Consider the following 86,144-nt stretch of genomic DNA (forward strand, 5'->3'; position numbering starts at 1 on the left):
TGCGTTCTATTACCGACACCTGCAAGAAAAATGAGCAGGCCATCTTAAATGCTTTCTTGACTATTGCTTCATCATAGAGGTACCTGAGTAGTTACAAAATATAAATATTAAAATTCACGAATAAAGATGATGAAAAATATATTCATTTTATTATTGACAGTTCTAACCTGTATTAGTTTTGTAACCAATGCCCAAAATGTAAGCTCATCTTCAGCATATATTAAAGCTTTAACAGCTGAATGGAAAGGTGAACGTTTTGAAGATGGAAGGCCAAAAGTATCTGATGGCATACTCGAAAGACTGAAAAATGTTACTTTGGAAGAGGCTTGGGCAGAATTGATTGAAAGAGGGTACCCGAATCAATTTGAAGGTGATTGGACTATTATCAATCCTGAGGAGGAAACAACAATGACTGGAAGGGCAGTTACCGCACAGTTTACGCCAACAAGGCCGGATTTGGATAAACAAGTAAGAGCGCAGGGAAAAATTGAGGGAAAGGCTTATAATTTAGCTACAACATCATGGGCCATCAGTACCTTAACAATAGGGGATATTTATGTTGCTGACGGGTATTGTAAACCCTCTTATGGTACTATAGTAGGATCTAATCTGGGAAGTGGAGTTTTCGAAAGAACACAAAGAGGTGTAGTGTTTTATGGAAATGTAAGGGATATGGAAGACCTTCGTAAAATTAAAGGATTTAATGGTTGGACCAAAGGGTCACATCCTTCATATATGCGACAAACCATGTTAACATCAATAAATGCACCAATACGTATTGGACAAGCTATTGTTTTGCCTGGAGATGCTGTATTGGCTAAAAGAGATGGGGTACTTTTTATTCCTGCCCACCTGGTAGAAGATATTGTATTGACTGGAGAGGTTACTGCACTTTTTGATGTGTTTGGTCAGCAACGTATCAAAGAAAATAAGTATACTGCTGGTGAAATAGATAGTAAATGGACTGATGAAATAAAAAAAGATTTCAGGGACTGGGCGAATAACTACAAGGGTAAATTGCCTATGTCAAAAGAAGATTTGGATAAATACCTCCAAACAAGAAATTTTTAAAAGTGCTAAACGCAAAGCCTTACCTTAAGTAAGTCATATTGTAATTGTAAATCAAAAAAAATAAGCATGAAACCATCATCAGCTTACAGCTCACAAAACAGCAATGAATAAGTTGATGGTAGCTTCATAACAGACAAAAAACAACTATATACCGATGAAAATAATTATTATAATAAAGATTGCGATGTTGTGTCTTTTCTCGTTTAATGCCCAATCTCAAGAGAAGATTAAGACGATAGATTTAGCGCAAAAGGTATTAAATAAAGGTTTGTCGGAAACCGATCTGGGTACATACCAAGGTAGTTTACTGTTGCAGGGAATGACAGAACTTGCATTAGTTAACCATGATAAGGAAATGCTTGCTCAGATAATTTCATTATATCAAAAGTTTGGTACAAACGAAATTCAGGGTAAAGGCAGTTTTATCAGCTATAAAGCAGGTGGAAACGGAGCCGCTTTTCTGAAATATCAACAGAAAACAAATGTTTTAAATGCGCAGGTTGCGAATGGAGCAAATCAGATGTTTAATGGAGCAACAGAGCGCTGGTAAAAGGTGTTTAATTGTCAATTGATGAAAGGGGGGCGCATCAGTGTTTTTTGAGCAGGTTCAATACCAGCCCTGTCAATACTGCACTCAGCACGTAATAGCCAACGGTAAGGGCTTTAATCTGATTGTTTTTGGCTACTGGCTCCAGATCAATTCCTATGGCTTCTGGTGAAGTAATAACACCGATTCCCGCGCTTAGTCCCATCATGGCTACTTTTGGCCAGAGGTATTTAGGGTTGCCGGCATCTAGGAGGCTATAATATAAGGAGTTTCCCAGAATATCTCCCGCAAGGGTAGCCTTGTACGGGTCTGTTGTTTGTAGATATCACCACCAAAATAGCTATTGCACCGGCTAGGCCGGCAATCAGGTTTTTAATTTTGCTCATGGGATTAGGATTTTAGGGTTAACCAGACCTGTTGAGGTTCATCCAGTTCATAACCTTTTACTTTACCTGGACTTAAGTAACTGAAAATGTCCGTGAATTTTTCAATGGCTTTCTGATTGGTGATAATAGCCATTTTTTTCCAGTCTGTAAAGTGTTTTATTCCGGCGATGAGGTTTCATGTCTTCTTGGGTGACTTCGAGATGGGCACTTACACCAAATATATGGTCGGGTAAATTCTCAATTACGGTAAGCATATTTCTTAGGTATTTAGCAAAAGAACAACGCCCAGTCGGTATGGTTTTAATTTAAGGCGAATAAAAGTGTCTTGGCATCATTTGTTCAGGTTACCTATTCCATTTACAGTGAGTCCTTAACATCATTTTTATGAAAATACGAGTTTCAAACCTAGTTGAATTCTTTAAAAGCTGAACAGCCATTCTTTCGGGAGATGATAAATTGTGAAGGATGCGGTGCTGATCTGGCTTAACATTAAAATTGGATTTTTATTTCTGAAAATGTTAAATTATTTTATTTAAAACAATCTATTTTTCAGGGTGTTAACATTGTCTATTATAAAAAAGACAGTATGAAAGCAGCAGTATTTCACAAACCCGGCGATATCAGTTATACTACTGTAGCCGACCCGAGGATTGAACTGGCCACGGATATTATTTTAAAAGTTACTTCTACTGCAATTTGCGGTTCTGATCTGCACATTCTCAGCGGCGCTGTTCCGCAAACAACCGATATGGTGATGGGACATGAGTTTATGGGCATTGTGGAAGAAGTAGGCGCAGAGGTTAAAAACCTGAAAAGGGGTGACAGGGTAGTGGTGCCTTTTCCAATTGCCTGTGGGCAATGTTTTTTCTGTAATCATGGGGCTTCGCCAAGCTGTGAGAATTCTAATTACAAGCATTATGGACCTAATGGGGATTTGATGGATCAGAAGGGTGCTGGATTGTTTGGTTATACGGATTTATATGGTGGTTATTCAGGAGGACAAGCGGAGTACGTGCGTGTGCCTTATGCTGATGTCAGTCCAAGGGTTATTCCAGATCACATTACTGATGAACAGGCGCTGTTTTTAACAGATATCTTTCCTACGGGTTGGTCTGGTGTAGATTGGGCACAGTTGAAAGGAGGTGAGGTGGTGGCTATTTTTGGCTCAGGTCCAGTTGGATTGATGGCGCAGAAGGCGGCCTGGTTGCATGGAGCAAGCCGCGTCATTGCGATTGATCCTTTGGACTATAGATTGGAAAAAGCAAAAGCTGTCAATAAAGTGGATACACTAAATCCCCATAAAGTAGATGTGGTGGAATCAATTCGGGAAATGACCCAGGGAAGGGGTGCTGATGTCTGTATTGATGCGGTTGGTTTTGAACCGGAACGCAGTTTTGCGGATAAGGTAAAAGCGACGATCAATTTTGAAAAGGGTAGCATGAAAGTTCTGGACATGTGTTTTGAAGCGGTCAGAAGGAGTGGAACAGTTTCCATTCTTGGTGTATATGGAAGCCCATATGACAATTTCCCTTTGTTCAGGATTTTTGATAAAGGTTTAACGATTAAACAGGGACAGGCGCCGGTGCTGAACCATATTGATAAGCTAATTGAATTGGTCACCGCAGGTAAAGTTGTACTGGATGATATCATTACCCATACTTTGCCACTGAGCGAGGTGTCGCATGCCTATAAAATTTTTGATCAAAAGCAGGAGGATTGCGTGAAAGTAGTATTAAAACCTTAAGCTAGGAGTATATAAATACAGCAAGTCAGAAATAATTGCTGAGATAATGCTTATAAAGGGCAAATAAATAACATGAGTTCTCCACATGCATTTTACCAGGGATTTGCAGATATGGCTTCCCATTTCGATGTATTTGAGTGGATTGTTCTTTGACTATTTACCGGTTTCCAGGTTTGGGGCATCAACTGGTTTTGATTCTGGGGAGCCTTTCTGTCGTAAGTATATGGTGAAAAATACAATTGAAGCTACTGACAAGAATTCGCTTTGCCAGTTCTGAAAGGTTTCGAACCAGAACTCTGGTTGTTGCAGGTAATCCATTACGGTTGCTCTGGGCAGGTGTTTGGCAATTTGCTCTACGTTGTGGTTTTCCCAGCTTCCATATAAGTGTAATCCCCAGCTAGTAAAAAATAGGATTACAAAGCAGATCGAAAGCGAATTGCTATAGACTTTCAGAATCCAGCCGCCTTTTTTTACTGCCCATGGGGCATCTGAATTGGGTTGAGGTTTGCGGTCCACTTCTTCAGCTTCATCCAGCTTCTTGGATTCTGCAGATCCGATTTGTCTTAAGGAAATGGTGAGCATGACATATAAGGCCATTTGTAGGAATTCACTTTCAAAGTTTTCGAAAGTAGCTGATGTGAAATGCCCGCTTTTCAGGTAAATGCCTAAGCCAATTTCTTGTGTCTTTGCTTCTTTTAAGTCCAGGTTGTGCTGTTTCCAGCCGGTTAAGGCCTGGGCACCGAGCGTGATGATAAACAAAAGGAGAAAAACAATGGTTAGCCCGTTACGATAAAAGTAGGAGCGTTTAATTGGATGTGGTTTCATGTTTAAATTTACAAAAGGTTAATGTTTCGGGCTGCTCAACTTCAGCGGGTAACAATTGAGCTGATTTGAAGTCTTCTTCATACACGACAGTTTAAGTGGCGTCATTCAGCGGGAACAATGAAAAGAAGGTAGAATTTTTTCTGGGTTATCTTGAAAAGGAGTAAAAGTGCTCACGAAGTAAAAGCGGCATTGTTGGCCTAGTAGAAGATATCAAACTTTTTTAAAAACAGGCCAATGATAGTCAGAGTTCTTAAGGGTTTTAATGATAAAACTGGATGAGTTTACTGTTGATGCAATAGGAGGGGAAAAAGAGGTTGTTCATTATTTTATAAATGATACAACCTCTTTACATTTTTTTATTTAGGCTGCCCTTCGGATCACACCTATAATAACCGATATAATTGCAATTACAATCAGTATATGAATGAGTCCGCCGGTGTAAAATCCGCCAAAGAAGCTGATCGCCCAGATCAGTAACAGAATTACGGCAATGGTATAAAGTAAGTTTCCCATGTTATTGATTTTATATAAGTAAATAATTTGTTAATTTTTAATTAGTCAGACCTGCATATTCCATGAAATCAGCAGCCTCTGCATAGGTCTTAAAGTTCTCGATGTCTTCCCGTATCATACTTTCGAATATGCCGTTGAACAAGGAGGTGATGCCTCTGCCTACACTTCCTGCTGGTGGGAAATAGTCGATTTCAATGTGTAATTCGGTCCCTGTACCATTGAGGGTTTCTTTGAATTCCACTTTGCCTGCATTGTCAATCATTGATCCTTCCATAGATTGCCACCCTAGGTATACACCATCTTCTTCCCGCGTGATTTGTGCATTCCATTTCAGGTCTAGAAGTCCGCCTGGCGTATTGGCACTCCACAAAGATGTACCATCACTGATCTCCTCAACGCTTTTCAGGTGTTTCATGAATTTAGGAAGGTTGGAAAGTTCTCTCCAGAAAGCATATACTTTGCCTATGGGTGCATTGACAGTAATATGTTCGGTGATATTTATTGCCTGGGGGTCGGTTGTGTCTATGCCCAGCTGCTTGTAGACTGGGCAGATGCCGGTTGCTCCGCGGTAAAGCATCAGTCCACCAACTGCTGCACCTTGGAATCCCATGAATGGATGTTTGCCGATTTTTTTGATGCTTTTGTAAAGCAGCCAGCTTCCGGCCAGCAGGGAAACTATTCGTTCGCCTTTATCTATGTTTTCGTTTCTCATAGCTTTTGTTTTTCGTAATAAAGAACAAAACTAGCACGTATTGGTTTTGATAATCATGAAGAATTCTTTCTTGAAACATTCCAAGTTTTCAACTGTTTGAAGGGTTTAAATTCTCAAATAAGTGTAAGGCTGGGCTTTTATCCCTACATTAGTCGATGAGGGAAAACTGAAGATTGGAGGTAATTTCATTTGTGGGTGCTAAAAAAGTTTGCCTGCTGGTGCAATTCCCTCCAAGCGTGAGGATTGGCAATATAAAGCAGCTTTCGCTTTTGATGGGCAGCTTGCGGGTGCAGGAAGATCATATGCGGATCATCACCGAGCATGTGATTATTTACAGCAACAACTTCAAGGTTGTTTTTGCGCAATACCTGGATGACATCATTTACCTCATGTTGCAACATGGCAATATCACCAGCGATATGGGCATCATCCTGTTTGCCTGTAAAAGAGGCTCAGCTGTTTAGGCCAATTGATGACCTCATTTCTACACCCATAGCTATAATTCTCAGATCGCTGCGTCCAATAGTATATTTGTAAGTTGGGCCATTCACAACTCCGGTATATTTTACAATAGCGTCCAATGAAGGAATATTGAAATTCTCCTTTCCAATCACTGCTAGTGTAGAAGAAGCGGGGGCTGATTGGTAGGGAAAAGTTTACTGTTCCGGATGGTATCTGCATATTTTTTTGCCAGTTCTTCAACACTGCCCATACCATGTATGTGCATGTAAAAAATGCGTGGCTCTTCATAAAAGAAATGGTTATGTATAGCTGCAATTTCAAGTCCGTTGGCATGAGCGGCACAGATTAGAGGATTAACTTCCTCCTGTAACAATACGGTGTCACTTATAACCATTGCAGATTTACCATCTGTTGTTTTTTTGAAAGCGACCCAACCCCCAAAACCAAAAGGGATAGGAATTGGCTCACCCTTGATCTTCATTTTTGGCAGTGGCGTGAGGTGTGTAAACTCAGCTTCTAGTTCCTTTTTTGCTTAATGCTGTCTCAATTGAAGCAATTTTGGATGCTGAAAGTGGTGGCGTTTTTTCTGCTGTTAAAGAAAGCGCGCTAACTTTATCAATTCCTTTCAGTAATGCTGTACCAAGAACAGCAGTTATCTTTAGTGCGTTGCGACGGGTGAAGCCTGAATTTTCCATATCTGGTGATTGAAATGTTTTGTAAATTGTTATACAAATTTATTGAAGTTAGGGATAGGATAATAGAACGGATTTAACACTTAGAATGGATTTTACCTTTTGGAGTGTTCTTTTTGTATTGTGAGGGAGTTAAGTATGCTTTATATTTTGCAGGTGCTTGGCCCAGGAATACAAGGCATCATAAATTACTGTTCCCGCTTCAAACAACTCCAGATCATCTTTAATGTTATAAGCCATACCAGCTGCTATTGCCCATAAACCGGATGCTTGGTAGCAAGATGATGAGTGTCTGTTTCTGCGCCTCTTACAATGGGTGCCATAGCCTCTAAAGTAGAATCATTTATTTTATAATTCTTGGTAAGTGAAAGGTACATAAACTATTTCGGTGGGTAAGCTCAACTCCGGGAACATTAAACGGGGTGGCATTTAGTTGATTAGCTTTTTCTATAACCTGATCAAAGGGGACATAATAAAAACAAGCATCCTTATCAATGAAATTTTTGATGAGCCAGGGACAGTCGATACGGTCAATTTTTGGTCTTTCTCGGGTGATCCAGTTCATTTATCTTAATAAATATAGATCAAACTTAGTGTTAATTTTTAATCTGTTAACATAAAAAATTGAGATCAATAAGCTGAAATTGTTAGTCTAAAATATTATTCTATGATCTAATATTAGAGGGTGAATTATTTTTTTGGATAAAAAAATACCAATAAATTATTTATAGTATTTCTCATTAAACAATAGGATCATTGTACGATTACTCATCAAAAACTTTAATCGCTTTTAAAAAAGCGATTAAAGAGTAATAACATCTTAACGAATGAAAAATTGAACGTATTTTATGGAAAGATAGTATTGATGGAACTCATTATACAAATGCAGGGGGATTTTTTCAAGCAGAACCAAGACAATGGATTGGTGCCAAAGTCGGCTTATTTGGAACAAGAACAACTAAAACCAATGATTCAAGGTAATGCCGATTTTGATTCGTTTAGAATTGTAAAAACCTATTTTGATTTGAAATCGGAATTAATAAATTATATCGACCTATATCTTTCAAATAAATATAAGCTGATATAATTTATTTTTTATAACGATAAATTCAGAAGGAAACTTAAATTGCCAAATAATAAAATTGGTAAAAAATAATGCAGATGAAAAGATTTGTTAAATTGTACATTTTAGTGTTCATCCTCTCTGGGCTGACTTTCTTCAGCTGTCAACGTGCCAAAACTATCGCTCCTGCTCAAAATACTGCTATTCCACAAAAAAAAGCCAGTTGTTGCACAGGCAAAACACCAGCAAGATTTGCGCTAAAAACTAATGTCCCTGTAGTTCATCTTGATACATTATCGAAAGTGAAATATAAAAAGCCCTAATTCTTAATATGAAATTGAAGTCGTCAGATATCCAACCATTATTTTACGCTGCTGTAGTTCTGCTGTGTCTTTCCTGCAGTGGTTCTGGCAAAAAAAACGATGAAGTGAGTAGTCGTGGGCCAAATAATATAAAAGCTAGCGCTAATGATATAAATTTTAGTGGGGATACCTCTACAAAAGGAATGGTATTTATTGAAGGAGGTACTTTTATGATGGGCGGGGATAATGAGCAGGCTGCTGCAGATGAGTTTCCAAAACATAGCGTTACTGTTTCTTCCTTTTACATGGACACACATGAAATAACCAATGCACAATTTAGAAAGTTCGTAGTTGCGACAGGTTATATTACAACAGCGGAAAGAAAACCAGATTGGGAACTGTTGAAGTTAGCAGTGCCTCCTGGTACCCCAAAACCTCCTGATAGTGTTATGGTTCCTTCTTCATTGGTTTTTATGCCTACAGATCATCCAGTTAATTTGAATGATTATTCTCAATGGTGGGCTTGGGTGCCTGATGCAAATTGGAAACAGCCAGAGGGAGAAGGCAGCACGATCAAAGGGAAGGATAATTTTCCGGTAATTCATGTGAGTTGGGATGATGCCTTTGCCTATTGTAAATGGGCAGGTAAACGTTTGCCTACAGAAGCAGAGTGGGAATATGCCTCAAGGGGAGGTTTGAAGGATAATATCTATCCATGGGGTAATGAACCTATTAATGTGGGTAAACCAAAAGCCAATTCCTGGGAGGGAAGTTTTCCGGATAAAAATACACAGCGGGATGGCTATGTAGGTATATCTCCCGTTAAATCTTTTCCAGCTAATGGCTATCAGCTGTGTGATATGGCTGGAAACGTTTGGGAATGGTGCGCGGATTGGTATCACCCCGATGCCTATAAAAATGATAAAGGTGAAAAGGATCCAAAAGGACCGGCATCAAGTTATGATCCAGAAGAACCTTACGCTCCTAAAAAAGTAACTCGTGGAGGTTCTTTTATGTGTAATGACAGTTATTGTTCAGGTTATCGTTCTTCACGAAGGATGAAAAGTACCTATGATTCAAGTTTAAGTAATGTAGGTTTTAGAGGTGTTAAATAGATTTTTTTCTATGAAATAGTAATATGGCCTCTTCTTTTATTGGAAGATTAAATGTTAAATTTGGGAACTAAATAAATTTTATGATTAAATTATTTGTGGTGGGCTACCCACTGGATATACAGGAAGCAGAATTGATCGAAATGTTCAGTATCCAGGGCATGGTGCATAGCATACATTTACTTACCGATAAATTTACCAATTTGCATAAAGGTTATGGGTTTATTGAAATGGAAGACCAGACTGGTGCAGATCGGGCAATCGCTGCTTTAAATGGAAAGGTAATTCAGGGAAGAAAGATTACCGTTAAACTCGCAGACGAAAGCAGGGCTGAAAAACCGCGTGCCTTTAAAACTAACCGTTTTCATAACGAGGAAACTCCAGGCAATGTTAACGACAGCAGTAAATTTAAAACCAAGCGTCCTAGAAAATTGGTTTCAGACTCCGTGAAGCCACTCAACTGAAAATTCAAACTTCGTTCCATGGCATAGTAAGGAGCGATGATCGTTTTCTGAAATACTATTTTACTTACTAATAATATGTGTATGTTTTTAAAACCAGCGGCATTTTTATTACTGATTTTCTTACAAGTCAACTTTTTATATGCCTCTACTCCACAAAAAAGGTTAAATACCGATTCATTGTTGATTAAAAAACGTACTTATAAAAAAATTGATACTGTTGATTTAAAATTACATTTATATTATCCCCAAGGGTATAAAAAAAATAAACAATATCCTGCTATTATTTTCTTCTTTGGAGGTGGCTGGAATAGCGGTAGTATAAACCAGTTTGAACAACATGCCCGGTATTTTTCATCAAGAGGGATGATTTCAATATTGGCCGACTATAGGGTGTTTTCCCGAAATAAAACGTCTCCTTTTGAAGCGGTGAAAGACGCACGGTCAGCTTTGAGATACATAAAAATCCATAGTAAAAATTTGAATATAGACTCCACTAAAATCGTTGCTTCAGGTGGTTCGGCAGGGGGGCATCTGGCAGCAGCCTGCGACTTGCTCAATGTGGATGAAGCAGGAGATGATTTGGCCATTAGCACAAAACCTGTGGCATTGGTGTTATTTAATCCGGTTTTTGATAATGGACCTGGCGGTTATGGTTATGAACGTATTGGAGAAGGGTATCCAGAGATTTCACCCATTCATAATATTAAAATTGGTGCTGCACCAACTATTCTTTTTTTTGGTACTAAAGACAAATTCGTCCCAATTGAAACCGCAAAACTTTATAAAAGCAAAATCGAAGCTGTAGGTACCAAATGTGATTTGTTCCTATTCGAAGGTCAGGGACACGGATTTTTTAATTATCATAAAATAGGAAAAAATACATATTTCTTAGAAACATTAAAAGAAGCAGATCATTTTCTCTATTCCCTGGGTCTTATTAAAGGTAAACCAACCTTACACCAATATGTATTTAATTAGGTAAATTGAGCTATCGCCTTAGCTACATTAAAATTTAAGTATTATCAAATTTTTCTTGCCGCAAGGCAACATTGTATTTTTTTATAAATTATTTTAAGATCTATTCCTTTATCTAAATAGTTAGTAAACCATCAATCAGTTTTCATTTTTTTAAGCTTAAACTGAAAAATAGCTTTTGAAAATCAATTATTTTAAATACTTTATCCCAAAATAGCCTTGGCTCTCCAATATAATATTGAATTGGGGTGATTTAAATATGTTTTTATTGAAATATTAACATTGGTTTTCCCTATTTATGAAATAATACTTCATTCGGAGTATATTTGTTTTTACTCCATCTGTATGAATCCTTAAGTTGGGAAGCTTCTAAAATAACTTTATGAAAAAAATTAAGATGCACTGGCAAATTGCGATCGGAATTATTTTAGGGGTCCTGTTTGGCGTCTTATTAATTCAATTTAACTGGGGGAATCAATTTATCCTGGATTGGATTAAGCCCTTTGGCACAATCTTTATAAACCTTTTAAAATTGATAGCTATTCCACTTATCATTGTTTCCCTCATAAAAGGGGTAACAGATTTGAAGGATATCAACAAGCTTTCAAAAATGGGTATTAAAACTATCGGGATCTATTTATTAACCACTGTTTTAGCCATAACGATTGGATTAATTTTAGTTAATACTATTAAACCAGGGCGATTTATTTCAGCGCAAACCCGCACTGAAATGCTGAGTACCTTTGGTCAGAATACGAATGAAAAGATAGAACAAGCCTCCTCCGCAAAAACTCACGGTCCTTTACAAGTTTTAGTAGATATTGTTCCAGAAAACCTAATGTATTCAGCTTCTTATAATGGAAATATGCTCCAAATTATATTTTTTACGCTGCTATTTGGTATAAGTATGGTTTTGTTGCCTGAAGTGAAAACAGTCCACCTAAAAAAGATGTTTGAAGGTGCTAATGATGTGATTATGAAAATAGTCGATATCATAATGCTTTTTGCCCCTTATGGTGTTTTTGCCTTAATGGCATCGTTAATTGCAGAATCTCCTTCAGCGGATATTTTTAAGGCATTAGCAACCTATGGCTTTACTGTAATTTTAGGATTGGTTTTACTTGTCTATTTAATTTATCCTTTTTTATTGAAATTCTGGGGCGGTGCAAATCCTATTTTGTTTTATAAAAATTTAGCTCCGGCTCAATTGGTTGCTTTTACCACAAGTTCTAGCGCGGCAACGCTTCCAATAACGATGGAATGTGTGGAAGAAAAAATTGGTGTACATAAAGAAGTTAGTAGTTTTGTTTTACCAATAGGGGCTACCATCAATATGGATGGAACAAGTTTATACCAGGGGGTAGCTGCCGTCTTTATAGCACAGGTTCTTGGCTACGACTTAAGTTTGATGCAACAATTGTCGATTCTAATGACAGCAACACTTGCTTCAATTGGTACAGCGGCTGTGCCCGGCGCAGGAATATTAATGCTGGTGATTGTTTTAGAATCAATCAATATCAATCCCGCAGGAATAGCTTTAATTATTGCTGTTGATAGGCCTTTAGATATGTTCAGAACTGTAACAAATGTATCTGGTGATGCCATGGTTGCAGTTGTCATTAATAAAATTTCCGGAAATTCGTTAACACCAAAAACTTCAGAATAATAGGATCTCGCTTTTTTTTCTGCCATTTCACAGGCTTGAGTTAATCTCTCATGGAAAATTGTTAGGTGCTGGTACCTGAAAAATCAATTAGTTAACCATTATTTCTTGTTTTTCACCGTCTCCGATAGTTTGAAATTAATTTTTTGGGTTGAATATTCTTTTTTTTTGGTCACTTTTAATTTTATGCTGGTTTGTGCGTGTTATTTTTGAAAAAAATCCTGATTATTGATAATTATAATTATTTTTACGAAATTATTAGCCAATAATTGTGTTTTTAGATGATGTTGTGCATTTTTGTGCGGTTTTGTTTTTACATAAATTGGTTATTTGACTAATCAAACCCTAAACCAATTAAAAATGAAAAAAAATCTACTTTTGTTTTTTTTATCCATTTTACTCTTTTCTTTACCCGTTTTGGCACAAGAAAAGGTGATAAAAGGAAAAGTGACCTCAGCAGAGGATGGATTACCCCTTCCAGGAGTAACAGTTAAAATTAAAGGAACCAATACTGGTGTAATGACCAGCAATGATGGTGACTATACATTAAAAGTTAATGCCGGACAAACTCTTATCTTTTCCTTTATTGGTACTTTGGATCAAGAGAAGGTTGTTGGTGCCACTGCAACAACAATTAGCGTCAGTTTAAAACAAGACTCCCAAGGGCTGAATGAAGTTGCAATTACTGCCTTTGGTGTAAAACAACAAGTAAGATCTCTTGGCTATGCTACTCAAAATGTAAAGGCTAAAGAAATTACTGAATCTAATCAGGCAAATGTTGTAAATGCCCTTCAGGGTAAAGTGGCTGGTGTGCAGGTAAATAATTCTAGTGGTGCCCCAGGCTCTTCAGCTAGTATTAATATTCGTGGTGGTTCCTCTCTAAGCGGTAATAATCAACCACTTTTTATTGTTGATGGTATTCCTATCGATAATAGTACCCCGGTTTCACAAGGCGGTCTTGTTGCTAGTGCTGCACCTTCCTCTAACAGGGCAATTGATATCAACCCTGAAGACATTGAAAGTATAACAGTCTTAAAAGGTCCTTCTGCAGCTGGATTATATGGCTTGCGCGCCGCATCAGGAGCTATTGTTATTACAACAAAAAAAGGTGCATCTGGTGCTGGAAAAATCAGTTACTCTAATAACTTTTCCTTCGACACGGTGAATAAATTACCTGAAATTCAATCTACTTTTAGACAAGGTGAATTTGGCGTGGCTAATTCTACAGCGACAGGTTCATGGGGACCAGCATTCAACTCCGGAGATGTTGTTTATGATAATATAGGTGATTTTTTTAAAAATGGTTTTTCACAAACACATGACGTTTCTGCAAGTGGAGGTAATGATAAAACTACCTTTTATGCTTCTGCAGGTTTGCTATACCAAAATGGAATTGTAGAAAATACCAGCTATAAACGTAAATCATTTAGGTTAAGCGGTGATACTAAGGTTTCTGACAAACTGAAAGTTGGTGGTACAATAAATTATGTAGAATCCGATAGAAAATTTGTTTTGCAGGGTAGTGGCTCTGGCGCCATGGGTGGTATACTATGGCCTACAAGTGATGATATGAGCGTTCATTTAAATCCAAATGGAAGTCAGCGCACATTAACTGGTATTGATAATCCTTATTGGAGCCGTGATTTTAAACCTGTAACCGATAAAGTGAACAGGGTAATTGCTAATGGAAATGTTGTTTATGATCCTTTTTCTTTCCTGAATGTTACTTATCGTTTAGGAACGGATTTCTACAGTGAAAAATTCAATAGCATTAGAGGCGCAGGAACAACAGTAGTTGGTGAAGAAACTGGTGCAATCTCCGATGTTTTATCCAGAAATCAGGTAACTACCTCAACTTTATTGGTAACCGGTAAAAAAACTTTTTGGAGTGATTTTAATACAAGCCTTACCTTAGGTCACAACTTAGAGTCAACTTCTTATGAAGGCGTAACAACTACAGGGTTAGGATTTATCGATCCATCATTTCCTTCCTTAAATAACACCTTGGTAACCTCAAGAACAAGTTCTAATAACAGCCAAAGACGACGAATTATGGGCGTTTTTGCTGATTTGAATATGGACTACAAAGGCTTGGTTTATTTAAATTTTCGCGGACGTAACGACTGGTCTTCTACAGTACGTGAAGAGGCCAGGTCTTTCTTTTATCCTGCAATAAGTACCTCCATTTTGTTCTCTGAAATATTGAAAGAGATGGGATTAAAAACTAATGATGAAATCTTTTCTTTTGGAAAAATTAGAGCATCATGGGCACGCGTTGGTAAAGATGCACCACCACACGTACTTGCTACTACATTAAGTACCACCACTAATAGTGCTACCATCAATCCAAGAGGATTTGTTTTAAACTCTGGCGCTTATTATGGTAATCCTTTGCTAAATCCGGAATTTACCAACTCAATCGAAATTGGTACTGACCTAAGGTTTTTTAACAGCAGAGTAGGACTAGATGTTACTTACTATAATTCAACATCAGATAATCAGATTCTGGCTACTCGTACTGCTCCTTCATCGGGTGCTTTTCTGGCATATTTAAACGGTGGATCTATAAACAGTAAAGGTGTTGAAGCTATCTTAACCCTTCAACCTATAGTACGCAAAGATTTTAAATGGTCATTGGATATTAACTTCGCCAAAAATAAATCAACAGTTAAGTCATTGCCTGGAGAATTGGATAGAATAGAACTTTCTGATGCCTGGGTTGCTGTAGGTGGTGCTAATGTAGCACAGGCCGCTGCTTTCCTAAATGGTTCTTTGTTCGGTATCAATGGTTCTACTTGGAAAACCAATACTAGTGGTCAGTTATTGTTGAATAACGATGGTTACCCTCAGGTAGCACCTGCACTGCAAGTTATTGGAGATAGAAATCCTGATTTTACTGCCGGTATTACCAACCAATTTACTTATAAAAACCTATCCTTATCTTTTATGGTTGACGTTCGCCGTGGTGGAGATATTTTTAATAATACGGGTAATGCAATGGTCTATTCTGGTACAAGTACAAAAACCCTCGATAGGGGAACTAAAGTGTTTGACGGTATTATTGAATCCACTGGTCTTGCGAACACAAAAACTGTAAACTTAGATCAAAATTACTACCAGACGCTGTATAGCAAACAGGGTTATGATTTCGTTGAAGATGGAAGTTGGTACCGCTTGCGTTATGCTACTGTAAGCTGTAGTCTTCCAAAACCAATGATTAAAAAAATCGGACTTTCTAATTTACAGGTTTCTGTTACCGGACGTAACTTGATCCTTATCACTAATTATACTGGTGTAGATCCTGAAGTTTCAGGAAGTGGTGCTGGGGTAAATGGTTCTGGATCATTTGGCTTTGACAATCTTGGTATCCCTGCTACCAGAGGATTTGATTTCGGTTTGAGGTTATCATTTTAATTTTTATCAATTATGAAGACATTATATATTAAAGCAATATCGGTATTAAGCATTGCAGCTTTAACAGTTAATACATCCTGTAAAAAATACATGGATATCAATACCGATCCAAATAATCCTACAGAAGTAACAGCTGCCAATCGTCTGGTAGGTGCCATTACAACTACTAATGGTGCGTCTATGTGGCGCGGTTCCAGAGAAATTGCTGGATTAGTGCAGTACGGAACAACAAAATTAAATACCGGTACAAATAGAAATGCTGAGCAATGGCGTTATAGTGCCTCTTATTTTTTTTGGCAGAATGCCTATGTTTTCGCTATGCCTAACTGTGTCGATTTAATTACACTGGGTACAAAGGAAGGGAACCCTCATTTTGTAGGGGCAGGGAAAACTTTGCTTGCTTTAAACTTAGGAATGCTGACTGATCAATACGGTTCAATTATAGTCGATGATTTTTATGATGGCGTATCAGGGATTAAGCTTGTTCCCACTTTTAATGACCAGAAAACTGCTTACGACCGTATACAAACTTTACTTGATGAGGCTATCGTTGCTTTTGGGCAAACCAATACAACAGCAGAACTGAACTCTAAAAACGGGGATATCATGTACCAGGGTGATGCAAGTAAATGGAAACGTTTTGCTTATGGTTTAAAAGCGCGCTACCTGAATCACTTAACCAAAAAAACAGCGCTATATAATCCTGCTAAAATTATTGAAGCGGCAGAAAATTCCTTCAATGCCGATGATATGGATGCACAATTTGCCAGCATAGCGGGTGCTTTGCAAACAGATGAAAACCCATGGTCTAGCTGGGGTGGTTTTACCAGTACAACAGATCCGAGATACTTTACCTGGAGCCAGTTTTTTGTAAATATGTTAACCAGTTTCCCAGTTACTAATAACTTATATCAGGATCCTCGTATTGCTAAAATTATGCTTCCAGCAGCATCTGATGGGAAATACAGAGGTTTAAGGTCTGGTGGTTCACTTGCTGGCGGACAGGGTATTTTGGCCAATGGGCAAAATGGTGACGCTACAAAAACTGCGGTAACCGATTATGGTTCTTTTTCTAAAAGCGGTTTTTATACCAATACCACTTCTCCTTTCCCATTTATTACTTATTCTGAAGTTAAACTTATTGAAGCAGAAGCAAAACTTCGTTCCGGCGATGTGGGCGGTGCATTAATTGCTTACGAATCAGGTGTTAAAGCAAACATGAGGAAATTGAAAGTGACTACTGCAGATATTAATGCCTATTGGACTGCACAGCTTGCAGATGGCCTACCTGCACATTTTGTAAATCTTACTCAAGGCTTAAGTCATATCATGCGCCAGAAATACATTACACAATGTTTAAATAATGAAACTTGGGTAGATATGCGCAGAATGGATTACAGCAAGGATATTTATGGCCCTAGTCTTAAAAAACCATTGAATATCAATACGACTATTTTCTCGGCCAACGACAATGACCCTTGGATACAGGCGATGGTCTATGAAACCAATGAGGCAACCAGAAACCCTAAAAATGTTGGTGATAACACCGAAAAAACTAGATTATTAACTCCTGTATGGTGGAACCAACCTTAATGAGAAACTACATAAAATTAAGCATACTGCTCTTGTTCCTTATGGAATCATGTGCTGCCCAAACTTTTAGGATATTAGATAAACCTGTTGTATTTGATGCAGAGCGGAAAAAACTTTCAGTGGAGTATTTGGCAAAAAGACATGGCATAGTTCAGGATTCAGCTTATATAAACCCTAAAATGATTGTGCTTCACTGGACGGCAATTCCTACAATTGAAGGAACTTACGATGCATTCAAGCCTTCACTTTTGCCAAGCAGTAGAGCAGGCATAGCAGGAGCAAGCGCCTTAAATGTATCTTCGCAATTCTTGATTGATAGAGATGGTACAATATTCAGACTTTTACCCGACACAGCTTTTGCACGCCATGTAATTGGCTTAAATTATTGTGCCATTGGGGTTGAGAATGTTGGAAGTGAAAATGCACCACTTACTAAAGCACAACTTAAAGCAAATGAACAATTAGTGCGGTACCTGAAAAAAAAGTATGATATTCAATACCTGATTGGTCACTATGAATACAACCTTTTTAGAAGTACCCCTTTATGGAAGGAAACTGATTCTACTTATCAAACAGCCAAAACCGATCCGGGGATAGGCTTTATGAAAAAAATAAGAAAGCGAACAGCAGACCTGAAATTAAAAGGAGCTCCATAAAATTATAAAGATGTTTGTTTACAAATGGCAGCCGCGTTTCAATACGCGGCTGCCATTTGTAGTAAATACCCTTGTGGCTGAAACAGTAAATGCCATTGTCTGCGATACCTATTTTATTAACTACAGCATGTCTTCAGAATTTAATCTCATATTTACACTATGAAATTGCTAATCATAGAAGATGAGGAGAGTCTTTGCAAAAGTATTCATCAGTATTTAACTGGTGAAGGTAATGTTTGTGATGTGGCTTCAACATTTGATCATGCTTATCAAAAAATCGCCATTTATGATTATGATTGTATCTTGCTTGACTTAGGTTTACCTGATGGTGAGGGATTAGATCTGTTGAGATTTCTGAAAAAGCGAACAAAGGAAGATGGAGTATTGATTATTTCTGCTCGTGATTCCATTGAACAGCGGATCGAAGGTCTTAGCCTTGGGGCTGATGACTATTTGGTTAAACCATTTCATCTTTCAGAACTTAATGCAAGGATAATGGCAATTGTTCGCCGTAGAAGTTTTAATGGCAATGCCTATGTGGTATTTAACGAAATAGAAATCGATACTCGTGCAAAAGAAGTTACCATCAATAATATTCAGGTTTACTTAACTAAAAAAGAATTTGATTTGCTCTTGTATTTTGTAACCAACAAATCAAAAGTCATTTCCAAGGCGGCTGCGGCTGTACATATTTGGGGTGATGATGCAGACATGGCAAATAGCTTTGATTTTATGTACACCCACATTAAGAACATCAGAAAAAAATTAACAGATGCAGGTTGTAAAGACTATTTTCAATCTGTTTATAGGGTGGGTTATAAATTTCAATAAGCATGAAATTATTTACCCGCTACAACAGCATCCTTCTCCTCATTACTTCACTTGGTTTATTAGTTATCGGTTTGCTTTTTTATAGAACGCTTAGTTTTTATCTAAATAGCCAGATCGACCGCTACCTGGAAGAAGAATTGATGGAAGTGAAGGATTATAGCCACAATAGCAATATATTGCCCGCTCCTTATCTTTTTGATGATTTAGTGATCGAATATCAAAAAACAACTCAAAAAAAACAGTCCAGGATCTTTTCTGATACCACTTACTTCAATCCCAAAAAGCGTTTAGAAGAATCTGCCAGGTATCTTAAAACTAATGTATTGCTTAATGGACAACAGTATCTTGTTTTAATTATTGCCTCAAAAGTTGAAAGGGAAGAGCAGATTAAAAGCATATTACTGATCATAATTTTACCGGTTATGCTGCTTTTGCTGGTGCTTTTTTTTATAAATAAAATTGTGATGAAAAGTTTGTGGAGCCCCTTCACCAAACTGCTGGAAAATATCAAATCTTTTAATTTAAGTCAGGATAGTGCCTTTGAAACAATTCATACGCCCATTAAGGAGTTCCAGTACCTTAATGATGCTTTCCTGGATATATCCCTTAGGGTAAGGTCTGATTATAAAGAAATAAAATTGTTTACAGAAAATGCTTCTCATGAAATGATGACCCCGCTTGCAGTTATCAATTCTAAATTGGATACCATGTTGCAATCCAACAACCTGGATAAGGAAGAAAGTGAAACATTAGTAGATCTGTATCAAGCTACTTCAAGGTTAACCAAGCTAAACCAGTCCCTTTTATTACTGGTTAAAATTGATAATAATTTAATGAACGACCAGGAAAATATTGATGTTGTTGAAATTATTGAACAAAGAATCATTTATTTTCAGGAGCTAGTACAAAAGAGGAATTTAAGCCTCATCACCATTCTTAAACCAGCATCACTATTTGCTAGCAGGCAGTTGTTTGAAATACTTGTCAATAACCTTTTTAGTAATGCTATTAGGCACAATTATGATGGTGGCACCATCCATATCACGTTAAATCAAAATAGCCTGATTTTCTGTAATACAGGAAAGCAAAGTGAATTAGATAAAGCAAAAATATTTGAAAGATTCTATAAAGATAATGCTTCTGATGGTACAGGAATGGGGTTAGCCATCTTAAAACAGGTATGTAACCGCAATGACTTTCCTTTCAACTACGAATACAATAAACAACAACATTGTTTTACCATTAATTTTTGTAAAAAGGATCGTCAGCAACAATGACGTGTATTAACATAAATTAACATTCAACTTCATAATGTCTACAGAATTTGAATGGATATTTGTTTAATAATATAATTATTATGAAAATACTTTTTGTATCAATCTTAGCATTCCTGCTGCCTTCGCTCACTTGGATAGGCAATTTTGATGAAGCACTTAAACAAGCCAATATTTCCCATAAACTAGTATTGGTTAATTTTTCCGGATCCGATTGGTGCGGCCCATGTATCAGGCTCAAAAATGAAATCCTGACTACAGAAACTTTTGAAAATTATGCAGCTAATCATCTTTTACTTGTCCGGGCAGATTTTCCAAGACAGAAAAAGAACCATTTACCTGCAGAACAAATCAAGCTCAATGAAGCCTTAGCAGAACGTTATAATCCTGATGGTAAATTCCCTTATACCGTGCTTGTTGATGAAAGGGGGAAAGTATTGAAGGCATGGGACGGCTTTCCAAATGAAAGTCCTGAAAAATTTGTGGCCGAAATAGCTGCTTTCCAATTAGATAAATAATGGGGGTTTTAGCTCAGGTATCATGCAGCAGGGTGGTGAAATTAATGGGCAATAGGTTTGGTTTTACAGTAATAAGCGAAAATAATCAAACAGGTGACTTTGCCATAGATGCTGCCATTGAGGAAGTCAAAAGAATTGAAGCCTTGTTTTCAACTTTTAGGGAGAGCAGCCAAGTGAATGAAATTAACCTTTTTGCTGGTTTAAGGTCAGTTAAAGTAGTTCCTGAAGTTGTACAACTGATACAGCGTTCCTTGAAAATTTCTGAGCTTACCCAAGGGGCATTTGACATTACTTATGGGTCGATCGATAAAAGCCTGTGGAACTTTGATGTTAACATGACCACTCTTCCTGATAATGAAACTGCTTTGCAGTCTGTGGGTTTAATTAATTATAAAAATGTAATAGTTGATTCAGCGAACTCCACCATAATGTTACGCCATAAAGGAATGCGTATAGGTTTTGGTGGTATTGGCAAAGGTTATGCTGCAGATAGGGCAAAGAAAGTTTTGCTAAGCCTTGGAATTAAAAGTGGTATCGTTAACGCCGCAGGCGATCTGATTACCTGGGGTTTGCAACTTAACGGTAAACCATGGACCATCGGTATTGCGGATCCTAACCAGCAAAAAAGGGCTTTTTCTTCCTTTAATATTAGTAATTTGTCGGTAGCTACGTCAGGAAATTATGAAAAATATGCCATCATCGACGGCAAGAAATATTCACATACCATCGACCCGAAAACCGGCCTCCCGGTTTGTGGCGTGAAAAGCGTAAGCATCCTTTGTTCTAGTGCGGAACTGGCAGACGCCTTGGCTACTCCAGTTATGGTAATGGGGGTTAAAGTAGGCCTGAACTTGATCAATCAAATAAAGCATGTTGCTTGTATGATCATTGATGATGATAACAATGTATTTACCTCACACAATATTAATATCAAACACTGATTTATGAAATCCTCAACGAAGTTGATTTTCCAATTCCTGGCCGCAATAACCACAATCAGTTTAATTAGCGCTTGCAGTAGTGTTAAGCCTTATCAAAAAAATAAGTTGAACGATGCTGAAATGACCTTGTCATCCAGAAAGGTGCAAAAGTTTGAGCAAAATTTTCAACTATATCGCGAAGGGGCCTCGGGTGCCAATGGTGGTAAAAGTGGCGGTGGTTGTGGTTGTAATTAATCGCTTTTTATTATGAGAAAGATCTACTTACATGTAGCGTTAATGCTTTTTGGCATAATAGGCGTAAAGGCACAAAGCAAATCGCAAATAGCTATTGCAGACAGTACAAATTATAAATCGAGCAAGCTGAAACTAGACGAGGTTAACTTTGTATCTTCTTATTACCATCAAAATGGCAATAACTCGGCTGTCACAGGCGGGATAGGTACTGAAAAGCTAACTGACTTTGCCAATACTTTCGATGTGCAGGTTTCTAAATTAAATAAAAATGGCAGAAAGAATACCCTTCTGTTTGAAATAGGTATAGACCATTACTCTTCGGCATCCTCTGATAAAATAGATCCGAGCACTATTTCATCAGCTTCAAGTGCTGATACCAGGGTTTACCCTTCCATAAACTGGTCACAATCTAACGAGACTACTGGTAATTCTTTTGGTTTTACAGGTTCTTATTCTAGTGAATACGATTACCAGTCCATGGGGGCTGCTTTTAACCTGACAAGGTTGTCGAATAATAAAAATACGCAGTTTGACTTTAAATTGCAGGCTTTTTTAGATAGCTGGACTGTTATCCTGCCAATTGAGCTGAGAACTGGTAATGGAAAATCGAATGAAGAATCCGGAGGAGGTACTAGTCCGCGGAATTCTTTTAGCACCTCTTTTTCTCTTTCACAGGTAATTAATCAACGGTTGCAAGCGGCTGTAATTGTCGAGCCAGCCTACCAGCACGGCTTGTTGGCCACAAAATATCAACGTAATTATTTTACTGATGGCTCTATGCGCGCAGAAACCTTACCTAATAGCCGGTATAAATTACCGATTGCCCTAAGACTTAATTATTTTCCTGATGATCGCTTTATCGTCCGTGCCTTTTACCGTTATTACATGGATAACTGGGGAATCAGAGCTCATACAGCAGAGTTGGAAGTGCCTGTAAAGCTGAGTTCATTCATTTCTGTGAGTCCTTTTTACCGCTATAATAAGCAGACCGGAACTAAGTATTTCGCTCCTTACGGGCAGCATAACCCGGAAGCAGCTTATTTTACCAGCGACTATGATCTTTCTACATTGAATAGTGATTTTTATGGAATTGGAATCCGTTTGTCGCCACCAAAAGGGGTTTTTGGCTTGCAGCGTTTAAATATGCTGGAACTGAGGTATGGTCATTATAGCAGGTCTACAAAACTGACCTCGAACATCATCAGTTTAAATTTGAAGTTTAAGTAGTGTTTTAACAATAATTTATGGTTTCATGTTGGTGGAAGTATTTCTTCTTCATGACCATAGTGTTTTGCGCGCTAGATTAAGGTAATTCTAATCTCCAACATGGAAGTTCCAGGTGTCCCTTGCACCAAGTAGAAATGGAAAAGGGCTATGCAGTTATCGGTGTAGGCTACCGGCTATCTCCTAAAATAAAGGCGCCTTTTTATATAGAGGATGCTGCTGCTGCAGTGACCTGGGCCTTTCAGCACATTGAAAGTTATGGAGGAAATGCCAGACAGCTATTTTTATCCGGACATTCTGCTGGAGGCTATTTGGCCATGATGATTACTCTTGATAAAAGTTACTTAAAAAAGTACGCTGTAAATGCAAATCGTATCGCGGGATTGATCCCTTTTAGTGGCCAGGCAATCACCCATTTCACCATTAGGGAAGAAAACGGGATCAAAAATACACAACCAATTATTGATAAATATGCACCGCTTTATTTCGTTAGAGCCGATGCTCCACCAACACTTTTGATTACTGGAGACGCAGAAATGGAATTGCTAGGTCGTTATGAAGAAAATGCCTACCTCCTTCGCATGATGAAGTTATCAGGCCATAAAGAAATACGTTTACTTCAGCTCCAGGGATATGATCATGGAGGCATGGCTGAACCTGCCTTTCCGTTGTTGCTTAAAGAAATTGAGGCAATCGGAAAAAAAATCTAAGCAAAATGCCGCTTGCTGCTAACTAGTAATCTTAAGCTTTTAAATTTTTAAGAAATCCTCAAATTTAGGTGTATAGAACTATTGGAGTTACTTGGCTCCCTTTAAGCTTTGATACGCCTTAACATTCCACCAACATTCCTGCAGTTTTTACCCAATGTTTACACAATTATTAATTGGGTTAACATTGGGCAAACATTGCGTTACCATTGCGTTAACATTGCGTTAACCCTAACCGATAGGCTAAGTTTGTAACAGGATTCAATTCATTAGAATGCTACCCTATTTTAGGTTTTCTAATAGCCTGCTTATTTGTAAACATTCAATAGACTTATACCCTTGTTTTTTAAATATTGAGACTTATATTTGCATGGTGAACAAAGTATGCCTCATTGTATTGTTTCCAATACTTATTTTGAATACCTATTTAATAGAGGTTTTCAAAATACCAAACCTTGTCTCCCATTTTATACAACACAAAGCCTTAGACAACAGGGTGGATGTTATTGACTTCATCGTGATGCATTATATAGGTGATGAAATTATCGACAGCGATTATAAGGAGGATATGGAACTTCCTTTTAAGAAAATCGAAGTTCATTCGATTATTCCATTTGCCATTCCTGTTCATCATACGGTATTAGAAAAAGTTCAATTTTCCATACTTGCAGCTATAAAAATCAATCCTAAGGTTCCCGAACATTATAATCCTTCAAAAGGCTGCCTCTTCAAGCCCCCAAGAGCATAATCTTTATTTCCAGTTTTTCTTATTTACCTGATCAGCAGTAAAACATGCTACTCGGGTGAACTTTGTATTGTTTATTTCAAAAACAAATTAGAATATTATGCTCAACAAGATCATTAGCTTTTCTGTAAAGAATAAGCTGATTATAGGCTTGTTTGTACTTTCCCTTATTGGGTGGGGTGCATACGAAGTCACAAAATTACCTATTGACGCACTTCCGGATATTACCGACAACCAGGTTCAGGTGATTACAGTATCTCCTTCATTAGGTGCACCAGACATTGAACGTCTGATTACATTTCCTATTGAACAGGCCTGTAGTAGTATTTCAGGACTCAAACAGATCAGAAGTTTTTCGCGCTTTGGGCTTTCTCTGGTTACTATCGTTTTTAATGAAAAAACCGATGTTTACTGGGCCAGGCAACAGATTAGCGAAAAGTTACAGCAAGTGCAGCAGGAAATTCCAAAGGGGATAGGTTCTCCTCAGCTGGCACCGGTATCAACAGGACTTGGTGAAATTTACCAATATGTTGTCCGCCCCCTAAAAGGTTACGAAGGAAAATATGACGCTACCGAGCTCCGCACCATCCAAGATTGGATTGTTCGTCGCCAGCTTTTAGGCACACCCGGTGTGGCTGAAGTTTCCAGCTTTGGCGGTAAATTAAAGCAATACGAAATTGCGGTGAAACAAGATCAATTGAAAGCCAATAACTTAACCATTACTGCTATTTTTGATGCTTTAGAAAAGAACAATGAAAATACAGGTGGCGCTTACATTGAAAAAGGGCCTACTGTACTTTATATTCGCAGCGAAGGCTTGACTCAAAGTCGCGAGGACATAGAAAAGATTGTTGTAAAAAAGTTAGCTAACGGCATGCCAGTGCTGATGCGCCAGGTAGCAACAGTAAAGTTTGGCTCTGCCATTCGGTATGGAGCAATGACTTATAATGACCAGGGAGAAGTTGCTGGGGCAGTGGTGATGATGCTTAAAGGAGAGAATTCTTCGGCTGTTATAAAAAGGGTGAAGGAAAAGATAACCGATATCCAGAAAATGCTGCCACAAGGTGTTATCATAGAACCGTTTTTAGACCGCACAAAAATGGTGGACAATGCAATTGCAACGGTACAGACCAATTTATTGGAAGGTGCCTTGATCGTTGTATTGGTACTGGTTTTCTTTTTGGGAAACCTTCGTGCCGGACTTATAGTTTCCTCAGTCATTCCATTGGCCATGCTTTTTGCCATCATTATGATGAATAAATTTGGCGTGGGTGGAAACCTGATGTCTTTAGGTGCAATAGATTTCGGCCTTATTGTAGATGGCTCTGTTATTGTTGTGGAAGCCATTCTTCATCGTTTTTCGCATTCCAAAGAATTCAGGCATTTAACGAGTATTGATCAAAAGCAGATGGACACAGAAGTGACCAAATCAACAGGCACCATGATCAAATCGGCTGTTTTTAGTCAAATCATTATCCTTATCGTCTACTTACCTATCCTATCATTGGAAGGCATAGAAGGAAAAATGTTTAAACCGATGGCACTAACCATTGCTTTTGCTATTTTGGGTGCATTTATATTGTCTATTACTTATGTGCCAATGATGTCGGCCTTGTGCCTGAGTAAAAAATTAAAGCATAAAAACAACTTGACAGATAGGTTGATGATATGGCTGGAACGAAAATATCAGCCTTTATTGGGTCGTATGCTGACACTACCAAAAACCATTTTAATAGTTACGTTATCGCTTTTTGCCCTAAGTTTATTTGTATTAAGTAAAATGGGCGGTGAGTTTATTCCGCAACTAGAAGAAGGAGATTTTGCTGTAGAAACACGCCTGTTAACAGGTAGCAGCCTGAACAATACGATTGAAACCACGCAGCAGGCTTCAAAAATCCTATTGAATGAATTTCCCGAAGTGGAGAAGGTTGTCACTAAAATAGGGAGTGCAGAGGTGCCTACAGATCCTATGCCACTAGAATCAGGAGATATGATGGTGATTCTAAAAGATAAAAAAGAATGGACTTCTGCCAAATCATTTCCTGAACTGAGTGAAAAAATGACAGCGGCTTTATCGGCTGTGCCGGGTATAACTGTAGGTTTTCAATTCCCTGTTCAAATGCGTTTTAATGAATTGATGACCGGGGCGCGGCAGGATATTGTTTGTAAGATTTTTGGCGAAAACCTGGATTCCCTCGCTATTTATGCCAATCGGCTGAGTAAAATTATTGGGACAGTTAAAGGTGCCATCAATATCTACGAGGAGCAGGTTAATGGTATGCCACAGGTTGTAGTGAAATACGACAGGGATGGCATGGCTAAATATGGTTTAAATGTTAGCGATGTTAACCGCATGGTTAATACGGCATTAGCAGGGCAGATTGCCGGGCAGGTATATGAAGGTGAAAAACGCTTTGATATGGTGGTGAGGCTGGATGGAAATGCCCGGAAAAATGTTGCCGACATTAAAAATTTAATGGTATCAACCAGCAATGGTATGCAAATACCGCTAAGTATGGTGGCGAAAATTGAAGAAGTAGAAGGCGTAAACCAAATACAAAGAGAAGATACTAAACGGAGAATTATTGTTGGCTTTAATATAAAGGACAGGGATGTGCAATCTATTGTTCAGGAACTTCAGGGTAAAGTTAATCAGGAATTGAATTTATCAAAGGGCTATACAATCGCTTATGGTGGTTCATTCGAAAATATGACTGCGGCAAAATCGCGCTTGGCTATAGTTGTTCCCATTGCTTTGTTCCTTATTTTTCTGCTTTTGTATTTTGCGTTTAATTCAGTTAAACAGGGCTTGTTAATTTATACGGCTATACCATTGTCGGCTACCGGTGGCATCTTTGCACTGTGGATCAGGGACCTGCCATTTAGTATTTCTGCTGGTGTGGGTTTTATAGCTCTATTTGGTGTGGCTGTTTTAAACGGGATATTGCTGGTTACTGAATTTAACCGTTTGAAAAAAGAAGGGTGGATAGATGTAAAACGCATTGTAGTGCATGGCACTAAATCTAAGTTACGTGCGGTATTAATGACCGCTTTAGTTCCTGCCTTAGGTTTTATTCCGATGGCGATTAGCACAGGTGCAGGTGGTGCAGTACAAAAACCCCTGGCTACAGTTGTTATTGGCGGTTTATTAGTGTCTACAATGTTAACCTTATTTGTTTTACCAATGCTATATATACTTTTTGAAAAAGGTTTTAAATATTTCAATCCTAAAAAAACCATCATTGCGGCTGTGGTATTGTTATGCTTTGGATTCGTTAATGCAAATGCACAAGGAAAAATAACTTTGTCGGCCGCGCTAGACACCGCATTGAAAAACAACCTTTCCTTGCAGGTGGCGGAAACGGAGATTTCTTATCAAAAGGAATTCAGTAAAAGTGCTTTTGATCTGGGTAAGACTGCTATAGGACTAGAATATGGGCAATTTAATAGCCTGATTAAGGATAATAAAATAGCCGTGTCGCAAAGTTTTGACTTTCCTTCGGTATATAAGAAGCAATCGGCAATTTATAAAACCAATGTTCAAATTAGTGAAACACAGCTGCGCCAACAAGCGTTGGATGTGGAAACAAGGGTGAAACTTAGTTATTATAGTTTGCTGGTGCTAAAAGAAAAAGAAACGCTTTTGCTGGAGGCAGATCAAATTTATATAGCCTTTTTAGACAAAACAAAGCAGCGATACCAATCCGGGGATGTTGATGTGTTGGAATTGGCTATGGCCGAAAACCATCGCCTGCAGATTGCATACCAGTTGGAATTATTGAGAACTGATTATAAACTGCTTTTAAAAAGGTTTAATGTATTGCTCAATAGCCAATTGTTATTGGAACCTGTTTCCAGTACTGCGGTGTATACCCTTTCTTTGGAAAGAGATAAAGAAGCGATCGCAGCTCACCCTTTAATGAAATTGCAGCAACAGCAAATCATACTTCTTCGTCAGCAGCATGAATTTGAAAAAAGCAAATTCTTGCCTTCTTTAAATTTGGGCTACAATACGGCAACAATTGTTGGCTGGCAAAAGAATAGCGCAGGCGCAGATCAGTTTTTTGGTAAAGAAAAACGCTTCTCTTCGCTTAGCGTAGGGTTGGGTGTTCCGATATTTTTTGGTGCACAGAAATCTCGTGTCAAAGCAGCAAAGGTGAAAATAGTTCAACAACAGCAAGAGCTAGAGGCTGTAAAGCAGCAGTTAAATGTACAACTAGAAACCGCATTAGCTAATTATGAACAGCAAAGCCGCTTAATCAAATCCTACCAGCTTACCATGTTGCCTAATGCGAAAAACATCATCAACACTTCTACGCTGAAGCTTAATGCAGGTGATATTGGGTACCTGAACTGGGCAGTGCTGATCAACCAGGCGATACAAATCCGCAGTGAATATTTCAATACCGTTCAACAATTTAATCAAGCTGCTTTTGAAATCGAAAGCCTGTTGCAGTCATATAAAAATAATATTGTAATTAAAAAATAAGTATACAATCCTATGAAGAATTATATAATAATGTGCGTAACAATTGTGCTCCTGTTTTCTTCCTGTAAAAATGAAGAAAAGGATGAGGCAGTTAAAAATCAGGATAAAGTGGCAGGTCTGGAGACTAATTTAGTGCAATTTACTGCTGATCAGGTTAAAAATGCTGGAATAGCCGTGCATGTAGCTGAGCAAAAAGAAATGCACCGTACACTGAATGTAAATGGTGTAGTGGAAGCCCCACCAGAAAATGTATTTTCCATTAGTATCCCACTTGGTGGTTATGTTAAAAAAACGACATTAATTCCAGGAATGATGGTTAGAAAAGGCAGTGTTTTGGTAATAATCGAAGATCAGAAATATGTATTGCTGCAGCAAGAATACTTGTCGGCCAAGAACAGGCTTAAATTTGCAACGGCTGATTATGTGAGGCAAAAGGGGCTTAACATAACAAAAGCAACCAGCGATAAGCTTTTTCAGCAAACGGAAAGTGATTATGCGCAACAAAAGATTTTGTTAGGTGCGCTGGCCGAGCAGCTTAGATTGGTTGGTATAAATCCTTCATCGCTTAATGAAAATAATATTTCCAGAGCTATTAAAGTTTACGCTCCCATTGATGGTTATATTACACAAGTTAACGTGAATACAGGCAAATATGTGCAACCAACAGATATACTATTTGAACTGATCAACCCAAGTAAATTACATGTAAACTTAACAGTTTTAGAAAATGATGCCTCTAAACTTAAAGTGGGACAGAAAATTGTTTGTACGACAAATAAAGATTCTAAAAAGAAATATTTTGCTACTGTAAAGTTAGTTACCCCTCATATTGGCGACGACCGCAGTATTAGTGTGCATTGCGATCTGGAAAATAGTGGCAGCGAACTATTGCCAGGAAACTACCTGAATGCTACAATTAACCTTAGCAATGCCAATGTAACCGCTTTGCCTGATGAAGCTATTGTTAAATGGGAAAATAAATTCTACATTTTTACTGATGAGGGTAACAATCAGTTTAAAATGATAAACATAGAAACAGGCATTGGAAATGAAGGATTTACAGAAATAAAAACACCTTTAAATGCGAAGCGGATCGTGGTTAAAAATGCTTACGCAATTTTGATGAAGATGAAAAATGGAGGAGAGGAAGGATAATGCAAATTAATTAAAAAGTTCTGCTGTTATGGCAGAACTTTTTAACTATACCTGACCATCTTTTAATGGAGTATTATCCTTTGCTGTTTCGGTAGGCTTATTATTTGTTTTAAGCTCGTCGATCACTGTCCCTTTCCATGTAGGAACATTGGAATGATACGCGGTACGGCCAATCATGTGTGCTGCTACAGGTGCTGTAAGTATTAAAAAAAAAGCAATGGCAATGGCTTTTGTAGTTACTGAAACATCTGGAAATACGATGCCTGCACAAACCAATAACAGACCTACACCTAGGGTTGCGGCTTTTACCGTTACAGAAAGGCGTAAATAAAAATCAGGCAATCTTAAAACCCCAATAGAGGCAAATAATATGGCTAATGCACCAATAGTGCTAAATAAAGCAATAAATAAATTCGTCATGGTTATCTTTTTTTATCTAAATAAAATGAAAAGGCTATGGTTCCTAAAAAAGCGATTAGGGCTAAAATCATGGCAACATCTAATAATACGGCTTGCGCAGATCGAATACTGTAAGCAGTAATAAATCCAATACCAATGGTAATGATTAAATCTAAAGCTACCACCCTATCAACAATTTCCGGGCCTTTAAACAAGCGTATAAATGCCAATATAACAGATAGCGTTAGTATTGGGAAAATAACATAATCAAAATATAAATTTAACGTCATCGTAATATCTCTAATAATTTTTTCTCTACTCCATTCTTAATCTGCATAACAAACGTTTCTTTGTCCTTTAAATACATTACATGAATAAACAGCGACTTTTTATCGTCACTTATATCTAAAATCAATGTGCCTGGAGTCAAAGATATCATTGTTGATAACAGGTTTATTTCTAAATCCGTATTTGCCTGCATAGGATAATGTATGATGCCGGGTTTAAAAAAATACTTTGGGGTAACCACATCATAGGCAACCTGAACATTGGCAACGATTAAATCGTACAAAAAGTAAAATATAAAACCTATAATTTTTGGCACACGATAGAAATAACGCTGGTCGGTTTCATTCCTATTCATGATCCACTGAATAGCAAAGCCTAATAAAAAGCCGAAAAGGAAATTGGAGTAATACATAGAACCAGTAAGTGCAACCCATATAAAGGTTAGCAAAAGGTTCATTAAAAAATGTTTAATCATAGCTCATCATTTATTTGCCTAATACTGCATGGATATATGGTCTGGTATCCAACATTTCAGTGGAGATTTTATCCGCTACTTTAATGATCATTTCTGCATTTAAGCCAATGTATAAAGTGGTCAATGTTAATATACCAATAGGAAGTACTAATAAAACTTTTTTATAGAATTGTAGTGGCTTAAAACTATCTACAATTCCTTCATCTTTAGCAGCATCTTTCCAAAACACTTCAGACCAGAGTTTGGCAATAACATATAAGGTAATGAAACTACCGATGATAATACTGATGATGAAGAAATAATTTTTGCTGTCAAATGCGGCTTCGATCAAATAGATCTTAGGCCAAAAACCTGATAAAGGGGGGATACCTGCTAATGAAAATAGGACTATGGCAATAAGAAAGGAGATTTTAGGGTATTCTGCATAAATTCCACCCAGCTTTGTCATGTTCATTGTTCCACGCAATTGCCTGATCAAACCCGCAATTAAAAATAAATTAGTCTTGACAATGATGTCATGTATGAGATAAAATATAGCCCCCAATAAGGCAAGCTTTGTGTATAACCCTAGTCCGCCAATAATAAAACCAATATGACAAACAATTAAATAGGAAAATAAGCGGCGTATATTATTCTTGATAATGGCACCAAATGCCCCCGTTAAAATAGTCATGATACCTAAAACAATGAAAACTGTTTTTATAAATTCATTAGGTACAAATATTAACGTAAAAACCCTAAATAGGGCATAAAGACCTACTTTTGTTAATAAGCCACCAAATGTTGCGGCTACGGCTGATGGAGGGGTATGATAAGAGGAGGGTAGCCAAAAATATAAAGGGAATACCGCAGATTTAATACTGAAACCAATCAGGAAAAACATCGAGGTTAAATTGACTATAGATTGATCCTGAACTTTAGGGATTTTAAGTGCCAGGTCTGCCATGTTTAGCGTACCCGTAATACCATATAAAATACCTATACCAGTTAAAAAAAAAGTGGAAGCCAGAATGTTCATGGCCATGTATTTTACGGCACCTTCTAATTGTGCTTTGCGCCCACCTAAAGTTAAAAGCACAAAAGAAGCAATAATAACAACTTCAAACCATACATATAAGTTGAAAATATCACCTGTTAAAAATGCACCATTTAGGCCCATTATCAAAATATGAAAAATGGGGAAATAGCCATAAAGCATTCTGGCTCTTCCAACACCGGTGGCAGAAAATATGGAAACCGCAAGGGCTGCAATTGAGGTGAGTAATACTAAAGTTGTACTAAAGGTATCTGCAACGAATACAATGCCAAATGGGGCTTCCCAATTGGCCGCATTCATGATCAGAATACTTCCATTAAATACTTTAGTGAATAAGTTAACCGACAAAAGAAAGCCTGCAAAACAACCTATGATACTGAGAACCCGTTGTGTTACTGTTTTTCTCCAAAAAGCGAGTTGTAGTATTGCTGTAAATAGATGGACAATTACTGTCGCAATAATTTGATTATCGATCATATATCTTCTTCTTCCGGAGTGTTTAAGTCATCTAGGTCGTCTGAACCAACCAAGGCATAGACACGTTTTAATAAAACAATTGCAAATGAAGTTAAGCCAAAGCTGATGACAATGGCCGTCAATATCAATGCTTGTGGAATAGGGTCTGCATAGATATCATTGAAAACTTTCAGGTTTTCTGGTATAATAGGCGGTTTACCTTTTGTAATGTTTCCTAGTAAAAAAATTAAAATATTGGTCGCATTTCCAAGAAGGATAATTCCTATGAGTAAATGAACCATGCTTCTTCTGAGGATTAAAAAGACCCCTGAAGCGTATAATACACCAATTAAGAAGACGAGTAAAAGTTCCATAATTAATGTGTATAGGACGATATAGTGAATAAAATAGTTAATACCACACCGATGACAACCAGGTATATGCCGAGATCAAAAAACAGTGCTGTGCCTATCATTCCGATTACAGGAATAGGCTGGTCAAACCACAAGCCGGTCATAACTGGAAAGCCAACAAAAACAGGTAAAAACATGCTTAATGTAGAAATGCCCAGGCCAATTGGGATGAGTGTTAAAGGTTTATAACGCAATATTTTTAATGTATTATCTGTGCCATAAGCAAAACTATGGAGTACGAATGCTATGGAGGCTACTAAACCTCCAACAAAGCCTCCTCCAGGATAATAGTGGCCTCTAAGTAACAGGAACACTGAAAATAATAACAATATAGGCAGCAAATATTTTGATGCTGTTTGTAAGATGGTGCTTCTCATAATTATTCTTTTTCTGAAGATTTTAACCTCAATTTGATTAAACTGTAAACACCTAAAGCAGCAATGCTCAATACTACTATTTCGAACATGGTATCCAAACCTCTAAAATCTACCAGAATTACATTGACTACATTTTTACCTTTAGCTAAGATGTAGGCATATTTAGCATAGAAATCGCTCACTTCAATTGTTGTGGGTACTTGTAAGACCTTGATTGCGATTAATGATAAAATAGTACCGAAACTGATGGCTACAATAGCATCCCTGGTTTTCGCTTTGTTATTTTTGAAACTCAAAAAGGATGGTAAATTAAACAGGACGAAAACAAATAATACAACGGTAAGGGTATCTATTGTAAATTGCGTCATCGCCAGATCGGGTGCACTGTAGAAAACGAACATCAAACAAATGGCATAACCAATTACGCTGGTTCCAACTACGGCTGTTAGTCTTGAATGGGTGCTTATGGTTAAGTATAATGCGGCAATCAGGATACCCACATTTGCCCCTTCATAAATGCTGATGGAAGATAATTTACTGTAATCGATATAAATCGGTCCGCCGATAAATAGTTCGTAAGCTAATATAGCTTCAGCAAAAATAATTATTTTAAGGATATAAGACCTTAAGAACCCATTGTGCATGGTGTTTGTATACCAGGTGGAGAAGTCAATAATTTTTGCTGATAGTCTACTGTAATAGGTTAAGGGAGCAATGTTATTAAAGCGCTCTACTGACGCTAATTTTTTGTTATCGGGCTTGTTTAAAAAGTAAATAATTGATCCACCAGCAAGGGTAGCCAGACTTAATATCAAGACCAAATTGAAGCCATGCCATATTTTTAGGTCAACATTCACTGATTGGTTGCTGATGATATTAACGGTAGGGTTTATAATATAAGTTCCTATAATTCCGGGGCAAATACCTAAGATAAATCCAAGTATGGCTAAAAATAATGGTGGAATCCACATTGATTTATAGGGCAAGTGGACTTTTTCGTATTCTTGGGGTAATTTTCCGGTGAAAGGTTTAATTCCGGCAAGAAATCCTGCCACTACTAAACAAATATTAGTTGCTACAGCAACAATTGTCAAATAAAGGGCTAAATGTTTCTCGGCATGAATTGTTGCTTCATAAATAAGATCTTTTCCAATAAAACCAATAGATAAGGGCAGTCCTGCACTTGAAAGGGCTGCTAAAAGGCCTGCAATAAACAGGGGAAGTAAAACTTTTCTTAATCCTGCTAATTTAGTGAGGTCACGGGTCCCGGTTTCATGGTCAATAATTCCTGTGATCAGGAACAAGGCTGCTTTATATAAAGCATGAACTACAATAAATGTACTTGCAGCGATTAATGCTTCTTTAGTTCCCAGACCGATTAAAAAGGTGAGCATTCCTAAGGCTGCAATGGTTGAATAGGCTAAAATACCTTTTAAGTCTGTTCTAAATAAGGAATGTATTGCAGCATAGACCATTGTAAAACCACCTACAATCATCAATGTGTTATTCCATAAAGGAGAATCTCCTAAAATAGGGGTGAAACGCGCTAATAGAAATATACCCGCTTTGACCATGGTTGCAGAATGCAGGTATGCTGAGACAGGTGTTGGGGCTTTCATAGCTGCCGGTAACCAAAAATGAAATGGAAATTGGGCTGATTTTGTAAATGCACCAATAAATAGGCATCCTATTACAAGTGGATATAACTCATGTTTTTTGATCAGGTCGGTGGCGCCCATCAATTCCTGGATAGAATAAGTGCCTGTAATCTGACTGAGCAAAACTAATCCTGCCAAAAGGAAAAAACCGCCTAAACCTGTAACGCTCAATGCCGTTAAAGCACTTTTTCTGGAATCGGCATTATCATTGTTAAATCCGATTAAGAAAAAGGAACTGATACTGGTCAACTCCCAGAAAATGAAGAGGAGCAAAATATTGTCTGAAAGCACTACACCCAACATCGCCGACATAAACAGGCATAAGTACCCAAAAAAGCGGTCTAAGTATTTATGGCCTTTCAGATAAGCGCTGGCATAGATGAAAATTAAGGAACCGATGCCTGTTATTAACAAACTAAATAATAAGGAAAGGCCATCTAGCCTAAAATCAAAATTAATCATTAAAGAAGGCACCCATTTTACATGCTCATAGAATACCTGTCCCTTACTTATTGCGGGGATATTTAATGCGAAAAAGCAAAATAATAGGATTGGTAATATCGCGAGAACTGCACTCCATTTTGATCTGAAAAATTTTCCAAATGGAACAATAAGGCCCGAAGTTATGAATCCTGAGAGTACAGTAATTAGCATTTAGTCTTGTTGTGATTGTTGATGAATTAGCCCAAAATAGTAAAAAACAGCCATATTTATGGTGTTTAGGCGGGTAAAAAAGCTAAAAAGGGTTATCTTGAAAAGTTAAATTTCGGTTGTTAAGCCTGTGTTAAATTGTATAAGGTATTAGTTTGTTCTTTTGTAAAATGACATTAACTATATTTTAGTTGATTTCTTAATTTTGTAAGATGATGGAAGTAGTTGAAGGGGATTATAGCGATCAACCTGTGATGCAATTTAAAGCCTGGGTCCCGAACTTTAATTGAGATCATTTTTCATAGATTTATGTTAATTTCTAGCCATCATCATTAAATATATTTTAACTTTGCATCAATATGTTACGACACATAGGCGCAAAGCGAACGCCTCAACATAACCTTAGATTAGCAGCCCTGCTTGGATTGACTGCCGGCTTTGTTAACGCTGCTGGTTTTCTTGGATTTTCGGTTTTAACAACTAATGTAACCGGCCATGTGGCCCTGTTTGCTGAGACAATAGCATTTCAGGATTGGAAAGCGGCAAGAGTGGTTGCTTTGTGGATGTTGCTTTTCTTAGCAGGGGCTTTTTGTTCTAGTTTAATTACAACTTTAACCAATAAGAATAAAAGATCTTCTTATCTCCTGCCTATATTGATGGAAATGGCTATTCTGCTGTTTACAGGAATATATGGACATAATTATGATATTACATTAGGGTCAAAGGAGGTTTTTGCCGGAGGTTTGTTATTTGCCATGGGCTTGCAAAATGCTCTAGTATCCATGATTTCTGGTTCTGTTGTGAGGACTACACACTTAACAGGTACTTTTACCGATCTGGGGATAGAACTTGCTCAAATCATAGGTAAAAAGGATAAGGAACGGGTTATACTCAAATCGAAAATTATGCTTAGGTTGTTTATCATCTTCTTTTTTATAGCGGGTGCAATTTCTGGTGCTTATCTTTTTCATCATATTGGCTTTCATTCCTTTTTTGTTCCCGTTGTTTTCTTGTTTATCGCATTGTTATATGATCTTTTCCGAATTAAAGTTCAACGCTATTATCATACTACGGCTTTTGCTATAAAACATTCCATAAAACGGTGATAAATACTGTTTATAGCCAAAGTTTTTTTAAAAGTAAAAGTGTGATTTCCATATATTATTTCTAATATTGGTTTACAAAGCATAAATAGTTAAATCCTAATTTTAAGCCATGATTAAAGTTGCCTCAACCAAATTTATATTGACAATACTGTTCTTTTCTTTTTCAATAAATAGCTTCGGACAGGCAAAGCAAGCTGAAGCCGAAATACAGAACATCATGAAAAAATTTGATGTCGTAGGTTTTTCAGTAGCGGTAGTTAAAAAGGGCGAAATTGTTTATAAACAATCCTTTGGTTTGAAAGACGTAGAAAGCAATACTTCATTAACGGATAATAGTCTTTTCAGAATCGCATCGATCTCTAAATCTTTTTCTGCAACCTCCATCATGCAGCTCGTAGAGGCTGGAAAATTATCTTTGGATGATGATTTTAGTACGCTTTTAGGTTTCAAAGTTAGAAATCCAAAATATCCAGAAACAATGATCACGCTTAAAATGGCACTTTCCCATACTTCAAGTCTCAACGATAGTCAGGGTTATTTCAATTTGGACGTTATCAATCCTGCAAAAAACCCAGATTGGGCGAAATGTTATAACGATTATCAACCTGGAGTAGGATACCAATATTGTAATTTGAATTATAATATGGTAGGTGCCATTATTGAAAAGGTTTCAGGTGAGCGTTTCGATAATTATGTTAAACAGCATGTCTTAAATCCTCTGGGCTTATATGGTGGGTATAATGTAGATTCGCTGGATGCTACTCGTTTCGTAACTTTATATGAATATGATTCGAAATTAAAAACCTTTACCGCATCCCCTTCAGCATATAACCGTAATACGGCATTACAAGATTATGTAATGGGTTATAGCACACCTTCATTTTCACCTACCGGGGGTATGAAGATTTCGGCAACTGATCTGGCTAAATATATGATGATGCACATGAATTATGGCAAAAGCAATGGGGTGAGGGTCATGTCAAAAAAGAGCTCAAAACTAATGCAAACTAAAGTTTCCGACGAGGAAAGTTACGGTTTAGCAATAGAAGGAACAGATAAATTAATTCCTGGTAAATCTATGAAGGGCCACACGGGTTCCGCATACGGACTGTATAGTGCTATGTTCTTTCAGCCAAAAGAGAAGTTTGGAATAGTTGTGATTACAAATGGATGTAACGCTGGCTACGAAAATGGCTATAACAAAGCGATAGCGGAAACTGTAAATACCTTGTATCAAAATTTAATTAAATAGGTTGTTTCAAAGGTGCAATAAAAAATTACGACAGTAAATTTTATATCTTATTATGCTTTTTTTAATTAAAATAAATTTATCTTTAATTAAAGATTTCATCGAATACAGGAAAAAACCTGTATCTATTTAGGAGGTTCAATTATGGGGAATGTTAGAAACATCTTACAGGTAAAAACCAATCGTGTTATTGCAGTAAATCCGGATACTACAGTTTTTGAAGCTCTTGAATTAATGTTTGAAAAAAATATCGGTGCACTATTAGTAACCGACCAAGATAAAGTCGTCGGTATTTTTACCGAAAGAGACTATGCTCGTAAAGTAATCTTGAAAGGTAAATCTTCTAAAGTAATCCCAATCCGGGAGATCATGACAGAAAGCTTAATTACCGTTACTTCTGATAATAGCATAGAAGAATGTATGTGGTTAATGACCAATAAGTTTATAAGGCATTTACCTGTAATTGATGATGGGAAATTGATCAGTGTTATTTCTATAGGTGATTTGGTGAAATATATTATTGAAGAGCAGAAGTTTATTATTGGCAATCTGGAGCATTACATCTCTGGCGGTTCATTAAAATAATGAAGTTCGTATTTGTTATACGCCAAATTGCCTTAATTGATAACGAAGTTCTGGGTATGGCCTTTTAGGCTTACTTTGAAGCTTCCAACGCCTGACTGAAATCTGCTATTAGATCTTCGGTATCCTCAATTCCTACAGATAACCTCACCATTGAGTCAGGTATTCCCATCTCTGCTCTTCGTACTGCGCCAAGTTCAAAAAATATGGTATGTGCTACTGGAATAGCAAGGGTTCTTGTGTCTCCCAAGTTACTTGATTTTACCACAAGTTTTAAACGGTTGAGAAAAGCAAAACAATCGATGCCATCCTTTAAAGAAAAGCTCATTAATCCACCGTTAAGCTTAAACAAATCTGCTGCTAACTGATGTTGTGGGTGACTTTTTAATCCTGGATAGTATACTTTGCTCACCATATCATGGTTCTCCAGGTAGTTTGCAAGTTTATTTGCATTATAACATGCTTTTTCCAACCTTAATGCAAGGGTTTCTGAACCTAAAGAAATGGTATGTGCAGCTTCAGGCGAAAGGGTTCCACCGCCATCACGTAAGCCTCTTTTTCTAATTTGGGTAATGCCTAACATTTCAGGCTTGATTTGTTCGCGTAAAATGGCAGCAATATTAGGAAATGTTGTCCAATCAAAGTTTCCTGTATCAGTAACACTTCCCCCGAGTGCATCACCATGACCGCCAATATATTTCGTTAAAGAATTGATCACTAAACTAGCCTTAACTGTAGCAGGACGGAATAAGTATGGGGATGTCATTGTGTTATCAACAACATAGAGCAACCCTTTTTCTGCGCAAAAGTCACCTATGGCAGTTAAATCAGCTATTTGAGTAGCAGGATTGGCAATGGTTTCCACAAAGACCATCCTTGTATTTTCTTGAAAAGCAGCTTTAATATTGTCGGCCGAAGTAGCATCCACAAAAGAAAATGACAAGCCCAAATCCATAAAGGTTTGCATTATACTACGAGAATTGCCGAATAGGTAAGAACTGGCAATAATATGATCTCCAGCTTTAATTAATGATTGAATAGTTGCAGTAATAGCCGCCATTCCAGTGGAGAAAGTTACTGTAGATTTCCCTTGTTCCATTTGAGTGATTTTATGTTCCAGTGCAGTGGTGGTTGGATTACCTTGTCGGGAATAAGCATAACCTTTTGCTTTGTTTTGAAAAACATTCACCAAACCTTGCACGTCATCAAAACCCCAGGTTACTGATGTGTGTACAGGTTGATGTAAAGCACCAAATTCTGGTTTAAGTAAGCGGTCTGAATGTAGTATAGTAGTGGTAAATCCTTTTTTATCTTCCATGACATCAATATATAATTTTTTAAAATTGCTTAATTTATTTGGAAAACGAAATTTAATTGTGGTGAGGTTGTAAAAATTATTACTTTTCATCAACATCAGGACCATCAAAAATCAGCTGTTGGCAATCCTCAATTTTTGCTAGGATTTAAACTTTTGCTATTAAAATAAACAGTTTATCATAAAACTTAGCAACACTTAATTCTAAACATTTCACCTTGATAGAAGGTTATTTCCATAAATGCTATTGAAAATAAATGTTAGAAACAGAAATATACCCGGGAAGCATTTATCCGCTTGGAGCTAATTGGGATGGAAAAGGTGTGAATTTTGCTTTGTTCGCTGGTCACGCTACGGCAGTAGAATTATGCTTATTTAATGATGATGGCATGGGCGAGGAAGTCAGAATTAATCTTACTGAGCGTACCAATTATATTTGGCATGCTTACTTACCTGGTCTAAAACCTGGTCAATGCTATGGATACCGTGTTTATGGCTCTTTTGAACCTAAGAATGGATTGCGGTATAATCCTAATAAATTATTGATCGACCCTTATGCTAAAGCCATTTCTGGTGCCGTAGAATGGCATGATTCTCTTTTTGGCTACGAAATGGGTAAAGACGATCTAAGTTATAGTGATACAAATAGTGCTCCTTTTGTGCCTAAAAGTGTTGTCATTAATCAAGAATATGATTGGGAGGGGGTAAAAGCTCCAGCAACAAGTTACTTGCAAAGCATTATTTACGAAACCCACGTCCGTGGGATGAGTATCATGCACCCCGATATTCCGGAAAACATCCGTGGAAGTTATGCTGCTTTAAGTCATCCGGTAATGATAGCTTACCTGCAAGGTTTGGGCATTACGGCAATTGAATTAATGCCCGTTCACCATTTTCTCAACGAAAGGCACTTGGTAGAACGTGGTTTGAAAAACTATTGGGGTTATAATACCATAGGTTTTTTTGCCCCTGACACAAAATATTCTTCCAGTGGTGTTTTAGGAGGCCAGGTAAATGAATTCAAAGACATGGTTAAAGCGCTACATAGGGCAGGTATTGAGGTTATTTTAGATGTTGTTTATAACCATACAGCTGAAGGAAACCATTTAGGGCCTACGCTTTCTTTTAAAGGTATAGACAACCTGGAATACTATCGCCTAACCGAAGATAAACGTTATTATATGGATTATACCGGTACTGGCAATACTTTAAATGCTTATTACCCTAGTGTATTGAGGTTAATGATGGATAGTTTACGCTATTGGGTAGAGGAAATGCATGTCGATGGCTTTAGGTTTGACCTGGCTTCTGCTCTTGCAAGGGGGTTAAATGAAGTTAACAGGTTGAGCGCTTTTTTTAGTATCATCCATCAGGATCCTGTTTTATCGCAGGTTAAATTGATCGCTGAGCCCTGGGATGTTGGTGAAGGAGGCTATCAGGTAGGGAATTTTCCTCCAGGATGGGCAGAATGGAACGGTAAATATCGGGATTGCATCCGTGACTATTGGAGAGGTGAGGGCAGTATGCTGCAGGAATTTGCATTACGCTTTACCGGAAGTCCGGACTTATACCAGGATGATAACCGCCGCCCTACAGCGAGTATAAATTTCATTACTGCTCATGATGGCTTTACACTCAGGGACCTGGTGTCTTATAATGAAAAGCACAATGAAGAAAATGGAGAAAATAACCAGGATGGTGAAGACCATAACAGGTCTTCAAATTATGGTGTTGAAGGAGAAACAGACAATCCAGAAATACTGGCGTTAAGAGAAAGGCAAAAGCGCAACTTCCTGACTACCTTATTTTTATCGCAAGGGGTGCCAATGTTGACAGCCGGTGATGAAATGGGACATACGCAGCGTGGAAATAACAACGCCTATTGCCAGGACAATGAGATATCCTGGTTAAATTGGGCAGAGGCAGATCAAGAACTTCTTGCCTTCTGTAGAAAACTAATTAAACTGAGGAAAAGTCACCCGGTTTTTTGTAGGCGAACCTGGTTTCAGGGATTACCGGTTAATGAAGCAGCACTGGTTGACATTGGTTGGCTGCTGCCCGACGGAACAGAAATGCAGCAACATAACTGGAAGGAAGATTTTGCCAAATCACTAGGTGTATTTTTAAATGGCCATGGCATTAAAGGCAGGGATAATATTGGAAGAAAAATTATAGACAATAGCTTTTACATCATTTTTAATGCTCATGATGGGGACATCCGCTTTAAACTCCCTGGATTTAAATATGGCAAGACCTGGACGAAAGTGCTGGATACTGCAGATCCTAATCTGAAAAATATACAATTGAATTTTAAACATGGAAATCGAATTTTAGTGGGTGCAAGAACCATAATGGTATTAACCATTAAGAGTAATTAAAGGTATGCAGGTCAGTTCGGTCCTTATTTTACTGATAAATACCAAACCCCATGGGGCAATGCCATCAATTTTGACGATGAATACAGTGATAGTAGAAACCAACGGAAATCATCGGGTAACCTGTATTGATAAAATGGAATTTGATGAAAATGGATAAATTATACCTGTAAAAATTACTTTTGAAGGTGTCAAATATAATTATATTAAGTAATTATTAATTTAATATTTAATATTGTTAATTTTTAACGAAAGTAAGTTTTTTTATAGATTTTGAAAACTTTAACTTTAATTAGTTGTTAAAAAGAATAAAACCATTATGATAAAGGAATCAAAAAAGAATAAAACAGTTAAAAGTTTTACATCATCATCGTCCGAATCATCTGCCAAAGATGTTCTTCGTTCGCTAACAATGGAAGCACCTAGAAAATCTGCTGAAAAACGAAAAGAGGAACGTCCAAACTATCGGTTGAGGTTATTGTAACACTTAATTAAACTTACTTTATCAATTCGGGCCCAGGGCCTGAATTGATAAAAGTTAAGCTCAATAATAATTCTTAAAAATGCTACCTTGTATCCATAAATCTCAAATATGGAATATGTTGTCGGAATAGACATAGGTACAGGTAGTGTAAAAGCAGTCGCGGTAACGCAGGCTGGCAAATCTTTCGAAGTCTCCCAACATCACTATTCTTTTAAAGCCCCAGAACCAGGATATCATGAACAAAATCCTGAAGATATCTGGGCTGCATTTGTACTAAGCCTCGAACATTTGCTGCAAAGAATTGGCCACTCACCCAATGCAATTTGCTTGAGCAGTGCCATGCATAGCCTTATCGCCGTGAATGAAAGCGGTAAAGCATTGGCACCAATGATTACCTGGGCTGATAACCGAGCTTCAGCTATTGCTCAAAACTTAAGAACATCCCCAGAAGGTTTAGCCATTTATAAAGCCACCGGCACTCCGCTCCACGCCATGTCTCCTTTATGTAAGCTGATCTGGATCAGGGAAAATAACCCTGAACTATTCCAAAAAACCCATCGTTTTATTTCTATTAAAGAATATATCTGGCACAAGTTATTTAAAGAATTTCAGGTGGACCATTCTATTGCCTCCTGCACAGGTTTATTTGCTATTGATGAGCTCACCTGGCATGAAAAGGCGCTGGAACTCGCCGGTATTACAGCTGAGCGGCTTTCGACACCAGTGCCAAACAATTACAACCGTAAATTTAAGGGCCATAGCGCTATTAATTTCCTCACAAAAGGCACTCCGGTTTTTATTGGGGCCAGTGATGGTTGTTTGGCCAACCTGGGTAGCATGGCAAATAAGCCTGGCGTGGCCGTGATGACCATTGGTACCAGCGGAGCTATCAGGGTGGCCAGTAACACGCCTTTGCCCAATGAAAAAGCAATGACCTTCAGCTATATCCTTGATGAGGAAACTTTCATCTGCGGCGGTCCTATTAACAACGGGGGACTGGCTTTGCAATGGTGGCTAAAAAACATGAACGACATGACCCTAACGGATAATGTTTATAAACAGTTTTTTCAATCCGTTAAAGAGGTGCCTGCCGGAAGTAAAGGTTTGCTGTTTTTACCTTACCTAACTGGCGAACGTGCACCTATTTGGGATAGTGAAAGCTGCGGTGCTTTCTTCGGTGTAAAACTCCAGCATGAACGCAAGCATTTCTCAAGGGCTGTTATAGAAGGCATTTGCTATGCCATGAGGAATGTGCTCGAGGCTTTAGAAGAGAATGCAACACCAATTACACATATCCATATCAGTGGGGGCTTTGTGAAATCAAAGGTGTGGGTACAAATATTAGCAGATATCACAGGTAAAAATTTAGTGCTGGTTCAAACAGACGATGCCTCTGCTGTGGGTGCCGCATTTTTGGCGATGAAAAGTCTGGGTATCCTTGAAGACTATCCAATAGCTAACCTGAGCGAATTGAAAATCGTTGTCCCAAATAGTTCGAATACCCTAGTTTATTCCCAAAATTTCAACATCTTTAAAAAGCTGTATGCAGATTTAAAAGATACAATGCACCAGTTACACCAGCTCAACTAATAAACCTATGTCTTTACTTATTGTACTTTTTGGTATTATACTGCTCTTTATTCTGATACTAAAGAAACTGAGTCCTATGATTGCCTTATTAACTGTTGCCATTATTACCGGTTTATTACTGGGTATGCCTGTGGTAAAAGTAACAACTTCCATAACAAATGGTATTGGTAGTACCCTTGGCAGTATGGTTATGGTATTGGCGCTGGGGGCTATGATGGGTAAATTGATTGAAGATAGTGGGGCAGCCCGAAAAATTGTGTCCATTCTCATGCAGACCTTTGGTTATCAGAACATCCAGTGGGCAGTACTGCTAACTGGCTTACTGGTAGGCATACCTTTATTTTACAATGCTGGTTTTGTGGTATTGATACCCCTGGTTTTTGCCATTTCTGCCGCCACAGGTTTACCCAAATTATACATCGGTATACCCATGGCGGCAGCATTGTCTGTTACCCATGGCTATTTACCGCCGCATCCAGGGCCCGTAGCTTTGGCGGCACTTTTTCATGCTGATCTGGGTAAAACCTTAATTTACGGACTGGTTTTAGCGGTGCCTATTGCCATTATTGCCGGTATTTATTTTCCAAGGTTAATTATAAAAAAAGGCAATGTACAAAAGCCTGATAATTTATTGTTTGCTGAAGATGCAGGATTGCCGTCGGGCTTTAAGAGCTTTTTTGTTGCCTTGTTGCCTGTCGTAATTATTGCTGCAGGCACAATTGGTGTAGGCTTATTGGCAGACTCAGCGCTTAAAACTTTCTTCATTTTCATTTCAGATCCCACGGTGGCACTGCTTGTTGCGGTTATACTGACCATTATTACACAGGATGTTCCCATTAAGAAGGCTATGGAATCTTGCACAGAAGGGGTAAAAGGCATTGCTATGATCATTTTAATTATCGCTGCCGGTGGTGCTTTTAAACAGATCTTAGTGGATAGTGGTGTAGGAGATACCGTTGCTGCTTTGGCTGCACCAATACAATTATCTCCATTATTTCTTGCCTGGATCCTAACAGCCTTATTGCGGGTAACTCTGGGTTCAGCAACTGTGGCGGCTTTAACGGCATCGGGAATGGTAATTCCTTTAATCGGACCGGGAGTTTCTGCTGAACTGATGGTGCTTTCTGTTGGTGCCGGCAGTCTGATGTTCTCTCATGTTAATGATACGGGCTTCTGGATGTTTAAAGAGTATTTTAACCTTACGCTGAAGCAGACTTTTTTAACCTGGACAGCCATGGAAACCATCGTTTCCATATTGGGTTTACTTGGTGTATTATTGCTTAGTCAGCTGGTGTAAGCTTTTGATTTTTAGTATATTGTGTTTTTATTTTTAAAACTATTTCAAACTGTTCTTATAAGCCACTAATCTTAATCATTAAAAACTTTAATTATGGATTCTCGTCGCAATTTTCTCCAAAAATTTGTTTTATCTGCTTTTGCCTTACCGCTAATGCCTTTGTCGGGCTGGGCAAATCCTCTTAAATTACCTATTCAGACTTATGAAGGCCCTGTATTGCGGGTAGCCATAATGGGCTTGGGTAGTTATGCTACGCGTGTTGCCGAAGCAATGCAATCCTCCACGAAAGCTAAATTAGTAGGACTAATTAGTGGTACGCCATCAAAAATTAAAACCTGGCAGGCTAAATATGGTATCCCCGAAAAGAACTGCTACAATTATGAGAATTACCACAATATTAAAGACAATCCAGATATCGATGTGGTTTATGTAATTACCCCCAATGCTTTACACCACGACCAGGTAATTGGTGCGGCAAAAGCTGGGAAACATGTTATTTGTGAGAAACCAATGGCCTTAACCGCTAAGGAAGGTCAGGAGATGATTGCAGCTTGTAAACAAGCAAAAGTAAAATTATTGGTGGGTTACCGCATGCATTTTGAGCCTAATACACTCGAGGTTATCCGGATGAGGAAAAATGAGGAATTCGGTAAAATTAAGTTTTTCCAGGGTTTGTGTGGTTTTAAACCAGGAGATCCCAATCAATGGAGGCTGAATAAAGAACTTGCTGGCGGTGGTGCTTTGATGGACATCGGTATTTATGCCATCAATGGTGCACGCTATATGGTTGGCGAAGAACCAGTTTGGGTTACTGCCCAGGAAACTAAAACTGACCCTGTTAAATTTAAACCTGGTGTTGATGAAACCATTCAGTTTCATCTAGGCTTTCCAAGTGGTGCCGTAGCTTCCTGTTTGTCTACTTACGGCATGAATAATCTCGACCGTTTTTTCTTGAACGGCGATAAAGGTTTTGCCGAAATGCTTCCTTCTACAGGTTATGGGCCTATTAAAGGTCGTACCCATTTGGGCGAATTAACTCAACCCATAGTTACCCACCAAACGGTGCAAATGGATGAAATGGCAGGTATAATTTTAGAAGGAAAACAACCTATTGTGCCCGTTAATGGTGAAGAAGCATTGAAAGACTTGAAAATTATTGATGCCATTTACCTTGCCGTTAAAACCGGTAAAAAGACAGACTTAAAGCTTTAGTCCTTTTCATTAGTTGATGAGTCAACACTGAGCCCACGTTGAATCAACAGTGAGTCAAGGGGTTCTTCGGCAAAAGGTTGACTCACCCTTGACTCACTGTTGACTCACCCTTGACTCATCCTTATTTTTAAACAGGATAGGCTGGTTGCAACATTGATTAAAATTTGTAAAGTCAATGGTAGGGAAATGCAAAAGAATAAAATTAGATTACCTTTAGTTAACAAATAAAATTTATTGAAATTTAATGAAACAACTTACCCTTATTTTTATTTTAGCCTTTAGTTTAGTGCCATTGAAACGTATTGTGGCACAAACCACTACCAGCACCTCCAGTGCCAGGCTTAGCCACATTGCGGTTTACGTTACAGATTTGAAAAAAAGTACTGATTTTTACAGGCAAATTTTAAACCTACAAGAAATAGAAGAGCCTTTTAAGGATGGTAAACATACCTGGTTTTCATTGGGTGCCGCTGGTCAATTACATTTGATAAAGGGTGCCGTGAAAATACTGGAGCACGATAAAAATCAACACCTCTGTTTCAGCGTTGCTGCTATTCCTGATTTTATAAAAATACTTGATGCGCAAAAAGTGGACTATAGCAATTGGCCGGGCACAGCAAAAGCACCAACGGTTAGGGTAGATGGGGTAAAGCAAGTTTACTTCCAGGATCCTGACGGGCAATGGCTGGAAGTGAATGATGCGAAATAGCATTTAAAGGCATGTTTGAATGACTAAAGTTGATTTTTTTAAATTCTTTGTAACCTTTTGGTCTGTTATAGCATCTTAATAACAGAAAACAACATAAGAAAAAATCACCTCATCATTCATGTATTTCAAAAATACGCATTTAAGCGTACTTGGAATACTTATGTCAAAAGTAAAATGAAAACAATAAAAATCCTCTTTCTAGCAATAGGCAGCTTTTTAATGACAATGAACTTTGTTAAGGCTCAAACAAGCATTGCTACAGGCGAAATATTTGGTAAAGTACTAGATGAAGCACAAAAAGAATTTCCTTATGCCACCATTGGTTTATTGAATGCCAAAGATTCTACAGCTGTTAAAGGCACTTTGAGTAAAGATAACGGTGTTTATGAATTTAAGGATGTTAAAACGGGTAATTACTTGATTTCCATATATGTAGTAGGGTATAAAAAAGTACTTAAAGGGCCTTTTGAAATAAACGGCGTAAAGAAAGTCCATGCAATTGGCAATGTTCAATTAACGCAGGATGCCAAACTTTTAAAGGGGGTCGAGATTGTAAAACAAAGGCCGCTGATTGAAAGACAGATTGATAAAACAGTGCTAAATATTGAGAACAGTGCCTTGGCAACAGGTAATTCGGCCTTGGAAATTCTGGAGAAAGCGCCAGGGGTAACGGTAGATAAAGATGGTAAAATTAGCTTAAGGGGTAAGCAAGGCGTTACTGTTATGCTCGATGGCAAGCCTACCTATTTATCGGCAGATCAATTGGCTAATTTACTTCGTGCTACAGAAGGAACAGCTATACAGTCTATTGAATTGATAACCAATCCTTCAGCTAAATATGATGCCGCAGGTAATTCAGGGATCATCAACATCAAACTAAAGAAAAACCGTAGTTTTGGCACCAATGGTTCTGTGCTTGCTGGTGCAGGTTATGGCAAATACGAAAAGGGTAATGCCGGAATTAATTTAAATCACCGCGGAAAAAAGTTTAATGTTTTTGGAAACTTTGACTATGGCCGAAATAAAAGTTTCAATGACATTGATATCATGAGGGTAAATAATACCTCTTCCAATCAAACTTTTTTCGATCAAACCAGTCATAGTATTAGGCATAGAAATAACAGTAATTTTAAAGGTGGTATAGATTATTTTATCAATGATAACAATACAATAGGATTTGCTACTAATGGCTATAACAGCAATGGCGACAGTGAAGCTGCTGTTTTAACACTTATTGGAAGTCGTGCGGGCTTAACTGACTCTTCTGTTGTGGCCAAAAACCTAAGTAATTATAAATATACTGGTGCTAGTTATAACCTGAATTATAAAGGTATATTGGATACATTGGGACAAGAAATTACAGCCGATTTAGATTTCTCCCGTTATAAGGGCTTGGAAGACAATGATTTCGATAACGTCTATTTAAATGCAAATGGTCAACCTTCAAAACTAGCTTACCTGTTTAAAAATGCAACACCATCGCTGGTTAAAATATGGTCTGGAAAGGTAGATTATACCTATCCCATTAGTAAAGAGATGAAATTAGAGGTGGGTGTAAAATCAAGTATTGTTAGCACAGACAATGGTTTTCAATTTTCTACTTTTAATCATAACAATAACAATTTTGAAAATGATTTGACCAGGAGCAATCAATTTATTTATGATGAAAATATCAACGCCGCTTATGTCAATTTAAATAGAAAATTTAAATCGACAAGTGTGCAGCTAGGTTTAAGAGCAGAGCAGACCAACTCTAAAGGGAACTCGATTACCGAACAGAAAGTAGTTAACCGCCATTATATAAATCTTTTTCCTAGTGTTTTTATCAATCAGGAGCTTTCCAAAAACCACGACATGGGCATTTCTTATAGCAGAAGAATTGATCGTCCTAATTATAGCTCCTTAAATCCTTTTATTTCTTATGTAGATTTATACACTTATCAATATGGTAATCCTTTTTTGAAACCGCAATACACCAATTCTTTTGAGCTCTCTTATGCTTACAAAAAAACATTTAATGCCACACTTGGCTATAGCCACACTAGTGATGTTATTACCGAGGTTTTATTGTCAGATACGGTTAAGAAAACTCTTTTTATATCTGAGCAGAACCTTGCAAAGCAAGATTCATATAATTTAAATATCAGTGTACCCCTAAATATAACTAAATGGTGGAATACCAATAACAACCTGACCGTTTACTACAATAATTTTAAAACACCTCAAATTTTAGATGCACCTTATGAAGGCGGACGTTTGGCTTTTAACCTGAATACCAACCAAACCATAACTTTAAATTCGACCACTAATTTTGAAATGTCAGGTTTTTATCAAGCTAAACAGGTTTATGGCACCTTATTGATTGATCCGCGATACAGCATAGATCTAGGTTTGAGTAAAACTTTTATGGATAAAAAATTGAATGTTAAATTGGCCGCCAATGATATTTTTAATGTGAGTGATAGCAGGATCACTAGTGCACTTGCCTCACAAAATTATGTGGTCAACCAAAAATGGGAAAGCCAGGTATTTCGCATCACCTGTACCTACCGTTTTGGAAGTAGCCAAATAAAGGCCGCTCGTCAGCGTTCCAGCAGCGCTGAAGAAGAAGGTAGAAGGGTTAAGTCGGGCGGTTAATGATTTTTTTGAGGAGTACATAAATAAAACATTGTTTAGCTATATCTTGTTGTATAATTTACTGCATTCATTCATAGAATTTAACAATTATGGAATACTTTAATCTCCCTGAAGGCTACCAAACCGTAATGCCTTACCTTATTTTGAAAGATGCGGAAAAGTTTATAAAATTTACCAAGGATGTTTTTGCGGCAATTGAAAAAGAGAAGATCTTGCGGGATGACCAACAAATTATGCATGGCGAAATTACAATTGGCGATAGTGTGATTATGTTTGCCGAGCAAAATGAACATTTTGGAGTGCAAAATGCGGGCTTATTTGTTTATTTAGATAATTGTGATGCTACTTATGAAAAGGCATTGGCGCATGGGGCAAGTAGCGTGATGGAGCCTTCAGACCAAAATTATGGCCGTTCTTCGGGTATTAGGGATCCTTTTGGAAATAATTGGTGGCTTACCACTGCGCTAATCTAAAGAACTGGCCTCATAAAGGACTGCGTAAAAATCATTAAGTTTGTAAAATGGAAGTTAGACTTGACAAAAATACCCTACCAAAAGACGGACAGGATGTTAAATTTCAAACTGTTATTGATGAAGATTATGGAACCTGGCAGGAAGGTATTTATAACGCTAAGTATGAGTCTATTTATGTTTCTAAAAACGAGATATATGATATGTGGGGTGATGTAGTGCGTTGGGAGCCTCTTTCTTCTTAAATTTATTATTGCCCCAATGTTTTTGCTGCTTCCCAGCCAATGATGGCTGTTTTTCGTGTTGTGCCCCAATGATAACCACCAATAATACCGGTAGATTGGATTACCCTGTGACAAGGAATAATAAAAGCGATGGGGTTTTTGCCAATGGCTGATCCCACAGCTCTGCAAGCCTTAGGGTTGTTAAGTCCGGCGGCAATAGTGCCATAAGTCGCTAATTTTCCTGCAGGAATTTTTAATAAGGCCTCCCAAACCTTGAGTTGAAATGGGCTTCCTTTTAGGTGTAATTTTACTTCTGCTGCATCGCTGCAGTCTTTATTGAACAACTGAATAGCCTTTTTATGCATCGTCTGTTCGTGTTTTTGGTATTGGGCATTGGGGAAGGCTTTTAATAGCATGGCGAATGCTTCTTCCTCCACCTCAACAAAGGCAAGATAACATATCCCTTTGTGGGTCGATGCAATGATAATTTTTCCAAATAGACTGTCTGCAAAACTGTAATTGATGTACAATTGTGCTCCTCCATTTTTATATTCACCAGGGGTCATTCCTTCAATGGTTAGAAATAGGTCATGCAATCTGCTTGTTCCAGAAAGACCGGTTTTCATTGCGGCATCAAAAAGTGTAGCCTGTTGTTCTTTGAGCAGGCTTTTGGCATAATCAAGGCTGAGGTATTGCAGGAATTTTTTCGGACTCACACCTGCCCATTCACTAAATAGTCGTTGGAAATGGAATGGACTCAGGTTCAATTTTTCAGCAACGTCATTTAAATCAGGCTGCGATTTAAAATTTACCTTTATATAATCGATGGCCTCGGCTATACGCTGGTAATTAATTGAATCTTGGCTCTGGCTGTTTGTAGGGTACATGGTATTGCTTGTTTTATACAAAGATAGTGGTGTTACCGTTATGCAAAACCCGAAACTTGCTGAATTGAAAAATAAATGATAGCATTACGTGGTCATCAGCAGGAGGAGGAATTAAAAACAATAGGTACAATTGAAAACAAATGCTCAGATCACAGAAAATCACTGTAATTTAGCAAAAAAATCATGCTTTTGGCCAAGCGATAATTATGGAAACAAAAAAGAAAGAAAAAAAAGCAAGCATTTTTAGTTTATTGAAACCCTATAAGCGGTTAATCTTTTTATTAATCTTTCTTGCGCTGTTAAGTAATGGAATCAATTTGATCCTACCTAAAATTGTTGCTGGTGGAATAGATGCTTATACAGATGGGGTGTTTCAAATTAAACCTATTTTGCTGCAGTTTTCTATAGCCATTATTTTAGTTTTTATATTTACTTACTTGCAAAGCATCGTGCAAACCTATGCTTCAGAAAAGGTAGCTAAAGACTTAAGAACAAGGCTTTCTGATCAAATTTCCAGACAGAGCCATGCTTATATTGAAATGGCCAACCCATCAAAATTGCTGACTAACCTCACCGCAGATGTGGATTCCATTAAGCTTTTTGTTTCTCAGGCAATCGTATCTATTTCTTCTTCTATATTTCTCATCTTTGGATCAAGTATCTTGCTGTTAATGATCAACTGGAAACTGGCCTTGTTGATTATCTCTATTATCCCAATTATTGGGGTTACTTTTTACATGGTACTCAAAAAAGTTAAGGTGCTGTTTAAAAAGAGCAGGGAAGTGATAGATTGGTTAAATAAAGTGATTAATGAGAGTGTACTGGGCTCTTCGATCATACGGGTTATCAATTCTCAGCAGCTGGAATATCAAAAGTTTTTATCAGCAAATGCAGAAGCCAGAGATTTGGGATTAGCCATTCTTAGGCTCTTTGCGGGATTAATTCCAGTAATAATTTTTGTTTCCAACATGGCAGGTTTATCTATTTTGGCTTTGGGTGGCCATTTTGTGATCCAGGGAACGATGACCCTAGGAGAGTTTGCTGCCTTTAACAGTTACCTGGCCTTATTGATTTTTCCAATTCTTGTTATAGGTTTTATGAGTAACGTCATCGCTCAGGCCAGTGCTTCTTACCAGCGTATAGAAACCGTGCTCCATACAGCAGCGATTACGGAAAGTGGTAGCCTCACAAATAGCTTAAAAGGTGCTATTGAAATGAAGGATGTCTCCTTATTTTACGGACAAAAACCTGCATTAAAGCACATCTCCTTTTCTTTGAAAGCAGGTTCAAAAACCGCATTTATTGGGCCCACAGCTGCTGGAAAAACACAACTGTTGTATATGCTAACCGGTTTAATTACCCCTGCTTCTGGTGAAGTTTTATTTGATGGTCACCCCATCAATGAATTTAATCAGGAAGCTTTTCATAGTCAGGTAGGTTTCGTTTTTCAGGATAGCATTATATTTAACCTCAGTATCCGCGAAAACATTGCTTTTAGTGATACCGTTACAGACGAATCTTTGCAGAAGGCCATTGAAACAGCAGAATTGAAAGACTTTGTAGGTGCACTGCCAGAGCAGTTAAATACCATTGTTTCTGAACGGGGTTCTAGTCTTTCTGGCGGACAAAAACAAAGGATTATGCTTGCGAGGGCTTTAGCTTTGAATCCAAAGATCTTATTGCTGGATGATTTTACGGCAAGGGTTGATAGCCAAACAGAGCAAAGGATATTGGATAATGTTCAGCGCAACTATCCGGGATTAACCTTGCTTTCTGTGACTCAGAAAATTGCTGCCGTAACGCATTACGACAAAGTGGTTTTATTAATGCAGGGCGAAATTATTGCCGAAGGAACACATGCGGAACTTTTGAAAAATAGTCCTGAATATGTTCAAATCTTTACTTCACAACAGAGTACAAGCAATTATGAATTACAATCTTAATCAGTCGGCAGTAAAGGAAGAAAAGAAGTCGACGTTAATGGCCCTCAAAAAACTTCTTCAACTGATCAGTAACGAACGCAATAATCTATTGAAAGGGTTGGTAGCTATTTTAATTAATTCAGGATTGCTTTTATTAGGACCTTTTTTAATTGGACATACTATTGATGCTTATGTGCGCACCGGGCAATACCAAGGTGTATTGTTGTTTACTGGAATATTGTTTGTGATGTATTTAGTTACCTTGGTAACGGGTTACCTGCAAACGAAATTAATGGGTGGGGTAGGACAACGCATGTTGTATACCCTTAGAAATACCATTTTTAATAAATTACAGGAGTTACCTGTTGGTTTTTTTAACCAGAATAAAGCTGGTGATTTAATTTCAAGGGTCAACAATGATACCGATAAATTGAATCAGTTTTTTTCCCAGTCCTTAATGCAGTTTATTGGTAGCATCGTGACCATGATTGGCGCTGGAATTTTCTTGTTGGTCATTAACTTCAAACTCGGTGCAGCAACTCTTTCTCCCGCATTGGTTATTCTCTTAATTACAGCTATTTTATCACCATGGGTGAAGCGTAAAAATGCTGTCAATATGAAAAGTACTGGAAGCCTGAGTGCAGAGATTCAGGAAAGTCTTTCTAACTTTAAAGTGATTATTGCTTTTAATAGAAGAGATTATTTCCGGAAAAAATTTGATGAGGTTAATCAACAGAATTATAAAACCGCTATCGGTGCAGGTTTGGCGAATAATATTTTTACACCTTTTTATGGCCTGCTTTCAAGTTTCGCACAATTAATTGTCCTTCTTTATGGGATTTATCTTATTTCTACAGGCGAATTTACCATTGGTTTATTGGTCAGTTACCTTTCTTATGCAACCAACTTTTATAATCCATTAAGACAGCTGGCTGCATTATGGGCAAATTTCCAGGTAGCCATGGCGGGCTGGGACAGGATTTCGCAAATCCTTTCTATGGAGAATGACCTTGCGAATGTAAAAGCTGAGGCCGCGGAACCGAATGCTGCTTTATTAGAGTTTCGAGATGTTCATTTTGCTTATGCCGGAGGGCAGGAAATTTTGCACCATATTAATTTTAAGCTGGAAAAAGGAAAGACTTATGCTTTAATTGGACCAACAGGAGGCGGTAAAACAACCACAGCTTCTTTGATTGCCCGCTTATACGACCCTTCAAAAGGGAAGGTTTTACTCCATGGCAGAGATATTCGTTCCTTTACTGGTGAAGAAAGGACAAATAAGATTGGTTTTATTTTGCAGGAACCTTTCCTTTTTACTGGCACCGTAAAGGAGAATATTTTATATGGAAACCCGCTTTATAAGGATTATTCCAATGAACAGCTGGAAGTTGTAATCCGCGAAGCTGAGCTCGGTGAATTGCTTGCTATATTTGATGAGGGCCTGGAAACTCCTGTCGTTTCTAATTCTGACAGCATTAGTCTGGGCCAGAAACAACTTATTGCTTTTATGAGAGCGGTATTGCGTAAACCAGAAGTCCTGATTTTGGATGAGGCAACGGCAAATATTGATACCATAACAGAACAGTTGCTGAGTAATATTTTAAAGAAACTCCCTGAAGAAACTACCTTAGTTATTATTGCGCACCGCTTAAATACGATTGAAAATGCAGATGAGATATTTTTTGTTAACTCTGGTGAGGTCGTGAAAGCAGGTACGCTGAGTCATGCTATGGATATGCTTTTAGATGGTAAAAGAATAAGTTAATGATAAAATTAGGTGCGTTTAAATATTATATTGCAGGAGTAATAGCTTTTGTAGTTTGGGGGGCTTTTGCCATTCCTTTGAAATTACTTAAGGACTACTCCTCTCTTCAGATTCTTCAATACCGCATTTTTACTGCATTAATCGTTATTGCGCTTTTTATACTTATCGGTGGCAGATCGAAATTAAAAAAAGATATAACGTTTTTCAAAAATACGCCCAAAAAGGAAAGACTTAAATTAAGCGGACTAATCGTATTGTCTTCCATATTATTGATGAGCAACTGGTTTACCTTTATTTATGCGGTAAACCATGTCAGTTTGACTTCTGCGGCATTTGCCTATATGGTTTGTCCACTCATTACCGCATTTGGTGGTTTTTTTATTTTGAAGGAACATCTAACTCTCTTAAAGCTTATTGGCTTAGGTATTGCTCTTGTGAGTATTCTTCTGCTGGCTACCGGTTCTGTTAAAGAAGTACTTTGGTCTATAGGCATTGCATCCGTTTATGCGTTTTACCTCATCATTCAAAGGTTTATTACTCAGGTTGACAAGTTAAATATGCTGGCGATAAACCTGGCTATTTCGGCTTTAATTATGCTTCCTTATTTTTTTGTAGCTAATGAGGCTTTCCCTATAGCTCCTTTATTTTGGATTACTATTTTTATTATTGCCCTAGTGTTTACGCTGGTGCCGCTCTTTTTAAATTTATATGCATTAATTGAGCTGCCATCGTCTACTCTTGGTATTATCATGTATATTAACCCTATTATTGCTTTTTTGGTTGCCTTTTTTTATTTTGATGAACACTTTCACCTCAACCAATTACTGGCCTATGGTTTATTACTCATTGCCATAGTTATTTTTAACTGGGGAGTTATTTTAGGCTTGTTAAATTCAAAAAAGAGGAGCAAACATGAATAAATATTTATATTTGCAGGAATCTATTTAATATTAATTTTTTTTATATTTAAGAATTGTGATGGAAGTGAAAGATGCAAATGGTAACCTGCTTGCCGATGGGGATTCAGTAGTAGTGATGAAAACGTTAAAAGTTAAAGGCTCATCAGTGAGTGTTAAAAAAGGAGCTGTAGTTAAAAGAATTCGATTAACAGATGATCCTGAAGAAGTGGATTGTAAAGTTGACGGAATGAGCATCGTTTTAAGAACGGAATTCCTAAAGAAACAGTAATAAATATTTCCCAGTTCATAACTAAAATATGATTAAAGTTGCCTTCTACAGTACACAATCTTATGATAAGATTTATTTTGATAAAGTAAACGTTAATTTTGGTTACGAACTGGTTTATTTTGAAGCTTCTTTGGATGCGAAAACTTCCGTATTAGCCGAAGGATGTGATGCTGTTTGTATATTCGTTAACGATAAGGCGGATGCAGCAACAATGGAGAAATTAGTGAAAATGGGTATCCATAATATCGTTCTTCGCTGTGCAGGATTTAACCAGGTTGATTTGAATGCAGCAAAAAAGCTTCAAATGAACATCCTTCGTGTTCCTGCGTATTCTCCTGAAGCTGTCGCAGAACATGCTGTTGCTCTAATCCTGACCTTAAACCGTAAAACACATAAAGCCTATAACCGCATCAGGGAAGGAAACTTTTCTCTGAAACGTTTAACAGGTTTTAACCTGCATGGTAAAACAGTAGGCATTATTGGCTTAGGTAAAATAGGCTTAGCCTTCGCCAGCATTATGCATGGCTTTGGTTGTAAAACTATCGCTTTTGATCCTTTTGAAGTCAATGTGCCTGATTATATCTCATTGGTTAGTAAGGATAATTTGTTTGAAAACAGTGATGTCATCTCTATACATTGCCCTTTAAATGCAAGTACTAAACACCTCATCAATAAATATGCGCTCGACAAGATGAAAGTTGGGGTCATGTTGATTAATACCAGTCGTGGTGCAGTAGTTAATACCTCTGACGTGATTGATGCGTTGAAAAGTGAAAAGGTCGGTTATTTAGGTATTGATGTGTATGAACAGGAAGAAAACCTTTTCTTTCGTGACTTATCTGAAAGTTTAATTCCAGACGATCAAATCTTAAGGTTACTGAGTTTTCCGAATGTATTGATCACTGCTCATCAGGCATTTTTAACGCAGGAGGCTTTAACAGAAATTGCCGAAATCACCTTAAAAAACTTGCAAGATATTTCAGCAGGACTTCCTTCCAGTAATAGTATCCTCCATTAAGATTTAAAATACTTCAACGGCACCCATAACATTCCAAAACACTCCCCAGGGTCTTTGTTTACATGTTTATGGTGCATTTTATGAGCCCTCCGCAAAGCTTTAAGGTAACGATTCTCGGTATTGCGCAAAACTTTAAAGCGCTGGTGGATAAAGATATCATGTATAAAAAAATAAGCCGCGCCATAAGTTGTAATGCCTATTCCTATATATAAAGCAAGTGAAACACCATAAATTGTTCCTAAGGCAAGGCAAATGATGCCCGGAATAGCGAAGATTAAAAAGAAAAAATCATTACGCTCAAAAAAACCAGGGTGGTCTTTTTTATGATGATCATCGTGAAGGAACCAAAAAAACCCATGCATGAGGTATTTATGGGTAAGCCAGGCTACAGCTTCCATTGAAATGAATGTTGCCACAACCACTAGAACATTAATTATCCATGAATCCATATACTTTATCTTTAAATTCAACCATTTTATTAAAACAAATATTTAACCAGGCACTGTAATTATCTGGGTGATGTTGTAAATCCTTTTTTAACGCTTCTAGATTAACATATTTAAAAGAAACCACTTCTAAAGCGTTAGGCAAAGGAAGCGTGTCAGAAAGGCCAAAAAAAACATGGTCATATTCATGTTCTGTTAAAGCATTACCAAAAGAGGCTTTATAAGTGAAATGGAAACCATATTCCAATCCACATTCCATGCCCATTTCTTCGTTTAGTCTTCGGTGTGCTGCGGCAAGTGTTTTTTCACCAGGCCTCGGGTGACTGCAACAAGTATTTGTCCATAGCCCTGGCGAATGGTATTTATTCAACGCACGCTGCTGTAAAAGTAATTCACCTTTACTGTTAAAAATAAAAAGAGAAAAAGCGCGGTGCAACAATCCTAAACGGTGTGCCTCCATCTTCTCCATAGTGCCAATTTGTTGATCTTCCTGATCTACAAGTATTACTTGTTCTTCCATAGCTTCAGTTTATTCAATTCTTCAGTTGTGCAAACTTTTGCAGCCAGCAAATAAATAATTACCCGTTTTCTTAGATCCGTATCGTTTAAACCTTCCAGTTGGTTGATCAACATTTTTTTATCTGTATTTATGTTTTCTGAATAGCCTAAAACTGCAGGTATAGTTGTTTGAATAGCAAAGCGTAAATACCTCAGTTCATAATTTTCACCATCCTTTTTAATAGCATCTTCTATCAATTCTTTGCCCTGTTTAAATTTATTCCACCTTGAAAGTGGGTTAAACATGTGTTTGGCCTCTATCATTACAGCAGCACCTCTATATCCGTTAATGAGCGTATTGCTATTGCTATAATTCGCTAAAACAGCTTTCAAATCCTTATTGGCTTTTCTACTATCTGCTGCCTTTAATAATAAATCGCGTATTTTAATGATCGCATTTTTATCAACATCATTAGCCGATAAAGGCATTAGAAAAGTAAATATGAGGAGGAGTAATTTCATAAAACATTCATTTTGTATCTAATCATAGAATCAAACATTAGTCCAATTTTGTGACCATTAGAAATTCTGATGCGCCTGTCCATGATCTGGTTTGCCGATACCTGCTTAATTTTGTTAAACAATTCTTTATAATAGATGTAAGACAAATATACGCCACTTCTCGAAGATAAGGGAAGTAATTTAATCCCAATTAAGGCTTGTTTAAACTCTTCTTCAATTTCTTCTTCGATGTTTTTCTTCTGAAGGTCAGAAAAATCCGCCAGGTCTACACCAGGGAAATAATTTCTGTTGAGGTTTTGGTAGTCAGCTTTTACATCCCTCAAGAAATTCACCTTTTGAAAGGTGGAGCCAAGTTTCATAGCAAATGGTTTTAAACGATCATAAAAGGCTTGCTCACCTTCTGTAAATACACTTAAACACATTAAGCCTACTACCTCTGCCGAGCCCAGGATATAACTTTCATACTTTTCTTTACTGTAGACAGCAGGTTCCAGGTCCATTTCCATACTTTTAAGGAAAAGGTGAATCACTTTATGATCAATAGCATAATCATTAACCACTTTCTGAAAAGAATTAAGTACCGGATTTAAACTGATGCCATGTTCGATGGCCTCAAAACAATCATTCTTAAACTTTTCCAGTAAGTATTTTTTGTCATAATCATGAAAGCTGTCTACAATTTCATCGGCAAACCTTACGAAGCCATAGATGGCATAAATGGGACCTCGAATTCTTTTACTTAAAAAATAAATTCCCAGGGAAAAACTTGTGCTGTATCTACGGGTGGTTATCTTGCTGCATTCTGCAGATAGCTGATCAAATATTTTTTTCATAAGCTGAAGAATTAAGGTGTTTAGCAACTTGTTTTGCGGCCACATGACCAGATATCAGGGATGGAGGAACACCAGGTCCGGGAACAGTTAACTGGCCGGCATAAAATAGGTTCTTTACTTTTTTATTTCTTATCGATGGTTTCAAATTAGCTGTTTGTAAAAGTGTATTTGCCAGGCCATAAGCATTTCCCTTAAAGGAGTGATAATCAATAATAAAATCATTTACACAATAACTCTTTTTATAGTCAATACTGGCGCGAATATTTTGGTTACAATAGGTTTCCAGCCTTTCCATAACCTGGTTAAAATATTGCTCTCTTATCGTTTCATCATCATTTAGGTCGGGTGCAATAGGAATGAGAACAAAAAGGTTCTCATGTCCGGCGGGGGCAACAGTATCATCTGTTTTTGAAGGGCAGCAAACATAAAACAGGGGTTTTGAAGGCCATTTAGGATCTTTATAAATCTCTGCTGCATGCAATTTCAAATCCTCATCGAAAAACAAATTATGGTGTTCCAACCGTTTTACAGCAGTGGAAATGCCTAAATAGAAAATCAGGCAGGAAGGTGCCAAAATTCTGCTATTCCAATAAGACTTATTGTAATTTCGATAAGGTTCCTGTAAAAGTTGCTGTTCCATGTAATGGTAATCGCCCGAAGCCACCACCGCGTGGAAAGGTTTCTGCTGCTTTGACGTAGTTATGTCTTTTACCATATTGTTTTCCATATTAATGTGTAGTACAGGCTCGTCCAGGTTAAAACGCACACCTAATCTTTCACAAACCGTTCTCATAGCCTTTATGACTTCACCAAAACCACCTTTTGGATACCAGGTGCCTAGCTTTAGGCCTGCGTAATTCATTAAGCTATATAAGGCTGGGGTATCCTCAGGAGTAGCCCCCAAAAAGAGTACCGGAAATTCCATTAATGCAATAAGCTTTGGATTATTGAAATACTTCCTCACATGCTTACTGAAGGAGGTAAATACCTGTAATTTAAAAACCCCTTTTAACAGATCCAAGTCTGCAAACTCCATCAATGATAATCCTGGGTTATAAACCAGTTTTTCCATGCCTACTTTATATTTAAAAGCGGCTTCATCCATAAAAGCATGCAGCTTAACGGCACTTCCAGCTTCTATTGATTCGAAAAGATTGGAGAGGTCATTGTAATTATCAGGAATATGGAGCACTTCCTTCTTGTCGAAAATAACTGAAAAGGAAGGATCCAGACGTGTTAACTCATAGAAATCGCTGGCTTTATAACCAAAATCATGAAAGAATTTTTCAAATACATCTGGCATCCAGTACCAGCTGGGACCCATGTCAAAAACATATCCATTCGTTTCCAACTGACGGGCCCTGCCACCAACTTGAAGGTTTTTTTCAAATATTTCTACCTGAAAGCCATTTTTAGCTAAGTACGCTGCCGTACTTAACCCTGCAAAGCCAGAGCCTATTACAGCAACATTTAATTTTTCTTTTGGAACGCTCATTTCGATGTTTCATTAGGGTGGATAAAACTTTCTAATGTTTCTATATTTTTAAACCAGGTTACTTGTTTAGGCATGTTCAAGTCTGTAATTAATTTACTGCTTCCAGAAAGGTGTATTTGGATAGTCGGAAACTGCTCTGCTAAACTATTTAAGTATTTTTGCGCATCAGTGGTTAGTCTGGCTTGCGTCATGAAAAAAAGCAGGTGATCTACCTTGTTTTCTTTCAGCGCTCCTATCAAAGAAGACATTGGTACATGGCTACCTAAATATATAACTTTTTCCCCAAAATTTCTTAGTAAATATTTTGCAAATAATAAACCTATGTCATGTTCTTCCCCCTCGGGGAGAAATAAAAGCCAGGTTGCCTTAGCATTTATTGCTGGTGGCAAGGTGTCGATTGCTGCGAATAGTTTTTGCCTGATCAGGCTTGATAAAAAATGTTCCTGAGCCGGGCAAATGCTGTCTTTTTGCCATAATAACCCAAGTCTTAACAATAATGGATAAATGATTTTTTTATAAGTATCTGCTAAACCATATTGTTTAATGCAATTTGATAGCAGCTGATCTATTGCAACTTCATCGTAAGCCAAACCACTTATAATAAGTTGTGAAATATGCGGCTCAAATTGTTCCGTAATAGCAGAAGTAACTTCGATATCTTTTTGAATTAAACCCTTCATGTCTTCGTCTGACAGGGCACAAATCTGTGATATTTTTAAGCCAGACTCGCTGAGACTTACAATGTTAAGCAACCGCTTTAATTGACTGTCTTCATAATGCCTGGTGTTTCCGGCAGAACGTAAGGGTTGTAAAGCTTGGTAGCGCTGCTCCCAAATCCTAATGGTGTGTGCTTGTATCCCTGATAATTTCTCAAGGTCGGAAATGGAATAAAGCATATCGTTGTTTAAATTTAATTGTTTTTATTTAAACAAATATAGTTAATAAGTTCTTTAATTCTTTAAAACAGCTTGAAATCAATCATTTTATATCCAAATTTCGTTAAGCTTAAGCTTACTATTAATATATTTTGTATAGCCGTTAAACCTGGACAAGTGCAGGCTAACGAGGGTAAATATGGTTGCCATTATCAATGAAAGTCATACCTTTACGCTATAATAAATAGAGACAAGAATATGAAAAAAACGGTTTATCTTTTATTGTTGGTAATGACTTTTTCATTTACCAGTACAGTAAAAGCGGATGAAGGGATGTGGATCCCAATGCTGATAGGAAAGAACTATGAGCAAATGAAAAAACAAGGCTTTAAATTAAGTGCCAAAGATTTGTATAATGCAAATGGATCTAGCTTAAAAGATGCCATTGTACATTTTGGTGGGTTTTGTACGGGTGAAATAGTGTCAGATAAAGGTTTGATTTTCACTAACCACCATTGTGGATACGATGCCATTGCTTCAAATTCTACAGCACAAAACAACATCCTTGATAATGGATTTTACGCTAAAAATTATGGTGAAGAAAAACCTATTGATGGTTTATTTGTCCGGTTTTTGCAAAAGATGGAAGATGTTACCATTAAAGTAAACGAAGCCACAAAAGGGCTTAAGGGTGCAGAAAAGGAAGCTAAAATGAATGAAGCATTCGCTGCCATTTCCAAGTCAGCCATTACTGGCCCAAACATAGAAGCTAATGTTAAAGACTTTTACAAAGCCAATCAATTTATTCTCTTTATTTATGAACGTTTTGATGATGTACGCCTGGTAGGTGCGCCGCCACAAAACATTGGTAAATATGGTGGCGACACCGATAACTGGGAATGGCCTCGTCATACTGGAGATTTCTCGGTATTCAGAGTGTATGCCACCAAAGGAAACCTCCCTGCAAAATATGATGTAGCCAACACACCTTACACGCCGAAAAAATTCTTGCCTATTTCTATTAAAGGTGTTAAAAAAGGCGATTTCTCTATGGTTTATGGTTATCCTGGACGCACAGACAGGTATTTAACTTCTTATGGTGTAGATTTAGCTACAGAAAAAGTGAATCCTACCATTGTGAAATTACGCGATATCCGCTTAAAATCATGGAAAGAGGAAATGAATAAAAGCGTGGATTTACGCTTGAAATTATCTTCTAAATATGCCAATATTGCTAATTATTGGAAGTATTATATCGGACAAACCGAACAGTTGAAAAAATTAAAGGTTTCTGATGCTAAAAGGAAAGAAGAAATAGCTTTTACCGAATGGGCAGCTCAAAAAACTGAATTTGCTGGTTTGATGGAAGAATACGATCAGATCTATAAAACTTTAGAACCTATCGCTATACAACGCACCTATATCAATGAAGGTTTTCTTGCTGCTGCATGGGTACCTAATGCAATTACAATGGGTAGTGCTTTAATTGGAAAAGACCAAAAGAAAACTGATGCGGCCTATGGGCAGCAAGTACAGGAAAGGTTAAATAAAGCTTTTTCTACTTACACAGCTACTTATACAGCAGCAGCCGACAAAAGGACTTTTGCTAAAATACTTGCTTCTTTTTATAATGATGTTCCAGTAAAATCGCAGCCTAAATTTTATGCAGCAATTGCAGAGAAATACTGGACAGGAAATGCAGAAACTACCTTTGAGAAGTTTGCCGATTATTTATGGGAAAACAGCAATTTCATACAACCCGAAAAATTAAAGGCATTTTTAGCCTCAAACCCATCAGAGGAGGCTATTAAGAATGACCCAGGTTATAAATACGCCGTAAATTTAATCCCTGCCGAATATGTTAAAAATAATTTTGGAACTTTGGTTTCCGATTTTGAAACTAAAAAAGCAGCATTAGATCATTTGTATTTAAAAGCCATTCTGGAAAAAAATGCAGGAGAGTTAATCTATCCTGATGCCAATTCTACCATGCGCTTATCTTATGGTAACGTTCAGGATTATTCTCCTAAAAATGGAATTACTTATGATATTACCACCACTATTGATGGGGTGATGCAGAAATATATTCCTGGTGATACTGAATTTGATTTACCAGCAAACCTGATTGAAAACTACAATAAAAGAAACTTCGGTCAGTATGGTAACGATGGAACTTTAACAGTTGGTTTCATCACCAATAATGACATTACCGGTGGTAACTCAGGTTCACCTGTAATTAACGGAAATGGTGAGCTTATCGGTTTAGCATTTGATGGTAACTGGGAAGCGATGAGTGGCGACATTGCTTTTGATAAGCAGTTTAAACGCACCATCAGCGTTGATATTCGTTATGTATTGTGGTGCATAGATATATTAGGCGGTGCTAAAAACATCATCAATGAATTAGATATCAGAGGAAAGAAAAAGTAAGCTTGCTTTAGTTATTAAAAAAGGGGTTGCTTTATAAACAAAGCAACCCCTTTTTTAATGCTTTTTAAGGTAAGTAACCTAACCTTGGCAAAGCAGCATTTACATTTGCACAATTCTTTACTCCTATTAATTATTCAGTAAATAACCTAACATGGGCAAAGCAGCATGATCTGCAGCTTTAATTAATTACTGCTTTTCAAAGACTGTTCTTTTGCTTCAGCTTCCTCTTTAGCTTTCTTTTTAAAGAAGCCTCTAAATAGAAAATTACTTTGCAGCGCTTCTAAATCTTCATCTAGTTTTTTACTGCTGGTTTCCAGGTTTTTCATAATAGATTTAACCTGATCTGCCGTACCAGCATCGTTAAGCAATAAGCCTACCGCATTGTCTTTTTGATTCAATTTGGCTGAAGCAGCATTTAAGTTTTCTGTCATTAATGCGGCAGACTTCGCTGTTTTTTGAAATTCATTTACAGAGCGCTCCAACTGTGCAAATACTGAGGTGTCAGTCAGGAATTTATCTGCAAGTCCACCTTTAGTATTCAATTTCACAGAAAACTGATCCAGCTCCCGCGACATCTTATTCGCAGAAACCGTGGTGTTTTTTAGATTTTCAACAATAGCCTTAAAATTTTTAGCAATCTTTTCATCAGTAAGTAAAGCCCCGGCAGTGCCTTTACCTTCAACAAGGTTTCTAGCTAAGGTTTTAAAATCATTTGTAATATCTACCAGGTTTTTGTTGTTCAACTGGAAAGTTTTCATGATTTGATCGGTAGAAAGGGTTGTGCTGACTAGCAATTTATCACCATCCTCTATAAAGGGAAGTTTTACACTTCCACCAGTAAGGACGATAATTTTATTACCTATCAATCCATCAGAACTGATACTTGCTGTAGCATCTTTATGAATATATCTATGGGCTTCCTCATCAATGTTTATGATCACTTCAACCTGCGAGGTGCCATAAAATTGTATCTTTTTGATCGTGCCAATCTTGACACCCGAAAACCAAACATTATTACCTGTTTTAAGTCCCTGAATATCATCAAAAACAATATTTAAGCTAATACTCTTGGTGAAAGTCTTTTTCTGTCCACCGAGTGTAAAGACCCCCACAATAAAGATTGCTAAGCCTATTAATATGAAAACTCCAACTGTTATCTGCCGGCGATTATCTGTTACTTGCATATATTAATTTATAAAATTGTAATCATAGAAGGGTTTTACCCTTTCATCATTGGTGTTAAATACCTCTTCAAACGTACCCACACGTTGAAAATTTCCGTCCAATAGCATGGCCACTCTATTGCCAACCGTTTTTGCACATGTCAAATCATGTGTAATAACGATAGAACTGGTGTGGAAACGCTCCTGAACTTCATTTATTAACTTGTTTATTTCCAGGCATGTTATAGGGTCCAGCCCTGCGGTAGGTTCATCATACAACATAATCTCCGGTTTTAGTATAAGCGTTCTGGCTATACCGATCCTTTTTCTTTGTCCACCCGAAAGTTCTGATGGCATCTGATTAATCGTGTTTAATAAACCAACGGCATCTAACATTGTTTCAACAGCTGTATTTACTTCTCCACGGGTTAAGTTTTTCATATTACGCACTAATGGAAACTCCAGGTTCTCCCGAACGGTCATGCTGTCATAAAGGGCACTATTTTGAAAAGAAAACCCTACTTTTAGCCGCAGTTGCAGCAGTTCTTTGTAGGTAATTTTGTCGACCACATTTCCCAATACGTTCACTATACCCCGGTCGGGTGTTAATAAGCCAATAATTATTTTGATTAGTACTGATTTTCCTGTACCAGATTTTCCTAGCACCACCAGGTTTTCTCTTTTATATAGGTCAAGGTCAACATTTTTCAGTACATGAAAATTGCCAAAAGAAATATCCAGCCCTTTAATTTCGATAACCTTTTCCTGCTGAGGGTTGGTCAATGGTTTCTGTATCATAAGATTAGGACCTGAATAAACTAAAAAACTGAACAGAAATTACTTCTTCAATAAAAATGAGGAACATCGCTGTAACAACAGCAGCATTTGCCGCTTTACCAACACCTTCAGTTCCTTTTGAAGAATTGTATCCTTTATAACAACCAACAATGCCTATAGTAAAGCCAAAAATGATAGCCTTAACGGTTGAAGCGGTAAAATCAAGAAAAGTAATCTGTTCTAAAGAAGCATGAAAGAAGGCCTTTGCACTGGTATCTTCAGACATAGATACGTTCAATAAAGCACCCAACATACCTATCATGGCGGTATAAAAGGTTAATATAGGAATGGTAATGGTAGCTGCAAGCACCCTTGTGGTGACTAAAAATTTGAAAGGATTAGTAGCAGAAACTTCCATGGCATCAATTTGCTCAGTCACTCTCATTGACCCCAGTTCGGCGCCAATACTTGAGCCAACTTTTCCGGCAGCAATTAAACCGGTAAGCAAAGGGGCGAGGGTTCTCAACAAAGCAATACCAACCAGCGAGGGCAGCCATGATGTTGCACCAAATTCAGCAAGCGAAGGCCTGGATTGTTTGGTGAAGACAATACCTGTAATAAAACCAGTAGTGGAAATTAATAAGGCTGATCTATAGCCAATATCATAACATTGTTTCCATATTTCTTTCCATTCATAAGGAGGGATAAAGGCTTCCTTAAAGAAGAGGGTGATAAATTTATAAACATCATATAATGTTAAAAACAACCGCGTAAATTTTCCGGGGGCCTTTATTTCTTCAATCACTGCAGGGGTAGTTTTTTCGCTCTCCATTTAGAGAATTAGTGTTGTTATTGTTTTCGAATTAGTGTTTACAATCAAAACCTGCGCCAAAATTAAGAATAGCTGGCATCTTGTCATTATTTTATTCATATAATTGCTGCACATATTCGTTCACCATCCGGGTTGAATCAAACTGTGGCACTATCTCAAGGGCAGCGTTTTTAATCATTTTTACCCATTCTTCTTGTTTAGTATAATATAAGGGCACGATGGTGTTTTCAAGCTTATCTTGCAAAGTTGCCGCATCAATTCTATTAACTTCATGATCATCTAAATTGTCATCTACAGGCTCAATTGTAAAGCAATTGTGTAGATCAGATGCAAACTCTGGAACCCAGCCATCGGGAATAGAAAAGTTGATTGTTCCATTCATCGCAGCGGTCATGCCACTGGTGCCTGATGCTTCATGATACATGCGCGGGTTATTTAGCCATACGTCTGCACCTTTTTTAAGCAATGCTGATAAACCCAATTCATAACCAAATAAAACAGCACAGTTTTTTAATGGCTTAATTTTTTCAATGATCCTGTTAAACATATCTATTGCATCCTGATCTTCAGGGTACGGTTTTCCGGCCCAAATAACCTGCACTGGAAATGCTGCATTGCTCACTATTTTTAAAAACCTTTCCCAGTTCTGAATTAATAAATCGGCACGTTTGTAGGCCGCAAAGCGTCTAGCCCAAACTATAGTAAGCACATTTGTATCAAAGATTTTACCGCATTGATCTGCCACCGTTTTAAAAAGTACAGCTTTCATTTCCTTTTTTCGGAGCAGAATAGCTGCATCATTATCATCGAGAATTGCCCTTTCTAAAGCCTCATCTTTCCAATAAGTTTTATTCTGCGCATTAGTGATCGAAATGATCTCGCAAATACCATTGTTCCCTTGCCACATGGCTCTGGCCACCTCTCCGTGAATTTTAGAAACTGCATTAGCTTTGCGCGCAAATAAAAGCGAAGCCAGCGTATAATTTAGTTGCTCTCCTTCTATATTTAAGATATGTTTCACCTCATGATCCTGTAAATGGTAGAAGAAGCACATTTCTTTCAATAAACTAAAACTATGGGTTTCATTTCCAGCCGCCTCAGGGGTGTGGGTTGTAAATACGACCCGCTTTTTTACCTCTGCTAAACTTTTATGTTTTGAAAATAAATAAAAATTAAGCGGTAAGGAATGACCCTCGTTCATGTGATAAACATCAATCTCCAAGGCCAATATATCCATTAACATGGCACCACCAATGCCTAAAACCATTGATTGTGCAATACGGGTAGCTTCATTTGGATCGTATAGCCGGTGTGTAATGGAGCGCGATAACTCATCATTGCCCTCCACATCGGTACTTAATAGAAATAATGGGGCAGAACCAAAAGTTTCTGCTTCTAATAAATAAGCTTTAACAAGCACTGGCGCATTATGGATTTGCATGGTGAAAACAATTCCCGGGTCTTTAAGAAAGGAATAAGCTTTCTCCACAAAAAACGGTTTCATGGTTGCATCCCTATCGCGGAACTGGTCGTAGTAACCATATTTCCATAGCATTCCTATGCCAATGGTAGGATGTTTTAATTCATAGACACTGCGTAAATGCGATCCGGATAGGAAGCCTAAACCCCCACTGTAAATTTTAAGCGACTGGTCAATCGCAAATTCCATGGAAAAATAAGCTACAGTTTTTTTGTAATTTTCATTAGGCTGATAGCCGAAAACTTCGTTTTTTGTCATGGTATGTTTTAGTCGGTTTTTATCTTCTAAACCCAATTAACCATTCTAACTTTGAGAGTATGGTTTTTTAAGCTAAATTTTAAGTAATGCTATCATTTTAAGTAACTGTGACAACTACCTATTTCGCTTAATCTCTTCTAATTTAGTTTTTTGTTCCTCCATCCGGCTTTGTATTTTCGCTCTTTTTTCTACAGATGTTTCAGTTGTCGAAGCAGGTTCTGAATGGTCAATCCAGTCCTGGTATTGTTTTTCCTGTTGACCCGTATTAACATCTAAATTTCTTTGCAGTTTTTCACGTTTTGTTCTTAGGTCAGCTAATGTTGCATTCCATTCTTCTTTTTCTGCACCCTGGGCTTCTAAAAATTTCGTTTCAGCCTCTTTAATAGCATCATTTGTTTTACTTAATTCTGTTTGCGCAGGAAGATATAGCTCATTGTGCACGTCAAATCTTTTAATGTCTGAAGCTATAGGTTGTAAAACGGCATCCACTGGTGTTTCCCAATCTTCCCACAAATGAGCAATCAGCACTGATTTTCCTGAAGGGATGTTTCCTGAAATTTTGTCCAGGTAATCAGAAATTTTCTCTGCATGTAACGTTTCACTGGCAGATCCGGCAATCATGCCTCCTGCAACCCCAACTAAAAAGCCTAAAGGTCCTGCTAATAAACCTATTAACCCGCCAATCATTCCACCGCTAACCACGCCTGTACCTTCCGATTTATCTTTTGCAGAACGGATGGAGGTTTTGCCTGATTCATCCTTGCTAAGCACATAAGTTTCTCCTAAAGAGATGTCTTTAGTGTGATCCAGTTCTTGTAAAGCTTGTAGTCCCGTAAATGCCTCTACTTCACTGTTGAAGAGGGCTTGAATCATTTTTTCCATAGTTGTTATCGTGCAGGTTTTGATATAACTACAATTTGCAACGTGTTTTGGTTTTAAAGTTTTGTTATACTAAAGATAGCATCACAAGTTAGGGTTAACGCAATGTTAACGCAATGATAACGCAATAGTAACACAATGATAACCTAATCATTTATTGTATAATAAATGTGTAAATAATGGCTAAGAAATGTTAAAAACAATAGTCGACCTTAAATTTGCTTCAAAGCGGTATTACTACTTTTCTTAAGGCTATCCAGGGTTACCTTGATGGTTTTAATAGTTTCGGCTGGTGGGCGCGCAACTTTTGTTACTGGTTTTTCTATTGGGTTTACAAAAACTGCTGGGGTTGAGGTATCCCTGGAGGCAGAAAATATCAAGGGGAAAGTTAATAGAATGGCAGCATAGGTAAGTTGTTTCAAGTAAGGTAATGTTTTCATAAGTTTAGGTTTCTATCGCATAACCAAATTAAATGCCAATTTTTGATTTTTTGATAGCTACCTTGAAATATTGTTACCCATTGATTTTTAAAGAGTTGGGGTCCTTCCACCATCCACTGGAATATTGATACCATTTACATATGCTGCTGCCGGTGAGGCAAGGAAACAAATCACACTGGCAATGTCTTTTGGCTCAGCAAATCTTCTCATCGGTATGCTGCCGATTAGCTCCTGTTTAACCTGCTTTTCCTCTATCCCCTTATCTAAAGCAATCTGTTTAACCAGGCTTTCTAACCTGCTGGTATTCGTTAACCCGGGTAAAATATTGTTCACCGTAATGTTGTATTTTCCTATTTCATTAGCTAGCGTTTTTGCCCAGGAAGCCACAGCTGCCCTAATGGTATTCGACACGCCCAGATTGGGTAATGGTGTTTTAACTGAGGTGGAGATAATATTAATTATCCTGCCATATTTTAAAATCCTCATGCCTGGAATAACGGCATTAACAAGTATTTGGTTGCAAATTACATGTTGGTTAAAGGCAGCTTTAAAAGCCTCAGGATTAGCATCGGTGATGGGGCCAGGTTTTGGTCCGCCGCTGTTATTGACTAAAATTTCAATATTTGTGCCCGAAGTAATTTCTTCTATAGCTATTTTTACAGCAGCTGTGTCAGAAAAATCGGCAACTTTATAAAGGTGTTTTTGATGAAATGTGGTAGGTAGTTTTGCCACGGCCTCTTGTAAAGCGGCTTCGTTTCTTGCTATCAAAATACAGGATGCTCTAGATGCCGCTAAGGCCATGGCAGTTGCAAATCCTATGCCCTGACTGCCGCCGCAGATTACTGCACATTTATTTTCTAAAGAGATATTCATGTAATTTTGACTAACCTTGGTTAAGTGATTTCTTAGCTCTAGGAAATCTGTGGCTAATTTACAACAATTATGTATTTTAAAACTGTACCTTACCTGTAATTTTAAAAATATATATTGCTGTGTATAAAGCAATACAGCTATGTATATTAATTGTATCATTATTTAGGATAGCGTTAAAAGATCGTATGAAAAGAAAAGTCTTTTTAAAGAAAGTGCTCCTGTTTCTTGTCATTTGCTGTAATATTGGATGTGATCAAATCAGCAAATCTATTGCAAGAAATGAGTTGGGTAGTCATGAACAGGTTAAATTCTTATATAACCGTTTAACATTAATTAAAGTGGAAAATTCGGGGGCATTTTTAAGTTTTGGCGATAAGCTTCCGGTGGGTGTTAAGTTTGTGTTCCTGTCTTTACTCCCTTTAATGTTCTTAGCCTATGGACTTTACTACCTGCTCACCAAACCGGGACTTGAAAAAGTTTATGCCATAGGCCTTTGTTTCGTTATTGGCGGGGGCATTGGTAATTTATTTGACCGTATACTTTATGGTGCTGTAACTGACTTTCTGCACCTTGATTTGGGGGTTTTTCAAACCGGTGTTTTTAACTTGGCCGATGTATCTATTATGATCGGTATGGTGATGCTTTTATTCCAGATTTATCAACAACAAAATGGACAAAAGCAGTTAAAGTCAACAACAGAACAAAGCGTTGATATTGTATAATGGAACTAAAATTGTAGTAACACATTAAATGAGTAAAGTATTTACAATTACTGAAGGTCTTGAAAATATGGGCGCACTCCGTACGGGTGGCCAAGGATCGGTTTATAAAGGAAGGCGCACCGGAACCATCATTACGGCAGTGAAATTATTGCCTACGCCCATTCATACAGAAAATACGGAGGATAAAAATTTCCGTAATTTTCAAAATGAAGTAGAAAAATTAAAGAAAGTCAATGAACAGCCAAATCCTAACGTAGTTAAAATTCTTAACTCCGGACTTACCGAAAGTGGTTCATTTCCTTTTATTGAAATGGAGTATATTGATGGTCCGGATTTGGAAGATTTGCTCAAACCACCACATGACCCTATATTTCCAATTAAGGAAGTTATTAAAGTGGCAGACCAGCTGGCTAATGCCCTGGCTCACTGTCATAAACTCTCTGTAAAACACGGGGATATCAAAAGTAATAACGTTAAGTTTAATGTTCATTCTGGCAATTATGTGCTGTTGGATTTTGGCTTGTCGGCTATGACCGATGATCAACGCCGTACCAGTATACAACATGCTGGTGCCATTGAATTTATGGCACCAGAACAAAATGAAGGTCAGCTGCTGTTGCAAACAGATATTTACAGCTACGGCATTATCTTGTACGAGCTTTTAGCCGGACAAGTTCCTTTTCCATTAACAGATCAGGGTCAGAAATCACGGAATGAGCTTATGCTGGCACACATGGAAAAACCAGTTCCAGGAATAATGACCCTTCGACAAAAGAATTTGCCCGATAGCTGGTCTGAAGAAAAGAAACTTCATGAAATGCAGGTGCCACATTGGTTGCTGAAGGTTATTGAAAAATGCCTGCAAAAAGATCCGCTGAATAGATTTGGTAATGGTGTTGAACTGCAAAATTTTATTATCTATAATAGTATTGCTATTGCAACAGATCAGATAGGGCAGCAATGGATTCCAGCACCGCTAACTCAAGGGCCTGAAATAGCTGAACTGGAAGAGACAGTAAGTGCCGATACTATTCGCGTGTCTCGTCCTATTTTTTATGCCATGCTGGTTTTACTTATCGTAATGACTGCTACATTGGGCTTATTGTTGTTTGCTACTTCAGCACCTGAAAGAAATTCTGAGGTGCAGGTTAGAGAGAAATTCAACTCCGCACCAGAAGCGACTACGCTTCCTCAAGGGCCTGTTACCAAACCACAAAATGACCCGATTGAAAGTTTTTTGGATACCACAACCACCATCAAGCCTGTTATAAAGCCAGCTAAAAAGCCGGTAAGTGACAGTACAAAGCTTGATTTAGATACAACCGTTTATTTTTAGTAAGCTCAAAAAATGGAATCAAAAACATCTTTCTGGAAGCGTATTGGTCTGCAGGATCTCTTCTTACCAGGCGATCAATCTAAAAGTTCAAGTGCCGCAAAAGCCCTAACGCCAGATAGCATTTATAAATACATATTAGAAAAATTTAAAGAGTCTGTAAGGGAGCTTTCCTTTGCCGAACGCATTGTCTTTTATCATGAATACATGATCTGCTTCAATGCAGAAGATTATAAGCAGTTTTTAACACAAAAACAAGGTCTTTTTGGGATTATAGTTGATGAATCGGTGAAGCAGTTTTATCAGGTTTTGAACAACTACGAAAAAGAAGGGAAAAAAGTTCAGCCCTCCAGTTCTAAATGGGTTTTCCGTCTGGTATCCCATCCAGATTACGAAAGAGGAGATATTGGATTTATAGGTAAATTACTTCCTGGTAGCTCTCAAAAAGATGATAATTTGCGTGTTACTTTTATTCCACGACAAACAGGTGTGGTACAGACTTTTGATGTGAATGAAGATATTTTAAAGGGATTTACTTATTACAGTGAAGGCTATTATGAATTGCCTTATTCGAGGGAAGTGGAAGGAAAGGAGCAGGAGAAGGTTAAAAAGTCTAACAAAATATATGCCCGTTTGGATACCATTATGCCCGATCAAAAATACTCTGGCAAGAAGTTTGAATACCTGATGAAGGATGAAGATATTGTGGTTTCAGGATCCGAGGAAACCAGGGATGAAAAAAACGTATTTAAAATCCCTTCCGATTGGGTTGACTCGCCTCATTTACGCATCAGGTTTAATGCTGCAGATGGCAAACTTTACCTCTCCTCTTTTGGAGAGAAAACGATTATCAACGAAAATGAAGTAGTTCGTAGTAATATCAATGCGCCCGAATGGAGCGAATTACCGATCAACTCCAAGATTATGCTGAACGGAATTATTGGGATTAACATATTTAAAGGATAAAATAGATGTCGCAAATATTGACTTGGGCAATGCTAATTCTTTGTATAGGTTTATTAGTAAACCATTTTATGGATATTAAAAATCATGATGACGGACAATAATATATTTGGCCAAACAGATATTGGTAGAGTAAGGGATAATAATGAAGATGCTTTTGTAGCTGAAGAATTGTTGCATAGTGGTTTTATTTTAGGCTGTGTAATTGATGGCGTTGGGGGGTATGAAGGCGGAGAAGTTGCTGCTGCCATGACCATGGATTGTATTAAAACTAACCTCTTTAGCGTTACTGCCGACGATGTGATACCCAGAATGGTTGGTACATTAAAACTTGCCAATGATGAGATTTATAACCGCAAACAGCTGGATACTTCATTAGAGAAAATGGCCTGTGTATTAACGCTTGTTCTTGCTGATGTGGAAAATAATAAATTTTACTACGCCCATGTTGGTGATACCCGTCTTTATTTGTTAAGGGACAAAGTGCTGGTAAAAATTACCCAAGATCATTCTTTTGTGGGATTTCTGGAAGATTCTGGCCGTTTATCGGAATCTGAAGCCATGAGCCATCCCAAACGTAATGAGGTTAACCAGGCCCTTGGTTTTAGTAGCACAGCCTCTTTAAAAGATGATTTTATTGAAACAGGGGAAAGTCCGTTTCTGCCAGGTGATACCTTATTGATGTGCAGTGATGGATTAACTGACAGGATCGATAAAGATCAGCTTACCGTTATTTTAACACAGTACACCAGTTTGCGGGCAGCAACAGCTGCATTGGTAGATGCTGCAAATGATGCTGGCGGCCATGACAATATTACCGTTGTACTTCTAAAAAACAATACAAAACCTTTAATACATGAGGCGGCAAAGCCACTCAGTAAAACGGCCATTTTCCCTGCTGAAACTAATGAAGCTGCCACGCCAATGCAGCCTCTTGCAAACTCCAATAATAACGTTGCTATTGTAAAAAAGCAGGTAAAAACTGCTAAAAACAGGGGTTGGGTGGTGTTTCTTCTAGTTGTTGTTGTTTTATTGTCTGGCGTACTGGCATGGATGTTTTGGCAAGTTAATGAATTACAGAAACGTGACCGGACAATAGCGCCAATCTATGAAAACCCCTGGATTCTTCCTTCGCCGAATCTACAAGATACCATTAAAACCCCATTGCGCGATACCACTTTTTATAAAGATACTATTCCTGAGAAAATAAAGCCAAATGGAACAAGAACGATTGAGTAAATACCAACCCGGAAATGGAAGGCGTTTAAAAGAACGCTGGTTTATTGGCCTCCTTTCGGTGGTATTACTGTTGTTGTTTTTTAAATTATTTGGGGTGTTGCAGCAACGCATTGCTGGAACTGAAAATAAATTAGCAGACGGAAGTATTGTGAATTTGAATGGCCCTGACCCTGTGAAGGCTATTAAACGTGTTTTAACTACTGGAAACTATGATCTTGACCTACGTGATGTTGGCTATATAGGTTCAGTATTGGGTAATCGTTTGAAAACCGGGGAAGTGTTTCAAAATATTGGGGAGCTGAATAAAAAGCAATATTATATTGGTGCAGATGACGCTTTTGCGAATGGCGGTCAGTCTTTCAAAAAAAGAGTGTTGTTGTCGAGAATGTTAATAGGCTACGAAGCTGAAAATGGCATAGGCTACGATAAAGAAAAATCCAGTCCTAAAGCTTATCCGGAAACCGCTGACCTGAATGCCGGTGAATTCTCGATCAGCGGAGAAGTTAAGACAAAAGATGCAGCCATAGCTGGTGTGCTGGTGAAACTGGAAATGGTAATTCCTAAAGACAGCACACACCTTCAACCATTGACGGTATTTGTACGTACTGGCGCGGATGGAAGTTTTGAATTTGAAAACCTTGCCTCAGACAGGGCTTACGAGGTTTTGCCGTTGCAGCCAGGATTTGAGTTCGGTAGAACGCAAGGTGTGGCCGAACTTCGTGGCAATAAAAGCTTTGTTTTTATGCAACAGCCACATTCGTTGCGCTTACTCTCTTCTCGTGATTTTAATACGCTAAAATCTGATGGCGCATTTATTGTCCGAAGTCCGGAGCAGTTTAAAGATGCCTTTCTCTATATTGTTGCTGGCTTTATTTTTTCCTTTTTATTGCTGCATCTTTTGCTTTGTTTAAAAGCGCCACATGCAGATCAGTTTCTACTGCCACTTTTAATGGTTTTAACTGGGTTATCGCTGCTGACTTTATTGAGTTTGCAGGATCCTTTGAGAGACCGTTTCCTCGCTATCGATACCGTAGTGTATCTAGGCATGGGCGTAGTAGCGATAGGGATTTTCTTGTTCATAAATTTACGTTCATTTAATGCAGATTCCAGCCTATACCGGATGTTTGTTTTCCGTAGCAATCGCCGCGCTGCAAATGGCTGGCCATGGATTGTGCTTGCCATTTTAGTATTGCTGGCAACAATTGTGTTGGGCTCCGGACCAGAAGGCAGTGGTGTAAAAGTAAATTTGCTGGGTATACAGCCAAGTGAACTGGTGAAATACCTTGTCATTTTATTTCTTGCTGGTTTTTTTGCTTTAAATGAGCGCTTCATATCAGAATATTCTAGCTGGCAAAAGCGCTGGGCGTTTTTCTCTTTCGCCCTGGTGGCTATTGTAATTACCCTAATACTGTTTTTAGCATTGGGCGATTTGGGTCCGGCTATTGTTATTTGTTTTACTTTTATCATTCTTTTTTCTTTTTCCAGAGGCGATTTTATGCTGATGGCTACCTTTGTGGGCTTGTATATTTTAACCTCTTTCTTTTTTGACAGTGTCTGGGTGGCTGCGGCCATCACCTTTGCGGTGCTGTTTGCCTTGCAGTTTTTTAAACGTAACCTGGCCAGCGAATCGGCACTGATGGCTTTGATTGTTATTACTGCATTCCTGACTATTGATAAGGTGCCCTTTTTAAATGAATTGATTCCAGGGCCTGTAGAACGACTTACTGATCGTAAGGCTATCTGGCAAGATGCCTGGAACAATGAGGTTTATGGTGGCGACCAGGTAGCTAATGGTTTATGGGCTATTTCAAGCGGTGGTTTTGCGGGACAAGGAACGGGAGAGGGCTTTGCTAAAACAATTCCCGAAGCCCATACGGATATGATTTTGCCTGCCATCGGCGAAGAATTTGGCTGGGCAGGTATGGTGTGTATATTCCTTCTGTTTTTAATCTACCTTCACCGCTCCATTCTTATTGGGCGTAGAACCGGGAATCCTTTCTTATTTTATTTATGCTCCGGCATCGGCATTTGTTCTTTTATACAGTTTTTATTGATAGCAGGTGGGTCTACTGGTGCTCTACCTTTATCTGGGGTCTCCCTGCCTTTTGAGAGTTATGGCGGATCCTCTCTGGTGATCAATTTAGCTGCAGCAGGTTTCTTATTGTCGGCATCAAAATTACGTGGTTCTCCTGTGCAATTGGAATACCTGAGTAAACAGCAGGATGCTAACCTGGTTCCTGCCTTGGCAGTGGCCAGTATCGGAATCATGGTGTTGGTGGTCAATATTGGTGTTTACGCCTTTTATAATGAGGCATGGATTGCAAAACCTTCACTAGTGGCAGATAGAAGTGGCACGCGGATGTTTAGTTATAACCCACGTATTGGCATTTTAATGCGTAAGCTGGAATCGGGAAATTTGTTTGACCGTGCAGGAAGATTATTGGCTACCAGTGATCCAAAACTCGTTATTAAGCAACGAAAGCTGCTAATTGAGGCTGGGGTAGGTAATTATGATTTAGATTCTGTGATGCATAAACGTCCAAAACGCTATTATCCTTTTGAGGAAGAAATGTTTTTCTGGACTGGCGATGCTAACACAGGAATTTTTACCGGAGGTATAAATGGTTACTTTGCAGAGTATGAGCATGCTGCAGAATTGCGTGGTTTTAAAATGCCGATCAGCAATTACAACGTTACCGCATCTCGTTACCGTGAGGATCGTTTCTTGCCCCGGGGGGTTAAAGAAATGACCGTGCAGCAGAGAGATTTTTCGGAGCTTAAAAAGTTGTTGATCTCAGGTTTGGACAGTACTCAAATAGCAGCTTTAAAGCGTAAAAACAGGGATGTAAGACTGGCCGTTGACGCTTCCCTTCAAACCAAAATTCAAAAATCTATTGCAGCTGATACTGCATTGCGTAACAACAGGGTTTCTGTTGTGATTATGGAATCAGCTTCTGGCGATGTTTTAGCCTCCGCAGCTTTTCCGTTGCCTCAAGTGCAGAATTGGGAACAAATGAATTTAAACAACTCAGAACAGTATAAGTTGCCGGGTTGGGTAACTAATGCTGACCCAGGTTTTACCATCGCCACCCAACCCGGTTCAACAGCAAAACTGCTTACTGCTATGGCTTCCTTTAACAAGCTTGGTGCCGAAGCCGTTAAAAAAACTTTTATGGTGAGAACCAATGAAAGAATCCGCACAAGGGGAATAGAACCTGATGAAACTGGTTTAATTACTTTGGAGAATGCAATTGTTAAATCTAACAACGTTTATTTTATTAAATTGGCTAATGAAGCGCATTTGCAGGAAGAAATGGGTAGTCTGTATTTGAAAACAGGTATGTTTCTACATGGGGTAGGGGGTTATTACTATAACAGAAAGCCTGCAAATGAAGCTCAGGAAGAAAAGTGGTTTGACTTGTGGCGAAAGACAGAATTTAAGAGCCGTTATAACCCGGATAATATTTATAAAAACAGGGCTACAGGTGTATCAGGAATGGCTTGGGGACAGGGGGAACTGATTGCTACACCAGCTGCGGTTGCTCGTTTGGCTGCAGGTATTGCTAATAATGGAAGCCTGGTGCCGAACCGGTATGCCCTTAAAATAAGCGATGCATTAGTGCCTGTAAAAAAAGGTGTTGATGTGACGAAACAACTAGATTATGCGGCTACACTTCGTACCTTTATGATCAAACAAAGTGCCAGTAAAGAGTGGATATTGGGCGCTAAGGTAGCGGGCAAGACTGGTACACCAGAAAGAATCTGGAAAGGAGAACAAATTAACGATGGCTGGTATGTATTTTTTGCACCCCAGGCCAATGGCGTAGGAAACACTGTGGTCTGTATCCGTGTAGAAGATACAAGAGGCTCTTCGGTGGCAGTGCGACTTGCAGGCAAGCATGTTATTCCATTTTTATTGCAAAAGGGTTATTTGAAAAACATTAATTAAGATACAGGATGTTTAATTTATTTAAAAGAAACATGGACAGTCAGCCATTGGATGTAAAGGTACTGAGAGAGCATATGCTGCAGTTTGTTAAAGAAGAATTGCAGAAATCTGAAGGTGGTGAAGGTGCTAATATTCATACGCTAAAACTTTATATGGCTCCCGAAGTGACAGAAAAACATTTGTATGACGCTGCAAGTTATATTTCCGAACCGGAAAGGTTGAAGAGGGAGGTGCAACGTATAGCAGATAATTTTGCAGTCAACTTACCTAAGCAATGGCAAATGGAAGTTTATTTAGTGGAAATGTTGCCAAAGCGCGGAATAAAATATGATATATTACCGCTTGAATTAAGCATTGAAACGACTCCTGTGGCTATACCTGTGGTGCATGTGGTTAAAACGACTGCATTGTTGAAGGTTATTAATGGGCAGGCAGAAGAAAATACTTATGCCTTAACCAGTAAAAGTGGTAGGATAAACCTCGGCAGGGAAAAAAATACGGTTACTAGTGGCGGTTCTATCCGAAATAACCACATTGCTTTTCCAGAAGATGCTGAATTTGTGGGTAACAGGTTTGTGAGCCGACACCATGCACACCTGGAATGGGATGAAAAAAAAGGTGGTTTTGTATTGTATGCTGACGAGGGAGGTGTGCCTCCGGGAAACAAAACCAAAGTGCAGTCTGTTGGCGAAGAAGGACAGGTTAAGCTTAATTCGGCTCAGGTAGGGCATTTTTTAAAAGATGAAGATCAGATTATTCTCGGGGAGTCTGTGGTACTACAATTTAATTATACCGGTTAATAAAACCGGTATAAAATCTTTAAATTTTTATAAAAGTGAAGGGGGCTTTAATTAGTGATTAACGGATATATACGGTTTTAATATTCACAAATTCGCGGATGCCATAAATGCCGAGCTCCCGGCCATAACCACTTTCCTTGATTCCTCCAAAAGGTAAGCGCGGGTCTGATTTAACCATGGAATTGACAAAACAGCTGCCGGCTTGAAAATGATTGCGTGCAATCTGTTCTCCTTTAATTTCATCTCTGGTGAAAACAGCTGCCCCAAGTCCAAATGGGGAATCATTGGCAATGCGAACCGCTTCTTCCGTATCTTTAGCGCTGAACACCAATGCTACCGGTCCGAATATTTCTGTGGTATAGGCAGGCATTCCTTTCTTTATACCTGTTAAAATTGTTGGGGTATAATAAGCATGTTCCCCTTTAAATGCAGGAATGCTCCCTCCAAGTATGCATTTGGCACCGGCTGCAATGTTTTCTAAAACCTGTTGATGGAGTTCATCACGCAAGTCTTTTCTGGCCATCGGACCTAAATTTGTTGTGCTTTGAAAAGGATCACCGGTTTTTTTGGAGGACATTTTCTTTATAAACACTTTCAGGAATTCATCGGCTACACTCTCCACAACAATAAAGCGTTTTGCAGCAATACAACTCTGGCCATTATTCATTAAACGGCTTTCGGCACAAACTTCGGCAGCATAGTCAAGGTCTGCATCTTCCAAAATCAAGTATGGATCGCTGCCACCCAACTCAAGGACAGCTTTTTTCAATAATCCTGCGGCTTGTTGAGCTACTTGTTTTCCAGCTTCGGTACTTCCTGTTAAGGTTACTGCTTTTATAATGGGGTTTTCGATCACCATTTTTATATCCTTACTGCCAATAATAAGAGTTTGAAAAACATGTAGAGGGAGGCCTGCTTCCAAAAGTATTTCTTCAATGGCCAGGGCACATCCGGTAACGTTAGCTGCATGTTTGAGCAAGGCACAATTTCCGGCCATTAGACCGGGTGCTAAAAAACGAAATGCCTGCCAGAAGGGGAAATTCCAAGGCATAATGGCGAGCACAACTCCCAGAGGTTGGAAACTGACATAACTTCTTGTGGCTTCGGTAGCAATCAGTTCATCCTTTAAAAAATTCTCTCCGTTTTCAGCATAATATTCGCAAACTTTAGCACATTTCTCGACCTCTTCTGTTCCAGCTTTCAGCGGTTTGCCCATCTCTGAAGCCATTAGTTTTGCGAGGAATTCGTGGCGGTTTCGCAGCACAGCAGCTGCTTTTTTAAGCAGCACCGCTCTTTCTTTAAAAATGGAGTTACGCCAGATAACATGTGCCATTTGCGCCTGTTCAATTTTATTTTTGACGACGGATGCCGAATCTTTTTGATAGCTTTTTAACACTTCGCCGTTTACCGGGTTAATTGATTGCATGCTCATAACATAAATTTAGGCATTATTGAAGTAATTCTCTACATTTAAACCCTATGATTTTACTGGAAAACGAATATGTCAAAGCTTTTTTTGCTAAAAAAGGTGCAGAATTAAAAAGCCTTGTCACAAAAGAAACAAATATAGAATATATGTGGAGTGGCGATCCTGAATTTTGGGGTAAAACAAGCCCTGTTTTGTTTCCTGTTGTTGGGGCATTAAAGGCTGATAGTTATACTTTTAAAGAAAAAAAATACACTTTGTCACGACATGGCTTTGCCAGAGATATGCTTTTCTCTTTTAAACAAATTAGCGCAACTGAAGTTTTATTTACCCTTAAAAATAACACAGAAACGCTGGAAAATTATCCATTTGAATTTGATTTGGGGATTAGGTATGAAATACGAGGAGCTACGTTGACTTGTACCTACGAGGTTTTTAATCCAGGTGTTGAACCTCTTTTGTTCTCTATTGGTGGCCATCCTGCATTTGCAGTTCCTTTAAATGGCAGTGAAAACTATAATGATTATTACTTACAATTTAATAAGGACAAGGAGTTGTGTACTCATCGTATTGTTGATAATCTTATCGGTGAGCAAACGCGGTTAATTGCGCTTGAGGGAGGGAAGCTTCTACTGAACCATGATTTGTTTGAGGAGGATGCCCTGGTAGTTAAAAATTTAAAAAGTAACCGGATATCATTACTGAACAGTAGCAATAGCCATGGTTTTCATTTTGATTTTGAAAGCTTTCCTTATTTTGGTATTTGGGCTGCTAAGAATGCCGATTTTGTTTGTTTAGAACCTTGGTGTGGTATAGCCGATGGAATTAACCATAATGGGCAGCTGGAAAATAAAGAAGGGGTTGTTAGCTTAAAATCTAAAACAATATGGAAAAGAAAGTGGGAAATAAACGTTTTTTGATGTAATTTAATTTCAAGTATTTGCTATATTTGGTAATCCTTATTTAATGATTTTTATATATGGTTAATACTTTTAGCATCCCTGCTGATACAGTCTATGATAGGCTAGCCAAAATGGCGGGCAAACTGCTGGATGTTCCTATTGTTATTTTAACTTTTGTAAATGAGGGCAAAATTTGTCTGAAATCAGTTTTTGGGATTAATCATAATGCAATTCAATTGCCTAAAAAAAATAGCCTTGACTCTCTGGTTATTGCTGATTTTGATATTCAATTTTTTGCTGTTGCACCACTGGTTTCCATTAAAGGGGTGGTTGTAGGTGAGTTTTGTTTGCTGGATAATCAGGTTAGATTTTTAACTGAAATTCAAGAAGAGTTCTTGCAAGAATTTGCAGATATGGCTCTGGCCTATATGGAAAATAGTCTGGCGGCAAGCCTGGCCATTTCACAGCAAAATCAATTGTTGCAAATCGCTGCTCATGACTTAAAGAATCCGTTGACTACAATTCCAGTTCGCGCAGATTTAATAAAGTTAAAGAAAAATGATCCAGAGTTAATTGACCGGATGTGTGACCAGATTAAACAAGCGGGTTTGATGATGACCCGCACCATCGATGATTTGTTGTCCACAGCGCGTTTTGAGGCTGGAAAAATTAGTTTATACACCCTTAAATTGGATTTTGCTGATTTAGTTTCTCAGATTATTGATGCTAATGAAGCATTAGCGAATCATAAAGGCCAGCAGATAAAACTTTGTATAGAAAGCAGGCCCTTTGTAAATGCTGATGAGCAGCGATTAAATGAAATAGTTGATAACCTGATCAATAATGCCATAAAATATTCCCCAAAGGGCGAGGTAATAACGGTTATTATAGGACAACAGAATGATAAGGTAATTATGCAAGTCCAGGACAATGGTCCCGGACTTACAATGGAAGATAAAAGCCGGATGTTCCAGCCTTATTCAAAACTTAGTGCCCATCCAACCGGGGGCGAAAATTCTACCGGTCTTGGTCTTTCCATTGTTAAGCAACTGGTGGAAGCGCATCATGGTCAGGTGTGGGCGGAAAGTGATGGCGCCGGCAAAGGCACCAGTTTTTTTGTTGAAATGCCATCCTTTAATTAACAGGTAAATTTAATCCTTCAGGGTGTAAATTCAATGCATGAGTAGTTTGTATCCTTATTTTTTCACTTAATTCAGCATTCTCACTTAAAGAAAAACCAAACGAAGGAATCATTTTCTGTAATTTCTGTTGCCATTCAGGGGTTTTTAGTTGTTCAGGGAAACAGCGTTCCAATAAATCCAGCATGATAGAAACTGCAGTCGACGCACCAGGCGAGGCACCAAGCAGTGCTGCAATGGAGCCATCTGCTGCACTGACTACCTCTGTTCCGAACTCAAGTACTCCGCCGTGTTCTGGGTCTTTTTTGATTACCTGAACACGTTGCCCTGCTGTTTCCAGCTCCCAGTCTTCCATCTTAGCATTTGGAAGGTATTCTTTTAAAGCCCCAAGGCGTTCATCATTAGATTGTCTGACCTGGTTAATCAAATATTTTGTGAGCGGGATATTTTGTAATCCTGCAGATATCATTGGGTAAATATTATTAGCTTTAATAGAAAGTGGTAAGTCTAATAAAGAACCTTTCTTTAAGAAACGAGTAGAGAAACCGGCATAAGGGCCAAATAACAAGGCTTTTTTGCCGTCAATCATCCTGGTGTCAAGATGTGGGACCGACATTGGCGGAGAGCCAACAGCCGCTTTGCCATAAACTTTAGCGTTGTGCAGTTCAATTACGTCAGGGTTAACACATTTTAACCATTGTCCGCTTACTGGAAATCCACCAAAACCATTTCCTTCGGGGATACCAGATTTTTCTAGCAGGGGTAAAGATCCACCGCCCGCGCCAATAAAGACAAATTTAGCTTTCACTACTCTTCGTTTTCTAGTTGCCTCATTCCTGACTTTAACCTCCCAAAGACCATTAATTTGTCGGAGTTTTTTTACTTCATGCGTAAAATGAAGATTTACCTTGCTTTTAGTTTTCAAGGTGTTGAACATCATTTTGGTCAGGGCACCAAAATTAACATCTGTACCCAATAACATGCGGGTTGCTGCAACCTTTTCTGCTTCTGGTCTACCATCCATTACCAATGGCATCCATTCCGCTAATACTTCACGGTCTTCAGTATAACTCATTCCATCGAATAAATGAGATTTTTGCAGTTCCTTATATCTTTCTTTCAGGAATTCAACATTTTTTTCGCCCCAAACAAAACTCATGTGAGGAATCATTTTTATAAATGTTTCTGGAGAGTCGATTAGTCGGTTCTGGATCAAGAAAGACCAAAATTGCTTGGAAACTTCAAAAGATTCTGCAATGCCAACTGCTTTTGCTGTTTCTACCGATCCATCAGCACGTTGAGGAGTGTAATTTAATTCACAAAAAGCGGAGTGACCAGTACCTGCATTATTCCATGCATCAGAACTTTCTGCCGCTGCAACGTCTAAACGTTCAAATATTTCAATACTTAAATCAGGATTCAATTCTTTTAAAAGTACGCCAAGCGTGGCGCTCATAATTCCGGCGCCAATTAAAAGTACATCTGTGCCTTCCTCGGTATTATTTATTATGCTACTCATGTCTTTCTTTAAATTGCACAAAAGTACATAAAAACTTTTTTCGTCGCTTGCCTTTTGGTAATGTTAGCGCAATCTTCTAAATAAAAGTGCCAAAACAGCAAGGACATTTAAGTTTGTATTTTAAAGATTTATTTTTTTAATTTCTTGTATATCAGTTTTATTAAGACCGTTGCAAAAGCAACAAGTCAGAATTATATTAACTTTTTGGATTTTTTGTTTTTTTAGTTTTGGGTTTTTTTGACCAAAAGTGTCGAAT

At 38.0% G+C, this 86,144-nt stretch carries 82 protein-coding genes; 47 read left to right on the forward strand and 35 right to left on the reverse strand.

The window, feature by feature from the left end:
• The first annotated feature begins 126 nt into the window (after positions 1-126).
• Positions 127-1,071 carry an RraA family protein gene (locus AAKU52_RS10020; RefSeq protein ID WP_354332926.1) on the forward strand — a complete coding sequence of 315 codons (945 nt, stop codon included), beginning with the start codon at positions 127-129 and terminating at the stop codon, positions 1,069-1,071.
• 154 nt (positions 1,072-1,225) lie between these two features.
• Positions 1,226-1,621 (forward strand): hypothetical protein, encoded by a 396-nt coding sequence (locus tag AAKU52_RS10025; RefSeq protein WP_354332928.1) that lies wholly within the window; start codon positions 1,226-1,228, stop codon positions 1,619-1,621.
• 37 nt (positions 1,622-1,658) lie between these two features.
• Here AAKU52_RS10025 and AAKU52_RS10030 read toward each other — a convergent pair whose 3' ends face one another.
• The 3 genes from AAKU52_RS10030 to AAKU52_RS10035 form a co-directional block, all read right to left on the reverse strand.
• Positions 1,659-1,826, reverse strand: a complete 168-nt coding sequence (locus AAKU52_RS10030) for a hypothetical protein (protein ID WP_354332930.1) — start codon at positions 1,824-1,826, stop codon at positions 1,659-1,661.
• A gap of 182 nt (positions 1,827-2,008) precedes the next feature.
• Positions 2,009-2,137: a hypothetical protein gene (locus AAKU52_RS17530; RefSeq protein WP_502931025.1), complete on the reverse strand. Its 129-nt coding sequence runs from the start codon at positions 2,135-2,137 to the stop codon at positions 2,009-2,011.
• Positions 2,106-2,258 (reverse strand): hypothetical protein, encoded by a 153-nt coding sequence (locus AAKU52_RS10035; protein WP_354332932.1) that lies wholly within the window; start codon positions 2,256-2,258, stop codon positions 2,106-2,108. The genes AAKU52_RS17530 and AAKU52_RS10035 overlap by 32 nt, the downstream gene beginning before the upstream one ends.
• Positions 2,259-2,590: 332 nt before the next feature.
• Here AAKU52_RS10035 and AAKU52_RS10040 point away from each other — a divergent pair, with 332 nt between their 5' ends.
• The gene (locus AAKU52_RS10040; RefSeq protein WP_354332934.1) at positions 2,591-3,748 is read left to right on the forward strand and encodes a zinc-dependent alcohol dehydrogenase; all 1,158 of its coding nucleotides are present in this window, start codon (positions 2,591-2,593) and stop codon (positions 3,746-3,748) included.
• A gap of 153 nt (positions 3,749-3,901) precedes the next feature.
• Here AAKU52_RS10040 and AAKU52_RS10045 read toward each other — a convergent pair whose 3' ends face one another.
• From AAKU52_RS10045 to AAKU52_RS10055, 3 genes are all read right to left on the reverse strand, one after another.
• Positions 3,902-4,573 (reverse strand): DUF6766 family protein, encoded by a 672-nt coding sequence (locus AAKU52_RS10045; RefSeq protein ID WP_354332936.1) that lies wholly within the window; start codon positions 4,571-4,573, stop codon positions 3,902-3,904.
• 360 nt (positions 4,574-4,933) lie between these two features.
• Positions 4,934-5,086, reverse strand: a complete 153-nt coding sequence (locus AAKU52_RS10050) for a lmo0937 family membrane protein (protein ID WP_354332938.1) — start codon at positions 5,084-5,086, stop codon at positions 4,934-4,936.
• A 37-nt stretch (positions 5,087-5,123) separates the two neighbouring features.
• A complete protein-coding gene (locus tag AAKU52_RS10055; RefSeq protein WP_354332940.1) occupies positions 5,124-5,798 on the reverse strand; it encodes an SRPBCC family protein in 675 nt (224 codons plus the stop codon).
• 173 nt (positions 5,799-5,971) lie between these two features.
• Here AAKU52_RS10055 and AAKU52_RS17535 point away from each other — a divergent pair, with 173 nt between their 5' ends.
• Positions 5,972-6,262 (forward strand): hypothetical protein, encoded by a 291-nt coding sequence (locus AAKU52_RS17535; protein ID WP_502931026.1) that lies wholly within the window; start codon positions 5,972-5,974, stop codon positions 6,260-6,262.
• A gap of 152 nt (positions 6,263-6,414) precedes the next feature.
• Here the strand turns inward: AAKU52_RS17535 and AAKU52_RS10065 are convergent, their stop codons facing one another.
• From AAKU52_RS10065 to AAKU52_RS10085, 5 genes are all read right to left on the reverse strand, one after another.
• Positions 6,415-6,741, reverse strand: coding sequence for a DUF1259 domain-containing protein (locus AAKU52_RS10065; protein WP_354332946.1), 327 nt, complete (start codon positions 6,739-6,741; stop codon positions 6,415-6,417).
• A 28-nt stretch (positions 6,742-6,769) separates the two neighbouring features.
• A complete protein-coding gene (locus AAKU52_RS10070; protein ID WP_354332948.1) occupies positions 6,770-6,955 on the reverse strand; it encodes a hypothetical protein in 186 nt (61 codons plus the stop codon).
• Between the two features lie 129 nt (positions 6,956-7,084).
• Complete coding sequence (locus AAKU52_RS10075) at positions 7,085-7,192, reverse strand: hypothetical protein (RefSeq protein ID WP_354332951.1); 108 nt, start codon at positions 7,190-7,192, stop codon at positions 7,085-7,087.
• An 8-nt stretch (positions 7,193-7,200) separates the two neighbouring features.
• Positions 7,201-7,329 (reverse strand): hypothetical protein, encoded by a 129-nt coding sequence (locus AAKU52_RS10080; protein WP_354333090.1) that lies wholly within the window; start codon positions 7,327-7,329, stop codon positions 7,201-7,203.
• Positions 7,296-7,517, reverse strand: coding sequence for a chromate resistance protein ChrB domain-containing protein (locus AAKU52_RS10085; RefSeq protein WP_354332954.1), 222 nt, complete (start codon positions 7,515-7,517; stop codon positions 7,296-7,298). The genes AAKU52_RS10080 and AAKU52_RS10085 overlap by 34 nt, the downstream gene beginning before the upstream one ends.
• A 596-nt stretch (positions 7,518-8,113) precedes the next feature.
• Here AAKU52_RS10085 and AAKU52_RS10090 point away from each other — a divergent pair.
• The 18 genes from AAKU52_RS10090 to AAKU52_RS10175 all read left to right on the forward strand — a co-directional run bounded on the left by AAKU52_RS10090 (position 8,114) and on the right by AAKU52_RS10175 (position 30,312).
• On the forward strand, positions 8,114-8,338 hold the full coding sequence (locus AAKU52_RS10090) for a hypothetical protein (protein ID WP_354332956.1): 225 nt from the start codon (positions 8,114-8,116) through the stop codon (positions 8,336-8,338).
• An 8-nt stretch (positions 8,339-8,346) separates the two neighbouring features.
• The gene (locus tag AAKU52_RS10095) at positions 8,347-9,432 is read left to right on the forward strand and encodes a formylglycine-generating enzyme family protein (RefSeq protein WP_354332957.1); all 1,086 of its coding nucleotides are present in this window, start codon (positions 8,347-8,349) and stop codon (positions 9,430-9,432) included.
• Positions 9,433-9,512: 80 nt separating this feature from the next.
• A complete protein-coding gene (locus AAKU52_RS10100; protein WP_354332959.1) occupies positions 9,513-9,893 on the forward strand; it encodes an RNA recognition motif domain-containing protein in 381 nt (126 codons plus the stop codon).
• Positions 9,894-9,974: 81 nt separating this feature from the next.
• On the forward strand, positions 9,975-10,871 hold the full coding sequence (locus AAKU52_RS10105; RefSeq protein ID WP_354332961.1) for an alpha/beta hydrolase: 897 nt from the start codon (positions 9,975-9,977) through the stop codon (positions 10,869-10,871).
• Positions 10,872-11,250: 379 nt separating this feature from the next.
• The gene (locus tag AAKU52_RS10110) at positions 11,251-12,534 is read left to right on the forward strand and encodes a dicarboxylate/amino acid:cation symporter (protein WP_354332964.1); all 1,284 of its coding nucleotides are present in this window, start codon (positions 11,251-11,253) and stop codon (positions 12,532-12,534) included.
• Between the two features lie 357 nt (positions 12,535-12,891).
• The gene (locus tag AAKU52_RS10115; protein ID WP_354332966.1) at positions 12,892-15,945 is read left to right on the forward strand and encodes a SusC/RagA family TonB-linked outer membrane protein; all 3,054 of its coding nucleotides are present in this window, start codon (positions 12,892-12,894) and stop codon (positions 15,943-15,945) included.
• A gap of 12 nt (positions 15,946-15,957) precedes the next feature.
• The gene (locus AAKU52_RS10120; RefSeq protein WP_354332968.1) at positions 15,958-17,538 is read left to right on the forward strand and encodes a SusD/RagB family nutrient-binding outer membrane lipoprotein; all 1,581 of its coding nucleotides are present in this window, start codon (positions 15,958-15,960) and stop codon (positions 17,536-17,538) included.
• Positions 17,538-18,194 carry an N-acetylmuramoyl-L-alanine amidase gene (locus AAKU52_RS10125; RefSeq protein WP_354332970.1) on the forward strand — a complete coding sequence of 219 codons (657 nt, stop codon included), beginning with the start codon at positions 17,538-17,540 and terminating at the stop codon, positions 18,192-18,194. Before AAKU52_RS10120 ends, AAKU52_RS10125 begins: the two co-directional genes overlap by 1 nt.
• Positions 18,195-18,353: 159 nt before the next feature.
• Positions 18,354-19,025, forward strand: a complete 672-nt coding sequence (locus AAKU52_RS10130; protein WP_354332972.1) for a response regulator transcription factor — start codon at positions 18,354-18,356, stop codon at positions 19,023-19,025.
• Between the two features lie 2 nt (positions 19,026-19,027).
• Positions 19,028-20,302, forward strand: a complete 1,275-nt coding sequence (locus AAKU52_RS10135) for a sensor histidine kinase (protein ID WP_354332974.1) — start codon at positions 19,028-19,030, stop codon at positions 20,300-20,302.
• Between the two features lie 80 nt (positions 20,303-20,382).
• Positions 20,383-20,817: a thioredoxin family protein gene (locus AAKU52_RS10140; protein WP_354332977.1), complete on the forward strand. Its 435-nt coding sequence runs from the start codon at positions 20,383-20,385 to the stop codon at positions 20,815-20,817.
• Positions 20,817-21,758 (forward strand): FAD:protein FMN transferase, encoded by a 942-nt coding sequence (locus AAKU52_RS10145; protein WP_354332979.1) that lies wholly within the window; start codon positions 20,817-20,819, stop codon positions 21,756-21,758. The genes AAKU52_RS10140 and AAKU52_RS10145 overlap by 1 nt, the downstream gene beginning before the upstream one ends.
• Before the next feature lie 3 nt (positions 21,759-21,761).
• Positions 21,762-21,992: a DUF4266 domain-containing protein gene (locus tag AAKU52_RS10150; protein WP_354332981.1), complete on the forward strand. Its 231-nt coding sequence runs from the start codon at positions 21,762-21,764 to the stop codon at positions 21,990-21,992.
• 12 nt (positions 21,993-22,004) lie between these two features.
• Positions 22,005-23,219, forward strand: a complete 1,215-nt coding sequence (locus tag AAKU52_RS10155; RefSeq protein ID WP_354332984.1) for a DUF3570 domain-containing protein — start codon at positions 22,005-22,007, stop codon at positions 23,217-23,219.
• Between the two features lie 134 nt (positions 23,220-23,353).
• Positions 23,354-23,926 carry an alpha/beta hydrolase gene (locus tag AAKU52_RS10160; RefSeq protein ID WP_354332986.1) on the forward strand — a complete coding sequence of 191 codons (573 nt, stop codon included), beginning with the start codon at positions 23,354-23,356 and terminating at the stop codon, positions 23,924-23,926.
• Positions 23,927-24,293: 367 nt separating this feature from the next.
• Positions 24,294-24,671, forward strand: a complete 378-nt coding sequence (locus AAKU52_RS10165) for a hypothetical protein (RefSeq protein WP_354332988.1) — start codon at positions 24,294-24,296, stop codon at positions 24,669-24,671.
• 97 nt (positions 24,672-24,768) lie between these two features.
• Positions 24,769-29,157, forward strand: a complete 4,389-nt coding sequence (locus tag AAKU52_RS10170; RefSeq protein ID WP_354332990.1) for a CusA/CzcA family heavy metal efflux RND transporter — start codon at positions 24,769-24,771, stop codon at positions 29,155-29,157.
• A gap of 12 nt (positions 29,158-29,169) precedes the next feature.
• Positions 29,170-30,312: an efflux RND transporter periplasmic adaptor subunit gene (locus AAKU52_RS10175; protein ID WP_354332991.1), complete on the forward strand. Its 1,143-nt coding sequence runs from the start codon at positions 29,170-29,172 to the stop codon at positions 30,310-30,312.
• A gap of 45 nt (positions 30,313-30,357) precedes the next feature.
• On the opposite strand, the gene mnhG is transcribed toward AAKU52_RS10175, so the two are convergent.
• The 7 genes from mnhG to AAKU52_RS10210 are packed head-to-tail and all read right to left on the reverse strand — an operon-like array spanning position 30,358 to position 36,068.
• Positions 30,358-30,732 carry a monovalent cation/H(+) antiporter subunit G gene (gene mnhG / locus AAKU52_RS10180; RefSeq protein ID WP_354332993.1) on the reverse strand — a complete coding sequence of 125 codons (375 nt, stop codon included), beginning with the start codon at positions 30,730-30,732 and terminating at the stop codon, positions 30,358-30,360.
• 2 nt (positions 30,733-30,734) lie between these two features.
• Positions 30,735-31,001: a monovalent cation/H+ antiporter complex subunit F gene (locus tag AAKU52_RS10185; RefSeq protein ID WP_354332995.1), complete on the reverse strand. Its 267-nt coding sequence runs from the start codon at positions 30,999-31,001 to the stop codon at positions 30,735-30,737.
• Positions 30,998-31,456, reverse strand: a complete 459-nt coding sequence (locus AAKU52_RS10190; protein WP_354332997.1) for a Na+/H+ antiporter subunit E — start codon at positions 31,454-31,456, stop codon at positions 30,998-31,000. The genes AAKU52_RS10185 and AAKU52_RS10190 overlap by 4 nt, the downstream gene beginning before the upstream one ends.
• A 28-nt stretch (positions 31,457-31,484) precedes the next feature.
• On the reverse strand, positions 31,485-32,987 hold the full coding sequence (locus tag AAKU52_RS10195; protein WP_354332999.1) for a proton-conducting transporter transmembrane domain-containing protein: 1,503 nt from the start codon (positions 32,985-32,987) through the stop codon (positions 31,485-31,487).
• Positions 32,984-33,340: a Na+/H+ antiporter subunit C gene (locus AAKU52_RS10200; RefSeq protein ID WP_354333001.1), complete on the reverse strand. Its 357-nt coding sequence runs from the start codon at positions 33,338-33,340 to the stop codon at positions 32,984-32,986. The genes AAKU52_RS10195 and AAKU52_RS10200 overlap by 4 nt, the downstream gene beginning before the upstream one ends.
• 2 nt (positions 33,341-33,342) lie before the next feature.
• Positions 33,343-33,756 carry a Na+/H+ antiporter subunit B gene (locus AAKU52_RS10205; RefSeq protein ID WP_354333004.1) on the reverse strand — a complete coding sequence of 138 codons (414 nt, stop codon included), beginning with the start codon at positions 33,754-33,756 and terminating at the stop codon, positions 33,343-33,345.
• Between the two features lie 2 nt (positions 33,757-33,758).
• Positions 33,759-36,068, reverse strand: a complete 2,310-nt coding sequence (locus AAKU52_RS10210; protein ID WP_354333006.1) for a putative monovalent cation/H+ antiporter subunit A — start codon at positions 36,066-36,068, stop codon at positions 33,759-33,761.
• Between the two features lie 356 nt (positions 36,069-36,424).
• Here AAKU52_RS10210 and AAKU52_RS10215 point away from each other — a divergent pair, with 356 nt between their 5' ends.
• From AAKU52_RS10215 to AAKU52_RS10225, 3 genes are all read left to right on the forward strand, one after another.
• Positions 36,425-37,171: a YoaK family protein gene (locus tag AAKU52_RS10215; protein WP_354333009.1), complete on the forward strand. Its 747-nt coding sequence runs from the start codon at positions 36,425-36,427 to the stop codon at positions 37,169-37,171.
• A gap of 109 nt (positions 37,172-37,280) precedes the next feature.
• Entirely contained in the window at positions 37,281-38,423 is a 1,143-nt protein-coding gene (locus tag AAKU52_RS10220) for a serine hydrolase domain-containing protein (protein WP_354333011.1), read from the forward strand.
• A gap of 141 nt (positions 38,424-38,564) precedes the next feature.
• Entirely contained in the window at positions 38,565-39,005 is a 441-nt protein-coding gene (locus AAKU52_RS10225) for a CBS domain-containing protein (protein WP_354333013.1), read from the forward strand.
• A 70-nt stretch (positions 39,006-39,075) separates the two neighbouring features.
• Here AAKU52_RS10225 and AAKU52_RS10230 read toward each other — a convergent pair whose 3' ends face one another.
• Positions 39,076-40,320 carry a cystathionine gamma-synthase family protein gene (locus AAKU52_RS10230; RefSeq protein WP_354333015.1) on the reverse strand — a complete coding sequence of 415 codons (1,245 nt, stop codon included), beginning with the start codon at positions 40,318-40,320 and terminating at the stop codon, positions 39,076-39,078.
• Between the two features lie 254 nt (positions 40,321-40,574).
• On the opposite strand from AAKU52_RS10230, the gene glgX reads away from it, so the two are divergent.
• The 8 genes from glgX (at position 40,575) to AAKU52_RS10270 (ending at position 51,336) form a co-directional block, all read left to right on the forward strand.
• The gene (gene glgX, locus AAKU52_RS10235) at positions 40,575-42,695 is read left to right on the forward strand and encodes a glycogen debranching protein GlgX (RefSeq protein WP_354333017.1); all 2,121 of its coding nucleotides are present in this window, start codon (positions 40,575-40,577) and stop codon (positions 42,693-42,695) included.
• 589 nt (positions 42,696-43,284) lie between these two features.
• Positions 43,285-44,766, forward strand: a complete 1,482-nt coding sequence (locus tag AAKU52_RS10240) for a gluconokinase (RefSeq protein WP_354333019.1) — start codon at positions 43,285-43,287, stop codon at positions 44,764-44,766.
• Between the two features lie 7 nt (positions 44,767-44,773).
• Positions 44,774-46,063, forward strand: coding sequence for a gluconate:H+ symporter (locus tag AAKU52_RS10245; protein WP_354333021.1), 1,290 nt, complete (start codon positions 44,774-44,776; stop codon positions 46,061-46,063).
• 93 nt (positions 46,064-46,156) lie between these two features.
• Positions 46,157-47,275, forward strand: a complete 1,119-nt coding sequence (locus tag AAKU52_RS10250; protein WP_354333023.1) for a Gfo/Idh/MocA family protein — start codon at positions 46,157-46,159, stop codon at positions 47,273-47,275.
• A gap of 244 nt (positions 47,276-47,519) precedes the next feature.
• Positions 47,520-47,984 (forward strand): VOC family protein, encoded by a 465-nt coding sequence (locus AAKU52_RS10255; RefSeq protein ID WP_354333025.1) that lies wholly within the window; start codon positions 47,520-47,522, stop codon positions 47,982-47,984.
• A gap of 174 nt (positions 47,985-48,158) precedes the next feature.
• A complete protein-coding gene (locus AAKU52_RS10260) occupies positions 48,159-50,621 on the forward strand; it encodes a TonB-dependent receptor domain-containing protein (RefSeq protein ID WP_354333027.1) in 2,463 nt (820 codons plus the stop codon).
• Positions 50,622-50,710: 89 nt separating this feature from the next.
• Positions 50,711-51,094, forward strand: a complete 384-nt coding sequence (locus AAKU52_RS10265) for a VOC family protein (RefSeq protein ID WP_354333029.1) — start codon at positions 50,711-50,713, stop codon at positions 51,092-51,094.
• A 47-nt stretch (positions 51,095-51,141) separates the two neighbouring features.
• Positions 51,142-51,336 (forward strand): hypothetical protein, encoded by a 195-nt coding sequence (locus tag AAKU52_RS10270; RefSeq protein WP_354333031.1) that lies wholly within the window; start codon positions 51,142-51,144, stop codon positions 51,334-51,336.
• Positions 51,337-51,341: 5 nt separating this feature from the next.
• Here the strand turns inward: AAKU52_RS10270 and AAKU52_RS10275 are convergent, their stop codons facing one another.
• Positions 51,342-52,202 carry a methylated-DNA--[protein]-cysteine S-methyltransferase gene (locus tag AAKU52_RS10275; RefSeq protein ID WP_354333033.1) on the reverse strand — a complete coding sequence of 287 codons (861 nt, stop codon included), beginning with the start codon at positions 52,200-52,202 and terminating at the stop codon, positions 51,342-51,344.
• Between the two features lie 206 nt (positions 52,203-52,408).
• Here AAKU52_RS10275 and AAKU52_RS10280 point away from each other — a divergent pair, with 206 nt between their 5' ends.
• From AAKU52_RS10280 to AAKU52_RS10300, 5 genes are read left to right on the forward strand one after another with little or no spacing between them, the layout of a single operon-like run.
• A complete protein-coding gene (locus AAKU52_RS10280; RefSeq protein WP_354333035.1) occupies positions 52,409-54,145 on the forward strand; it encodes an ABC transporter ATP-binding protein in 1,737 nt (578 codons plus the stop codon).
• Positions 54,129-55,889, forward strand: a complete 1,761-nt coding sequence (locus tag AAKU52_RS10285) for an ABC transporter ATP-binding protein (protein ID WP_354333037.1) — start codon at positions 54,129-54,131, stop codon at positions 55,887-55,889. The genes AAKU52_RS10280 and AAKU52_RS10285 overlap by 17 nt, the downstream gene beginning before the upstream one ends.
• A complete protein-coding gene (locus AAKU52_RS10290; protein WP_354333039.1) occupies positions 55,889-56,809 on the forward strand; it encodes an EamA family transporter in 921 nt (306 codons plus the stop codon). Before AAKU52_RS10285 ends, AAKU52_RS10290 begins: the two co-directional genes overlap by 1 nt.
• 58 nt (positions 56,810-56,867) lie before the next feature.
• The gene (locus tag AAKU52_RS10295; RefSeq protein WP_339589974.1) at positions 56,868-57,077 is read left to right on the forward strand and encodes a zinc ribbon domain-containing protein YjdM; all 210 of its coding nucleotides are present in this window, start codon (positions 56,868-56,870) and stop codon (positions 57,075-57,077) included.
• 28 nt (positions 57,078-57,105) lie between these two features.
• Positions 57,106-58,095: a 2-hydroxyacid dehydrogenase gene (locus AAKU52_RS10300; RefSeq protein ID WP_354333041.1), complete on the forward strand. Its 990-nt coding sequence runs from the start codon at positions 57,106-57,108 to the stop codon at positions 58,093-58,095.
• On the opposite strand, the gene AAKU52_RS10305 is transcribed toward AAKU52_RS10300, so the two are convergent.
• The 6 genes from AAKU52_RS10305 to AAKU52_RS10330 are packed head-to-tail and all read right to left on the reverse strand — an operon-like array spanning position 58,092 to position 62,785.
• A complete protein-coding gene (locus tag AAKU52_RS10305; protein WP_354333043.1) occupies positions 58,092-58,544 on the reverse strand; it encodes a sterol desaturase family protein in 453 nt (150 codons plus the stop codon). The two genes, AAKU52_RS10300 and AAKU52_RS10305, sit on opposite strands and share 4 nt — an antisense overlap.
• A complete protein-coding gene (gene idi, locus AAKU52_RS10310; RefSeq protein WP_354333045.1) occupies positions 58,525-59,061 on the reverse strand; it encodes an isopentenyl-diphosphate Delta-isomerase in 537 nt (178 codons plus the stop codon). The genes AAKU52_RS10305 and idi overlap by 20 nt, the downstream gene beginning before the upstream one ends.
• Entirely contained in the window at positions 59,046-59,561 is a 516-nt protein-coding gene (locus tag AAKU52_RS10315; protein WP_354333047.1) for a hypothetical protein, read from the reverse strand. The genes idi and AAKU52_RS10315 overlap by 16 nt, the downstream gene beginning before the upstream one ends.
• On the reverse strand, positions 59,558-60,394 hold the full coding sequence (locus AAKU52_RS10320) for a phytoene/squalene synthase family protein (RefSeq protein ID WP_354333050.1): 837 nt from the start codon (positions 60,392-60,394) through the stop codon (positions 59,558-59,560). The genes AAKU52_RS10315 and AAKU52_RS10320 overlap by 4 nt, the downstream gene beginning before the upstream one ends.
• Positions 60,378-61,889: a bifunctional phytoene desaturase/3,4-desaturase gene (crtID, locus tag AAKU52_RS10325; protein ID WP_354333052.1), complete on the reverse strand. Its 1,512-nt coding sequence runs from the start codon at positions 61,887-61,889 to the stop codon at positions 60,378-60,380. The genes AAKU52_RS10320 and crtID overlap by 17 nt, the downstream gene beginning before the upstream one ends.
• Positions 61,886-62,785: a MerR family transcriptional regulator gene (locus AAKU52_RS10330; protein ID WP_354333055.1), complete on the reverse strand. Its 900-nt coding sequence runs from the start codon at positions 62,783-62,785 to the stop codon at positions 61,886-61,888. Before AAKU52_RS10330 ends, crtID begins: the two co-directional genes overlap by 4 nt.
• Before the next feature lie 237 nt (positions 62,786-63,022).
• On the opposite strand from AAKU52_RS10330, the gene AAKU52_RS10335 reads away from it, so the two are divergent.
• Positions 63,023-65,194: a S46 family peptidase gene (locus tag AAKU52_RS10335; protein ID WP_354333057.1), complete on the forward strand. Its 2,172-nt coding sequence runs from the start codon at positions 63,023-63,025 to the stop codon at positions 65,192-65,194.
• Between the two features lie 182 nt (positions 65,195-65,376).
• Here the strand turns inward: AAKU52_RS10335 and AAKU52_RS10340 are convergent, their stop codons facing one another.
• The 7 genes from AAKU52_RS10340 to AAKU52_RS10370 all read right to left on the reverse strand — a co-directional run bounded on the left by AAKU52_RS10340 (position 65,377) and on the right by AAKU52_RS10370 (position 71,896).
• The gene (locus AAKU52_RS10340) at positions 65,377-66,378 is read right to left on the reverse strand and encodes an MlaD family protein (protein WP_354333059.1); all 1,002 of its coding nucleotides are present in this window, start codon (positions 66,376-66,378) and stop codon (positions 65,377-65,379) included.
• A 3-nt stretch (positions 66,379-66,381) separates the two neighbouring features.
• A complete protein-coding gene (locus AAKU52_RS10345) occupies positions 66,382-67,155 on the reverse strand; it encodes an ABC transporter ATP-binding protein (protein ID WP_354333061.1) in 774 nt (257 codons plus the stop codon).
• A gap of 4 nt (positions 67,156-67,159) precedes the next feature.
• A complete protein-coding gene (locus AAKU52_RS10350) occupies positions 67,160-67,966 on the reverse strand; it encodes an MlaE family ABC transporter permease (RefSeq protein ID WP_354333063.1) in 807 nt (268 codons plus the stop codon).
• A 91-nt stretch (positions 67,967-68,057) separates the two neighbouring features.
• A complete protein-coding gene (gene glgP / locus AAKU52_RS10355) occupies positions 68,058-69,704 on the reverse strand; it encodes an alpha-glucan family phosphorylase (RefSeq protein WP_354333064.1) in 1,647 nt (548 codons plus the stop codon).
• A gap of 114 nt (positions 69,705-69,818) precedes the next feature.
• Positions 69,819-70,586 (reverse strand): hypothetical protein, encoded by a 768-nt coding sequence (locus tag AAKU52_RS10360; RefSeq protein WP_354333065.1) that lies wholly within the window; start codon positions 70,584-70,586, stop codon positions 69,819-69,821.
• 209 nt (positions 70,587-70,795) lie between these two features.
• The gene (locus AAKU52_RS10365; protein WP_354333067.1) at positions 70,796-71,023 is read right to left on the reverse strand and encodes a hypothetical protein; all 228 of its coding nucleotides are present in this window, start codon (positions 71,021-71,023) and stop codon (positions 70,796-70,798) included.
• An 87-nt stretch (positions 71,024-71,110) separates the two neighbouring features.
• The gene (locus tag AAKU52_RS10370; RefSeq protein WP_354333069.1) at positions 71,111-71,896 is read right to left on the reverse strand and encodes an SDR family oxidoreductase; all 786 of its coding nucleotides are present in this window, start codon (positions 71,894-71,896) and stop codon (positions 71,111-71,113) included.
• A 185-nt stretch (positions 71,897-72,081) separates the two neighbouring features.
• On the opposite strand from AAKU52_RS10370, the gene lspA reads away from it, so the two are divergent.
• The 6 genes from lspA (at position 72,082) to AAKU52_RS10400 (ending at position 80,902) form a co-directional block, all read left to right on the forward strand.
• Positions 72,082-72,618 (forward strand): signal peptidase II, encoded by a 537-nt coding sequence (lspA, locus tag AAKU52_RS10375; RefSeq protein ID WP_354333071.1) that lies wholly within the window; start codon positions 72,082-72,084, stop codon positions 72,616-72,618.
• A gap of 28 nt (positions 72,619-72,646) precedes the next feature.
• On the forward strand, positions 72,647-73,954 hold the full coding sequence (locus tag AAKU52_RS10380; RefSeq protein WP_354333073.1) for a serine/threonine-protein kinase: 1,308 nt from the start codon (positions 72,647-72,649) through the stop codon (positions 73,952-73,954).
• 12 nt (positions 73,955-73,966) lie between these two features.
• Complete coding sequence (locus AAKU52_RS10385; RefSeq protein ID WP_354333075.1) at positions 73,967-74,917, forward strand: hypothetical protein; 951 nt, start codon at positions 73,967-73,969, stop codon at positions 74,915-74,917.
• Positions 74,918-75,001: 84 nt separating this feature from the next.
• Positions 75,002-76,153 carry a PP2C family protein-serine/threonine phosphatase gene (locus tag AAKU52_RS10390; RefSeq protein WP_354333077.1) on the forward strand — a complete coding sequence of 384 codons (1,152 nt, stop codon included), beginning with the start codon at positions 75,002-75,004 and terminating at the stop codon, positions 76,151-76,153.
• Complete coding sequence (locus tag AAKU52_RS10395) at positions 76,131-80,102, forward strand: FtsW/RodA/SpoVE family cell cycle protein (protein WP_354333078.1); 3,972 nt, start codon at positions 76,131-76,133, stop codon at positions 80,100-80,102. Before AAKU52_RS10390 ends, AAKU52_RS10395 begins: the two co-directional genes overlap by 23 nt.
• Positions 80,103-80,110: 8 nt before the next feature.
• Entirely contained in the window at positions 80,111-80,902 is a 792-nt protein-coding gene (locus tag AAKU52_RS10400) for an FHA domain-containing protein (RefSeq protein WP_354333080.1), read from the forward strand.
• Positions 80,903-80,960: 58 nt separating this feature from the next.
• Here the strand turns inward: AAKU52_RS10400 and AAKU52_RS10405 are convergent, their stop codons facing one another.
• Complete coding sequence (locus AAKU52_RS10405; protein ID WP_354333082.1) at positions 80,961-82,334, reverse strand: NAD-dependent succinate-semialdehyde dehydrogenase; 1,374 nt, start codon at positions 82,332-82,334, stop codon at positions 80,961-80,963.
• Positions 82,335-82,381: 47 nt separating this feature from the next.
• Between AAKU52_RS10405 and AAKU52_RS10410 the strand changes: the two genes are divergently transcribed.
• Together AAKU52_RS10410 and AAKU52_RS10415 are read left to right on the forward strand one after the other, a co-directional pair.
• Entirely contained in the window at positions 82,382-83,248 is an 867-nt protein-coding gene (locus AAKU52_RS10410; protein ID WP_354333084.1) for an aldose 1-epimerase family protein, read from the forward strand.
• Positions 83,249-83,307: 59 nt separating this feature from the next.
• Entirely contained in the window at positions 83,308-84,372 is a 1,065-nt protein-coding gene (locus tag AAKU52_RS10415; RefSeq protein ID WP_354333086.1) for a GAF domain-containing sensor histidine kinase, read from the forward strand.
• Here AAKU52_RS10415 and AAKU52_RS10420 read toward each other — a convergent pair.
• Positions 84,365-85,909 carry a malate:quinone oxidoreductase gene (locus tag AAKU52_RS10420; RefSeq protein ID WP_354333088.1) on the reverse strand — a complete coding sequence of 515 codons (1,545 nt, stop codon included), beginning with the start codon at positions 85,907-85,909 and terminating at the stop codon, positions 84,365-84,367. The two genes, AAKU52_RS10415 and AAKU52_RS10420, sit on opposite strands and share 8 nt — an antisense overlap.
• Positions 85,910-86,144 lie beyond the last annotated feature (235 nt).

The organism is Pedobacter sp. CG_S7 (assembly GCF_040544395.1).
In the GTDB taxonomy this organism is placed as follows: Bacteria; Bacteroidota; Bacteroidia; order Sphingobacteriales; family Sphingobacteriaceae; genus Pedobacter.

Coding starts and splice junctions, on each gene's coding strand:
- AAKU52_RS10100 (WP_354332959.1), top strand. CDS start 9,513: ATGATTAAATTATTTGTGGTGGGCTACCCACTGGATATACAGGAAGCA.
- glgP (WP_354333064.1), bottom strand. CDS start 69,704: ATGACAAAAAACGAAGTTTTCGGCTATCAGCCTAATGAAAATTACAAA.
- AAKU52_RS10080 (WP_354333090.1), bottom strand. CDS start 7,329: ATGTACCTTTCACTTACCAAGAATTATAAAATAAATGATTCTACTTTA.
- AAKU52_RS10280 (WP_354333035.1), top strand. CDS start 52,409: ATGGAAACAAAAAAGAAAGAAAAAAAAGCAAGCATTTTTAGTTTATTG.
- lspA (WP_354333071.1), top strand. CDS start 72,082: ATGAAAAGAAAAGTCTTTTTAAAGAAAGTGCTCCTGTTTCTTGTCATT.
- AAKU52_RS10285 (WP_354333037.1), top strand. CDS start 54,129: ATGAATTACAATCTTAATCAGTCGGCAGTAAAGGAAGAAAAGAAGTCG.
- AAKU52_RS10105 (WP_354332961.1), top strand. CDS start 9,975: ATGTTTTTAAAACCAGCGGCATTTTTATTACTGATTTTCTTACAAGTC.
- AAKU52_RS10210 (WP_354333006.1), bottom strand. CDS start 36,068: ATGCTAATTACTGTACTCTCAGGATTCATAACTTCGGGCCTTATTGTT.
- crtID (WP_354333052.1), bottom strand. CDS start 61,889: ATGAGCGTTCCAAAAGAAAAATTAAATGTTGCTGTAATAGGCTCTGGC.
- AAKU52_RS10160 (WP_354332986.1), top strand. CDS start 23,354: ATGGAAAAGGGCTATGCAGTTATCGGTGTAGGCTACCGGCTATCTCCT.
- AAKU52_RS10140 (WP_354332977.1), top strand. CDS start 20,383: ATGAAAATACTTTTTGTATCAATCTTAGCATTCCTGCTGCCTTCGCTC.
- AAKU52_RS10290 (WP_354333039.1), top strand. CDS start 55,889: ATGATAAAATTAGGTGCGTTTAAATATTATATTGCAGGAGTAATAGCT.
- AAKU52_RS10405 (WP_354333082.1), bottom strand. CDS start 82,334: ATGAGCATGCAATCAATTAACCCGGTAAACGGCGAAGTGTTAAAAAGC.
- AAKU52_RS10305 (WP_354333043.1), bottom strand. CDS start 58,544: ATGGATTCATGGATAATTAATGTTCTAGTGGTTGTGGCAACATTCATT.
- AAKU52_RS10415 (WP_354333086.1), top strand. CDS start 83,308: ATGGTTAATACTTTTAGCATCCCTGCTGATACAGTCTATGATAGGCTA.
- AAKU52_RS10395 (WP_354333078.1), top strand. CDS start 76,131: ATGGAACAAGAACGATTGAGTAAATACCAACCCGGAAATGGAAGGCGT.
- AAKU52_RS10370 (WP_354333069.1), bottom strand. CDS start 71,896: ATGAATATCTCTTTAGAAAATAAATGTGCAGTAATCTGCGGCGGCAGT.
- AAKU52_RS10170 (WP_354332990.1), top strand. CDS start 24,769: ATGCTCAACAAGATCATTAGCTTTTCTGTAAAGAATAAGCTGATTATA.
- AAKU52_RS10245 (WP_354333021.1), top strand. CDS start 44,774: ATGTCTTTACTTATTGTACTTTTTGGTATTATACTGCTCTTTATTCTG.
- AAKU52_RS10040 (WP_354332934.1), top strand. CDS start 2,591: ATGAAAGCAGCAGTATTTCACAAACCCGGCGATATCAGTTATACTACT.
- mnhG (WP_354332993.1), bottom strand. CDS start 30,732: ATGACGAATTTATTTATTGCTTTATTTAGCACTATTGGTGCATTAGCC.
- AAKU52_RS10220 (WP_354333011.1), top strand. CDS start 37,281: ATGATTAAAGTTGCCTCAACCAAATTTATATTGACAATACTGTTCTTT.
- AAKU52_RS10385 (WP_354333075.1), top strand. CDS start 73,967: ATGGAATCAAAAACATCTTTCTGGAAGCGTATTGGTCTGCAGGATCTC.
- AAKU52_RS10065 (WP_354332946.1), bottom strand. CDS start 6,741: ATGAAGATCAAGGGTGAGCCAATTCCTATCCCTTTTGGTTTTGGGGGT.
- AAKU52_RS10345 (WP_354333061.1), bottom strand. CDS start 67,155: ATGATACAGAAACCATTGACCAACCCTCAGCAGGAAAAGGTTATCGAA.
- AAKU52_RS10050 (WP_354332938.1), bottom strand. CDS start 5,086: ATGGGAAACTTACTTTATACCATTGCCGTAATTCTGTTACTGATCTGG.
- AAKU52_RS10095 (WP_354332957.1), top strand. CDS start 8,347: ATGAAATTGAAGTCGTCAGATATCCAACCATTATTTTACGCTGCTGTA.
- AAKU52_RS10300 (WP_354333041.1), top strand. CDS start 57,106: ATGATTAAAGTTGCCTTCTACAGTACACAATCTTATGATAAGATTTAT.
- AAKU52_RS10045 (WP_354332936.1), bottom strand. CDS start 4,573: ATGAAACCACATCCAATTAAACGCTCCTACTTTTATCGTAACGGGCTA.
- AAKU52_RS10260 (WP_354333027.1), top strand. CDS start 48,159: ATGAAAACAATAAAAATCCTCTTTCTAGCAATAGGCAGCTTTTTAATG.
- AAKU52_RS10350 (WP_354333063.1), bottom strand. CDS start 67,966: ATGGAGAGCGAAAAAACTACCCCTGCAGTGATTGAAGAAATAAAGGCC.
- AAKU52_RS10020 (WP_354332926.1), top strand. CDS start 127: ATGATGAAAAATATATTCATTTTATTATTGACAGTTCTAACCTGTATT.
- AAKU52_RS10225 (WP_354333013.1), top strand. CDS start 38,565: ATGGGGAATGTTAGAAACATCTTACAGGTAAAAACCAATCGTGTTATT.
- AAKU52_RS10335 (WP_354333057.1), top strand. CDS start 63,023: ATGAAAAAAACGGTTTATCTTTTATTGTTGGTAATGACTTTTTCATTT.
- AAKU52_RS10255 (WP_354333025.1), top strand. CDS start 47,520: ATGAAACAACTTACCCTTATTTTTATTTTAGCCTTTAGTTTAGTGCCA.
- AAKU52_RS10270 (WP_354333031.1), top strand. CDS start 51,142: ATGGAAGTTAGACTTGACAAAAATACCCTACCAAAAGACGGACAGGAT.
- AAKU52_RS10390 (WP_354333077.1), top strand. CDS start 75,002: ATGATGACGGACAATAATATATTTGGCCAAACAGATATTGGTAGAGTA.
- AAKU52_RS10230 (WP_354333015.1), bottom strand. CDS start 40,320: ATGGAAGATAAAAAAGGATTTACCACTACTATACTACATTCAGACCGC.
- AAKU52_RS10410 (WP_354333084.1), top strand. CDS start 82,382: ATGATTTTACTGGAAAACGAATATGTCAAAGCTTTTTTTGCTAAAAAA.
- AAKU52_RS10075 (WP_354332951.1), bottom strand. CDS start 7,192: ATGGCTTATAACATTAAAGATGATCTGGAGTTGTTTGAAGCGGGAACA.
- AAKU52_RS10175 (WP_354332991.1), top strand. CDS start 29,170: ATGAAGAATTATATAATAATGTGCGTAACAATTGTGCTCCTGTTTTCT.
- AAKU52_RS10165 (WP_354332988.1), top strand. CDS start 24,294: ATGGTGAACAAAGTATGCCTCATTGTATTGTTTCCAATACTTATTTTG.
- AAKU52_RS10025 (WP_354332928.1), top strand. CDS start 1,226: ATGAAAATAATTATTATAATAAAGATTGCGATGTTGTGTCTTTTCTCG.
- AAKU52_RS10205 (WP_354333004.1), bottom strand. CDS start 33,756: ATGAGAAGCACCATCTTACAAACAGCATCAAAATATTTGCTGCCTATA.
- AAKU52_RS10200 (WP_354333001.1), bottom strand. CDS start 33,340: ATGGAACTTTTACTCGTCTTCTTAATTGGTGTATTATACGCTTCAGGG.
- AAKU52_RS10400 (WP_354333080.1), top strand. CDS start 80,111: ATGTTTAATTTATTTAAAAGAAACATGGACAGTCAGCCATTGGATGTA.
- AAKU52_RS10250 (WP_354333023.1), top strand. CDS start 46,157: ATGGATTCTCGTCGCAATTTTCTCCAAAAATTTGTTTTATCTGCTTTT.
- AAKU52_RS10185 (WP_354332995.1), bottom strand. CDS start 31,001: ATGACGTTAAATTTATATTTTGATTATGTTATTTTCCCAATACTAACG.
- AAKU52_RS10130 (WP_354332972.1), top strand. CDS start 18,354: ATGAAATTGCTAATCATAGAAGATGAGGAGAGTCTTTGCAAAAGTATT.
- AAKU52_RS10070 (WP_354332948.1), bottom strand. CDS start 6,955: ATGGAAAATTCAGGCTTCACCCGTCGCAACGCACTAAAGATAACTGCT.
- AAKU52_RS10110 (WP_354332964.1), top strand. CDS start 11,251: ATGAAAAAAATTAAGATGCACTGGCAAATTGCGATCGGAATTATTTTA.
- AAKU52_RS10145 (WP_354332979.1), top strand. CDS start 20,817: ATGGGGGTTTTAGCTCAGGTATCATGCAGCAGGGTGGTGAAATTAATG.
- AAKU52_RS10115 (WP_354332966.1), top strand. CDS start 12,892: ATGAAAAAAAATCTACTTTTGTTTTTTTTATCCATTTTACTCTTTTCT.
- AAKU52_RS10360 (WP_354333065.1), bottom strand. CDS start 70,586: ATGGAAAAAATGATTCAAGCCCTCTTCAACAGTGAAGTAGAGGCATTT.
- AAKU52_RS10275 (WP_354333033.1), bottom strand. CDS start 52,202: ATGTACCCTACAAACAGCCAGAGCCAAGATTCAATTAATTACCAGCGT.
- AAKU52_RS10090 (WP_354332956.1), top strand. CDS start 8,114: ATGAAAAGATTTGTTAAATTGTACATTTTAGTGTTCATCCTCTCTGGG.
- idi (WP_354333045.1), bottom strand. CDS start 59,061: ATGGAAGAACAAGTAATACTTGTAGATCAGGAAGATCAACAAATTGGC.
- AAKU52_RS10340 (WP_354333059.1), bottom strand. CDS start 66,378: ATGCAAGTAACAGATAATCGCCGGCAGATAACAGTTGGAGTTTTCATA.
- AAKU52_RS10135 (WP_354332974.1), top strand. CDS start 19,028: ATGAAATTATTTACCCGCTACAACAGCATCCTTCTCCTCATTACTTCA.
- AAKU52_RS10055 (WP_354332940.1), bottom strand. CDS start 5,798: ATGAGAAACGAAAACATAGATAAAGGCGAACGAATAGTTTCCCTGCTG.
- AAKU52_RS10195 (WP_354332999.1), bottom strand. CDS start 32,987: ATGATCGATAATCAAATTATTGCGACAGTAATTGTCCATCTATTTACA.
- AAKU52_RS10295 (WP_339589974.1), top strand. CDS start 56,868: ATGGAAGTGAAAGATGCAAATGGTAACCTGCTTGCCGATGGGGATTCA.
- AAKU52_RS10150 (WP_354332981.1), top strand. CDS start 21,762: ATGAAATCCTCAACGAAGTTGATTTTCCAATTCCTGGCCGCAATAACC.
- AAKU52_RS10085 (WP_354332954.1), bottom strand. CDS start 7,517: ATGAACTGGATCACCCGAGAAAGACCAAAAATTGACCGTATCGACTGT.
- glgX (WP_354333017.1), top strand. CDS start 40,575: ATGTTAGAAACAGAAATATACCCGGGAAGCATTTATCCGCTTGGAGCT.
- AAKU52_RS10240 (WP_354333019.1), top strand. CDS start 43,285: ATGGAATATGTTGTCGGAATAGACATAGGTACAGGTAGTGTAAAAGCA.
- AAKU52_RS10030 (WP_354332930.1), bottom strand. CDS start 1,826: ATGATGGGACTAAGCGCGGGAATCGGTGTTATTACTTCACCAGAAGCC.
- AAKU52_RS10125 (WP_354332970.1), top strand. CDS start 17,538: ATGAGAAACTACATAAAATTAAGCATACTGCTCTTGTTCCTTATGGAA.
- AAKU52_RS10035 (WP_354332932.1), bottom strand. CDS start 2,258: ATGCTTACCGTAATTGAGAATTTACCCGACCATATATTTGGTGTAAGT.
- AAKU52_RS17530 (WP_502931025.1), bottom strand. CDS start 2,137: ATGGCTATTATCACCAATCAGAAAGCCATTGAAAAATTCACGGACATT.
- AAKU52_RS10215 (WP_354333009.1), top strand. CDS start 36,425: ATGTTACGACACATAGGCGCAAAGCGAACGCCTCAACATAACCTTAGA.
- AAKU52_RS10120 (WP_354332968.1), top strand. CDS start 15,958: ATGAAGACATTATATATTAAAGCAATATCGGTATTAAGCATTGCAGCT.
- AAKU52_RS10265 (WP_354333029.1), top strand. CDS start 50,711: ATGGAATACTTTAATCTCCCTGAAGGCTACCAAACCGTAATGCCTTAC.
- AAKU52_RS10315 (WP_354333047.1), bottom strand. CDS start 59,561: ATGAAATTACTCCTCCTCATATTTACTTTTCTAATGCCTTTATCGGCT.
- AAKU52_RS10330 (WP_354333055.1), bottom strand. CDS start 62,785: ATGCTTTATTCCATTTCCGACCTTGAGAAATTATCAGGGATACAAGCA.
- AAKU52_RS10190 (WP_354332997.1), bottom strand. CDS start 31,456: ATGAACCTTTTGCTAACCTTTATATGGGTTGCACTTACTGGTTCTATG.
- AAKU52_RS10320 (WP_354333050.1), bottom strand. CDS start 60,394: ATGAAAAAAATATTTGATCAGCTATCTGCAGAATGCAGCAAGATAACC.
- AAKU52_RS10365 (WP_354333067.1), bottom strand. CDS start 71,023: ATGAAAACATTACCTTACTTGAAACAACTTACCTATGCTGCCATTCTA.
- AAKU52_RS10155 (WP_354332984.1), top strand. CDS start 22,005: ATGAGAAAGATCTACTTACATGTAGCGTTAATGCTTTTTGGCATAATA.
- AAKU52_RS10380 (WP_354333073.1), top strand. CDS start 72,647: ATGAGTAAAGTATTTACAATTACTGAAGGTCTTGAAAATATGGGCGCA.